Genomic DNA, 113,746 nt, shown 5'->3' on the forward strand with positions numbered 1-113,746 from the left:
GGGGGGGGGGGCTGCGCGGGCCCGGCGCCGGCCGGCTGCAGCGCCGCATCAGGGGTACGGGGCTGAATCGAGATGCGGTCCCGCCGCGTGAGCACGACCAGCCCGTGCAGCCCCCGCCACGTGGGCACGACCAGCCCATGCAGCCCCCGCCACGTGGGCACGACCAGCCCATGCAGCCCCCGCCACGTGGGCACGACCAGCCCGTGCAGCCGCCGCCACGTGGGCACGCCAGCCCCCACGCACCCCACACTCACCCGACCACCGCCACCGCCCCTGTTACCACCGCCCCCGCTTCGCCTCCATCGCCGCCTTCCCCTCCGCCCCCCTCTTCTTCCAGTCCTTCTTGATCTCGGACCGGAGTCGTGCGTCCGTCTTCGCGACGATCCACTGGTTCTCCCGCATCAGCTTGCGGTAGCTCTCCAGCCGGCGCACGGGCAGTTCCCCGGTCTCCACCGCGAAGCGCACCGCACAGCCCGGTTCGCTCTCGTGACCGCAGTCGGAGAACCGGCACTCCTCCGCCAGTTCCTCGATCTCGGAGAACACCTGCCCGACCCCGGTCCCGGCGTCGAACAGGCCCACGCCGCGCAGTCCGGGCGTGTCGATCAGCACGCCCCCTCCCGGCAGCGCCAGCAGGTTGCGGGTGGTCGTGGTGTGCCGCCCCTTGCCGTCGACGTCCCGGGCGGCCCGGACGTCCATCACGTCCTCGCCGACCAGCGCGTTGGCGAGGGTGGACTTGCCCGCGCCGGACTGGCCGAGCAGTACGGACGTACCGGAGCAGACGAGGGCGACGAGGACGTCCAGGCCGTCCCCCGCCACCGCGCTGACGGTGAGGACCGGCACGCCGGGCGCGCTCGTCTCGACGTCCTGGACGAGATGCGCGAGCGTCACCGGGTCCGGGACCAGGTCGGCCTTGGTGAGGACCACGACCGGCTGTGCCCCGGACTCCCAGGCCAGCGCCAGGAACCGTTCGATGCGGCCGAGGTCGAGTTCGACGGCGAGGGACACCGCGACGATGGCGTGGTCGACGTTGGCGGCGAGGATCTGCCCCTCGGACCGCTTGGAGGAGGTGGAGCGCACGAACGCGGTACGGCGTGGCAGCAGTGTCCGCACGTACCGCGGGTCGCTGCCTTCGGGGTCGACGGCGACCCAGTCCCCCGTGCAGACGACCTTCATCGGGTCACGAGGTACGACGAACTCGGTATCGGCACGAATGACGCCTGCCGACGTGACGACATCGCACTGCCCACGGTCGACCCGCACGACACGGCCGGGCAGCAGACCCTGTTCGGCGTGCGGAGCGAACTCGGCGGTCCAGCCTTCATCCCACCCGTAGGAAGCGAGGGCGTGCCGGCCATCAGAAGTGGCGGAGGTGTTGAGCGAAGTGTGGAACAAGGGAAACCCTTCGAAGGGTGGCCCCGGCGGCGCGCTCGGCGCGCGGAAGATGTGTGGGTGTCAGCCGGAGACCACAGGGGCGGAAACGATGATGAACTTCTGAATGCGGGCAGCACCCGTCACCGTGACAGTCATCAATGTCCTCACCTCCTGCTTCCTCAACGGACCAACGCCGTCTCCTCGGGAACGGAACACGACCGTGCCCGGGGACGAGGAAACCGTAGCCTCGCCCCAGGGCACGGCGCCAGCGATTAACTGTCCGGCGGTCATCCGTACGACACCCGCGGTCGACGGACCGGCCTCAACTGCGCAGACAGGTTCCCGGCCGCGACCCACCGTCTCGGATCCGCGGGGGCCCCGGCCGGGGTCCGGTCAGGCGGTGGCCACCGCGCACTTGCCTCGATCGGCCTTCATCGGTCCGGCGGCGCTCGGACGGACCTCGAAGTCGAACATGGCGGTGGGTACGTACAGCGAGCAGCAGGCGTTGGGGATGTCGACGATGCCGCTGATGCGTCCCTCTATGGGGGAGGAGCCGAGCAGCAGGTAGGCCTGCTCTCCGCTGTAGCCGAACTTCTTGAAGTACTCGACGGCGTTGAGGCAGGCCCGGCGGTAGGCCAGTGTCGCGTCGAGGTAGTAGTTCGTGTCCGTGTCGTGGTCGACGGAGATCCCGATGAAGGTGAGGAACTCCGTGTACCTCGGCTCGACGTTGCCCGGAATGAACACGGGGTTGGTGGAGATGCCGTACGTCTCCATGCCGCCCTTGATCAGGTCGACGTGGAAGTCGATGAACCCGCCCATCTCGATGGCGCCGCAGAAGGTGATCTCTCCGTCGCCCTGGCTGAAGTGCAGGTCGCCTCCGGACAGCTTCGCGTCCTTGACGTGTACGGGGTAGAAGACTCTCGATCCGCGGGTGAAGTTCTTGATGTCGTGGTTGCCTCCGTTCTCGCGCGCCGGCACCGTGCGTGCGCCTTCCTCACTGATGCGGCGTGCCAGATCTCCGGTGGCCGTACCGGCGAGTGCGTTGGAGGCGTCCGGCGGGACGGCGAGGGGCGGGACCCGGTTGGGGTCCGTGTCGATCAGCGCCTTCTCGCGGGCGTTCCAACGGGCGAGCATCTCGGTGGACGGGGCGGTTCCGAACAACCCGGGGTGGGTGATCCCGGTGAAGCGAATCCCGGGAAGGTGACGGGAGACGGCCTGCTGTCCGTGGAAGTCCCAGACCGCTTTGTAGGCGTCCGGGAAGTAGTCGGTCAGGAAGCCTCCGCCGTTGGCCTTGGCGAAGATGCCGGTGTAGCCCCAGCCCTGTCCTGCCGCGTCCCCGGTCTGCTGCGGCACGGGGCCGAGGTCGAGGATGTCGACGACGAGCAGGTCGCCGGGTTCGGCGCCCTCCACGCCTATCGGGCCGCTGAGCATGTGAGGGATGGTCAGGTCGATGTCGCGTACGTCGTTGGCGGTGTCGTTGTTGCCGACCTGGCAGTCGGTCCAGTCGCGGCACTCCATGCGGAACTCCGCTCCCGGCTTCACCATGGCGGCAGTGGGGATGTCCGGGTGCCACCTGTTGTGGCCGGGCACGGCCTGGTCACGCATCGACTTGCTGTGGTCCACACTGAAGAGAATTTCAGGCATGAGAACTCCTAGATTCTGACCCGGTCACGTTGGCGCGCCCGCACCTCCGACCCGCGGAGCCGATGAGGTCGGCCGGGGCGTTCTATGGGTGCGCGGCCACAGCCCCGCGAACACCACGACGCCGAAGACCGCCAGTGCGATGGCGATCTCGGTGGGGTGCTTCCAGTAGCCGGAGAGCAGCAGCGCGGCGGGAATCACACCGGTCACCCAGCCTTCGATCGCCGTCACCCAACCGGTATAGATCTTGAGGTCGTCCTTCTTGAGACCGAGCAGCAGGAAGAACAGGAACCACAGATAGGCCCAGTAGAGCCAGATGACCCCGAAGGGGTAGTCCTTGAGGAGCCGGAAATTGGCGTACGAGTATCCCAGGGCGGCAACTGCCACGAACAGCGAGTAGTAGCCGACGCCGGTGCTGTCGAGACCGGTGAGCAGGCCGATACCCACATAGAGGTAGGTGAACCCGAAGAGGTAAATGCCGGATGCCGCCAGGATCTTCATGGGGTCATCGTTGGCGGTGAAGATGAGGTAAGTCGGCGTCAGTACCTGCAGCGCGCCTATGAAAAGGTTGAACACCGCTCCTGCTCGGGCATCGACCTTTCCGAGCAGCAGCAATCCGTTCATGAAGAGCACCGCACCGACGAAGAGCAGTCCCACGTTTCCCACGGGGACACACCTCCTAAGTCCGCGTGGGGAGTGGAATCGCGTGACGCCAGAGCCGCCGGTGAGCCGCCGAGGATACGGCTCGGCTCCCGGCCCGCGTTGCGTGATTCCGCATTCCGCACACCGCTGCGGGAACGACCTCGTGTTCCGATGCCGAAACCCGCGTGAGACGTTCTGTCTTGTCCACCACCGCCTTCAAAGACGCGGCAGCCGCGAGAGCGCAGGGTGAGGATGCGGGTGCACCCTTCTGCGTGGCGGCAGTTGGGAGACCACTGCCGGAGCCTCACGCGCCTGTTCCTCCCGGACATGGAGGGCGGCGACCGCGTGCGAGGTCAGCGTGACCCCGGGCGAGGAGTACACACGTCTCGCAGCGCCTGTGCAGACAGGGCAGCCATATGTCTTGGGCGCCGTCCCGATCGCCAACTTCACGTCGAAAGACCCACATCGGCTGCATAGATATTCATAGGTTGCCATCAAGGCCTCCGAATACCGGTGGACGCTGGCAAACCCGAGTGCCTGCGGTGCGCAACCGACCAGCGCACGCCACAGCACATTTCCTACTTTCCAGGAGACGTCTCGTAAATCCCGGTGTCAAGTACCGGACGACCTGGCGCGGACCTTCTCACGACGACGCGACGGCAAGCGCCGCCGCTGCTGCCGCAAGACCCACCGCAATACTCGAAACGGCGTACATCAGGGATTTGCCGACCTGCCCTTTCTCACACAGGTGGACCAACTCGTAACTGAATGTGGAGAACGTCGTATAGGCACCGCAGAAACCGACACCGGCAATGACCACGACCTGCTGCGGCAGTGCGTGCCGTGCGCCGAGGCCCACCAGCAGCCCCAGCACGAACGAGCCGGTCACGTTGATCAGCCACGTTCCGCGCGGGAACGCGCCCGGGCTGCGGTACTGCACGTACTGGTCGAGGACGTAACGCGCAACCGCCCCGACGGCGGCCGCCGCACCGACGGCGAGCAGGGTGATCACCGTGTCCACCAGCCATGCCGGCGGGCGCGCCCGCGCCGCGCGTCGAGCCGAATGCGCCGGGCCCATGTCAGCCTCCCGATGACCAGGCCCAGAACGGTGGCGGCCAGGCCGGCGAAGAGGCTCCCGAAGATGTTCGACGCCGCGGCCGCGTAGTGGCCGTGGCCCAGCAGGCGATCGGTGTCGACCATCCAGGTCGAGAAGGTGGTGAAGGCGCCGAGGAAGCCGACGGCGGCGAACGGCCGCACGTACCGCGTCGGGGGCCAGATCTCGAGCACATACACGAGCAGCAGCGCCAGCACGAACGCCCCGGACACGTTGACGGCGAACGTCGTCCACGGGAACCCCACCCCCGGGGCGGGGAAGGCCAGCACCAGTGCGTAGCGGGCCGTCCCGCCCAGCAGGCCGCCGAGCGCGACCGCCGCGAGGACGCCCCCGCGCAGACGTGCGCGGAGCGGCTCCCGAACTCCTGTCAAAAGCCTCATCGAATAACCGCATCCCTATCCACCGGAACACCTCCCCATTATCCCAGGGGATTGCAGTGCCGACGCACACGCGACTAAAATTCAAGATCATCGGTGTTCGACCGGCTTACCGGTGCCCTACCCGTTCACAGGATCAGTGGCCCCACCGATGGAGGACGGCCATGGCAAAAATCCTTGCGGTGCTCTATCCGGACCCCGTGGGCGGCTATCCGCCCGACTACGCCCGCGACCAGATTCCCACCATCAGCGGCTATCCGGGCGGTCAGACCGCGCCGACCCCGCAGGCCATCGATTTCACCCCGGGGCACCTCCTCGGCTGCGTCTCAGGAGAACTGGGGCTGCGCCGCTTCCTGGAGGACCGGGGTCACACCCTCGCCGTCACGAGCGACAAGGAAGGGGCGGACTCCACCCTGGACCGCGAGCTTCCCGACACCGACGTGGTCGTCTCGCAGCCGTTCTGGCCCGCCTATCTGACCCCCGAACGCATCGCCGCGGCTCCCCGCCTCAGACTCGCGATCACCGCGGGGATCGGGTCGGACCACGTCGACCTGCCGAGCGCCATCGCCCAGGGGATGACCGTGGCCGAGGTGACGTTCAGCAACAGCATCAGTGTGTCGGAGCACGCCGTGATGCAGATTCTCACCCTCGTGCACAACTACATGCCGGCGCACGAATGGGTGACCACCAAGAAGGGCTGGAACATCGCCGACAGCGTCTCGCGCGCCTACGACCTCGAAGGCATGGACGTCGGCGTCCTCGGCTCCGGCCGAATCGGCCAGGCGGTACTGCGCCGCCTCAAGCCGTTCGACGTCACGCTGCACTACTGCGACGTGCACCGGCTGGACAAGGAGGTCGAGGAGGAGCTGAAGCTGACCTGGCATCCCGACGCCCGTTCGCTGGCCTCCTCCGTCGATGTGCTCTCGATCCACACTCCACTGCATCCACAGACACAGAACCTCTTCGACGACGAGCTGATCGGGGCCATGAAGCGCGGTTCGTACATCGTCAACACGGCACGGGCGCTCATCGTCAACCGGGATTCCGTGGTGCGGGCCCTCGACAGCGGCCAACTGGCCGGTTACGCCGGTGACGTCTGGTACCCGCAGCCGCCACCGCCCGACCACCCCTGGCGCACCATGCCCTACGAGGCGATGACGCCGCACGTGTCCGGGTCGACCCTCTCGGCGCAGGCACGCTACGCGGCCGGTACGCGGGAGATCCTGGAGTGCTGGCTCGACGGTCGTCCCATCCGCCCGGAGTACCTGATCGTCGAGGGCGGTGGGCTCGCCGGGACAGGAGCGAGTTCCTACACGGTCGCCGGATGACCGGCACGGGCGGGGATGACGTCCGACGGACGAGAAAATCAGCGGCAGATCGAATAGAAGATCCACCAATCCGGCTGTGAGCCGATTCACCCACGGTTTACTGGACGGGTACGGGCGAAACCTTTAGCGTCCATAAATAGATTGTTTTCCATATGCAGGGATACCGGCGCCGCAGGTAATCTCTCGTAAGAAAACCAGGCGGACGCCGGGAAGGTGGATCAGTGAGCATGGACGCAGTGTGGGTCCGGGGCGTGACCGGCATTCAGATGCACCACGTGACCGACCTTCAGGACGCCGGCAGGTTTTTGGGCAACGCGGCGATGGCGCTGCGGGCCGCGCACGTAAGGACCGGCGCCGACCGGTACTCCGGCATCGCTGCCGAGCTCAAGGCTCTGGTGGAGCGAGTACGCGAGCTGGAGGACGAGGCGCGGTCGAGCATGCACGAACTGCACTCCGCCGACCCCGAGCGGTTCATCCGTTGCCGGGACGGCCACGAGCCGTGGCCCGGCGAGATCCCGGCAGGATTCATCCCGCGCCACACCTGCAAGGACGAGTGCCTCTACCACGACCGCGGGGTCCTCGACGCCATCATGCAGTGCACCTGCGGCCGACCGCCGTGCCGGGCCTGCGAGATCGGCGGGAAGCTCTGACGAGCCCCGGGGCTCCCGCGGCTTCGCGGCCGGTACCGGACAGGCCTGCTCGGTGTATGCGGAACCCCGGCGCGCACCTCGATGATCCACGACGGGCCGTCGAGTTGTGCTAAGCTATCCGTGTTGCAGTTGTGGTACCCATACACCTATGTGCGCCTGACGGGAATATTCCTCCTGCAGGCGCATTGTTTGTTCTCCGGCATCTCCGGATGGGGCCTCTGCCTACAGAACGGAGAAGGTCATGGCACAGGGAACCGTGAAGTGGTTCAACGCCGAAAAGGGTTTCGGCTTCATCCAGCAGGACGGCGGCGGCCCCGACGTCTTCGCCCACTACTCGAACATCGCGGCCCAGGGCTTCCGTGAGCTCCAGGAGGGCCAGCGGGTCTCCTTCGACGTCACGCAGGGTCAGAAGGGCCCGCAGGCGGAGAACATCGTCCCCGCCTGATCGCCGGACGCGTATCCCCTCACCGGGGTCAGCACCGCCATGGTGCGGACCCCGGTTTGTGCTGTTTCCAGGAAGGCAGAAAGCTGCATGTCCCGTAGGTCCCAGAAGCCGAACCGGCGCGCCTCGTCACCTCCACCGTCCGCGTCGTCGCCAAGGGAGTTCCGGCTGCCGGAAAACACGACACCCGCGCTTCCCGCAGTCGAGGACTTCGCCGGGCTGGACATGCCCGCGGGACTGCTGAAGACACTCACCGCGCAAGGCGTCACCACCCCTTTCCCCATCCAGGCCGCCACGCTGCCCAACTCGCTCGCCGGCCGTGACCTGCTGGGACGGGGGCGCACCGGCTCCGGCAAGACCCTCGCGTTCGGGCTCGCGCTCCTGGCTCGCACGGCCGGACTGCGCGCGGAGCCCAAGGCACCCCTCGCCCTCGTGCTGGTGCCCACCCGTGAACTCGCCCAGCAGGTGACCGACGCGCTGACCCCCTACGCGACCGCCGTGAACCTCCGGCTGGCCACCGTGGTCGGCGGGCTGTCCATCACCAAGCAGGCCAGTGCGCTCCGGCGCGGCGCCGAAGTACTCGTGGCGACTCCCGGCCGGCTCAACGACCTCGTGGAACGCGGGGACTGCGTGCTCGGCAGCGTACGCATCACGGTGCTGGACGAAGCCGACCAGATGACCGACATGGGCTTCCTGCCGCAAATCACCAAGCTGATCCAGCAAGCACGGCCCGACGGACAGCGCATGCTCTTCTCGGCCACCCTGGACCGCAACATCGACCGCCTGGTGCAGCGGTTCCTGACCGACCCCGTGGTGCACTCCGTGGACCCGTCCGCGGGGGCGGTGACCACCATGGAGCACCACGTGCTCCACGTCCAGGACGAGACCGACAAGAAGGCCGTCACCACGCGCATCGCCGCCCGTGACGGCCGGGTCATCCTCTTCCTCGACACCAAGAGGTCCGCCGACCGGCTCACCAAGCGGCTCCTGGCCGTCGGCGTCCGCGCGGCGGCACTGCACGGCGGCCGCTCCCAGCCGCAGCGGAACCGGACGCTGGAACAGTTCAAGAGCGGCCAGGTCACCGCGCTGGTGGCGACGAACGTCGCGGCCCGGGGCATACATGTCGAGGACCTCGACCTCGTCGTGAACGTCGATCCCCCCGCCGACCACAAGGACTACCTCCACCGGGGCGGCCGTACGGCCCGCGCCGGCGACTCCGGCAGCGTCGTCACACTGGTCCTGCCCGACCAGAAACGGGACGTCACCCGGCTCATGTCGGACGCGGGCATCCGCCCCCGGACGGCCCGCATCACGTCGAGCGACGCGGAGCTGGCCACCATCACCGGCGCCCGCGAGCCTTCCGGCGTGCCCGTCATCATCGAGATCCCCCAGCCGACGACACCGGCTGCATCCCGCCCGGACCGGAAGGCCGACGCCGGGCGCGGCAGGCGGTCCGGCCGCCGCCGAAACGGCGGCGAGCCCGGAGCGGCGACAGGCGCTGCCACCGGGACGGGTGGCCGGGGCTCGGACCGCCGGGCCCCGGCCGGGGCTGCGGCAACCGGTGGCACTTCCGCAACCGGCGGGCGTGGTTCTGTCCGCCGGGCGGGAACCGCCGGGGCCACGGGTGGAACCGTCGGCGCGGGCGGCCGCGGTTCCGGCCGCCGGGCCGCGGCCGGTGCGGCGACCGGCACTGCCTCCGGCAAGGACGCCCGCGGTTCCCGCCGACGAGCGGCGGCCGGCGGAGCCACAGGCGGCGCTGCCGGCACCGGCGGCCGCGACTCCGGGCGCCGGGGCGGCCGCCGCACCTGAGGCCACGGCGTAGGGCCAGTGCCGAGGTTCTACCTCGGCCGGCCACGCACGCAGTGCGGCCAGAACAGATTTCGTACTGCGTCGAGGTCTTCGGCGAGGGTTGCCGCCGGGGGCCACGGCGCCCCGGTCGCCGGTGCAGGGGACGGTGTCGTACCGGGCACGGAATGATTGCGGCATGGGCTTCCCGGCACGATGGCGCCGGGGCTGCGGCAGCATGACGGCCCATGAGCAGAGACCGCTACGTCGACTTCCTGCGCGCGTGGGCCATCGTGCTGGTGGTCCTCGGCCACTGGCTGATCACAGCCCTGGTCCGGGAGCCCGGTGGACAGATCACCGCCCCGGAACTGTTGGCGGCCGTGCCCTGGACCCAGTGGTTGACCCTCGCGTTCCAGATCATGCCGCTGTTCTTCCTGGCCGGGGGCCATGCCGCGGGCGGTTCCTGGCCGCGGGCCCAGGCGGCCGGGGGTACGGCCGCCGGGTGGCTGGGGCGGCGGGCGTTGCGGCTGCTTCTGCCGACGGGCCTCTACAGCGCTCTGGTGCTGCTCGCCGTCGGTGTCTGTTCGGTGGCGGGCGTGGACACGGGCACGCTGTCGCTGGTGGGTTGGGCGATGGCCATGCAGTTCTGGTTCCTGCCGGTGTATCTGCTGCTCAGCGCCCTGACGCCGCTGATGTACGCGGCACACCGGCGCTGGGGACTCCTCGTCCCGCCGGTGATGGGGGCGGTTGCCCTGGCCGCCGACGTGCTCGTGGTGACGGTGCACGCGCCGTATGTGGGACTGCTCGACTACGTGCTCGTATGGGGTGTCGCCTATCAGCTGGGCTTCTGCTGGCGGGACGGTCTGCTGACCAGGCGTCTGCTCGTGCCGGTCGTGATGGCGGCGGGCGGCGCGGTGGCCTTTGCCGCGCTCGTGGCCCTCGGCCCCTTCCCGGTCAGCCTGATCCTGGTGACCGGGCAGGACCCCAGCAACACCAATCCGCCGTCGGCCGCGATGCTGGCGTGGGTGGTGACCCAGGTCGGGCTGTGCCTCCTCGCCGCGCCGGCGGTGCGACGACTGCTGGACCGCGAGCGGGTGTGGCGCGTGGTGCGCCCCGTGGGAGCGACCAGCATGACCCTGTATCTGTGGCACATGCTGCCGGTGCTGGTCGTCGCCGCCGTGTTCTACCTGACCGATCTCGCGCCCGAACCGGCCCTCGGGTCCGCCGCGTGGTGGGGGCTGCGGATCCCGTGGCTGCTGGTCCTCGGCCTCGTCCTGGCCTGCGTCGTGTCCGCGCTCCGGCCCTTGGAACGCGGGCTGGCCGTGCTGTACGAACGGACCACTCCGGACGTCGGCCTGCAGCATGCCTGGCCGCTGTGGCTCGGCCTGGCCATGGACATCGCCGCTCTGGGCCGCTTTGCCGTGCGGGGCTTCGCGCCCGACGGCCGACTCCCCGTCCTGCCCGCCATGGGCCTGGCGTTGGGCACGGCGTTGGTGTTGCTGACCCGGTGGACGACGGTACGCCGGGTCGAGGAGCCCAGTGCGGCCAGGGCTCCGGGCCGGGTGTGAGAGCAGCGGCCGGAGGAACGCCGTGATCGCCGGGAGACTCCGCAAAACCCCGGCGCGCGGCTCGCTGTTCACTCGGCGGGCAGCAGCTCTCCGGATACGGTGTGCCGCCCGCCGCCACCGAATGACCCGGACGGCCGTCCCGACCGACCTTCCCCACCCGTCCCCATCGACCTCCCCGCCGTCGCCACGGACCTTCCCCACCCGTCGCCACCGACCTCCCCACCCTTCCCCATCGACCTCTCCGCCGTCGCCACCGACCTTCCCCACTCGTCGCCACCGACTTCCCCACCCTTCCCCATCGACCTCTCCGCCGTCGCCACCGACCTTCCCCACCCGTCGTCACCGACCTCCCCGCCGTCGCCACCGAACTCGCCCCGGCGCCGCACGGCCTCCCTATACGGCGAACGGTCCCGGCAACTCCCCCGACCCCCGCTGGATCAGCCGGGTCGGCATGACCACCGTGCGCGGTGGTGAGACGTCGCCGTGGATCCGGGCGAACAGCAGGTGTGCCGCACTGGTCGCGAGCGCCACCGGGTCCTGGGCGATCACGGTGACCGGCGGGGTCAGCCGGTCCGCTAGTGCGAAGTCGTCGAAGCCGATGAACGCGAGGCCGGCCGGGAGGACGGTGAGGGCGCTGAAGGCGAGGATCTCGTTGCCGGCCAGCAGGGCGGTCGGCGGGTCGTGCAGGGCCAGCATCTCGGTGACAGCCCTGGCCGCCTCCGGGCCCGGCCGCAGGCCGTCCCCGACCAGTGCCGGGTCGGCGGCGATACCGGCCGCCGCGAGCGCGGCCAGGTAGCCCCGCCGGCGTTCGCCGAACGTCCAGATCCGCGGTGTGTCGCCGATGTACCCGATCCTGCGGTGGCCGTGTGCCACCAGCAGGCCCACCGCCTCGCGCACCGCGCCGAAGTTGTCGACCACCACAGCGTCCACGTTCAGCCCGGGTGCCGCCCGGTCCACGCAGACGATCTTCGTGCCCTGCGCCTGGGCCGGGCGCAGGAAGCGGTGGCTGCCGGCCGCCGGGGTGAGGATCAGGCCGTCGACCCGGCGAGCGGTGAACGCGGCGATCACCTCGCGTTCCCGGCGCAGGTCGGCGCGGCTGGAACCGATGAGCATGACGCTGCCGCGCTGCCGGGCGACGTCCTCGGCCGCGGAGGCGACCGCGGCCATGAAGGGGTCGGCGACGTCGTCGACCAGTAGCCCTATGGTCTGGCTCAGTTCGTGGGTGCGGCGCAACTGGCGTGCCACGTCGTCGCGTTGGTAGCCCAGTTTGCGGACCGCGGCCTCCACCCGCGCGGCGGTGCGCGGGGCGACGGCCGCATCGCCGTTGACGACCCGGGACACCGTCATCGCGCTGACGCCCGCTTCCGCGGCAACGTCCTTCATGGTCGGCCGGGTGGCTGCCACGCCACGTCCTCCACCTGCGTCACGTTTGAGCGTCGACTCGTTAACGTTACCAACTCGACGGCATATCAACAGACGTGCAAATAGGAGGAGTTGAGAAGCCGGACGAGCCGGTCCCGGATCGGCTGCACCACCCTTGACACCCCGCTGTGAGCGCCCCAAGAATCAGCCAAGCTGTTAACGATACCAACCAGAAGGCACAACATGGCCTCTGCAAGGGAACCACTGCTCACGGCACATGGTGTGGTCAAGCGTTTCGGCCACGTCCAGGCGCTCCAGGGCGCCGATTTCACGGCATACCCCGGCGAGGTCGTCGCCCTCATCGGCGACAACGGCGCCGGCAAGTCCACTCTGGTGAACGTCCTGTCGGGCGTCCTCGCCCCCGACGCAGGCGAAGTCCGCCTGGACGGAGCGCCGGTGCGGTTCTCCGGGCCGATGGACGCACAGCGGCAGGGCGTGGAGACGGTGTACCAGGATCTGTCGCTCGCGCCGGATCTCGACGCGGCGGCCAACCTCTATCTCGGCCGCGAGATCGTGCGCGGCGGCCTGCTCGGGCGGGTCGGCGTCCTCGACCGGCCCGCGATGCGCCGGGAGGCGGTCAAGGCCTTCGCCGAACTCGGCGTGGAACTGAAGGATGTGACCGCTCCGGTGACAACGTTGTCCGGCGGCCAGCGGCAGTCCGTCGCGGTGGCCCGGGCGGTCGCGTTCGCCAACAAGGTCATCTTCATGGACGAGCCGACCGCCGCCCTGGGGGTGGTCCAGCGCGCCCGGGTCCTGGAGACCGTCCGCCGGGTCGCCGACCGTGGCATCTGCGTGGTGCTGATCAGTCACAACATGCCCGAGGTGCTGTCGGTCGCGGACCGGGTGGAGGTACTGCGGCTGGGCCGGCGCGTCGCGTCGTACACCGCGGCGGACACCACGATCGAGGAGCTCGTCGGGGCGATGACCGGGTCCCTGGACGGGCCGGGCGGAGGCAAGGAAGCGGAGGACGCACGATGACGGCCGAGAGCGAGAAGGCCCCCGTGGCCGTCGGCAGCCGTGCCGGGGTGCCGGACTGGCTCCGGCGCGCGGCAACGCTCAACGAACTGTGGACCTTTGTGATCCTCCTGGCGCTGGTGGTGTTCTTCACCATCGCGGCGCCGGGCAAGTTCTTCACCACGTACGACATCACCCAGATCGCCGTGAACGCGGCCATCTACCTGGTGCTCGGCGTCGGCATGACGTTCGTGATCATCACGGCGGGCATCGACCTGTCGATCGGCTCGGTGCTGGTGCTGGCCGCGGTGGCGGCGGGTGAGTACAACCTCCATCACGGCGGCCCGGCGTCGGGCTGGGGCACGGTCGCGATCTGCGTCGTCATCGCGCTGGCCGTGGGCACGGCCTGGGGCGCGCTGCAGGGCGTGGTGGTGGCCAGCGGCAAGGTGCCGCCGCTGATCGTGACACTGGGCGGGCTCGGCGCGGCGCTGGGGATCGCCGAACTCGCCACCGGCGGCCAGGACCCGGCCGGTGCGGCCTCCACACATCTGCAGAACAGCCTCGGTTTCGGCAAGCTGCTCGGCATCCCCTGGATGGTGATCCTGGCCGCCGTGGTGACCGCGATCTTCGGCGCGGTGCTGGCCGCCACCCGGTTCGGCGATCACACCCTCGCCATCGGGTCGAACCCGACCGCCGTACGGCGGGCGGGTATTCCGGTGGGCCGGCATCTGGTGAAGGTGTACGGCCTGATGGGGCTGCTGGCCGGGCTGGGCGCGGTGATGTGGCTGGCCTCGTACGGCACGACGTCGATCGCCGGGCACTCCACCGACAACCTCAAGGTGATCACCGCGGTGGTCCTGGGCGGTACCAGCCTGTTCGGCGGGCGGGGTTCGGTGCTGGGCACGGTGATCGGTGTGTTCATTCCGGCGGTGCTGACCACCGGGCTGATCGTGATCGGCGTCCAGCAGTACTGGCAGGACGTGGCGGTGGGCGTGGTGCTGGTCGTGGCCGTCTACATCGACCAGATGCGCAGGAAGACCAGGGAACGCGCATGACGCCGTCACGCAGGACCGCTTCGCGTGGCACGGAATCGCACAGGACAACTCGATCGCGCAGGACGACTCGTTCGCGTACGACAAGGAGAACTCTGTGATGGGGAGCATTCGCAGCAGGCGCGGGTTGCTGGTCGCGGTGGGCACGGTGCTGGCCCTCGGCGCGGCCTCGGCATGCGGTTCGTCGGACGGCGGTGGCGGCTCGGGGAGTTCGGGCGGCGCCAAGGGCAAGAAGGTCCGGCTGATCACGGGGGTGAAGAGCGACCCCTTCTACATCACCATGACCTGTGCCGCGCAGCAGGAGGCCAAGGCCAAGGGGATGGACTTCACGGCCGACGGTTCCGCGCAGTGGGACGTGTCGGTGCAGCGCCCGCTCCTCGACTCGGTGGCGGCGGCCCGGCCCGACGGGCTGCTGATCTCGCCGGTGGACACCAGCGCGCTGACCCCGTCGCTCAAGCAGATCCAGTCGGCGGGCACCAAGGTGGCACTGGTGGACACGACGGTGAGCGACGACTCCGTCGGGATCACCCGGATCTCGTCGGACAACGAGAAGGGCGGCCGGGTCGCCGCCGACGCGCTGGCCAAGCTGATGAACGAGAAGGGCTCGGTCATCGTCATCAGCGTCAAGCCCGGCGTGTCGACCACCGACGCCCGGATCAAGGGCTTCACCGAGGAGATGGGCAAGTACCCGAACATCAAGGTGCTGCCGACGCTCTACGACAACGACCTGCCGGCCACCGCGGCCTCCCAGATCCAGTCGACGCTCGCCGCCCACCCGGACCTGGGCGGGGCGTTCGCGGGCAACACCAACACCGGTACGGGCATCGCCACCGGGCTGAAGCAGGCCGGCAAGCAGGGCACGGTGAAGGTGGCCGCGTTCGACGCCGAGCCGGACGAGGTCGCCGCGCTGAAGGCCGGCACCCTCCAGGTGCTGGTCGCCCAGGACCCGGCGGCGATCGGCCGGCAGGCGGTGGACCAGCTCGCCGACTCCTTCGAGGGCAAGTCGGTGAGCAAGTCGATCGGCACCAACATGGTGGCGATCACGAAGGACAACATGAACGACCCGTCGGTCAGCAAGTACTTCTACAAGTCGCAGTGCTGACATGAGTGTTTGACATGGGGGTTTGACATGCGTGTGGGACATGCGTGTGTGACATGGGTGTCTGACACGCATGGCGGACACGCGTGTCCGACACGACCTTCCGGCAGCCGGTCAGCGGCCGGGTGGACCCGCCCTCTTGGGTCCGCCCGGCCGCCGGTCGTACCGCCCGGCCCTGCTCAACTCGACGAGCAGGAGCCGCCGTTCAGCGTGAAGGCGAACGGCGAGGAGTTGCTGCCGCTCCAGGTGCCGAGGAAGCCGAAGGACAGGGTGCCGTTCGCGGAGACCGACTGGTTGTAGTCGGCGGCGTCGGCGGTGACCCGGCCGCCGCTCTGGCTGACGCGCGCGTCCCACATCTGGGTGACCTTCTGGCCGTCCCGGAAGGACCACTGGACCCGCCAGCCGGACAGGGCCCGGGTGGTGGTGACGGTGACGGTGGCCTGGAAGCCGTCGGTCCACTGGTTGACCAGGTCGTAGGAGACCTGGCAGGTGGCCGCCGCGGATTCCGTGGGCGAGGGAGCGGGAGCGGCGGAGGCGGTGGCCTTGCCGCCGGTGCCCGCCGTGGCGGTGGAGGTGCCCTGGGGCTCCGGGTCGGGGTTCTCGTCGACCGGTTTGCGCGTGGTGGCCGAGGAGGACGGTGCGGCGGAGGACTTGTGGGTCGCGGGCGGGTCGGTGGACGGGGGCGGCGCGGAGGTGGGGTCGGCGACCGGCTGGCGGTCGTCGTGGGAGGCGGTGGCGGTGTCGTCGCCGGAGCCGCCGCCCATCGGCATCATCGACACGCCGAGCGCCACCAGCGAGATCATGACCGCGGCGCCGAGCAGCCCGTGGCGCAGCACCCGGCCCCGGCCGGCGCCCTCCTTCGGGTCGCCGCCGTCGTGGTCGCCGGTGCCCGGGCGGCCCGTGCCGAGCCGTACCTCGGTCGCGCGGCGGCGGCGCTCCAGGTAGGCGAGGCCGCCCCAGCCGATGACCCCGCCGGCGAGCGCCGCGGGCAGTCCGCCGCCGTGCAGCCGCAGACAGGCGGCGGCCTCGGCGCACTGCACACAGGTGGCGAGGTGCCGGGAGAGGTCCTCGGGCGTGTCGGCCCCGGCGGACCGGGTGACCGCGTCCAGGAGGCGGGCGTAGCTGCGGCACTCGGCGGCCATCGGTGTGTCTACGTGCGCGCGATGGCAGCGGTCCCGGAACAGACCGCGCACCTGCTCCAGTTCCTGGGCGGCGACGGCCGGGTCGAGGCCGAGCCGGCGTGCCACCGAGGGCAGCGGCAGCGCCTCCACCTCGGCCAGCCACAGCAGTGAGGCGTCCGCCTCCTGCATGTCGCGCAGGCCGCGCAGGGCGACGGGCCGCTGCAACGGCGGACCCGTGTAACGCGCGGCCTTCTCGGAGTTGAGCCACAGCCTGAGGTCCGGGTCGAGCTTGTGACCCAGCCCTTCGGCCTCCCAACCGGCCGCCGTGTTGCGGACGGCGGTGAGCAACAGCGGGATCATCGGCAGCCGGGCGGCGCGCCGTCCCACGTTGCGGGCGGGGGTGAAGTCCGTGTCACGGGCCTCGCGCATACCGAGGGCGAAGGCCTCGGTGGCCAGTTGATTGGCCGTCAGAGAGCCGGACGTGCACAGGTCGGCGTAGGAGAGCACTGCGTCCCAGCATTCGGAGAACAGCGCTGCCTCGGCGGCGTCCTGGGGGATCGGCAGGTCGGGCATGGGTCTCCTGCATCGAAAGCGAGGTCAACTCACCACATCGGCAATGGAGTTGGGGGGAACCTCGCGGCAGGACCCGAGCTTTTCACGTCTCCTGCACAACTGACAAGCGGCATATTCAAAACCGGTTACCGGTGGTCGTGCCACGGATCCTCTTCGTCACCCGTACCACCGGCCCCCGGCGTCACGTCAACCGCCGTGCTCAGCTGCCCGATCGCGCCTCGGCCACCACCCGCGCCCGCCCGTCGGGCGCCCGCACCGGGCAGGCCGACCACGCGGGATCCTCGCGGTCACCGTACCGGGTGAAAGGAGCGCTGACGGCCGATGCGGGTGCATGACCGTGGATCGCGGTCCGGCCGGAGAACGCGTTCGTGTCCACCGAGGCCCACAACTCCGACCTCCTATACGCACCGCAACCGCATTCCGACTCACCGTCCTCCTCGGTCCCTCGCATATCGAGGCCCGGGGGTAAGCGCGGTCGCCGCGGGAGGAGGAGTGGGCGGCCCGGCCGACGCCCCTCCCCCCGGAATGCCCGGGAGGGCGCCGGCAGTATGCCTGACGCCCTCCTGTGCCGGTGGCCGGGGGAGTTACACCTTCGTCGGTTCCTCCGCGGGAAGGCTGTCCATGAAGGAGCTGACGGAGAAGACGGCGTTGCCGGGGCCGGGCGGGCCGTAGCCGGGGGGCGAGGACAGGCCGAAGTCCTCCATCGTCTGGCGGTAGGCCTGGAGCAGGCGGATGTGGTACTCCAGCGGGGCGCCCTGCGGGTTGGCCTTGCCGAGCGGGGTCGTCGGCTCCGGGCACCAGGTGGTGAAGCGGGGCGTGATGCCGTGCGACATGAAGAAGCGCAGGCCCTCGGTGGTGGACTTGATCGCCTCGTCGACCGTGGTGAAGCCGAAGGGCTCGGCCATCTCCACACCGGCCACGAAGTTGGGGATCACATTGCGGGCGCCGAAGATCTCGGCCGAGTCCAGGATCCGCTTGTGCCACTCGTCCCGGCCGACGTACCGCTCCTTGCCCGGGCAGAACATCTTGAACAGGTACTCGTCCCACACCTCGTAGTTGGGGTGGTAGATCTGCACGCCGTAGTCCTTGAACCGCTGGACGTCGTCCTTGGGCAGTGCCTGGGCGACGACCTTGCCGATCCAGCGGTTCGGGAAGTGCTCCTCGATGGCCTTGGCGTACATGCCGTAGAAGTCGGCCTCGTCACGGCCCTGGAGCTTGGAGGTGATGGCGCCGCCGGTGAGCGTGTAGGCGGTGGAGGTCTTCGCCGTGTCGTACCGGTCGATGATCTCCAGGGCCTCCAGGACCTCGTCGACGTCCTTGACTCCCGTGTACGGCCGGCCGGCGGCCTTGTGCTGGCGCCAGTTGTGGTTGATGTCGCAGTACTGGCACTCCTCCTTGGCGCCGAAGTACTGGCAGACCCGGAAGACCGTGAGGTAGATCAGGTAGCCCCACTGGATGGTCGGGGCGACCTCCATCACGGACTTCCCGCTGGCGAGCTTGTGCCGGTAGTACTCCGGCATCGGCGGCACCCCGACGTCGGCGATCCGCTTGCCGTCGAGGTAGAGCCCGAGCAGCCCCTCCTCGTCGGCGGCCACCCGGTACGGCGAGGTGGGGTTCACGCGCACGGACACGACGGTCCGGCGCAGGTCGTACGGGCCGCCCGTGAGGATGATCTCCTCCGGGGGCCGGCGCAGCGCGGCCTCGCCCAGCTCGGGCAGGGTGCCGTGGTCGAAGGAGAAGATGAAGTACGACTTCGGCTTGACCTCGCCGCTCTCGTTGTCGCTCAGGGCGGAGGGATCGAAGGCGACACCGCCCCGGAGCAGGTCCTCCTTGAAGACGGCTTCCCTCGGTACGTGCGGGAACCTCTCCATCAGATCCTCGACCAGCGCGGTACGGCTGCCCATCCCGTGTCTCCTTCCGACTCAGGCGTTCGACTCCTCACGGTATGCCCCCGCTCGTTCGCCGGCCGTGCCGGGTCCCCTCACGCCGTGCGATTCATCCCCCTTCAGGAGGTTTCGCCCCTCTCCTCAGCTGCCGCCGGCCCGTCGTGTCGACTCGCGCAGCACCACATGCGTGCCCAGCACCAGGTGCTGCCCGTCCGGCAGGTCGTCGCGGTGCAGCGCTAGACGGACCGCGGCACGGCCCAGCTCCTCCTGGGGCACGTGGACCGTGGTGAGCGTCGGGTAGACGTCCCGGGCGACCGGGATGTCGTCGTACCCGGCGACCGCGATGTCGTCGGGGATACGGCGGCCGGACTCGCGCAGGGCCTGGACCACGCCCGTGGCGATCATGTCGGTGGCGGCGAAGATCGCCGTGAACTCCCGTCCCGAGGTGAGGAGTTCGCGGGTCGCCTGGTAGCCGTAGGAGCGGGAGAAGACGCCGTCGGCGATCAGGTCCGGGTCGGGGGTGAGGCCGAGGAGTTCATGGGCGCGGGTGAAGCCGGCGATGCGCTGGGCGCTGGTGGAGAGGCCTGGGACGCGGCCGAGGTAGGCGATGCGCCGGTGGCCGCCGGAGAGAAGGTGGCTGGTGAGGGCGAAGGCGCCGCCCTCGTTGTCGTAGTCCACGACCGTGGCCGGGACGCCCGGGCCGAGCGGTGGCCGGCCGACCAGGACGAGCCGGGAGCCCGCCCGGTCCAGGGCGTGCGCGAAGTGGGTCATGCGGTCGTGGTAGGCCCTGTCCTCCAGGGCGCCGCCCACCACGATCACCGCGTCCGCCCGCTGCTCCCGCATGGTCTCGACGACGGCGAGGATGCGCCGCGGGTCGCCGTGCGTGGTGCAGAGCATGCAGAGCCGGCCCTCCGCCGAGGCCTGCTCCTCGACCCCGCGGGCGATGTGCGCGTAGAACGGGCCGGTGACGTCGTCGACGACGAAGGCGACCGTCTTGTTGGTGGCGCCGCCGAGCGCGCGGGCATGCGCGTTGACCACGTAGTCCAGCTCGCGCATGGCCTTCAGGACCTTGGCGCGGGTCGTGGCGGCCACCGGGTAGGTGCCGCCCAGCACCCGGGAGACGGTCGACGCGGAGACCCCGGCCCGCGCGGCCACGTCCCGTACCGTCGAGGCGTCCCCGTTCGGCGCCGGCTGTGTCCGCTTCGCCACCGCTCGGCTCTCCTTCGTCATGTGTTCAGGTCACCCTACGAGACGGCCGTCACGCGGCCCGTTCGAGGACCGAGTGGTCGACCGCGTACCGCAGGCCGTCGCCGGCCAGCAGCCGTTCGGCCTCCGTCACGACGGTGAGCCCGAGCCTGGCCAGTTCGTTGCCCTGCGAGCCGGCGAGGTGCGGGGTGAGGAACGCGTTGGGCAGGTCGAAGAGCGGGGAGCCGGCGGGCAGCGGTTCGGGGTCGGTGACGTCGAGGATCGCGGTCAGGCGGCCGGTGCGCAGCTCCTCGACCAGGGCGTCGTGGTCGACGAGCGAGCCGCGCGCGGTGTTGATCAGTACCGATCCGTCCGGCATCAGGGCGAGTTCGCGGGCGCCGACGAGACGGCGGGTCTCGGGGGTCTGCGGGGCGTGCACAGTGACGATGTCGGAGGTGCCCAGCAGCTCGTCAAGGGGCAGCAGGGGCACACCGAGCCGGCCGGCCTCCGCCTCGTCGACGTACGGGTCGGCGAGGCTCACCACCAGGTCGTGGGGGCGAAGGAGTTCGATGAGGCGGCGGCCGATGCGGGAGGCGCCGACGACGCCCACGCGGCGGTGGAAGTTGCCGATGCCGGGGACGATGCCGCCGTAGGGGTAGGTGCGCCGGGTGCGCAGCAGGTCGCGGAAGGCGAAGACGTCCTTTCCGGCGAGGAGGATCATCGCGAGGGTGTACTCGGCGACGGGCAGCGCGTTGGCGGCGGCCGCCGAGGAGACGAGGATGCCGCGCTTCCACACCTCGGGCGTGGTGAAGCCCTTGACCGAGCCGGCCGCGTGCAGCACGGCGCGCAGTGCGGGCACCGCGTCCAGGGCCGCCGCGTCCAGGGTCGGGCAGCCCCAGCCGGTGACGAGGACCTCGGTGCGGGCGAGCGTCTCCCGGGCCCGGGGATCGGTGAAGTCGTCCACCACCAGAGTGGGATCGATTTCTACGCACGCGCGCAGTCGTGCGAGCACCTCCGGCGGGAAGAGGTGCGGCACGTTCTGGGCTGTCATGGCGAACACTGCCTGGGGACGCTCGGGCAAGGAAGTGACCTTCCGGCTCGGTGACGCGCGGATAGCAACCGGTCTCTACCGTAGGTCTCGGCGAATGAGAGGGTCAATGCACATGCACTCTCCGGCGGACGAGCGGCGGGGGCCACAGGGATGGGAAGACAGCGATGACGGATCCGGCGCAGACGGTCACCAACTGGGCGCGCAACATCACGTACACGGCCAAGGAGTTCCACCGCCCGGACTCGCTCGACGCGCTCCGGTCGCTGGTGGCGGGCGGTACGCGGGTGCGGGTGCTGGGCAGCGGGCACTCCTTCAACCGCATCGCCGACCCGGGTCCGCAGGGCCTGCTGGTCTCGATCGCCGGACTGCCGCCGGTGATCGAGGTGGACACGGTGGCCCGTACGGTCCGGGTCGCGGGCGGGGTGCGGTACGCCGAGCTGGCCCGCGCGGTCGACGCGTACGACCTGGCGCTGCCCAACATGGCCTCGCTGCCGCACATCTCGGTGGCCGGTTCGGTGGCCACCGGCACCCATGGCTCGGGGGTGGCCAACGGGTCGCTCGCGGCGCCCGTGCGGGAGGTGGAGCTGATCCTCGCCGACGGTTCGACGGAGACGATCGCACGCGGTGACGCCCGCTTCGAGGGTGCCGTGACCTCGCTGGGCGCACTGGGGGTCGTCACCGCGCTCACCCTCGACCTGGAACCGGCGTACCGGGTCGAGCAGACGGTGTACGTCGAACTGCCGTTGGCGGGGCTGGACTTCGCGGCCGTGTCCGGGGCCGGATACAGCGTGAGCCTGTTCACCGACTGGCGGGAGCCGGGCTTCCGTCAGGTGTGGGTGAAGCGGCGCACCGACCAAGCCGCGGTGGACTTCGGCTGGGCCGCGCCCGCGACGGAGGCGATGCACCCGGTGCCGGGCATGCCGGCGGGCAACTGCACCGAGCAGTTCGGGGTGCCGGGGCCCTGGCACGAGCGGTTGCCGCACTTCCGGGCGGAGTTCACGCCGAGCAGCGGGGACGAGCTCCAGTCGGAGTACCTGCTGCCGAGGCCGACGGCCGTCGAGGCACTGCACGCGGTCGACGCCGTCCGGCAGGCGGTCTCCCCCGTTCTGCTGACCTGCGAGGTGCGGACGATCGCCGCCGATCCGCAGTGGCTCAGCCCCGCCCACGGCCGGGACTCCGTCGCCCTGCACTTCACCTGGGTCGACGACCTGGCGGCCGTACTGCCCGCCGTGCACCGGCTGGAAGAGGCGCTGGCGCCGTTCGAGCCGCGCCCGCACTGGGGCAAGGTGCACACCGTCCCCGGCGAGGTGCTCCGCGGCCGCTACCCGCGCCTCGAGGACTTCCGCGCACTGGCCCGGACCCTGGACCCCGAGGGGAAGTTCGCCAATCCCTTCGTACACGATGCGCTGGGCCGATGACGACGGATGACGGCGGGCGACAGCGGACGACAGCAGGCGACGGCGGCCGACGGCGGACGACGGGCTTCGCGGAGCTCGTCGACGGACTTAATAAAGCCCTTATCCTAATACCTTGTCGAAAGCCTGCCGCAGCCCATAGCCTTGCGCCGTGTGAAGCACACATCACGTGACATCCGCACCGCGAACCGATACGAGGTGCTGCGGCACATCATCGCCGAGTCTCCCACCTCCCGGCAGGAGCTGGCGTCCGTCACCGGGCTGAGTCTGGCCACGGTCGCCACGCTCGTCGGCGAGCTGCTCGACCTGCGGATGATCACGGAGGTCGGCTTCGAGGACTCGGCGGGCGGCCGGCCCCGGGGACTCGTGGCGGTCAACGCCTCGGGGGGCGCGCTGATCGGCGTCGACATCGCGGAGACGTACGTCCACGTGGAGCTGTTCGACCTCGCGCTGAACGTCCTGGCCCGCGCCGAGGAGGACATGCGCCCCGGCGAGCACCGGCCCGAGCAGGTGGTGAGCCATGTCGCCGCCACCGTCGGCTCGGTGGTGGCGCAGGCCGGGGTGGAGGGCGCGCGGGTGCTGGGTGTCGGGGTGAGCGTGCCCGGGCAGGTGGAGCGGGGCACCGGGATCGCCGAGTACGCGCCCAACTGGGACTGGCACGACGTGCCGTTGCTCGACCTGCTGTCCGAACACATCGCCTACCCGCTCCACCTGGACAATCCGCTGCGCGCCTGCGCGGTGGCCGAGCAGTGGTTCGGGGCGGCGCGCGGGCGCGGGGACGCGGTGGTGGTGAACCTCGGCACCGGTGTCGGCGCCGGGCTCGCCCTCGGCGGCGGACTGCACCGGGGCGTCAGCAACAGCGCCGGGGAGTGGGGGCACACCACGCTGGTCCTGGACGGGCGGCCGTGCCACTGCGGCAACCACGGCTGTGTGGAGACCTATGTCGGCGCGCCCGGAATCATGCTGAACCTGCGCGAGTCGAGCCCGGACAGCCCGCTGCTGCACCCCGACGACCAGACGGCCACGGTCGAGGCGCTGGCGCGGGGTGTGGCGGACGGTGACCCGGTCGCGGTCCAGGTGGTACGCGACACGGCCCGGTACATCGGCGCCGGGGTCGCCAATCTGGTCAACCTGCTCAACCCCGAACTGGTGGTGCTCAGCAGCTGGGTGGCCCGCAGGCTCGGTGAACCGCTGCTCGACGAGGTCCGCGAGGCCGTCCGGCGCCATGCGCTCGGGCGGCCGTTCGCCGCCACCGAGATCGTCCTCTCCCCCATCCCCACCGATCCGGTGTGCCTCGGCGCGGCCACGTTCGCGCTGGAGGGCGCGCTGCGGTCGGTGGGGCAGCGCAACGGGGTGCGCCCGGCCCGTACCGCGTCCGCTTCCCGGTGATCGGTTAGTCCAACTCGCGGGTCCTTTAATCCATTGCCGGGCTCGTCGGCGCTCTGCGACCGTCGTTGCGTATCCGCGGCCGGTCGGCCTCTCCAAACCGGCCGGCCGTACGTCGTGTACGGAACGAGGGAGTCCCCCAGCGTGGCCGGAAGCATCGAGGTCCGCGGTCTGTCCCGCACCTTCCACACCACCGTCCGGCGCCCGGGCTTCTCCGGCGCCCTGCGATCCCTGGTCAACCCCGAACGCGTCGAGAAGCACGCGGTCTCCGACATCACCTTCGACGTCGCCCCCGGCGAACTCCTCGCCCTGCTCGGCCCGAACGGCGCGGGCAAGTCGACGACCATCAAGATGCTCACCGGCATCCTCACCCCGAGCTCCGGCCACGCCCGGGTCGCCGGGGTGGTGCCGTACCAGGAGCGGGAGCGCAACGCCCGCAACATCGGGGCGGTGTTCGGGCAGCGCACCCAGCTGTGGTGGGACCTTCCGGTGCGGGAGTCTTTCACGATCCTGCGGGACATCTACGAGGTGCCCAAGGCCGAACACGCGGCGCGGCTGCGGGAGTTCGACCAGCTCCTTGACCTGTCCGCGTTCTGGGACACCCGCGTCCGGCACCTCTCGCTCGGCCAGCGGGTCCGCTGCGACCTGGCGGCGGCCCTGCTGCACGATCCGCCGGTCGTGTTCCTGGACGAGCCGACCATCGGCATGGACGTGGTGGTGAAGGAGCAGGTCCGCGAGTTCCTGCGGTACCAGGTGGCCGAGCGCGGCCGTACCGTGCTGCTGACCACGCACGACATGACCGAGGTCGAGCGGCTCGCCGAGCGGGTGGTGCTGGTCAACCACGGGCGGCTGGTGCTCGACGGCACCCTGGACGAGATCCGCCGCACCTTCGGCTCGACCTGGCAGGTGCGCGCCACCCTCGCCGACCCGCACACCCCGGTCGGCCCGCTGCCCGGCATCACGCTGGTGCGCCGGGACGGCCCCCAGGTGGTGTTCGGCCCGGACGGCCCGGCCGCGCCCACGGTCCACAAGGCGCTGAAGCTGGTCATCGAGCGGTACGAGGTGACGGGCGTGGCGGTGGACGAGGCCGACCTGGAGGACGTCATGCGGGCGGCCTACGTGCAGGCCGAGGCGGTCTGAGATGGCCCTGTCCTACGGCTGGCGGGCCGCCCGGGTCACCCCGCTCGGCGAGCTGTACACCCCGCCCCGGATCACCGGGGTCCTGCTGCGGCTGGCCGTCCAGGTGGTGCTGGTGGCCTCGCTCTGGCGCGGCCTGTACGCCCAGTCCGGTACGACCGCGGGCCTCGACCGCGGCCAGGCGGTGACGTACGCCGTGATGGCCGTCCTGGCCTCCCGGCTGCGGGAGCTGGACCAGTACGCGGGCCGCGACACGGTCATGCAGCATGTGCACTTCGGCACGATCGTCTACTGGTATCTGCGCCCGATGCCACCCCGGCGCTACCACGCCCTGCGCGCGATCGGCGAGCAACTGTACGGGCTTTCCTGGGCGTTGGCCGGATACGCGGTCTGTCTGGCGGTCGGTGTCGTGCGGCCGCCGGGGTCGGCGGCGGTGGCGGGCGTGTTCGTCCTCAGCCTCGCCCTTGGCCAGTTGGTCCTCTACTACGTCATGCTCCTCATCGACCAGCTGTGTTTCTGGACGCTGCGGAACACCGCCGCGATGCTGATCCTGGTCTTCGCGCAGAACCTGCTGTCCGGGGTGTACGCGCCGCTGTGGTACTTCCCGCACTGGTTCATCACGCTGAGTTCCTTCCTGCCCTTCCAGGCGACCCTGAGCGTGCCGCTGTCGCTGTACGTGGGCCGCATCCCGCTGTCGGACGCCCCCTTCCAGCTGGGCGTCCAGGCCGCGTGGGTCGTGGCCCTCCATCTGTTCACCCGGTTCGTGTGGCGGCGGGCCGCCCGCCGTGTGATCTCGCAAGGAGGCTGAGGCCGATGAACGCCGTACGGATCATGTGGCGCATCACGCGCCTCAACTTCCGCGCCCAGCTGGAATACCGCACCGAGTTCCTGATGATGATCGCGATCGGCGCGGTCTGGCAGGTGTCGGTGATCGTGTTCGCGACGGTGCTGCTCACCCGGTTCGCCGGGATGGGCGGCTGGGACAGCAGCGACGTCCTGCTGATCCCGGCGACCCGCATGCTGTCGCACGGCCTGTTCGTGCTCCTCCTGGGCCGGGTGCACGGTCTGGGCCGGAGCATCCAGGAGGGCAGGATCGACGCCTATCTCCTGCGCCCGCTGCCCGTCTACCGCCAGGTCCAGCTGGAGTTCTTCCCCACCAACGCGATCGGCGACCTGACGGTGGCGGCCGGCCTGATGGCGGGCGCGCTCGGCCGCAGCGACCTGGACTGGACGGCGGGGCGCATCGGCTACCTGGTCGCGTCGGTCCTGGGCGGAATGCTCCTGGAGGCGGCCCTGTTCACCGTGGTGGCCTGCGCCTCGCTGCGCTACCCGGCCGCCGACTACTGGGGCCGCTGGCTGGAGGATCTCCTCGGCACCTTCGGCAGCTACCCCCTCAACGTCCTCCCCCGTGCGGTGGGCGGCCTCCTCACCTACGGCCTCCCCCTCGCCTTCGTCGCCTACTTCCCGGCGGCGGTCCTCACCGGCCACGGTCACTCGACCGGCGTCCCCTACTGGCTGGCGGCCGGATCCCCGCTCCTCGGCCTGCTCGCCTACCTGGCGTCACGCCGGCTGTGGCGGTGGGCGCTGGGCCACTACACGGGGGTGAACGGCTGACCGGCCGGCGGGGCCGTCAGCCGAGCAGCGCCTCCCCGACCCGCTCCGCGAAGGCGGCCGGATGTTCCACGGCGCCCAGGTGCCCACCGGGGAACTCGGCGAAGGCGCCACCGGTGTACTGGGCGACGAACTCCGCCGTCCGGTAGAGGAGTTGGTCGCGGGAGTCGGTTCCGGCGGCCACCGTGAGGCGGGGCAGGCCGGTCGCCGGCCGGTAGGCGGTGAACGGGCGCAGGACGTGGTCGAGGAAGACTCCGAAGGGCGTCGGTTCACCGGCGGCCGGGCGCCCGCCCGCCAACTGCCCGATCAGCCCGGCCCGCAGCCGCTCCCCGTCGGGCAGCAGGGTGACGCACGGCGGCTCGTGGGCGATCACGCCCCGCAGCCGCCCGGGGTGGCGGGCCAGCAGGTCGAGGGCGGTGATGCCGCCGGAACTGGTCCCGAGGACGTACGCCGCCCCGTCCTCGCCCGCCACCTTCGCCAGCACGCGGTGGGCGCCCTCGCTCCAGTCCGCCACCCGCTGGTCGGCGACCGGTTCGCCGAGGCGGCCGTGGGCGAGGCCGAGCGGGTCGTACGTCACGACGGTGAAGTGCGGTACCAGGTGGCCGATCAGCGGGTCCAGGCCCATGGGGTGACCGGCGCCGCCGGGGAGGAGGAGCAGGACGGGTCCGGTGCCGACGATGTCGTAGTGGAGTTCAGGCATGGCGGTCGGTCTCCTCGTGGGGCCAGTTCTCAAGGGCGATGTGCAGGGCGTCGATCGCCCGGTCCCAGGAAGCGCGGACGTCCCTGGGGGCGTTGAAGCCGCCGCCCGCCTCCAGGGCGCAGTAGCCGTGGAAGGTGGCGCGCAACAGGCGTACGGCGTCGGTGAGATCGGGTTCGGCGAGGCCGTAGCCGCGCAGCATGCCGTGGGTGACCTCGACGGTGCGGCGCATGGCGGGGTCGCCCGGGTCGACGAGGGCGGGGTCGATCCGGATCTGGGTGGCCGCGTAACGGCCGGGATGGGCGAGGGCGTAGGCGCGGTAGGCGCCCGCGTAGGCGGCGAGCGCGTCCTTGCCGGAGCGTCCGGCCACGGCGACGGCGATGCGGTCGATCAGCTCGCCGCCCGCGAGCCGTGCGATCCGGTGCCGCAGGTCGTTCAGGCTCCTGACGTGCGAGTAGAGACTCGCGTCCTTCACCCCGAACCGGCGGGCCAGCGCGGACAGCGTGACCTGCTCGAAGCCGGCCTCGTCCGCGAGTTCGGCCGCCGCCGCGACCAGCCGGTCGACGGTGATTCCGGCACGGGCCATGCGCCACCTCCCTGGAGTTCCTAGCTTGAATCCTAGAGCCCCTAGTTTTCGGGGTCCAGGCGATCTCCGCCCGTAGACGGTCGGCGTAGGGTTGCCGGGACACGGAAGGGGGGGCCGTGACGCACGAGGCACGGCGGGCGGAGCGCACGAAGGAGACAGCGGTAGGGCAACCACTGTGGAGGCAACGGAACTTCGGCTTCTTCTGGCTCGCCCAGACGCTGTCCGTACTCGGTGACTCCTTCAGTCTCGTCGCGCTGCCCCTGCTGGTCCTCCAGGCGACCGGCTCGGTGGCCCGGATGGGCCTGCTCACCGCCGTCGGCGGGGTCGCGATGGTGCTGGCGGCGGTCTTCGCCGGGGTGGTCGTGGACCGGGTCGACCGGCGGAAGCTGCTCATCGCCTGCGATCTGGTCCGTATGGTCCTCTACGGCCTGGTCCCGGTCGTCTGGCTCGCCGGGCCGCACCTCTGGCTGCTGTACGTGGTCCTGCCGCTGTGCGAGGCCGTCGGCATGCTCTTCGCCGTCGGCTATGTCACCGTCGTACGCGGGCTCGTCGACGTCACCCGGCTCACCGAGGCCAACGGGAGGGTCAACGCCACCGCGGCGGCGGCCGGTGTCCTCGGTCCCCTGGGCGCGGGTCTGATGGCCGCCTGGACGGGGCCGGCCGACGCGGTGGCCGTGGACGCGGCGAGCTATGCCGTGTCGGCCGCCCTGCTGTTCCTGGTCCGGGTCCGGGAGCGCGCCGGGGACGACCGGCCGGCCGGGAAGCGGGGCGTGTGGCGCGACCTGCGCACCGGGATCGGGTACCTGGTCCGGCACCCCGTCCTGCGGTCGGTCACCGCGCTGCTCGCCGTCTTCAGCTTCCTCAGCCTCGGCATCAACGACCTGGTCATCTACCACCTCAAGCACGACCTCGGCCACGACGACGGCACGGTGGGCACGGTGCTGGCGATCGGCGCGGTCGGCACGATCACCGGGGCGCTGCTGGTCGCCCGGCTCCGGCGTCGGCTGGGCTTCGGGCCGACCTGGATCGCGTCGATGACAGTGTGCGGACTGGCCTTCGCCGGGCTCGGCCAGGTGCGCTCGGTGCCCGTGGTGGCCGTCCTGTGCGCGGTCTACCTGGCCTGCGTGGGGGTGGCGGGCACCTGTTCCATGTCCCTGCGGCAGGAGATCACCCCGGAACCCCTGCTCGGCCGGGTCACCTCCGCCCACTGGACCCTCCAGTACGCGCTGGCCCCGGCCGGCGCCGCCGTCCTCACCTGGGCGGCCGAGCGATACGGCACCGCCGCGGTGGCCGCCGTCGCCGGTGTCTGCTGCACACTGACCGGCCTCGCCGCCCTCGGCACCCCGATCAGAAGGGCGGCGGCGCCAGTGCCCGCGGCAGCCACGCCGGAACACGGCAACCTTCCCCGCGTCGACGACGACCAGGAGGCATGACTTCCGCACCACGCACCACACGTCACCGCCGCGTCCACGCCTTCCGCAAGCCCGTGATCGGGACCCTCGCGGCCGCGGGTCTGCTGGCCGGCGCCTGGTACGCCACCGCCGGCGCGGCGGCGACCCCCGACCTCCAGGTGACCTCCACGGCGGTGAGCCTCAACGCCAAGTACCCCTGTCTGTCGGCCGGTTACAACAACACCCGGGAGTGGAACCGGACCGCCACCGCGGTCGCCCCCGACGGCACGATCCGGGTCGCCCGGCCCGCCGCCGACGGCGTCCATGTCACCCCGCTCACGGCGGCCGGCAAGCGGTCCGGGACCGCCACGGTCGTCAAGGGCGCCCAGGAGGTCGGCGGTCTGGTCGCCCACAACGACGGCTTCGCGCTGCTCACCCGGGTCTCCGACACCAGCAAGTGGAAGGAGACGGCGGCCGCGGTCGTCCGCCACACGGGCGGCAGGAAGACGTGGTCCGCCAAGCTCACCGGCACCGCCTCCCACGACGCCTCCCCCACCCTCGACGGCCAGCGCACCTGGAACGGCTCCAAGTACGCCGCCTGCTTCATGGTGCATGGAGCGGCAGGTTCGTCAGCGCCGACAAGGTGGTGAGCGCGCGGATCACCGGTGACATCGCGGTCCTCAAGGACGGCTCCCTGACGTGGGCCTACGCGCCCGTCACCCCGAGCTACGGCACTTCGCTCACCGGGGCCTCCCCGACCGCGACGACGTTGCGGATCCCCCGTCTCACGCCGTGACGGGTGCCGCCGTACCTCCGTCGGCGCCGAGCGCCGCTGCCATCCGGCGCATGACCTCGACGGGCAGCGCCGGATTGCCGGCGGCCTCCTCGGCGGTGTCATGCTGCCGCAGCAGCCGGGTCAGCAGCCTTACCGGCAGGTGAGGGTGGCGGGTGGCCGCGTGTCGGATGTTCTGGTGGGGGTCCTCCAGCAGCCGCGCGGCGGCGACGGCGGACAGCCGGGGGTCGGTCGCGGCTCGGTAACGCACCTCCTCACTGGGGTCGCGGCTGAGCCGTTCCACCAGGCCGGGCGTCGACTCCGGGTCGTCCAGGGCCAGTCGGCGCATGCGCGGGCTCGGGTCGTCCGCGTGGCGGAGGAGGTCGTGGCGGGGGAAGTTGGGGTGGCCGCGGGGGCGGTCGGGGACGCTCATGCTGCCGGTCCACCACTGCCACACCCGCAGCAGCATGTCGGCGGGCGCGTCGTCGCAGGACTCCGCGAGAAAGAGCTGTACGACCTGGTCCTCGTCGTCGGTGAGGCGGGCGACGACGTCCGGTGGCAGGTGCCGGGCGCGTGCGACGCTTCGGCGGACGAGCGGGTGGCTGGAGGCGGCCAGGCGGCGCATGGCCTCGTGATCGTCATGGAGCGCCACGACCCACGGGAGTGCGTGGTGGCGGCTCTCCGGATGGAAGTCGATGAGGACCGCCTCGCGTTGCTCCTCGGTGAGGTCGCCCCGGATGGACACCTCCCAGCGCACGCGGGCGTCGGGGTCTTCGGCGAGCAGGGCGACCAGGTCGGGGTCCAGTCGCGGGTTCCTGGCGAGGGAACTGCGCTCGTCCGGCTCCCCGTGCCGTACCAGGTGTTCCGCGAGACCGCGCTCCAGCCGGCAGCTCTCCAGCACCTCGGTCTTCGGGCGCCGGGACTCGTACACCGAGCGGGGCATCGGGTGGTCCCGGTGGTGCAGCACCTGAGCCCGCTCGCGTACCGTGCCGTCGGGGTCGGCCAGGAGCGCCGCCCGTGCCGCCGCGTCGAGACGCGGCCAGGCGACCGGGCAGGCCGCCGCCCGCACCTCACCGTCGGGATCGGTGGTGGCCAGGGCGACCAGCACGGCGGTGGGCAGATCCTTGAGGCGTACGGCCTCGCGGCGCACGCGTGCGGACGGATCCGCGGCGAGCCCGCGGCGGGTGCCCTCGGGCAGCTCGGCCTGGCGGTCGGCGGCTATCAGTGTGAGGACCCACCGGTACCGCTCCTCCCGCTCGCCCTCGATCACGCGCACCCACTGCTCGGGGGTGATGTTCAGCTGGACCTCGGCCGCGTGCGACCGGATCTTCCAGTCCGGGTGGGCCAGCATCGCGTCCACGACGTCCTCCGGCATGGCGCCGTACCTGGCGACGTGGGATCTCTCCAGCAGCAGCGGCCGAAGGTCCTTCGGGAAGGCCCGGTTGTACGAGAGACCGCGTGCCCAGGCGTCCAGCAGCTTCTCCGTGGGTCCGGGCCCCCGGAACAGCCCCTCCCAGGCGGCCGCCCGGTCCTCCTCGGTCTCCGCGGCGGCCGCCCTCGCCCTCTCCTCCTGCCGCTCCCTGATCCGGTCGACGGCGACCAACCAGACCGTGTACTCCTCCGTCGTGGCACCCACCAGGGCGTCCCCGTCCAGGGAGAGCGTCACGAACTCCGGCTGTCCGGATCGCTCACCGAGTACTCCGGCGAGGTCCCAGCCGTCGGTGAGCCGGACCCGTATCCAGCCGCGGCGCGGGTTGCCCTGGAAGTCGACGAGGAACACCCCGTCCCCGTCGAGCAGGCCCGCCCCGGACACCAACCGGTGCCACTGTGCGTTGAGTTCGGCGACGGCGTCGGGAAGGTCCAGGGCGACCTCCACGGTCGGCCGGGCCCCCATCGTGATCACGTGGCGCCACGCCACCGGCGGCGGCACCACGTCCTCGACACACGGCTCCCCCGCGAGCTCCAGCCCGGCCCGTCCCAGCAGTGCGACCAGTTCTTCTCTCCGCCCCATGATCGGCATGATGCCCAAAACGGCTCAGCCCTGCGAGGTGTGCTCCACATCCACGCCGGAGTCCTGCCACCGCACGCGGAGTCCGGGACCGCCGCTCCACAGCACCGTCAACTCCCGGTCGCCCTGCGCGCGTACGGTCACGGTCTCCCCGAGCGGTACGGCGTCCGCCGCCCCGGTGAGCCGGCTCAGCGCGACGAACAGGGTCTCGCCCGCCCCCGTGGCCCCGGTCAGCTCGGCGTCGAGGCCCACGACGGGCAGCAGTTCGACCCGGAGCCCCTCCGGCGCCGCCCACCCGGTCACCCGCACCGGCGTCCCGGGCGCCGCCCCCGCCACCAGGAAGGCGCGCACCTCCACGGCCCCGCGCACCAGCACGGCACTCGTCACCCGGGCACCCGAACCGGCCGTGTGCCGCGAGGCCGCCCACCCCTCGCCGACTCCCAGCGGCTCGATCCGCGTGCGACTCGGATCGCCGCCGACCATCACACTGTTGTCGGACGACGCCGAGGGCTCCGTCACGGTCGAGTAGCCGAGCCGGGTGTAGTACGGGTCGTAGCGGACGTCCTCGCTGCCGTGGTTGTGGAGGCGGACGACCCCGTCCGAACTGGTCGACTGGAGAAGCCAGTTGGCGGGCGTGATCGGGGTGACCGCGTCGGCGCGCTCCGCCGGGCCCGGTTCCTCCGTCGCCGTCCACACCTCGTGGTCCGGCGGGAGCAGCAGGCCGAGGAAGCCCTTGCTCGCCCAGTACGGGGAGGCGGGGCCCGAATAGCCCTGCAGGACGGCGGGGTCGGGGCCGTGCCAGCCGAGGGTCAGGAGGCCTCGCTCGTCCAGGGCACCCCGGTCCAGGAAGTACTTCAGCGCTCCGGAGGCCAGCCGCCGGGTCTCCCCGGGGGACAGGGGCGTACGGCCGGTGAGGGCGCCCAGCCAGAGCGGGGCCGTGGTCGCGAAGCGGTAGGTCAGCGAGCGGCCCTGGTGCATCGGGGCGCCGTCGCCGCCGAACAGCCGGGCGTAGTCGGCGAGATGGCGTTCCAGACGGCCGCCGTACAGGTCGAGCAGCTGCTCGTCGCCGGCCTGCCAGGCGTGCAGCACCGGGTAGAGGTGCATCGCCCAGCCGTTGTAGTAGTCGAACTTGCGGCCGTCGCCGTCGGTGTACCAGCCGTCGCCGAGGTACCACTCCTCGATGCGGGCCAGGCCGTGGTCGACCGCCTTGTGCGCGGCCTCCGGCTCATGGCCGACCTCGGCGAGGAAGCCGCCGACCGTCACCGGGAACAACTCCCAGTTGCAGGGCCAGGGTTCGGCGGTCAGCGCGTCGGCGAGCCAGGCCGCGGCACGCTGTCGTACCCCGTCGTCGAGGCGGTCCCACAGCAGGGGGCGGGTCAGGCGCAGGGCGAGGGCGACGGAGGCGGCCTCCACCAGCGGCTGGCCGCGGTCCTCGATGCGCGGCCAGCCGCCCGACACACCGGCCGCGAGCCCGTCGGCGTACCGCTGGAGCGCGGTCTCGTCCCGGCGGAAGGCCGCGAGGAGCAGGGTGCGGGCGTAGCCCTCCAGGCCGTCGGAGAGGTGCCCCGACCAGCTCTGGTGGTCGCCGGGGAGGTGGTAGAGGGCACGGTCCGGGGTGGCGTACGGCTCCACGGCGGCGAGCAGGGCGTCGGCCGCGGCCTCCCAGTGGGCGCGGGTGTAGCCGGTGCGCGGGCTGGGACCGCGGTCCTCGGGAGGCAGCTGCATCGGTGCTCTTTCTCGCTCGTGCCGGACCTCGTGCCCGACCGCGTGCCGGACTTCATCTCGAACCTCGTGCCGTTCGAACCTGGGGCGCCCCGGTTCCGGTCGGGACGCCCCAGGGGCTCATTCCACCCGCACGGCGCCCCGGGGCACCAGGTGCTGGGCGAGCAGTTCGTCACGCACCAGGCCCGCGTAGACGGTGGCTCCGTACGCGGAGGTGTGCGTGTTGTCCTTCTTCTCGTTGTACAGGTACAGCGCCTTGGAGTCCTCCACGCCGAGGGACTCCACGAGCGCCTTGGTCCTCGCCGTGAGGTCGATCAGCGGAACGTCCTCGGCGGCGGCGACCGAGCGGATCACCTCAGGATGATTGACGCCGAGCCCGTTGACCAGAAGCGCGATGTCGTTGTTGAGCGTGCCGTCGGAATTGAACCAGCGGCGCACGATCGGCGTCACCAGCACCGGTCGCCCGCCCTTCTCCCGCACGCCCGCCACCAGCGTCTCCAGATTCGCGCGGTAGGTCGCCTCGTCGGTCGTCTTGTCGTTGTGCGCCAGCTGGATCAGGACCAGGTCACCCCGGCCGATCAACGGCTGGACGGTACCCCAGAGTTGGGGGTTCTGCAGATAGGTCACCGTACTTTCCCCGGAGTCCGCGTAGTTGGCGACGGAGACGCCCCGGCGCAGGAACCGCGGGAGCTGCTGGCCCCAGCCGGAGTACGGGTCGGCGGGCTGGTCGCAGACGGTGGAGTCGCCGACCAGGAAGACCTGCCGGGTGTGCCGGGCGGCGGTCACCCGGATGCCGGCGAGCGCGGGGGCCGAGCCGCCGATCGCCAGGTCGAGGCCGGGCGTTCCGTCGGGGCCGGTCGGCTCGCCCTCCGGCGTCCGGACGTTCACGGTGAAGCTGCGGGTGACGTGCCGCCCCGCCGCGGTGGCCGTCTCGGGGAGCAGCGAGCGCCGGGTCTCCCCGCTGATGCTCGTGCTGGACGCGCTGTCGCCGCCGAGCCGGATCGTCACGTCGTAGTCGCCCGGCGGGACGTCGAAGTGGCAGGCGGTGGCAGTGCAGTTCTCGATGCCGAGCAGCGGCCGCCGTTCGTGGGCCTGGGCGGGGGCCACCGCCAGGCCGGCGCCCGCGCCGAGGACGACCGCCGCGACCACGGCGGCACGCACGCCGTTGAAACGTCTCACTCGGGACTCCTCCGTCACGCCGACAGGGTCTGGCGGGGACCGTACCGCCGTCCGCAAGCGCTTTCTAGTCCCCGGACCGATTTCGCGAGATTGCCAACTCCCCTGAGCCGAAAGCCCTTTCGCGAAATCGATTCAACTGCCACGCTCACAGTCACCCGCAACCCCGCCCCACCGAAGGAGGCACCCCCATGTCCGGATCCACCGGGAGACCGCTCGGACGCCGCACCTTCGTCCTCGGCAGCGCGGCCGCCGCCGGCACCGCCGGCCTCACCGGCCCGCTCGCCACCGCCGCCTCGGCCGCGAGCTTCGGCTGGTCCGACGACGGCTCCAACTACGTCGTCGACACCGGCGCCAGCCTGGTCTTCAAGGTCAGCAAGACCAACGGCGACCTGACCTCGCTGGTCTACAGGGGCACCGAGTACCAGGGCTACGGCGGCAAGAACTCGCATGTCGAGTCGGGCCTCGGCACCTCCACGGTGACCATCGCCCAGTCCGGCTCCACGATCCTGATCTCGGTGTCGTACGGCACGCTGAAGCACTACTACGCGGCCCGCAGCGGCGAGAACAACGTCTACCTGTGGACCAACAAGGCCGACTCGTCGGTCAGCGCCACCCGTTACATCGTGCGCGTCAAGGCCGGCCTGTTCCTCAACGACGAGCCGGACTCCTACACCTACGCGCCCACCGTCATCGAGTCCGCGGACGTCTTCGAGAAGTCCGACGGCCAGACCCGCGCGAAGCACTACTCGAAGCTGCGGGTGATGGACTACAACTACATCGGCTGGACGACCGGCAGCGTCGGCCTGTGGATCGTGCGCAGCAACCACGAGAAGGCCTCCGGCGGTCCGTTCTACCGCTCGCTGCTGCGCCACCAGAGCGCCGACGGCGGCGGGCTCTACGAGATCCTGTACTACGGCGAGACCCAGACCGAGTCGGAGCGCTTCGGCCTCCAGGGCCCGTACGTCATCGCCCTCACGGACGGCGGCGCGCCCTCCTCCGCCCTCTACCCGGGCACCCTCACCACCTCCTGGGCGGACTCGCTCGGCATCTCCGGGTACGTCGCGGCGGGCGGCCGGGGCAAGGTAGCGGGCGTCGGGATCAGCGGCCGGAACACGGCCTACGCCTATACCGTGGGGCTCGCCAACTCCGCAGCCCAGTACTGGGGTTCGGCACGCGCGTCGGACGGCTACTTCGCCATCGGGAGCGTGCTGCCGGGGACGTACACGCTGACCGTCTTCAAGGGTGAACTGGCCGTGTACACCACGTCGGTGACGGTGACCGCGGGTGGCACGACCACCCTCAACACCATCGCCGTCCCGTCCTCCAACGACCCCGGCAACGCCACCGCGATCTGGCGGATCAACAACTGGGACGGCACGCCGAGCGGGTTCAAGAACGCCGACCTGATGACGTACGCCCATCCGTCGGACGTGCGGGCCGCGTCCTGGACCGGGAACGTGGTCATCGGCAGCGGCACGGAGACCTCGGCCTTCCCCTGCTATCTGTGGAAGGACGTCAACAGCGGGATCATCGTGTACTTCAAGCTGACGGCCGCCCAGGCCGCCGCCGCGCACACCCTCAGGATCGGCGTGACGACGGCCTACGCGAACGGCCGGCCCCAGGTCGTCGTCAACGACACCTGGACCTCCGCCGTCCCCTCGCCGCCCACCCAGCCGAGCACCCGGTCGCTGACCGTGGGCTCCTACCGGGGCAACAACTACACGTTCACCTACAGCGTCCCGGCGTCCGCGTGGCTGACGGACACCAGCGCCTACAACACGCTGAAGATCTACGTGGCGAGCGGCTCGGGAACGACCTCCTTCCTCAGCGCCGGCACCTCGATCGACGCGATCGACCTGCTGGCCTGAGACCCGGCAACCCTCCGTCGGCGGACGGCGGCTTGAGGGCATGACCGCTTCCAACGAGCAACCCTCCACCCGCGCCCGGCGCCGCACGGTCGCGCTCGCCACCGGCACCGCGGCGGCCCTCGGGCTCGCCGTGGTGTCCCTGGCCGGACCGGCCCGGGCCGCGTCCACCCTCACCGTCGCCAAGGACGGCTCCGGGATGTACACCACCGTCCAGGCGGCGGTGAACGCGGCCGCGTCCGGCGACACGATCTCCTTCGCGAAGGGCACGTACCAGGAGATCGTCAACGTCCCGGTGGCCAAGACCGGGCTGACCCTCAAGGGCGCCACCGGCAACGCCGAGGACGTCGTCATCACCTACGACCGCGCCGCCGGCTACACCGACTCCAACGGCAACGAGTACGGCACACCGGGCAGTTCGGTGGCGACCTTCTCCGCTAACGACCTCACCGTCACCGGACTCACGGTCCAGAACACGTTCGACAAGGCCGCCCACCCCCAGATCACCGACACCCAGGCCGTCGCCGTGACCGCGCAGGGCGACCGGCAGACCTTCCGCAACGACCGGTTCATCAGCCGCCAGGACACCCTGCTGAACTGGGCGCCGTCCGCCACCGGCCAGTACCGCCAGTACGTCACCTCGTCCTTCGTCACCGGGGACGTGGACTTCGTCTTCGGGAACGCGACGGCCGTCTACGACCGCGTGAACATCCAGCTGCGCGACTCGGGCGCCGCGGCGGGCGGCCTGAACGGCTTCCTCGCCGCGCCCAACACCAGCTCCGCGAAGACGTACGGCATCCTGGTCACCGGCAGCGCCATCAGCAGTTCCGCGGCGGCGAACACCTACTACCTGGGCCGCCCGTGGCATCCGTCGGCGGACGCCGTCGGGCAGCTGGTGATCCGCCAGACCTCCCTGCCGGCGGCCGTGAAGACCGCCGGACCGTGGACCGACATGAGCGGCTACTCCTGGAAGAACGCCCGTTTCTTCGAGTACCGGAACACCGGGGCCGGAGCCGGCGTGGACTCCAACCGCCCGCAGCTCACCGACTCCCAGGCCGCGGACTACACGGCCCAGAAGTACCTGGCGGGCACGGACGGCTGGAACCCCGTCAGCTGATCCGACCTCAGCTGCCGCGTGTCCACTGCTGGTTGGCGCCTCCATTGCACGTGTACGTGATGACGGCGGCCGAGTCTGCGGTGGACGCGCCGTTCACGTCCAGGCACTCACCGCTCGTACGGGCCTTGACGCTGACGTAGGAACCGGACGTGACGACCGACCACTGCTGGGCGGTGGCGCCGGTGCAGTCCTCCTGGGTGACGTTGGTGGCGTTCTCCTGGAGGCACAGTGAACTGCCCCGGCCCATCAGCTCGTAGTAGCCGGTGCCGAGGTCCTTGAACCACCACTTCTGGTTGGTGCCGCTGTTGCAGGTGTACTGGCTGATCGCGATGCCCTCCCACAGCGACTGGTTCGGGACGTCGGCGCACTTGCCGCTGTGCCGGGCGATCAGGGTGTTGTACGTGGCGCTGGTGCCGCCGATCGTGCCGGCCGCCGTGTCGAGGGACACCTCCGGATACCAGGACATCGACATCGAGGTGGAGGTCGGGAAGGTCAGCGGCAGCCAGACGTAGCGGGAGTCGTTGACGGTGCCGCCGAAGGAGTTGCCCCAGCGGTCGCCCATGTAGAGGTACGAGGTGCCCGACGTGCCGGTGACCGGGAGGACGTACGCGGTCTGGGAGTTGTATGCCGTGGCGTCGCCGACGTTGGTCCAGGAGGTCCAGGGGCCGGAGAGGCTGGTGGCGGTGGCGTACTGCTGCTGGTTGGCGCTCCAGCCGGTCGCGCCCGACGTCAGCATGAAATAGACGCCGTTGCGCTTGAAGAGGGCCGGGGCCTCGCGGTGGCCGCCGGCCCAGGGGTTGGCGACCAGGCCGGCGATCGCGGTGTAGTCGGCGGTGAGCTTGTAGATGTGCAGGTCGTAGTTCTCGTTGGCCGCGGAGACCATGTAGGCGGTGCCGTCGGTGTCCACGAAGGTGGTGAGGTCCCGGGACATGTACTGACCGAGCGGCTGGAAGCTGCCCTGGTAGGTGTAGTTCCCGTCGACCGTGGCGGAGACGGCGACGGCGGCGCGGGCCTCGCTGTAGTCGACGCCGTTCTCCTTGTGCATCCACATCACGAACTTGCCGGTGGAGGCGTTGTAGACGACCTTCGGGCGCTCGATGTAGGCGGTGCCGAGTTCGGAGGCGGAGGACTGGGTGAGGACGTGGTTGCGGAACTCCCAGGTCTTCAGGTCGGTGGAGCGGTAGGCGTCCACGTACTTGAAGGTGTTGTCGGAGTTGCGGTCCTCGCCGAACCAGTAGTAGTACGAGCCGACCTTGATGACCCCGCCGCCGTGGGCGTGGACGAAGTTGCCCGAGGTGTCGGTGAACCGGGTGCCGTTGGTGACGGTCTGGGCGGCGGCCGCGGCCGGGCCGGCGGTGGCCAGGGCGCCGATCACCGCCAGGCAGAGGGACAGCAGGATCGCGTACGCACGTCTCATCTCACACACGCTCCTTGCGAGTTCGATGTTCGAGATAGCGAACGGCATTTGTCATGACGAACGTTGAGATCGCCGAAAAGGTAAGGGCGTGTTACGAGGAGGTCAACGGGTCTGACGAGACATGAGGGAAAGCGATTTCCAGAGGATCTCTTCCGGACCCCGTTTTTTTGTTATCCGCGGCCGCCGGGGGCGTCTCCCCTCACGTGCGCAGCCATCTCCACACCACCGCAGCGGCCGTCGGCGCCCTCGCCGCCCTCCTGACCTCCGCTCCCTGGGCCTTCGCCGCCGGCGTCCGGGACGTCACCGCCGACGTCCTCGCCGACCGGGACGTGACGCTCGCCGGCGACACCGTCGTCACCGTGCCCGCCGGGACGACGACGTACGACGGCGTCCTGCACGGCGAGGGCACGCTCACCGTGCGCGGCGGCGGCACGCTGGTCCTCACCAAGGACAGCGACTTCACCCTGCCGAAGTCCCGGCAACGGCAGGTCGTCCGCACCCAGGGAGGCAACCACCCGTACACGACGGTCACCAACCCCGACCCGCCCGCGATCACGGTCGAGCGCGGCACGACCCTCCAGTACGGCACGGGCGGCGGCACCGGCCTGGTCGGCCACTTCCCTTACAACACGCCCGGCTACCAGCTGAACCAGCTGAACATCCGGGTCGACGGCACCCTGCGCCTGTCCCTCACCCGCACGTTCAACATCGGTACCATCAGCGGCTCCGGCCTGGTGACCCAGCCCCGCACCATGTGGGGCACGCTGGACCTGGCGGGCACCCACCCCTTCTCCGGGGTCATCGACAACGGCACCGGCATGGCGGTGGGCCGCCCCGAGTACCCGGTGGCGCTCCCCCACGCCCGCGCGATCCTGAACCAGGGCTCCTGGATCATCGACACCCCGCTGAACCAGACCATCACCCTGCGGCAGGACTTCTACCAGCGGGAGTACGGCAGCGACGTCAACGTCCACTCCCGGCCGGGCAGCAAGGTGGTCCTCACCGGCCAGTACAGCTACAGCGACCGGGGCGGCGACACCAACCCGTCGCTGAGCGACCCGGCCCTCGACTGGAAGACGATTCCCCATCAGTTGAACAAGCGCGGCACCAACATCGAGGGCGCCGACGTGCACTGGGGCGACGGCACCACCCGTCGCATCTTCATGCCGGGAACGAAGGACACCGTCTACATCAATCTGCATGCGGCCAGTGGGCGTCGATCGCGCCTCACCTTCGACTACGACGGCCCGGTGACGCTGGGCGCCCCGATCGGCGGCGGCCGCTACCACGACACGCTGGCCGCGCCCGGCGCCGGGGACATCCTGATCGCGGGGACGCGCGGCAACGACGTGACCTTCGCCGCCGCCCAGGACTACGACGGTTCGACGACGATCGAGAAGGGCGCGGTGCTGCGGCTGGGTTCGGGCGCGCGGGGCGGCGACGGCGCCCTGCTGACCGGCACCGAGCGGCGCCGCATCGTGAACGACGGCACGCTGTACGTCCGCAATACGTCGACTCCCCTGAAACTGACGCATATAGAAGGCTCCGGCTCGCTGGTCCAGTCGGGCGCGGCGACGACCACGCTGAGCGGAAGCGCGGTGACGTACACAGGGACGACGACCGTCGGCAAGGGCACGCTGGCACTGCGCTCCGGCGCGACTCTCGTGCACAGCAGGGCGATCCGGCTCACGTCGGCGACCGCGCGGCTGGACGTGGGCCGGGCCGGCCTGCGGGTCGCCACCGCTCTGTCCGGCAAGGGCACGGTGCGGGGCTCGGTGACCAACGACAGCCTGGTGGCCGACGGGTTGACGGTGCGGGGCGACTACACCCAGCACAGGCAGGGCGAACTCGTCCTGCGGGACAAGCCGTTGAAGGTGACGGGTCGCCTCACCCTGGCCGGCGCCCTCGACCTGTCCGCAGCGGGCACGTCCCCGGCCGGCCGCATCACGGTGATCGACCACACCGGTACCGCCCGCACCACCGGCTCCTTCGACGGTCTGCGCGAGGGCGCCGAGGTCAAGCTGGCCGACACGGTCTACCGGCTCACCTACCGAGGCGGCGACGGCAACGACGTGGTCCTGGACCCGGAGACGACGAAGGCGTCCCCGAAGGCCGACATCGCCGACTCCACGCCCACCGCTCCCCCGACGGTGACCACCCGCACCGCCGCCGACTCGTCGCGGGCCTTCGGCTGGTGGCCGTACGCCCTGGCCCTCGGCCTCCTCGGCGGCCTGATGGTCCCGGCCGGCATGCGCACCCGGAAGAAGGGACGGCGGCGGGGCGGGCGGCACGCGGGGTGACGGCCGGCGCGCGTGCTACCCGTCGTCACGGCACAGGCAGAAGGGGTGGCCGGCGGGATCGAACAGGACGCGCACGCTGTCCCGCGGCTGGTCCGGCGCCGGTGCCGCTCCCAGGGCGACGGCCTCGGCCACCGCCGCGTCCAGGTCGTCCACCTGGAAGTCGAAGTGCATCATCGTGCGCTGCTCACCCTCCGCCGGCGGCCATGACGGCGGACGGTATCCGGCAGCCTCCTGGAAGACGATGTAGACGGATCCCTGGGGCGGGGCCACGACGGCCGTCCCGGGCTCCTCGTGGACGATCGGCCACTCCAGCAGTTCCGCGTAGAACCGGGCCAGGGCTCCCGGGTCCGGCGCTTCGACGGCGGTTCCCCACCACATGCCGTTCGTTCGAGATCGCATGCCCGACCCTCTCCCGGCGTCTTTGTGACACCTCTAGGCCTGCCGCCCGCCGGGCGGTTCCGGAAAGCCCAGTTCGGGCGCCAGGGCGCGCGCCTCGTTCGCCCAGTCCGCGAGGAAGGCGAGTGTCGCCCCCGTTCCCGGTAGCGGAGTTCGGCGGAGACCCGGCGCCCGCCACCGTAGTCCAGTTGCTCCTCGCCGGCACGGGCCAGCATCGCGGCGGTCAGCCAGTCGTACTTGACCGCCGAGGCGCACACCGCGAGTCGTACCAGCCGCTCGTCGATGTCCCGGCCGGACTCGCGCAGGCCCTGCACATAGGCGTCGTAGGCCGCCGTCGCGTACTCGGGCAGCCGGGCGGCCGGGACGAAGAGGTCGAAGACGGAGTCGGGGATGTAGTTGCCCAGGTCCTCGCCCAGCGCGCCGTCCCCGGCGAACGCCCAGTCGAGGGCGACGGCGGCGGGGCCTTCGGTGCGGAGGTTCGCGGGCCACATGTCGAGGTGGGAGAAGGCTCGCGGCAGGGCCTGAAGCACCTGGAGGAACCACTCGCGGTCGTGGTGCAGCCGGACCGCCTCCCTGCGCAGGCCGGCCGGGAAGTGGTCGCGGACCAAGGGCTGCCGCCAGGCCTCGTCGTCGTCCAGGAGTTCCTGACCGAGGGTGTTGCTGCCGACGTACTGACGCAGGAAGCCGCGTGTCAGCCACGGTCGGTCGTCGATCCGTACGGCGCCCTGGGCGGCGCCGAGGCGACGGGCGTGTTCGACGTGCCGAGCCAGCGGCCACCCGGTGGCCGACTCCCCCGGCACGTCCTCCAGCCACAACGCGACGTCTCCGTCGGGCCGTTCGACGAGAGCGAGCAGCCGGGGAGCCCGGATGCCGTAGGGCTGCCAGACCTGGGCGAGACCGGACTCGTAGACGTGCGCCTCGCGCCGCCAGTAGTTCCAGTGCCGGGGCTCGTCCGAGGCGGCCCAGCGTTCGGTGGCCTCCTTGTTGCGGGTGAGCACCTTCAGCACGGCCGAGCGGCGACCGGCGCTCACCCGCCACACGCCGCCGGTGACGCCGTTCTTCGGGTTGTGGACGAGGGGGTCGAAGACGGCTCCGTCCGCGCCGAGCACCTCGCGGGCCTCGGTGTCCTGGAGTGTCGTTTCAGGCATGGCCCAAGACCACTTCGCGGGTGATCTCCGCCCGGCCGCCCACCTGGATCGTGGGGCCGTCCGTCCCGTGGCGCACGACGGCCCTGATCGTCGCCGGGTTGCCGAGCGAGTCGCCCATGTCGGCGATGACACCCCGCAGGCCGTCACGGGCCAGGTGGGCGGCCAGGCAGGCCGTGCTGTTGGCGTTGGCGATGTCCTCGGGGACGCCGATCGACGGGGCGAACATACGGGCCGCGACCCGGCCGTCCGGTGCCGGGGCCGAGTAGAGGTAGCAGCCCAGCAGGGCCGGGCGGTCGCAGGCGGTGCGGAGGCGGTCGAGGTCCGGGGTCAGCGCAAGGACGGCGGACCGGGTGGGCAGCGGGACGAGGAGGCGTGGCCGCCCCAGGGTGGCGACGACGCAGCCGGGCGTGTCCCCGGCGACGCCCAGGGCGGTGAGGACGTCCTCGTGTTCGCCGGCCTCGGGCGCGCGCAGGCCGACCGGGCCCGGCGTGAACCAGGCCTCCAGGCCGCCGTTCCCGTCGTGCCGGACCGCCCGGCCCGCGAGGGTGCCACCGTGCGTCCGCAGGGTGACCTCGCGGGTGCCGGCGCGCGCGGCCAGGACGGCCAGCGCCGCGACCGTGCCGTGGCCGCAGCCGGGCAGTTCGCCCTCGGCGGTGAAGAAGCGCAGCGTCGCCCCGCCGCCGTCCCGGTCGGCCGAGAGGAACACGGCATGGGACGTACCGGCCCGGACGGCCACCTCGCGCCGCTCGTCGTCGGTGAGCGGAGTGTCGTCAAGGACCGCGGTGGGGCTGCCCCCGCGGCCGTCGCGCAGACAGGCACGGACGATGGTGACGTTCACGGCAGCGAGCGTAGAGCAGAACGGTGCCGAGGCGCCGTCAGACGGTGGTCTGCCGGGTCCGGGGCGTGGATCAAAGCTCGCGTTCTGCTCCGCACGAGTACGGGGGCGACGTCAGCGCGGCAGGCCGGCGTGACGTTCGAGGAACGCGGCGACGTCCGCCGGATCCTCCAGCGGAAGCGGGTAGACCACGAGTCGGTCGACGCCGAGGTCGGCGTAGCGCCGGGCGGTGTCGGCGTGCACCGGGGAGAGTTGCGTGAAGTTGATCTCGAGTCGGCCCAGCCACTCCGGGCGTTCGACCTCGGCGGCCGCTTTCCGCAGCCCGGCGAGATGCCCGGCGAGATCTTCCGGGCTGTCGCCGTTCCCGAACCACCCGTGGCCGCGCGCGACCGCCCGCCGGAACGCGGCCGGGCTGTGGCCGCCGATCACGATCCGCGGTCCGTGTTCCCCGACAGGCCGCGGGTGTGCGTCGATGCCGTCGAAGGACACGTATCGGCCCTGATAGGACGGCGCCGGCTGGGTCCACAGCGCCCTCATCGCGTCCAGGTACTCGTCGGTGCGCCGGCCACGCTGCGTGTATGGCACTCCGACAGCGGTCATCTCCGGTTCGAGGTAGCCGGCTCCGACCCCCAGAGACAGCCGGCCGCCGCTGAGCACGTCGAGGCTCGCGACCTGCTTGGCGAGCACCAGCGGATTGCGCTGCGGCAGGATGACGATCCCGGTGCCGAGTTCCAGCCGTTCGGTGACGGCCGCAACGTAGGCCAGGTGCACGAGCGGGTCGAGAATCGGATCCGTAGGCTCCATCGGCGCATCCGGTACCCGAGGGCTGGGCAGCACCACGTGCTCACCGGCCCACCACGACCGGTACCCCAGCTCCTCCGCCAGCCGAGCCAGCCGGACGGTCTCCGCAGGTCCCAACACGGCCTTGGCGTTCAGCCCGTTGACGCCCAGTTCCACCGGTGCCCACCTCCATACGCCTCGGGCGGCGACGACCTCGGCGCCCTGCTCGCACCCACGCGACCCATCATCGAATCCCGCGTACCCGCTGTCCAAGAGCTGCTGTTATAGCCTTTGGCTATGGATGTCCACATCCGGGACCTGCGCTACTTCGTCGCGGTCGCTGAGGAACTCAGCTTCACGCGGGCCGCGAGCGATCGGCTCTTCGTCTCACAGCCGACGCTGAGCAAACAGATCCGTCGGCTGGAGCTCTCCTTGCGGACCGCGCTCTTCGAGCGTGACCGGCGGACGGTCACCCTGACCGCCGCGGGCCGAGCCCTCCTGCCCCAGGCACGGCGGCTGATCGAGCAGTGGGAGGAAGCCCAGCGTGCGATCGCCGACGCCGTGGCCACCCAGAACTCCACGCTCACGGTCGGTTTCCACACGAGCATCGGTCGCGGACTCATCCCGGCCGTCACCGCCACGATGGAGAAGCTGCTCCCCGGTTGGCGACTACAGTTCCGCCAGATCACCTGGGCCGACCCGACGTTGGGACTCGCCGGCGGCGATGTCGATGTCGCCATCGGCTGGCTGCCCGTCCCGACGAGTGGCGACTACTCGCACAAGGTGATCACCTGCGAGGACCGCTGGGTAGCTCTTCCGGCCGGTCACCGTCTTGCCGACCGCCCGGTCGTCTCCTTCGAGGATCTCGCCGACGAGCCTTTCATCGCCCTTCCGACAACGGCCGGAGCGCTCCGCGACTTCTGGCTCGGCAACGATCGTCGCCGGACACCGGCGCGCATCGCCGCGACGGCCGAAACCGCCGACGAGACCTTCGAAGCGGTCGCTTCAGGACTCGGGGCAGCCCTTCTCGCCGCGGGCAACGCCGAGATCTACAGGCGAGAGAACGTCACCTGCCGGCCGGTCACCGGTCTCCCTCCCAGTGAGCTCGCCGTCGTCTGGCGCACCGGAGACCACCGCAGAGCCGTACGAGTCTTCATCGACGCCTGCTGCCTCTGCACGGCGGCCGGCTCGTAAGGACCTGCCCGCGCAGTGGACGCGGTCGGTCGTTTCGCTGCCTGGTCGACTAGCGTCGGAGGCATGACCAGCGACAACTCCCCCAGCCTCGCCGACGCGCTCGCCGCCGGGACGGTCGTGCTCGACGGTGGCATGTCCAACCAGCTGGCGTCCGCCGGACACGATCTGAGCGACGAGCTGTGGTCGGCGCGGCTGCTCGCCGACCGGCCGGACGCGGTCAGTGAAGCGCACCTCGCGTACTTCAGGGCGGGCGCGGACGTCGCGATCACCGCCAGCTACCAGGCCACGTTCGAGGGCTTCGCCAGGCGCGGGATCGGCCATGACGAGGCCGCACGGCTGCTCGCGCTGAGCGTCGGGCTGGGGCGGGAGGCGGTACGGCGGGCGTGGGAGGAAGGGATCGTACGGCCGCTGTGGGTGGCCGCCTCGGTCGGGCCGTACGGGGCGATGCTCGCGGACGGTTCCGAGTACCGGGGGCGGTACGGGCTGGGCGTCGACGAGCTGGAGCGGTTCCATCGGCCGCGCCTCGAGGTGCTGGCCGGGGCGGGGCCGGACGCGCTCGCGCTGGAGACCGTGCCGGACACGGACGAGGCGGCGGCGCTGCTGCGGGCGGTGCGGGGGCTGGGGGTGCCGGCCTGGCTGTCGTACAGCGTGGCGGGCGGGCTGACCCGGGCCGGACAGCCGTTGGAGGAGGCGTTCGCCCTGGCCGCGGACGTGGACGAGGTGATCGCCGTGGGGGTGAACTGCTGTGCGCCCGAGGACGTGGAGCATGCGGTGGAGGTGGCGGCGCGGGTCACGGGGAAGCCGGTGGTCGTCTATCCCAACAGCGGGGAGGTGTGGGATGCGCGGGCTCGGGCGTGGACCGGCGAGTCGACGTTCGCCGCCGGGCAGGTGGAGGGGTGGCGGGATGCGGGGGCTCGGTTGATCGGGGGGTGTTGCCGGGTGGGGCCGGAGGCGATTGCCGGGATTGCCCGGGTGGTGTGAGGGCCGCCTGATCGCGGTGGGTCGGCCCGAACGTGCGCGACTGCGGGTGATGGGGGCTGGTCGCGCCCACGCGGCGGAGCCGCACATTGGTACTGTCCCGCGCCCCTGAGGGGGCGCTAGTGTCCCGGCGTTGGCCAGTTTTCGGGGGGTGGGGTTGACCAGGAAAAGCGCGGAAGCGGGGCGGAGCACCGTCCGTGATGTCGCCGCGCGCGCCGGGGTGTCCGCCTCCACCGTCTCCCGGGTGCTCGGCGGCGACTACCCCGTCAGCGCCGCCACCCGGACCCGCGTCCTGCGGGCCGTCCGCGAGCTGGACTACGTCGCCGACGCCCGTGCCAAGGCCGTCGCCGGGGCCGGTACGCCCACCCTCGCCTTCGTGCTGGAGGACATCACCGGGCCGTCCTTCGCGCACATGGCGTACGGCGTGGAGCGGGAGGCGGCGCGACTCGGACATCTGAGTCTCGTCTGCAGCACCGACGGCGATGTACGGCGCGAGCTGGAGTTCATCGAGATGATGCGGGCCCAGCGGGCGGCCGCCGTGATTCTCGTCGGCGGGGCGGCGGACACGCCCGAGTACCGGGAGCGGACCCGTCGTACCGCCGAGTCGCTCGCCTCTGCCGGGTCCCGGCTCGTGCTGTGCGGGCGGCCGCCGCTCGGGCCCGGCGCGCCGGTCACGGTCATCGAGTACGACAACGAGGGCGGCGCCTACGCCCTGGTGGCCCATGTGCTCGCGCAGGGTCATCGGCGGGTGCTGTTCCTGGGCGGGAAGCCGGACCACACGACGGCGATGGGGCGCGAGCGCGGATACCTCGCCGCCCACCGGGCCCGGGGCCTCGAACCCGACCCCGCTCTGCTGCTGCACGGCGACTTCACCCGGGACTCCGGGCACCGGCTGATGCGGCAGGCGCTCGCGCGGCAGGTGGAGTTCAGCGCCGTGGTCGCCGCCACCGACATGGTGGCGGCGGGTGCGCTGACCGCCCTGCACGAGGCGGGGCTCGAGGTGCCGGGGGACGTCTCGGTGGCCGGGTACGACGACATCCCCTTCGCCCGGGATCTGCACCCGGCCCTGACCACCGTGCACGTGCCCTACGAGGAGCTGGGGCGGCTCGCCGTGCGGACCGCGCTCGGGCACGGCGGGGAGTCGGCCGACGAGCATCTGCTCCTCGGCACGCATGTGGTAGTACGGGACTCAGTGGCGGCGCACCGCGACCATTGAGCGGCGCAACCGGCGTACGGCCAGGGCCAGTTCGGCCGAACGCTCGGGGTGCGGTGGGGTGGCGGCGGAGGTCCAGAGGGCGAACTCGCGGTCCCGGGGGCCGGACACCGTGCGGGGCTCGCCGTCGCCGAGGATCCGTACCGGGTGGGTGTCGTCCCAGGGCTGCCAGCCGGGGTCGCCGCTGGTCGCGAAGCGGACCCACGCGCCGTGCATCTCGTCGGCCAGGCGCTGCGGGGCGCCCTCGCCGGCCAACCGGGCCGCGGCGGGCCCGTCCCCGGTGTCGAAGACGAAGCCCAGCTCCAGGGCGTGGCAGGCGCCGAGCCGGGGGCGGTTGGAGGGCCAGGCGAACTCGTAGAGGTACGACGAGCCCGGGCGGGCCTCGGCCAGCCGGTGCAGCGGGCGGCGGAGCAGGTGGTCGGTGACCAGCTGGCCGACGGTCTCGGCGGGGCCGGCCTCGGGATGCAGGGCGCGGTAGCCGCGCGGCACCTCGTGGCCGACGCGGCAGCGGGCCATGGCGCCGGCGAGGGCGACGGGGCCGAGCCGGTCGACGTGGTCGAGCAGGCCGCCGGGGACCAGCCAGAGCCGGTACTCGTCGCGGGTCCAGCCCATGAGGAGATCGACGCCGTGGGCCGCGTCGCCGTCGAGGAGGGCCTGGAGGGGGTCGCGCGGGACGAGGTCGCCGTCGACGACGATGCCGAAGGCGGGGCCGCCCAGGACCGGGCTGCTCAGCCGGCCGACCTCGGCCTGGGTGCGCAGCAGCAGTTCGCGGTCGACCTCGGCGAAGGCCTGGGCGGTGGCGGGGATCCGCAGGCGGTTGGCCATCCGGCGGACCATGCGCCGGACCTTGTCGTGCTCCGCGGCCTCGGGCGGGCCGCTCTGCAGCACGGCCCGGCGGATCAGGCCCTGGGCCTGGGGTGCGGCGAGCAGGGCGCCGACGCTGATGGCGCCGGCGGACTGGCCGCAGAGGGTGATGCGGTCCGGGTCGCCGCCGAATCCGGCGACGGTGTCGTGGACCCAGCGCAGGGCGGCGAGTTGGTCGCGCAGGCCGGGGTTGCGCGGGGTGTCGGGGAACAGGCCGTAGCCCTCGACCCCCAGCCGGTAGTTGACCGAGACGAAGACCACCCCGTCACGGGCGAACGCATGACCGTCGTACACGGGCACGGCGGACGAGCCCCTGGTCAGGGCGCCGCCGTGCAGCCAGACCAGGACCGGGAGCCGGGCGCCGGGACCCGGCTCCGGGGTCCACACGTTGAGGTTGAGGCAGTCGTCGCCGGGGATCACGGGGTCGGACAGATACTGCGCGAACGCCTCCGAGTACGGCGGTTTGGGCGCCGTCGGCCCGAAGGCGCCCGCGTCCCGGACGCCGTCCCAGGGTTCGGGCGGCACGGGCGGACGGAACCGGTGTGCCCCGAAGGGCGGGGCGGCGTAGGGGATGCCGCGGAACACCGCGACCGAGTTCTCCCACCTGCCGCGCACCGCCCCGAACGGGGTGCCGACCACGGGGTCCTCGAGGTCCGTCCGGTCTGCCGTCATCCGCCACCAGCTCCTCCCGCCGCGCGTGCCTCAACGCCGGTACGACAAGAGCACCACATCCGCTCCCGGTATTCCGGCACCCACGGCGTTCGGATGGATGCGGGCGGCTACTTGGCGTACATCAGGGTGCCGAAGCCGAGCTGGTCGTACCCGCCGCTGTCGGAGCCGTAGTCACCTCCCCCGCCCTCGGGGGCGACCAGGTTGTAGTACATGGCGGAGATGTACTTGTCGTCGAGGTAGACGCGCCGGTTGTAGTGGAAGTGGAGCATCGCCCACACGGGGCGGATCTGGCCGCGGGAGGCGGCGGAGACCACCGTCTGGGACGACTGGGCGCAGCTCTGCCCGGTGCCCCAGGTGTAGGTGGTGAAGGGCACGTCACTGCCCAGGTTGTACTTGGCGACGTACTGGGCGGCCTTCATGAACCGCCGGTCGTCGTACGAGTAGAGGTCGTCGCCCTGGTTCCAGGCCATCTCGCAGATCGCGCCCATCTGGCCCATGCCCAGGACGGTGTGGCCCTGGTCGCGGCCGGACTCCTGCCACTGGCCGAGGGCGTAGCCGTCGGAGTCGGTGTACAGGTAGGGCACGGCGTGCCCGATCGAGCCGTTGCCGGCGCCGGACTTGAAGTAGGTGACCGCCTGGTCGTACTTGGCCTTGTCCTCGTTGAGGATCCCGATGGCCAGGATCGAGGCCATGTTGCACAGGTCCCAGTTGGCCCAGTAGTTGGTGATGCAGGCGTCGTTGTGGTTGGTCAGGAAGCTGTTGTTGAGCGGGTAGAAGACGCCTGCGAGCATCGCCTGGGCGGCGGCGAGGTCGAAGCCGGCGTAGTCGCGCATCAGTTCGCACGCGTTGGCGAACTGCCAGCCGTAGAGGCCGGACGCGAGGAACCGGTCGGCGTTCCCGGTGACCGACGTGAGCGTCCTCGACCAGGCGTTGAGGATGTTCGCGGCGCAGACCGCGTTGTCCTCGGTGCCGCCGACCTTCCAGCGCAGGGCGTTCTGGTAGGCGGCGGCGATGTCGTTGTAGAGCAGGCTGTAGTTCTGTCCGGTGCCGCCACGGATGATCGTGGCCGTCGCCCGGTTGGTCCAGGTCGACTGGGAGTGGGAGTTGGCGGTCAGCTTGTTCCAGCCGGACAGCCAGGGGTCGGTGCCGGCGGCGACCCGTACCTTGGCGCGGTTGATGTCACCGGCGTTGTGGAGCATGCCGGGGTGGGTGAAGGTCGCCGGGGCCGCGCCGGCCACCCCGGGGGCCGCGACCGAGGCGGCGACGGAGAGGACGGCGGCTGACTTCAGGACACTGCGGCGGCTCAACCCGCCCGTCCCGGGGCGGTGTTGTTCGCGGCGGCTCATCGCGACGGTTCTCCTTCGGTGGGGGGAGTTCAGGTGAGTGCGACACTCACCTCTTCGAATTGCGCGGTGCCGAGGGCCGACGGAGTGCGCGAGCACACCACCAGGCCCACGTGGTAGGGGGCGTCGCCGAAGCCGGCGATCACGCCCGTGGCGAGCGGGCTCCAGGTGACGCCGTCATCGGCGGAGACGGCGGCGGCGAAGGCGGTCCCGGTGCGCTTCAGCCGCAGCAGCAGGGGCAGTCGCACGGCGGTGGTCCCGGTGAAGGCGGAGGCTCCGGCGACGGTCGGGCGCAGCATCAGCTGGGCGCTGGTCCCGCCGGTGACGATCACGCCGGCCGCCTGGTCGAAGGGCGACAGCGACTTGGTCATCAGCAGGCCCACCCGGTCGGCGGTGGCTCCGGAGCGGGAGACGAGCCGGGCGGTGAGTTCGCAGTCGCCGGTGACCTGCCGTCGTACGAACTGCCCGGTCATGGCCTGCGAGTTGACGTTGAGGTCGACCCCGGCGCCGCGCACGGTGAAGGTGCCGTCGGCGTGGGCCGCGTCGCCCGGGGTGAGGACGGCGACGACGCCGAGGGTGCCGTAGGCGCGCCGGTCGAGTACGACATCGCCGAGGTCGCCGCCGGCCCAGGGGGCGGGCAGGGCCGGGGCGGCGGCATGTGCCGGCGAGGCGGAGGCGGTCACGGCGGGCATCACCGCGCTGACGGACGCCGAACGCGGGCCCTGCCCCGCGCAGTTGGTCTTCGCGACGGCGTAGTGGTACGTCGTCCCGGACGCACCGCTCCCGTCCGTGTACCGGAGACGGGTGCCGAAGCCGACCGCGCCGGCGTCCCGGGCCAGCACCTGGTAGGGGCCGTCCGAGGCCCGCCGCAGCACGGTGTAGCGGGCCGACGGGTCCGGGTCGGTCCAGGTCAGCTCGACCCCGTCGGAGCCGACGGCGGCGAGCAGATCGGTGGCCCTGCGGACCGGGCGTGGCACGCGCCATCCCGTGCCGCCGGCCTTGGAGACCACGCTGACGTTGTCGAAAGCGCCCGTGCCGGTCTCGGCGTACTCCTCGTCGACACCCAGGCAGGAGGTGAGGACGAGCCCGGCGTACGCGGTGCGCGGCAGCTCGCACACGGTCGACCCCATCTCGGTCCACCGCACCCCGTCCGCCGAGATCGCCCCGGTACAGCGGTCCCCCTCCCGGGTCACCCGGACCCAGTACGGCGCCCGCAGCCGATAGCCGTCCCCCGCTCCCTCGACGTACGGGGCCGCCAGCGGGGTCGCCGACTCGGGCAGCGTGCCCAGGTCGGAGATCGGGAAGCCGGCGCCGGTGGTGATGGCCTGCCGCTGGCTGGGCGGCACCGGGGTGCTCCCGGTCGCGGAGATCCCGGCACCGGCCGCCGGGCGCACACTCCACACCCCGCTCCAGGTGTGCAGGGGCAGTCCCTGGATCAGCGTCGAGGCATGAGCGCCGGACGGGTCGAGCGAGGCCCTGAGGGTGACGCCGATCTTGGCGTACTGCGAGCTGAGCGGCCAGACGATCCGGGCGGTGACGCTGCCGTCGCCGTGCAGCGGGAGGTGCGCGAGCCGGTAGGTGTCCGCCGTACCGCTCGCCTCCAGTACGAACCGTTCACCGTCGAAGCGCGCCGACCCGGGGATGCGTACGACGCCCAGGTCCCGGGTCCGCCAGGGACGCGGGAGTCCGGCGGTCGCCGAGGCCACGGCCGAAGGCCCGCTCTTCCCATCGGAGTTGGCGGCGAGAACCGAGTAGTAGTACGTCCGTCCCGGGTGTACCCCTCCGTCGGTGTACGACGGCGACCGGACCTCGGCGAGCCGCTCATGGGGACCGTCGGGGTGCTCGGCGCGCCGCACCTCGTAGCGCATCGCGCCCACCGACGGCAGCCAGGACACCGTGACCGCGTGCTGGTCGCCGTCCGCCGTGAGGCCCGCCGGCGCAGTGGGCACGGCCGGGGCGGGGGCCACGGCGCCCGCGTAGGCGAAGGTGCCCCAGCTCGGCAGGTCGTCGTTGCCGCCCTCGACGACCCGGGCGCCACCGGTGCCCCGGAAGACGGCGGCCTCGGTGTGGGGGGCGGCGAGGCCGCGCACCCCCGCGTAGTGGGCGTAGTACATCTCGTAGATCGGGGGCAGCGTGCCCCGGGAGGTCGCCGAGACCGCCGTCTTGACGTACTTGCCGGTGCGGTCCAGGTCCGGGATGAAGGGGACGTCTGCGCCGAGGTTGTAGCGGGCGGCGTACTCGGCGCCCGCGAGGATCCGGTTGTCGTCGTATCCCCACAGGTCGACGCCCTGGTTCCAGGCGACCTGGGCCGCGTCGCCCATCAGGCCCACCGCGAGCTGTTCGTGGCCCTGGTCGCGTCCGGACTCCTGGCCCTGGCCGGCGTCGGTGACGATGCGGTGGCGGACGCTGCCGTTGCCCGCGCCGGCCGCGGCGAACCGCAGGGCGTCCTCGAAGAGGGTGCGTTCCTCGCAGAACACGCCGATGGCGAGGATGGTCTGAAGGGCCGTCAGATCCCAGTTGCCGTTGGCGTAGAGCATGTAGCCGGAGACGGCCGGGTACCAGACGTCGAGGAAGGAGGCCGCACAGCGGGCGATGTCGGCGTCCGTCCAGCCGTCGTAGCCGGTGTGGCGCAGGAGTTCGGCCGCGTTGGCGAACTTGAAGCCCTGCAGGCCGGCGCCGAGCGGGCCGTCGGCACCGGTGACGATCGTGAGCGACTGCGACCAGGCGTTGAGGATGTCGCGAGCCTTGTCGGCGTGCGCGCGGTCGCCGGTGACTGCCCACAGGAGGGCGTTCTGGTAGGCGGCGGCCGAGTCGGCGACAGCCTGGTTCTGGAAGTTGGCGGGGCCGCGGCCCCAGGAGGTGATCTGGCCGGTGTTCTGCACGGTGTACGTGCTCTGCGAGCGGGCGTGGGCGGCGAGGGCGAGGTAGCCGTCGTACACGGGCGGCTGTCCGCTGTCGACCGCGGATCGCATGCGGGCCAGGTCGTCGGCCGTGTGCAGGATGCCGGGGTGGGTGAAGGCGAAGCCCGGAAGGCCGCCCGCCGCCCGGGCCGCGGGCACGAACAGCGTGTTCGTGCCCGCGGCGAGCAGCAGGGCGCCGGAGGACTTCAGCAGGGAGCGGCGGCTGAGCGGGCTCACTGGGCGGCCGCCTCCGCCTCGGCGGTGGTGAGGAACCTCAGGTTCGTCACGTGCTCGTTGGAGAACCACTGGATGGTGTCGGTGGTGTAGTACCAACTCGGCTTCTTCATCGAGTCGGCGATGACGACCCCGTTGATCACCAGGTTCTCGAAGGTGACGTTCGTGATGGCGTGGTCGGCGTCGTAGCCGAGGAGGAGCGACGGTTCGGCGTGGGTGCCGGTGTAGGTGAGGTTCTTGACGTAGACGTCCTGGATGCCGCGGCCGACCGAGGTGTTGTACTTCGTGTTGTACATGACCTTCATGTAGATGACCTGGCCCCAGCGGAAGTCCTCGATCCGTACGTCCTCGATGCGGACGTTCCTGATGAGGTTGGAGTCGCCGGGGTTGAGGGCGATGCAGCCCTGGTAGTTCATCTGGGGTTCGCGGTGGTCGAGGATGTCGATGTTGCGGATGACCAGGTTCTCGATGGTCTCCGGGGCGTCGGTGTTGCCGTGCGTGCCGATGTTGATCGGGTGGGCGACGTCGGCCCACAGGGAGCAGTTCTGCACGGTGATGTTCCGGGTGTCGCCGTAGTAGTCCCAGCGATGGGCGTAGATGGCGACGCAGTCGTCGGAGTTGCGCAGGAAGCAGCCGTCGAGGACGACGTCGCTGGAGGAGAAGATGTCGATGCCGTCGCCGTTGCCGCGGGAGCTGAAGCCGCGGACCTTCTCGATGTGGACGTTCTTGGCTTCGCCGAGGGTGGCGATGTAGTTGCCCGGGTTCATGATGATGACGTCCTCGACCCGGATGTGCCTGCTGCCCTCGCAGAGCACGCCCTGGCCGGAGCTCGCCCAGATCATGCCGTGGCCCTTGAGGGCGGCCTTCTCGACGTCCTTGAAGTAGACGGTCGCCTTGAGGACGGCGCCGCCGGCGAGGTAGACGGTCTTGCCGCTGGGGACGGTGAGGACGCCGCCGGTGACGGTCTGGACCCCGGGGCCGAAGTAGATGACGTCGGGGTCGTCGGCGGCCGGCGGGCGGTGCTCGATCCGGTTGGTGACCAGGTGCAGGCAGTCGAAGACCTCGTCGTTGATCTGGACGACCAGGTCCTTCGGCTCGTCGAGGGTGAACCGCAGCGTGTCACCGAGGAGTTCGGGCGTGATGCCGTACGAGTCCGGTCTCACCCGGGCCTTGGTGGTGCCGCCCTTGAGGTAGGTCACCTCGACTTCGACGGAGCCCCGGAAGTCGAAGTAGACCAGCGAGGAGTTGTAGACCTTGCCGGAACCGGTGGCCGGGTTGATCTCCTCGAGCTGGGGGCGGTAGATGTCCAGCGTCTGCCAGTCGCCGTCGGGGGCGGTGCGCACCCGCACCTGGAAGCTGGTGTTGGTCGGTACGGCGGACGGGCGGGGGTAGGTGACGAGCCTGCGTGCGGGGTCGCGGGCGTCCGCGTGGGCGGCGCCTGCTGTCAGCCCGCCGGACAGTCCCGCGGCGAGCGCGGTGACTCCGGCCGCTTGCAGGGCGGTACGGCGAGAGAAGGGCGTGTTCATCTCTGACTCCTTGCGACAGGTCGGCGGTGCGGGCTACTTGAGGCCGGACGTCGACAGGCCGGCGACGAAGCCGCGCTGGGCGACGAGGAAGACCAGCAGGATCGGGACGACGTACATGACGGAGGCGGCGGCCTGGAGGTTGGTGATGGGGGTGCCCGCCGAGGAGACGTAGGTGGTCATCACCGCGACGGCGAGGGTGGAGCGGTCGGTGGACAGCAGGAGTTGCGGCGCGATGTAGTCGCCCCAGGTCCAGGTGAAGGCGATGACGAAGCTCGCGGAGAGCACCGGCCAGGACTGCGGCAGGAAGATCCGCCAGAACATCCCGCCGTATCCGCAGCCGTCGACGATCGCGGCCTCCTCCAGTTCGCGGGGCAGGCCCGCGAAGAACTGCCGGAAGAGAAAGACCAGGTAGGGGGCGGACGCCAGGCCCCACAGCACCCATGGCCAGTAGGTGTCGACCATGCCGAGCTTGGCGAAGATCAGGTAGGTCGGCAGCAGGGTGATCATCTGGGGCAGCATCATCGAGCCGATGAGGATGCCGAACAGGGTCTTCTTGCCGGGTGCGGTCAGCCGGGCGAAGCCGAAGCCGACCCAGGCGGAGCTGAGGGTGACGAGGGTCGCGTAGATCGTCGCGATGATCAGGGAGTTGCGGGCGTAGCCGAGGAAGTCGATGAGCCGGTAGGCGTCGGCGAAGTTGTGCCACTCGAAGTGGGCGGGCAGCCAGTGGACGGGGGCGGCGGCGAGTTCGGACGGGGCTTTCAGACCGGTGAGGACGAGCCAGCCGAACGGCCCGAGGAACAGTCCGGTGACGGCGACCAGGACCGTGTAGAGGACGAGCCGGCCGCCGCGTGTCCGCACCCGGGCCGCAGGCTTGGGGTTCAGGCTGGTGGCGGTCACTTCTTCGCCTCCGGGTCGACGTTGTAGAACACCACTCCGGACGTGAACCTGAAGATGAGTCCGGTCGCGATGAGGATCAGGACGAAGAGCACCCACAGCAGTGCGGAGGCGTATCCGTAGCGCCCGAGCGCGAAGTACTCGGAGAACACGTGGATCATGTACGTGTAGTTGGACTGCGGGATCGTGGTGAGACCACCGGTGGTGGACAGCGGGGCCAGCAGCATCGGCATGATGGTCTGCACCGAGGCGATCACGCCGGTCACCGTCTGGAAGAGCAGCACCGGCGACAGCAGCGGCACGGTGATGCTGCGGAAGGTCCGCCAGGCGCTCGCGCCGTCGATACGGGCCGCCTCGTGGAGTTCGCGAGGCACGTCCTGGAGCCCCGCCAACGAGATGATCATGATGTTGCCGGCGGCCCAGAGGACCGTCATGACGAGGACGTAGCGGGCGTAGGGGTCCGCCAGCCAGCCGATCGCGTCGAAGCCGAAGAAGGTCAGGACGCCGTTGGCGGCACCGGAGTTCTGGTCGAAGAGGTTCTTGAACGCGATGCCCGCGCCCACCGGCGGCACCACGGCCGGCAGATAGAGCAGGGTACGGAACAGTCCGCGCCCCTTGACCGGCCGGTTGACCAGCACGGCCAGCGCGAGCCCGGCGACGATCGACAGCGGCACCGACAGCGCCGCGAACAGACCCGCCCGGCCCAGCGCGTTCCAGGTGGCCGTGTCGCCCATCAGCTCGCGGTAGTTGCCGAGGCCGACGTAGTGCCAGTTCGGTGAGATGCCGTCGTACGTGGTGAAGCTCAGCCACAGCGCGTACGCCATGGGCGTGATGGTCAGCAGCGCGAACCCGATGATCCACGGCGAGGTGAACATGTAGAACGCGCGGTGCCTGCGCGCGGCCATCGAGGTCCGCGGACGCTCGGCCGCCCGGGCGCGCCCGGAGCGGGCGGCCGGACCCGGCCGGTCCGCGACCGAGGAGATCTGATCGACCGTCATCCGACCTGCTCCTTACCGCGCTCGAGCTGCTGGTTGATGACCGAGTTCAGACGTCCGGCGAGGGAGTCGACGGACATCTGGCCGTTCATCGCGGGCGTGGCGGCCGGGTTGAAGAGTGCCTCGAAGGCGTCTGGGGAGATGTACGGGGAGAGGGAGACCACCGAGAAGTGCCGGAGCTCGTTCTCCTGCGCCTTCAGGGTCCGCTTCTGGTACTCCTCCTTGGCCGGCATCAGCGGCCGGAGGGACTTCAGGGTGGGGATGCCCCAGCCGCTGGAGGCGCGGGCCTTGGCCGGTGCCTCGCCGAAGAACCACTCGAAGATCCGCCACGCGGCGTCCTTGTTCTTCGCCTTCCGTGGCATCCACAGTCCGGTACCGCCCTGGCAGGCGCTGATGCGCGGGCCGCCCGCGAAGACGGGGGCGGGGGCGAGCCGGGAGACCTGTGCCAGCTTCTTGTCCGTGCCGATCATGCCGCCCATCCAGTAGCCGGAGTTCGACATGGCGAGCCGACCGGCCTGGTAGGTCGGCCCGTCCCAGCCGTTGGGGTCGGGCAGGATCGGGCTGGGCCCCACCTTGAGCTTGCAGTAGTCGACGTACCAGGCCAGCGCCCTGCGGGCCTCGGGGGTGGTGAAGTCGACCCTGGAGAAGTCGTCGTCGAACAGACGGCCGCCGGCGGCGGCTGTCATCGTCGCCATCAGGGTGAGCTTGTACAGGCCGTTGTAGCTGCCGCCGAAGACGGTGGTCTGGCCCTTCGAACGCTGGGCGAGGCGCTGGGCGTCGTCCAGCCACTCGTCGAAGGTGACGGGCTCGCTCTCGGACGGGTAGGTGACGTTCTTCTTGTCGAAGGCGGCGGTGTCGAACCAGAACATGGAGTCCTGGGAGAAGTCCTTCGCCATGCCGTAGCGGGGCCCCTTGCCCTGCACCGTGCCGTCGTAGCGCCACAGGTCGTTGACCGGGTCGAGGTCGTCGGGCTCGAGGACGCGGCTCTTGGCGAAGTACGGATCCAGCTCCTGCATCACGTCCCGGGCCGCGAAGTACGCGGCGTCGGTCGCTCCGACGCCGCGCACCAGGTCCGGCGGGTTGCCGCTGGTGAGCATCGCGATCAGCTTGGTGATGTCGTAGTCGACCCGTTCGATGGTGATGCCGGTGTCGGTCTGGGCCTGCTTGACCAGGTCAGGTGTGATGTCGTCGGCCTTGACCATCATGGTGACGGACTCGCCCGAGCCGCCGGCCCCGGTGGACACCTGGAGCGCACAGCCGCCGAGCGATGCCGCACCGGCCGCGGCACCCGCCGCCGACAGGGCGAGAAAACGGCGCCTGCTGACCGGGGCTCGGGCATGCGTCTGCATGGACTACCCACTCTCTTCGCGGAGGTGACGGAGTGTCGGCTCGGTTTGGCAACCGGTTGCTATGAGCGGTGAGGGGAGCTTCAACCCGTACGAGAGCGTCGTCAAGGGGGGCGACGAACTTTCGAAAACCGTTCGGCGGCAACCGGTTGCCCTTGTGCACCGGTTGCTGCTCATGGACCGTTCGGTCGACCGCACATCGAAAGATTCCGGCTCATACCCCTTGCTGGGAGCGGGCGGGCCGTCCTACCGTCTCGTGGAAACCGGTTTCTAAGGCACTGCCGAGCCGCCGCCCTCCTCTCCGAGAGCGCCCACCTCCGAAGGAACACGGTCTGATGAACTCCACCAGGTTGGTCCGCGCCGCGATCGCGGGCCTCGCACTGACGGGTCTGCTCTCCGCCTGCGGCGGATCGGGCTCCGGCTCCGGCGGCTCCGACTCGGCCTCCGGCCCGGTCACGCTGCCCTTCTGGGGCTGGGCGAACGGCCAGGAGGCCGTGGTGAAGGCGTTCAACGCCTCCCACAAGGACGTCCAGCTGAAGTACACGAAGGTGACCGACCAGCTGACCATGCAGAAGCAGCTCACCAACGCGGTGAAGGCGGGCAACGCGCCCTGCCTGGTGCAGAACACCGCCGAGTACGTGACGAGCTGGGTCGCCCAGGGCGCCCTCGCCGACATCACGAAGTACGTCGACTCCGCCGAGAGCAAGTTCAACCCGGGCTCCTGGTCGGCCGCCCAGGTGCAGGGCAAGCTCTACGGCGTCCCCACCAGCTCCGCGCCGAACTTCACCGTCTACCGCACCGACATCTTCCAGAAGTACGGCCTCAAGGCCCCCACCACCTGGGACGAGTTCATCGCGGCCGGCAAGGTGCTGAAGAAGCACGGCATCAAGATCACCAACTATGCCGGCGAGGACCCCAGCACCCTCGAGGTGCTCGCCATGCAGGCCGGCGCCCACTGGTACGCGATCGACGGCGACTCCTGGAAGGTCGACTTCCAGGACGCGGGCACCCTGAAGGCCGCCGACGTGATCCAGCAGATCATCGACAACGACCTCGACTCCAAGCTGTCGTTCGCCGACTACGCGGCCGTACAGCGCAACTACGACAACGGCGGGACCGCGACCCGGCAGATCTCCACCTGGCAGATGGCCGGCATGGTGCAGAACTTCACCAAGTCCTTCGGCACATGGGCCCTCTCCCCCTGGCCCGCCTTCACCGGCGAGGCCGCGAAGACCCCGGCAGGCACCAACCTCACCGGCAGCGTCACCCTCGTCACCGAGCAGTGCGCACACCAACAGCAGGCCGCCGAGGCCGCGTTGTGGATGTCGACCGATCCGGGCGCGGTGAAGACGATGGCCAGCCCGACCACCGGCAACGGTGTGATGCCCGCGCTGGCCGACAGCAGCGCCTACGTCGACGAGGCGATCTCGCAGAAACTGCTCGGCTCGAACTACGCCCCGGCGAAGAAGGTCGTCACCGACAGCCTGGCCGACGTCACCACCGACTGGACCTTCGGCCCCGACTGGACGGCCATGTTCACCGAGTTGCAGAACGGCTGGGCGAAGGTGGTCAGCAAGCGGCAGAAGGTCACCGACCTCCTCGCCCACATGCAGGAGTGGACGGTGGGCGACCTGAAGTCCCGCGGCATCAGCGTCAAGGGCTGAGGCGGCACGGATGGTCCGTTCGCAGCGCTGGAAGGGCGCCGCCTTCACCCTGCCCTTCCAACTCGGTTTCGTCTTCCTCTACCTGGTCCCGATCGGGTACGCCGTCCACCAGTCGCTGTACCGCTCGCGGTCGTCCGGCCTCGGCCTCGGCGGCACCACGGACGAGTTCTCCGGCCTGGCCAACTACCGTCAGGGTCTGACGGATTCGGCGTTCCTCGACTCCGTGTTCCGCGTGCTCCTGTTCGCCTGCGTGCAGATCCCGGTGATGCTGCTGGTCAGCCTGCTCCTCGCGCTCTTCCTGGACGCGCTCGCGTCCCGGACGGCGGGGCGCTTCCGGGTGCTGCTGCTGGTGCCGTACATGATCCCCGGCGTGGTCGCGGCGATCGTCTGGATCAACCTCTACAGCCCGGACGTCGGCCCGCTCACCCCGCTGGGCAAGGCGTTCGGACTGTCCTGGAACTTCTTCGCGCCGTCGATGGTGTGGCCGTCCATCGGCAACCTGCTGACCTGGCACGGCATCGGCTACAACATGGTGATCATCTACGCGGCGCTGCAAGGCGTGCCCCGCGAACTCTTCGAGGCGGCCCGGCTGGACGGCGCCTCGGAGCGCCGCATCGCTCTCAGCATCAAAGTCCCCTACGTACGCGGGGCGTTGGTTCTCACCGGCATGCTGTCGATCATCCAGATGCTCCAGATCTTCAACGAGCCGGCCCTGTTCCGCAATGTCACGCCCCAGACGGTGAGCGACAGCTTCACGCCGATCATGGTGATCTACAACCAGGCGTTCAACGCGGGCAACTACCACTACGCGGCCGCCCTCTCGGTGCTGCTGGCCCTGATCCTCGGCGTCGCCTCCTTCCTCTTCTACCGGCTGACCGCGAAGGAGGCCGACTGATGGCACTCACCGAGGAGCGCACCCGCACGAACCCGGTCCGCCGCATGACCAGACCCGATCCGGCGTCCCGCTCCCGGGGCGGCCAGCGCTTCCTCCTCCTCGGCCTGATCCTGGCCGGCACCTACAGCCTCTTCCCGGTCTGGTGGCTGCTGGTCGCCGCGACCAAGGACCGCACCGCCCTCTACCAGAGCAACGGCCTCTGGTTCTCCGGCTGGCACCTGTGGGACAACCTGCACCAGCTGTTCACCTACGAGGACGGCATCTTCCTGCGCTGGACCGCCAACTCCTTCCTCTACGCGGGAGTCGGCTCGCTCGGCGGCACGCTCATCGCCCTCGCCACGGGCTACGGCCTGGCCCGCTTCCAGTTCCCGGGCCGGGGCCTGGTGTTCGCCTGCGTGGTCGGCTCCTTCCTGGTCCCCATCGCCCTGCTCACCCTCCCCCTCTACCTCCTCTTCTCGAAGATCGGCCTGGTGGACACACCCTGGTCGATGCTGATCCCCTGCCTGATCAACCCGTTCAGCGTCTACCTCGCCAAGGTCTACACGGAGGCGACGGTCCCCTTCGAACTCCTGGAGGCCGCCCGCATCGACGGAGCGGGCGAACTGCGCATCTTCTTCTCGATCGTCCTGCGCATGATGACGACAGGAGGGGCCACGGTCTTCCTCCTGGCCTTCGTCAACACCTGGAACGCCTTCTTCCTCCCCCTCACCATGCTGCGCGGCGAGGAGAACTGGACCCTGAACCTGGGCCTGTACAACTGGTCCGGCAAGCGGCTCGAATCCGGGGTGGACCTGACCGGCCTGGTCCTCACCGGCGCCCTGCTCTCCATCGTCCCGATGGCCGTCATGATGATCGCGATGCGCCGCTACTGGCGCACCGGCGTCACCCTGGGGGCCCTCAAGTGACCGTGCTCCACAACCCGGTGATCCGCGGCTTCGCCCCCGACCCGTCCCTGGTCCGGGCCAGCGACTGGTACTACCTGGCGACCAGTTCCTTCGAGTGGTTCCCGACGATCCCGATCCACCGCTCCCGCGACCTGGCCCACTGGGAGTACGCGGGCCATGTCGAGGGCGCGGCCCCCGGCAACTCCCTGGCCGGCGTCCCCGACTCGGGCGGCATCTGGGCCCCTTCGCTGAGCTGGGACGGGGAACACTTCTGGGTGGCGTACTCCATCGTCCGTTCGGTCGGCACCCCGTACTTCGACCTGGACACGTACGTCAGCACGGCCACGGAGGTGTCGGGCCCCTGGAGCCCCCCGCGCCGCGTCCCGAGCCATGGCTTCGACCCCGCGCTCCACCACGAGGCGGACCGCCTCTGGCTCCTCAACCTCCAGAACGACCACCGCCCGGGCGGCCGACGCTTCGCGGGCATCGTCGCCACGGAACTGGACCGGGACACGCTCACTGCCGTCGCTCCCACCCAACTCCTCCTCCAGCACGACCGGTTGATCGAGGGCCCGAAGCTGCTGAAGCGGGACGGCTGGTACCTGCTGGTACTGGCGGAGGGCGGGACCGGGTTCGAGCACGGGGTGCGGGTGGCCCGCAGCAGGAATCTCACCGGCCCGTACGAGCTGGACGAACGGCCACTGCTGACGGCACGGGACGACCCTGACTGGCCGTTGCAGAAGGCGGGGCATGCGGAGTTGGTGGAGACGCCGGAGGGTGAGTGGTACGTGAGCCACCTGACAGCACGCCCGCTGAAGACACCGCAAGGACCGAAGTGCCCTCTCGGCCGGGAGACGGCGATCCAGGCGGTGACATGGGACGCGGAGGGCTGGCCGAGACTCCGGCACGGGGATCACAAGCCTGCGGTCCTTGTCGATGTGCGTGATCTACAGCGCCCCGTCAGGGGCGCGGGGCTGTATTCGACATGCGGCTACCGCCGCGTGGGCGCGACCAGCCCCCACCCACCCGCACCCGGCGAACAACCCCGGTACACCCTCCGCTCCCCCGCAGACCCCTCCTGGCTCCAGCCCATCCCCCACGGCAACCGCCTCCGCGGCCACCACGGCCCCGACTCCCTCTGGTCCCACCACCTCCTGGCCCACCGCATCACCGAGCACCACGCCGAAGCCCAGGTCACCCTCCACGCGACCCCGTCCACCTTCACCCAGTCCGCCGGCCTGCTCCTCTGGTACAACACCTCGGCCTACTACGCCCTGGACCTCACCTGGTCGGAACCAGAGGGCGAAACCCAGCGCGGTCAGCAGTGGCGGCACACCGGCCGAACGGTCCTCGCCCTGACCGCACGGGACGAGAACGAAACCCACCGCGTATCCGAAAAGGAAGTCGAAGCGGCCACCCCACTCACCCTCGGCGTCACCGTCGACGGCGCCGACGCCCAGTTCTGGCACCTCACCGGCGACGCCCGCGCCCCCATCGGCCCACCCCTCGACTTCACCCGCCTCTCCGACGACCACGGCTCCCGTCTCCGTTTCACCGGCGCCACGGCCGCGATCCACGCCGTGGACCTCGTCGACGCCTCCTTCACCGCCGACTTCACCGATTTCCGACTCACCTGCACACCCGCCTGACCCGACCGCCCCTGTTCGAAGTTTCGAAAGCCCCGCCGCGGATGATCCCGCGAATTCCCAGGTCTTCACGCCGTGTTGGCGCGCACCTATCGTAGGAAGCGCTTACTGCACGGCTTGCACACAGACCGCGGAAGCGACGTCGGTCGCAACTTTCGTCACCTTCGTTGGCCCAAGGGCGGGCCGGAGAGGCGGTTCCCCATGGTTCGTGCCGGGGGTACGAGCGTGGCGGCGGCCGGTCCGACGCTGGCGGTGGTGGCCCGCGAAGCGGGCGTCTCCGTACCGACCGCGTCAAAGGTGGTCAACGGCCGTGACGACGTGGCCCCCGAGACCCGCCGCCGGGTCACCGAGGCCCTCGAACGGCTCGGCTACGTCCGCAGACCGCGGTTCGACGCGGCGAAGGCCCCCGCCCTGATCGACCTGGTCGTGCACGCGCTGGACAGCTCGTGGTCGGGCGCGGTGCTGCACGGGGTGGAGGAGGCGGCGTACGAGGCCGGTCTCGAGGTCGTGGTGTCGGCGGGGCTGACCAGGACGCGGGCCGGCCGCCCGGAGCGCGGCTGGCTGGACAAGCTCACCGCGCGCGGCTCCTCCGGGGTGCTGTTCAACCTGGCCGAGCTGACGCAGTCGCAGCACGCCTGGCTGGACCACCACCGCATCCCGTACGTGCTGATCGACCCTGTCCATGAACCCCCGGCGGGAGTCGTGTCGGTCGGGGCCGCGAACTGGCAGGGCGGGGTGTACGCGACCGAGCATCTGCTCTCGCTCGGCCATGAGCGGATCGCGGTGATCGCCGGCAACCGGCGCAGGATGTGCAGCGGCGCCCGGGTGGCCGGCTACCGTTCGGCGCTCGCCTCGGCCGGGCTGCGCCATCGCGGCGAGTACGTCCGGCACGCGAGCTTCGACGAGGGCACGGCCCGGCATCGTATGCACGAGCTGCTCGACCTGCCGGAGCCGCCGACCGCCGTGTTCGTCTGCTCGGACCGGATGGCGCTCGGGGTGTACACGGCGCTGGCCGAGCGCGGGCTGCGGGTGCCGGACGACATCAGCGTGGTCGGCTTCGACGATCTGCCCGAGGCCCGCTGGGGCACCCCGGCGCTGACCACGGTCCGCCAGCCGCTCGCGGAGATGGCGGCGACCGCGCTGCGGCTGCTGGTGCGGCTGATGCACGGGGATCGTCCGGAGGGCACCCGGACCGAGCTGTCGACACGGCTGGTGGAGCGGGCGAGCACGGCCGCCCCGCCTGCCCGTTCGGCCGCACGAGGGTGACCGGAGCCTCTTCAAGATCGTTTCCAGTGCATGAATCTCACCCTGCGTACCGCGGCGGCCTGTGCCCTGGCCGCAACCGCCGTGACCACGGTCCTGGGCAGCGCCCAGGCCACGACCCGCACCGTCGCCCCGGCCGCGCACCACGCCACGGTGGCCGCCCCGGCCGACGAGCACGCCCCGAAGGAGGACGTGGAGCTGGACGAGAACGGCCACCCGGACCTGAACGAGGACTGAGGCGGAGCGCCCCTCAGGGGCGCTGGGGGTACCCCCGGCCGAAGGCTGGGGGAGGAACTGCGCGACCGGCCACGACGGGCCCGCAGTTCCCCACCGGCCGGTCCGTCAGTCGTCGTCGTCCTCACGCGGCTCACCGAGCAACGCCTGGATCGCGTCCACGGCGCTGCCGTCGTGGTCGCTGCCGGCCGTACCCCTCCCGGCCTGGACGTTCGCCGTGCGGTCCACCTCCAGGATGGAGTCCGCGTTGGAGTTGTCGATCACGGTGATCAGACTCCCGGCCGCGTACGCGGGGACCGCGACCGCGCCGAGAAGCACCGCCGCGACCGCCACAGCCGCAGGCAACCGCGTCACACGCCCACGCCCTCGGGCTCGGGCTCGTCCAGCCGTTCCCGGGCGATGTTGCGTTCCAGCAGGGTGGTGGACGCCTTGACCCCTACGCCACCGGCCGCGTCCACCTCGGGCAGCCTGCCGTCCGCCGCCTTGAGCTCGCCGAGGGCGCTCTCCATGGCCTCGTGCGCGGCGAACAGACAGGGAGTGGAGTAGATGGCGACGTCGACACCGAGTTCGTCCAGTTCGGTGAGCGAGAGCCGGGGCGACTTGCCGCCGCCGATCTGGTTGAAGAGCAGCGGTTTGTCGCCGACGACCTTGCGGATGCGGCGGATCCACTCCTCACTGCGGACCCCGTCGACGAGGATCACGTCGGCGTCGGTGGCGGCCAGCCGCTCCGCGCGGTGCAGGATGTCGTGCTCGTCCGTGGCGTCCGTACGGGCCACGACGACCAGGTCCTGGCGGGTCGCCAGGACCTTCTCCAGCTTGTCCAGGTACTCCTCCAGGGGCAGTACCTGCTTGCCGTCGGCGTGCCCGCAGCGGCGGGGCCGCTTCTGGTCCTCCAGGATCACCCCGGAGGCGCCGATGCGTTCCAGCCCCTCCACGACGTGGCAGGCGACCTCGGGGTCGACGTAGCCGTCGTCGATGTCGACGAGGAGATGGTGGTGCGGGAACGCGCCCCGCAGCCGCTGGACGAAGGCCACCATGTCGGGCCAGGCGATGAATCCGATGTCCGGCAGCCCGTAGTACGACGCGGCGAAGCCGAAGCCGGAGACGAACATCCCGTCGTAGTGTTTGGCCGCGATCGATGCCGAGTACATGTCATACACGCCGATCAACGGGGTGGTCCCCGGCCCGGCGATCTGGTCGCGCAGCTTCTTCCCGTAAGTCAAGGTCCGGCTCCTCCTGTGGGTGGGTGGCGCGGCGGCTCGGCGGCCTCCGCGTCTCGACGCCCTTTGCCAAGACAAGAGCATGTCTAGATACGCACGTGACTATCTCCGTGCGCGAGCTTTACTCACTCCAATGGCGGATCGGGTTCACCGGAGAAACGTCACTGGCCGAGCCGGGCCACCCAGGCGAGACCCCCGTGGAGATGGGTCAGGAAGGCCGGATCCCGGTACGCCTCCCGGGCGTGCCCCAGTGCCGTGTAGAACACCCGTCCGGCCCCCTGCCGGCGGCACCAGGCCAGCGGATGGTCGTCCCCCATCGCCCCGCCGTCGTACGACGACTCGTCGGCGCGCAGCAGCACCCGTACCCGGCCGCGCGGGTTGTCCCGGAAGTCGTACCACTCGTCGGCGAAGTCCCAGGCGGCGGGCAGCTGCCGGGTCGCCGGATGGTCATGGTCCTCGACGAGCGCCCGGCCGGGCTGGTACTCCGGGTGGCGGTCGAAGCGGGCGCCGAGGAGTTCGCCGTAGTACGGCCAGTCGTACTCGGTGCAGGCCGCCGCGTGCACGCCTGCGAAGCCGCCGCCCGCCTCGACGTGGGCGGCCAGCCGGGCGCGGCCCGCCGGGGTCAGGATCTCGCCGCTGGTGGAGAGGAAGACGACGGCCGCGTACCCGTCCAGCGGCTCTTCGAGGGCGGCAGGGTCCTCGGTGGCGTCGACGTCGAAATCGGTGAACTCCCGTACGGCGGCGACGGCGTCGGGGATCGAGTCGTGGCGGTAGCCGGTGGTGCGAGTGTGGAGGAGCAGTCGAGGGGCCATGGCCGCATGGTCGCCCATGGCCGCCGACGGTTCAAAGGCCGGGCGTCGGCACGCTGTTGTCGGGGGCGCCGTCGCCGCCTGACGGCAGGTCGCCGCGCTGTACCGGCTGGTCGTCGGTGAAGGCCGGGTCGGGCGTGGGCAGCAGGGTGTCGAGTTCGCCGGCGGAGGGGCGGTGGATCGCGCGCACCGCCTTGCCCAGCACGGCGTCGGAGACGCCGCCCTCGCCTTCGAGCCACACCACGCAGTCCTTCTTCGTCACCTCGTACTTGTGCTGCCCGGCGTAGCGCGGGTGGTCGGTGTAGAGGTGGATGACGGCTCCGGTCTCGTCCGTGTACGCGGCGGAGAAGCCGTCGTCGCCCTGCACGCCGACGGACTGCTGGGCGAGGGTGAACCCCGGTGCGTCGGTGACATAGACCAGCTCCGGGTCCATGCCCAACGCCTTCGCCTTGGCGGCGAGTTCGGCCGGGTCGGCGGGCGAGATGGAGGCTCCGGGGGCCACCTTCTCGGTACCGCATCCGGTGAGCAGGGCGGCGGCGAGGAGCAGCGGCGGCAGGGCGCGCACGGCACGGATCATGCGCCCATCGTGCCGCACAGGCGTTCCATGGGCATCGGGTTTTCCGGCCGTCCCACCGCTCGTCCGTCCTTGCCGACCAGCAGAAGAAGAACCTGACGAAGCACTACCAGTCTCAGCCTCGATGAACGCCACCCCGCCCCTCCTCGACCACCTGGTGCCGGCGACCCCGACCTCCCCGCCGAGGTCCGCCCCCGCTGAGGGCCCGGGCACGGACCTGCCCCTGGCCGCCCCTGGCCGAGGGGCCGGTGGCGTTCTCCTTCACCGTCGGCACCCCGCGGGGAGCCGTGGCCTTCTCCTGAGTGTCCGATTCCTTCAAGACCGGCGCCCGGCCCTCCGCCTACGGTGACGCCATGACTCCACGATTCGCCGTGATCGGTCTGGTCGCCTCCGACCTGACCGCGTCCCTCGCCTTCTACCGTCGCCTGGGTCTGGACTTCCCGCCCGGCGCCGAGGAACAGCCCCATGTCGAGGCCGAGTTGCCCGGCGGGCTCACCCTCGCCCTGGACACCGAGGAGACGGTCCGCTCCTTCCACCCGGCCTGGCGCCCGCCGGCCGGCGGCGGCCGGGTGGGGCTCGCCTTCCGCTGCGGGTCGCCCGCCGAGGTGGACGCGGTCTACGAGGACCTGGTGGGTGCCGGGTACCACGGCGAGCTCAAGCCGTGGGACGCCTTCTGGGGCCAGCGGTACGCCACCGTGCACGACCCCGACGGCAACGGCGTCGACCTGTTCGCCCCGCTACCCGAGTAGCCCGGTCACCGGCAGCCCGGCCAACTCCCGCACCTCACGAGAGAGATGGGGCTGATCCGCGTAGCCCGCCCGAACGGCCGTCTCGGCCAGCGGCACCCCGCCCCGGGCGAGCGAGAGGGCCCGCTGCATCCGGAGCACCCGGGCGAGCGTCTTGGGCCCGTAGCCGAACGCGGCGCGACTGCGCCGGTGCAGCTGGCGGGCGCCGAGGCCCAGTTCGTCGGCGGTGGCCGCCACCGGGTGTCCCGCGTCCAGCGCTTCGACCAGCCGCCGCAGGGACCGGTCGGGCGGGACGGCCCGCTCCAGGGCGATCTGCTCCAGCGCGGCGACGGGATCATCGGCGGCTCCGACCCGGGCGCGCAGCCGCCGTACGACTGCGGCCGGCCAGAGGTCGCTCAGTTCCACACGCCGGTCGAGCAGTTCGTACGCCGGTACGCCGAGGACGGCGGGCGCGGTACCGGGGTAGAAACGGAGGCCGACCCACACGCCTTGGGCACCGTCGGTGACGTACGCGCGCGTATCGGGCCCGGCGACCAGCAGCCGCCCCTCGTGCCAGAGCAGATCCATACACCCGTCGGGCAACACGCGCCCGGCGCCGCCCCCGTCCGGCCTGTTCACCCAGACGACCGCACCGGAGAGCCGAGACGCCCGCTCCTCGTACACATACGCCAGCGTAGACGCGCCCCGTCAGGGACGCGGGCCTGGTGCGACACACCGCCCCGATCGCGCCCCCTCAGGGACGCGGGCCTGGTGCGACACACCGCCCCGATCGCGCCCCCTCAGGGACGCGGGTCTGGTGCGACACACCGCCCCGATCGCGCCCCGTCAGAGACGCGGGCCTGTGCGCGACACGCAGCCCCGATCGCGCCCCGTCAGAGACGCGGGCCTGTGCGCGACACGCAGCCCCGACCTCGCCCCGTCAGGGACGCGCGGGCCTGCCTGAGACACGCCGGCCAGATCGCGCCCCTTCAGGGGCGCGGGGAACTGCGCGATCAGTCACAGCCAACCCGCACCCCGCCCGCGACGCGCACCCCCCGGCACCTCGCCCGCGACGCGCACCCCCCGGCACCCCGCCCGCGACGCGCACCCCCACAACGAACCCGGCCTCGCCCCCGGCCCTCACGCCTCCGGCTTGTGCGGCGGATGGCTGCTCTTCACATGGGTGCGCAGCCGGGCCGTGACGTCCTCCGGCGGCAGGAACCGGGACCAGCGTTCCGGGAACTCGGACGGCATGTCCGGATCGTCGGGGTCGACTTCCCGCGCCGCGGCCGCGCGGGCGACGTACTCGGCGACCTGGACCTCCCGCAGCCGTTCGTTGGCGGCGCGCGCCGCGGCCGTGGCGGCGGCCGGCCAGACCCGGTCGATGGCGGCGTTCACGGCGGCGCCGACCAGCACGGCGAAGGCCGCCACACCGATCCACAGCAGCACGGCGACGGACGCGGCCAGGGAGCCGTAGATCGTCGCGCCCTCGATGGTGTTGGTCAGGTAGATGCGCAGCAGGAAGCTGCCGAGGACCCACATGGCCAGGGCGACCAGGGCGCCCGGCACGTCCTCGATCCACGGGGAGCGCACCGGCACGGAGACGTGGTACAGCGTGGTCAGGAAGACGATGGACAGGACGATCACGACCGGCCAGTACAGGACCTGTACGAGCGTCTCCGACCAGGGCACGATCCCGACCACCGCGTCCGGCCCGGCCACCATCAGCGGCAACGCCACCGAGCCGATCAGCAGGGCCGCGATGAAGAGCAGGAAGGACACGATCCGGGTCTTCACGATGCCCCGGACGCCGTCGAGGCCGTACATCACGGTGATCGTGTCGATGAAGACGTTCACCGCGCGGGAGCCCGACCACAGGGCGAACAGGAAGCCGATGGAGATCACATCGGGACGGCCGCCCCGCACCACGTCGTGCAGGATCGGCTCCGCGATCTCCTTCACACCCTTGTCGGACAGGACCGTGCGGGAGGCGTCCAGGAGGTTGGTCTCCAGGCTGGCGATGGTGTGTGCGCCGGTCCAGTCGTCGACGTAGCCGAGCAGTCCGATGAGGCTGAGCAGCAGCGGCGGCACGGACAGCAGGGTGAAGAAGGCGGCCTCGGCGGCGAGGCCGAGGATGCGGTACTCCATGCAGGAATTGACGGTGTCCTTGATCAGCAGCCAGGCCGTCCTGCGCTTGGAGACGTTCCGGTAGAGGGCTCTGGCCCGGTGGAGCCGGCCGGAGGGCCGCTCGGGGGTATCGCTTGCTGGCTGCACGCCCTAACGGTATCCGCCGTCCGGGGCGGTGCTCATCTTCCGGGGGCCCGAAGCGACCTTCCGGAACCCGGCGGGACCTCGCGGCGCCACCGGGGTACCGCCGTGCAAGGCTGGAGACCACCGCCGTCGCCCCGGGTAGGTTCGCAGACATGGCAGGCACCACCACTCATTCCGTGACCAACCAGCCGCCCCCGCTGGTCGGATACGACCTCTTCGCCGCCGACCGCGCCCTCGTCGAGGCCGTGGCCCGGCACACCGCCCCGGAGCTGCTGGACGAGGTGCGCGCCGAGCTGTCGTCGATCGGCGTCTCGGCCGGTTCGGCGCAGGTGCAGGAGTGGGGGATGCAGGCCAACGAGCACCCGCCGCGGCTGCGCACCCACGACCGCTACGGCCACCGGGTCGACGAGGTCGAGTTCCATCCCGCCTGGCACCGGCTGCTCGGCAAGGGCGTGGGCGCGGGCCTGACCACCGGCTGGGTACGGCCGTCCGGGCACGTCCGGCGGGCGGCCGCGTTCCTGGTCTGGACCCAGGCCGAGGCCGGCAACTGCTGCCCGCTGTCGATGACGAACGCGGCGGTGCCCGCACTGCGCGCCGACCCGGAGCTGGCCGCCGTGTGGGAGCCGCTGCTGACGTCCGTGATCTACGACCGTGAGCTGCGGCCCGCCGCGCAGAAGGCCGGCGCCCTCTTCGGCATGGGCATGACGGAGAAGCAGGGCGGCAGCGACGTACGCGCGAACACGACCGGCGCCGTCCCGCTCGCCGAGTCCGGGACGTACACACTCACCGGACACAAGTGGTTCTGCTCGGCTCCGATGTCGGACTGCTTCCTGGTGCTGGGCCAGGCACCGGACGGACTGACCTGCTTCCTCGTACCGCGCGTCCTGGCGGACGGCACCCGCAACGTCTTCCTTCTCCAGCGCCTCAAGGACAAGCTCGGCAACCGGTCGAACGCGTCGGGCGAGGTCGAGTTCGACGGCACCTGGGCGCGGCGCGTGGGCGAGGAGGGTCGCGGGGTGCGGACCATCATCGAGATGGTCGCCGCGACCCGGCTCGACTGCGTGCTGGGCTCGGCGGGGCTGATGCGGCAGGCGGTGGCACAGGCCGTGCACCACTGCACGCACCGCGAGGCGTTCGGCGGAAAGCTGTCCGACAAGCCGCTGATGCGCAACGTCCTGGCCGACCTCGCGATCGAGTCGGAGGCCGCGACGACGCTCGCGCTCCGGCTGGCCGCCGCCTACGACGACGGGAGCGAGTCCGAACGGGCCCTGCTGCGGCTGGCGTTGCCGGCCGCCAAGTACTGGGTGACCAAGCGCTGCGCGCCGGTCACCGTGGAGGCCGCCGAGTGCCTGGGCGGCAACGGCTACGTGGAGGAGTCGGGGCTGCCCAGGCTGGTGCGCGAGTCACCGCTGAACTCGGTCTGGGAGGGCGCGGGGAACGTCCAGGCACTGGACGTCCTGCGGGCGTTGCAACGCGAGCCGGCGGCGCTGGACGCCTACCTCCAGGAGATCGGCCGCGCCCACGGCGCCGACCACCGCCTGGACCGCGCGGTCAAGGACCTCTTCTCCGAACTGGCCGACCTGGAGGGCATGGAGGCCCGGGCCAGGCGCCTCGTGGAACGCCTGGCGACGGTCCTCCAGGGTTCCCTGCTGGTCCGCTTCGCGCCCCCGGAGGTGGCCGACGCCTTCTGCGCGTCAAGACTGGGCAACGACTGGGGTTCATCCTTCGGTACCTTGCCGAAGGGCCTGGACCTGGACGCCGTGGTGGATCGGGCAAGGGTGCGCATCCCCGCCTGAGAGGCCCGTGGAACTGCGCGCTCGACCACCGACCGCCGTCGGCCGCCGGCGGACCCCGAGCCGCGCCCTCTGCCGCGTTCGGCCCGCCGCCGGAGCACGGGGGTGGTGCTGCGCCGACACGGCACCACCCCCGTTTCCTGGGCCCATGTCAGGCCACCGACGCCGGAGCGTCGGCTCAATTTTCGGCCACCCCCGGTCCATTCACCAGGGTTGCAAGGGGTTGCAACATATCTGTGTCTGTGGGCGGACTGTGTTCTTCAGGCACTGGAAAACGGCAGTATGAGACGCGCAGTCGGTCCGGAAACCGCCGCCCGGACGGCTTGACAAGACTCTTCCATGCCTTTTTGCGAGGACTGTCCGGGAGGACCTCAGTGGGGAACCCGCCGATGGACGTGGCGCGACTCGCCGCGGTGGACGCGGCGCAGGCGGCGCGGTTACTGAGCGAGCTGCGCGAGGCCAGACTCGCCGGACAGCGTGGGCGGATCGCGCCCCGGCCGGTGATCGAGCAGTCCTGGGGGCGGATGCTGCGCAGCGGCGTCGACCCCGACCACGACTTCCGTTCGGGACTGCTGTCCGCCGACGAAGTCCGGCGCAGACGCGAGGAGTCACCGCTCAGGGATCTACTGCCGGTGTTGCGGGAGGGGTTGCTTTCGGTCGCGGACGTCGCCCAGCACATCATGGTGGTGGCCGACGCCGACGGCCGGGTGCTGTGGCGCGAGGGATCCTCGCCGGTACTGCGCAAGGCGGACGGGCTGGGCTTCGAGCTCGGCGCCGACTGGCGCGAAGACGTCGTCGGCACCAACGGGGTGGGCACCCCGGCGGTGGTGCGCCGCCCCGTGCAGGTGTTCGCCGCCGAGCACTTCGTCCGCTCGCACGCCTCGTGGACCTGTTCCGGCGCCCCCATCACCGACCCCCGGGACGGCAGGCTGCTCGGCGTGGTGGACGTCAGCGGTCCGCTGGAGACCATGCATCCGGCCACCCTGGCCTGGGTGAACTCGGTGGCGAAGCTCGCCGAGGCACGCCTGCGGGAGGTGCATCTGAACGCGCTGGAGCGGCTGCGTGCGGTCGCGGCGCCGCTGCTGGCCCAGCTGGGCGGGCGGGCGCTGGTGGTGGACGCCGACGGCTGGACGGCGGCGGTCACCGGCATGCCGTATCCACAGCGGCTCGCGCTGCCCAAGCCCCTTGCGCCGGGCCGCCGCTGGCTGCCGGCGCTCGGGCTGTGCTCGGTGGAGCCGCTGGCCGGGGGCTGGCTGCTGCGGGCGGCGGACGATCCGGCACCGACGGGCGGCGGGCGGCTGGTGCTCGACCTGGCCCAGCCGCGCCGGCCCTCGGTGACGGTGGGCGGCGGCACCTGCTCCTGGTCCCGGGAACTGAGCCCCCGGCACGCCGAGTTGCTGTATCTGCTGGCGGTACGACGTGCCGGGCGGAGCGCGGCCGGGCTGGCCGAGGACGTCTTCGGGGACGCCTCACGGACGGTGACCGTGCGCGCCGAGATGTCCAGGATCCGGCGCTATCTGGGGGCGCTGCTCGAACACCGGCCCTATCGCTTCCGGGAGGACGCGGAGATCGAGGTGCTGCTCCCGGCCGACCCGCACGACCTGCTGCCCTGTTCGACCGCCCCGGCGGTGGCGGCGGGCAGAGGGCCTGAACTGCGGTCCAGCTGAGAGTCCGCAGGGCCCGCGTGAAGCCCCGTACTCTGAGGCTCATTCAACGCATCAGGGGCATAAGGCGACGTATCTTCCGCATATTTGCGGGGTCTTCGCGGTACGGCCGCCTCGACTGCCGTAGCATCCCGGTGCGGGCATCCCCACCTGCTCCTCGGTCAACGTACGGACCATGGGGCGCAGTTGGCCCGCCTCGGGAGGAGACATGAAGCATCGCGGCAGACACCGGCGACGCAGGCGGGGCGCGGCACTGCGCGCCGCCCTGGCCGGGGCCGCGCTGGCGCTCACCGCGACCGCCACGATCGTCAGCGCCTCGCAGGCCACGGTCGCCGAGAACCCGGGCGCACTGAAGCCGCTGACCTCCGCCTCCGACACCGCGCCGCTCCAGCTTCAGGAACACCTCGTGCCGCGCCGCTCGCTGGACCGGCTCGCCTCGGCGATGGGCGGGACCGTCGGGGTCGCCGACGTCCTGGCGGACGCCGACCACAGCCTGCGTGAGGCTGCCGACTGCGACTCCGACGACCGGGACTCGCTGCCGGCCACCCCGGCGGCCACCGAGGCGTACTGCTGGGACCCCACCGACACCCTCACCGACGACTGGCGGCCGGCCTCGGTGACCACCTCCTCCGACGCGGACGACGACGGCCTGTGGGGCGCCAACCGGGTCGTCCTGGCCGGCTGGACGCACAGCACCTCCAGCGGCCCCGCCGCCTCCCGGGGCCTGGCCAGGGTCGCGGTCGTGAACGAGAACGACCCGGCGCAACCCTCCTACTCCTGGGTCCTGCTGACCGTGCCCAGCGCCGACGGCCGTACCTACCGGGGTCTGACCTCGGAGATCTCCGGCATGGTCTGGTACGAGGACAAGCTGCTGGTCACCACCACCCCGGGCAGCGCCGAAGCGCTCTACGTCTACGACCTCAACCGCATCCAGCGCACCTCGGTACTGACCGACGCGGTCGGCCGGGTGCCCGGCGGCTGGTCGGCCGACGGCTTCCGGTACGTGATGCCCGCCGTGGGCTCGTACCGGTTCACCGCGGGAGCCTGCTCCGAGACCGGCGCGCCCTGTCCGAGCGCGCTCTCCGTGGACCGCGGGACGGCCCCGGACAGCCTGGTCCTCGGCGAGTGGACAGCCGCCGGCAGCGATCAGCGGGCCCGGCTGTGGCGGTACGCGTTCGACGAGAACCCGAAGCACGACGGATCGCTCGCCACCGACGCCGCCGGCCGGGCGGACGCGGTCGAGGCGTACCGGACCGGGGCCTCCGAGATCCGGGGCGTCCTGTCGTACCGGCCGCCGGGCGCGACCGCCGCCGAGTGGTACGTCGGCCATCTCCCCGGCGCCATGGACGGGCACGGCAGCCTGTGGCGGCAGGACACCGAGGGCGCACAGGCGGCCCGCTGCGGCTCGGACGCCTCGCACCGCTGCTGGGGCGAGAGCACCGGCTCGCTCTCCTACGCCCCCGACACGGGCGAGGTGTGGTCGGTCACGGACCGCATGCTGTTCTCGGTGCCGCTGCGCTCGATCGACGCGTCACTGGGATAACGGCTGTCGACACGTCCGGGGCCGGGATGATTGCCTGGCCCCATGAGCAGCATCGTCGTGACCACTTGGTACCTGGAGCAGACGTCCCCGGCCGACCTACTCCCCGCCGCCGCCCCTGACGGTGACACGGTCAGGATCGTCCGCGCCGAGGTTCCCTCGCCCGAGTTCAGCCGCTTCCTGTACGCCTCGGTCGGCGGCGACATCACCTGGACCGACCGGCTGAGCTGGAGCTACGCCCGGTGGCAGCAGTATCTGGAACGGCCGGGTACGGAGACCTGGGTGGCCTACGACCGGGGAACCCCGGCGGGCTACATCGAGCTCGCCCCGGAGGACGACGGGGCCGTGGAGATCTCCTACTTCGGCCTGGTCCCGGCGTTCCGGGGCCGCCGCATCGGCGGTCACCTGCTCTCCTGCGGCGCCGCGCGCGCCTGGGACCTCGCGGAGCGGTGGGACGGACGGCCGCCGACGAAGCGGGTGTGGGTGCACACGTGCAGTCTGGACGGCGAGCACGCGATGGCGAACTATCAGCGGCGGGGGTTCCAGCTCTACGACACGAAGGCCGAGGAAGAACCGGCCGCCCCGGCGCCGGGACCCTGGCCGGGAGCACACACCGAGGCGTGACCCACGCCACCCTGTCTCAGTATTCAGAATAGATCCGTCCGAATTGCGGACGATGGTGGACTGCCCCGAGATCCGCGTGACACGCTTCCGTCATGTCTGGAACTGGAATCGCCTTGGTGAGTCGGCGGCACGTCGACCTCGGCCGCATGTCCAGCGCCATCTGTCCGGCGGGCTGAGAGCACAGCACCGCCGCACTCTCCTGTCCAGACCTTCCCTTGCGCAGTGTCGCGCAGATTTCCCCCCGTGTGCCCGTACGCGCAGGTAAGAGCCGCTTCCCCGCCTGTCCCGAAGGACGTATTCACCATGGCCGCCACCCCGCAGAACCCTGCCGCCTCCGCGCCCCGCCGCAAGGTGAGTCGTCACCGCGGTGAGGGTCAGTGGGCTATGGGTCACTTCACCCCGCTCAACGGCAACGAACAGTTCAAGAAGGACGACGACGGTCTCAATGTGCGGACACGCATTGAGACGATCTACTCCAAGCGCGGCTTCGACTCGATCGACCCCAACGACCTGCGCGGACGTATGCGCTGGTGGGGCCTGTACACGCAGCGCAAGCCCGGCATCGACGGCGGCAAGACGGCCATCCTGGAGCCGGAGGAGCTGGACGACAAGTACTTCATGCTGCGGGTGCGGATCGACGGCGGCCGCCTCACCACCCAGCAGCTGCGGGTGATCGGCGAGATCTCGCAGGAGTTCGCGCGGGGCAGCGCGGACGTCACCGACCGGCAGAACATCCAGCTGCACTGGATCCGCATCGAGGACGTTCCCGAGATCTGGAACCGCCTCGAAGCCGTCGGCCTGTCCACCACCGAGGCGTGCGGCGACACCCCGCGTGTGGTCATCGGCTCGCCGGTCGCCGGCATCGCCGAGGACGAGATCATCGACGGCAGCTGGGCGATCGACGAGATCAACAAGCGGTACATCGGCAGCAAGGAGTTCTCCAACCTGCCGCGCAAGTTCAAGTCCGCGATCTCCGGCTCGCCGCTGCTCGACGTGGTGCACGAGATCAACGACATCGCCTTCGTCGGCGTCGAGCACCCCGAGCACGGGCCCGGCTTCGACCTGTGGGTCGGCGGCGGTCTGTCCACCAACCCGAAGATCGGTGTCCGGCTGGGCGCCTGGGTGCCGCTGGACGAGGTCCCGGACGTCTGGGCCGGTGTCATCGGCATCTTCCGGGACTACGGCTACCGGCGGCTGCGCACCCGCGCCCGCCTGAAGTTCCTGGTCGCCGACTGGGGCGCGGAGAAGTTCCGCCAGGTGCTGGAGGACGAGTACCTCGAGCGGAAGCTCGTCGACGGCCCCGCGCCGGCCGAACCGCTGCAGCGCTGGCGTGACCACGTCGGCGTGCACCGGCAGCAGGACGGCAACTTCTACGTCGGGTTCGCCCCGCGGGTCGGCCGTGTGGACGGCACCACCCTCGCGAAGATCGCCGACCTCGCCGAGGCGCACGGCTCGGGCCGGGTGCGCACCACGGTCGAGCAGAAGATGATCGTCCTCGATGTCACCGAGGACCAGGTCGACTCGCTGGTGGAGGCCCTGGAGGCGCTGGACCTGACCGCCAAGCCGTCCCCGTTCCGGCGCGGCACCATGGCCTGCACCGGCATCGAGTACTGCAAGCTCGCCATCGTCGAGACGAAGGCGCGGGGCGCCGCGCTCATCGACGAGCTGGAGCGCCGGCTGCCCGACTTCGACGAGCCGCTGACCATCAACCTCAACGGCTGTCCGAACGCCTGCGCCCGTATCCAGGTCGCGGACATCGGTCTCAAGGGCCAGCTGGTCCTCGACGACCAGGGCGAGCAGGTCGAGGGCTTCCAGGTGCACCTGGGCGGCGCGCTGGGTCTGGAGGCCGGTTTCGGCCGCAAGGTCCGCGGTCTCAAGGTGACCTCGCAGGAGCTGCCGGACTACGTCGAGCGGGTGCTCAAGCGCTTCCAGGCGGAGCGCGAGGACGGCGAGCGGTTCGCCGCCTGGGCGTCCCGCGCCAGCGAGGAGGCCCTCTCATGAGCGAGCGGGCCGCCCCCTTCTACTGCCCCTACTGCGGCGACGAGGACCTGCGTCCGAACGAGCAGGGTCACGGCGCCTGGGAATGCGCGGCCTGCAACCGCGCATTCCAGCTGAAGTTCCTCGGGCTGCTCGCCCGGGGGCTGAAGCACTCCGAAGCCGGAGGGGAACAGATATGACCACAGCTCAGGAAGACCGCACCACCGACGATTTGAAGGCGCTGGCCGAGCAGGCCGGCCGTGATCTCGAAGACGCCTCCGCCCTGGAGATCCTCCAGTGGGCGGTGGACACCTTCGGCAAGGGCTTCTGCGTGACCTCCTCCATGGAGGACGCCGTGGTGGCCCATCTGGCGTCCCGCGTCCAGAAGGGAGTCGACGTCGTCTTCCTCGACACCGGCTACCACTTCCCGGAGACCATCGGCACCCGGGACGCCGTCGAGGCCGTGATGGACGTCAACGTCATCACCCTCACGCCGCGCCGGACGGTCGCCGAGCAGGACGCCGAGTACGGGCCCCGGCTGCACGACCGCGACCCCGACCTGTGCTGCAAGCTCCGCAAAGTGCAGCCGCTGGAGCAGGGCCTGACGAAGTACACCGCCTGGGCGACCGGGCTGCGCCGCGACGAGTCCCCGACCCGGGCCAACACCCCGGTCGTCGGCTGGGACGAGAAGCGCCAGAAGGTCAAGATCTCCCCGATCGCCCGCTGGACCCAGGACGACGTGGACGACTACGTCGCCGAACACGGCGTGCTGACCAACCCACTGCTGATGGACGGCTACGCCTCCGTCGGCTGCGCCCCCTGCACCCGCCGGGTGCTGGAGGGCGAGGACGCGCGCGCCGGCCGCTGGGCGGGGCGCGCCAAGACCGAGTGCGGCCTGCACGGATGACGGCCAACACGCCTTCGACGAACCAGGAGAACAACGTGACGACCGGAGCCACCGTCTGGCTCACGGGTCTGCCGAGTGCCGGCAAGACCACCATCGCGTACGAGCTGGCCGGCCTGCTGCGGGCCGACGGTCACCTCGTGGAGGTGCTCGACGGCGACGAGATCCGCGAGTTCATCTCGGCGGGCCTCGGCTTCAGCCGCGAGGACCGGCACACCAATGTGCAGCGCATCGGCTTCGTCGCCGAACTCCTGGCACGTAACGGCGTCAAGGCCCTTGTCCCGGTGATCGCCCCCTACGCCGACAGCCGGGACGCGGTGCGCAAGCGCCACGAGGAGAACGGCACCGCGTACGTCGAGGTGCACGTGGCGACCCCGGTCGAGGTGTGCTCCGTACGCGATGTGAAGGGTCTGTACGCCAAGCAGGCCGCCGGTGAGCTGACCGGGCTGACCGGCGTCGACGACCCCTACGAGGAGCCCGAGACGCCCGATCTGCGGATCGAGTCGCAGCTCCAGACCGTGCGGGAGTCCGCGGCGTCCCTGCACGCCCTGCTGAGCGGAAAGGGACTGGCATGACGACGACCGTGGCGGCTCACGGGGAGGGCACGGGCACCCCGTACGCCCTGTCCCACCTGGACGCGCTGGAGTCCGAGGCGGTCCACATCTTCCGCGAGGTGGCGGGCGAGTTCGAGCGGCCGGTGATCCTGTTCTCCGGCGGCAAGGACTCCATCGTCATGCTGCACCTGGCCCTGAAGGCGTTCGCCCCGGCGGCGGTCCCCTTCTCCCTGCTGCACGTGGACACCGGGCACAACTTCCCCGAGGTCCTCGAGTACCGGGACCGCACGGTCGAGCGGCACGGGCTGCGGCTGCACGTGGCCTCCGTGCAGGACTACATCGACCGGGGAGTGCTCAAGGAGCGCCCGGACGGGACCCGTAACCCGCTCCAGACGGTGCCGCTGACCGAGAAGATCCAGGGCGAGAGGTTCGACGCGGTCTTCGGCGGCGGCCGCCGCGACGAGGAGAAGGCCCGCGCCAAGGAGCGGGTCTTCTCGCTGCGGGACGAGTTCTCCCAGTGGGACCCGCGCCGCCAGCGCCCCGAGCTGTGGAACCTCTACAACGGACGGCACGCCCCCGGCGAGCACGTCCGGGTCTTCCCGCTCTCCAACTGGACCGAGCTGGACGTCTGGCAGTACATCGCCCGCGAGGGCATCGAGCTGCCGGACATCTACTTCGCGCACGAGCGTGAGGTGTTCCAGCGGGGCGGGATGTGGCTGACGGCGGGTGAGTGGGGCGGCCCCCGCGAGAACGAGACCGTCGAGAAGCGGCAGGTGCGCTACCGGACCGTCGGCGACATGTCCTGCACGGGCGCCGTGGACTCCGACGCCGGCACGCTGGACGCCGTGATCGCCGAGATCGCCGCCTCCCGGCTCACCGAGCGCGGCGCCACCCGCGCCGACGACAAGCTCTCCGAGGCCGCGATGGAAGACCGCAAGCGCGAGGGGTACTTCTAGAGATGAGCACGACCACCACGGAACTCGGCCTGACCGAGACCACCCTGCTGCGCTTCGCGACCGCCGGCTCGGTCGACGACGGCAAGTCCACCCTCGTCGGACGGCTGCTGCACGACTCCAAGTCGGTCCTCACCGACCAGCTGGAAGCCGTGGAGCGCGCCTCGGCCTCGCGCGGGCAGGACGCACCCGACCTGGCACTGCTGACCGACGGGCTGCGCGCCGAGCGCGAGCAGGGCATCACCATCGACGTGGCCTACCGCTACTTCGCCACGCCCAGGCGGCGGTTCATCCTCGCCGACACGCCCGGCCATGTGCAGTACACCCGCAACATGGTGACGGGTGCCTCCACCGCCGAGCTGACCGTGGTGCTGGTCGACGCCCGCAACGGGGTCGTCGAGCAGACCCGCCGGCACGCGGCGATCGCCGCCCTGCTGCGCGTCCCGCACGTGGTCCTCGCCGTCAACAAGATGGACCTGGTCGGCTACCAGGAGTCGATCTTCGCCGGGATCGCCGAGGAGTTCACGGCGTACGCGACCGAGCTGGGCGTCCCCGAGGTCACCGCGATCCCGATCTCGGCGCTGGTCGGCGACAACGTCGTGGAGCCGTCCGCGAACATGGACTGGTACGGCGGCCCGACCGTCCTGGAGCACCTGGAGACCGTCCCGGTCAGCCACGACCTGGCGCACTGCCACGCCCGGTTCCCCGTGCAGTACGTGATCCGCCCGCAGACCGCCGAGCACCCGGACTACCGGGGCTACGCCGGCCAGATCGCGGCCGGCACGTTCCACGTCGGCGAGCCGGTCACGGTCCTGCCGTCCGGCCGCACGACGACGATCTCCGGCATCGACCTGCTCGGCGAGCCGGTCGACGCGGCGTGGACCACCCAGTCGGTGACCCTCCTGCTCACCGACGACATCGACGTCTCGCGCGGCGACCTGATCGTTCCGACGAAGGACGCCCCGGCCACCACCCAGGAGGTCGAGGCGACCGTCTGCCACGTGGCCGACCAGCCGCTGACCGTCGGGCACCGGGTGCTGCTCAAGCACGGCACCCGTACGGTCAAGGCGCTCGTCAAGGACATCCCGTCCCGGCTCACGCTCGACGACCTGTCCCTGCACCCGCACCCGGGGCAGCTCGTCGCCAACGACATCGGCCGGGTGAAGATCCGTACCGCCGAGCCGCTGCCGGTCGACTCCTACGCCGACTCGCGCCGCACCGGCTCGTTCATCCTGATCGACCCCGCCGACGGCACCACGCTCACCGCGGGCATGGTCGGCGAGTCGTTCGCCTCCCCCGAGCCCGTCAAGGACGAGGACGAGGACGACGGGTGGGACTTCTGACATGACGATGACCGACGTCTACTCGACGTTCGCGAAGGAGGGCGGCCGTGTCGGCAGCGGCGCCCTCGGGAGCGGGCAGGGCGGGGTGGCGCGATGTGCGTGCTGACGTACGCGCACTGCCTGCGCGCCCCGGCCCCCCACCCGACGTCCCGGATGCGACGAAGACCTGCCGACCTCCCGGCCACGACCTGAGAGACCGTGACCGCCGGGCCAACGAGAGGAACGCCTCCCGTGCCTGCCAACCGCTCAACGCTGCTTCGCCGCGGCATAGCCGCGCTCGCCGCACTCCCCCTGCTCACACTCGCCGCCTGCGGGTACGGGTCGGACTCCGACAAGAGCTCCACCACCAAGGTCGCCGCCGGGGCCAAGACGATCGAGGGCCTCGACACCGTCAAGATCGGCTACTTCGGCAACCTGACCCACGCGACCGCGCTGGTGGGCAACCAGAAGGGCTTCTTCCAGAAGGAGCTCGGCGCGACCAAGGCCAAGTACGCGATCTTCAACGCGGGCCCGTCCGAGATCGAGGCGCTCAACTCGGGCTCCATCGACATCGGCTGGATCGGCCCCTCGCCGGCGATCAACGGCTACACCAAGTCCAACGGCACCGACCTGAAGATCATCGGCGGTTCGGCGTCCGGCGGTGTGAAGCTGGTCGTCAACCCGAAGAAGATCAAGTCCCTGAAGGACGTCAAGGGCAAGAAGATCGCGACGCCTCAGCTGGGCAACACGCAGGACGTGGCGTTCCTCAACTGGATCGCCGACCAGGGCTGGAAGGTCGACGCGCAGAGCGGCAAGGGTGACGTCACCGTCGTCCGCACCGACAACAAGATCACCCCGGACGCCTTCAAGGCCGGTTCCATCGACGGCGCCTGGGTGCCGGAGCCGACCGCGTCCAAGCTGGTCGCCGAGGGCGGCAAGGTGCTGCTCGACGAGTCCACGCTGTGGCCCGACAAGAAGTTCGTGATCACGAACATCATCGTGTCGCAGAAGTTCCTCAAGGCGCACCCGAAGGTCGTCGAGGCCGTGCTGAAGGGCTCGGTCGAGACCAACAAGTGGATCAACGCCAACCCCGACCAGGCGAAGGCCGCCGCGAACAAGCAGCTGGAGGTCGACTCCGGCAAGGCGCTGCCCGACGACGTCCTGGACCCGGCCTGGAAGTCGATCCAGTTCACCGACGACCCGCTGGCCTCCACCCTCAACACCGAGGCCGAGCACGCCGTCAAGGCCGGTCTGCTCTCCGACCCGCTGCTGAAGAACATCTACGACCTGACGATCCTCAACAAGATCCTCAAGTCCGAGGGCGCGAGCACGGTCGACGCCGCCGGTCTCGGCAGCAGCTGACCCCGGTCCCGACGCGTTCCCAGGAGGTGACGACCATGGCCACGACCACGACCACGACACTCGCCAAGGCCGGCGAGTCGGTGGAGTACGCGGCACGCCTTGAGCATGTCTCGAAGTCCTTCGCGACTCCCGGCGGACAGCAGCTCGTCCTGGACGACATCACGCTCGATGTCGCGCCGGGTGAGTTCGTCACCCTCCTGGGGGCCTCGGGCTGCGGCAAGTCCACGCTGCTGAACCTGGTGGCGGGGCTCGACCGGCCCACCGCGGGCTCCATCGCGACGGACGGGCGGCCCGCCCTGATGTTCCAGGAGCACGCCCTCTTCCCGTGGCTGACCGCGGGCAAGAACATCGAACTCGCCCTGAAGCTCAGGGGGGTTCCCAAGAACGACCGCCGTGCCAAGGCCGAGCAGCTGCTCGAACTGGTCCGGCTGAAGGGCGCGTACGGCAAGCGCGTCCACGAGCTGTCCGGCGGTATGCGCCAGCGTGCGGCGCTGGCCCGGGCGCTCGCCCAGGAGAGCAACCTGCTGCTGATGGACGAGCCGTTCTCGGCCCTGGACGCCATCACCCGGGACGTGCTGCACGACGAGCTGACCCGTATCTGGCAGGAGACCGGGGTGTCCGTCCTGTTCGTCACCCACAACGTGCGCGAGGCGGTGCGGCTCGCCCAGCGGGTGATCCTGCTGTCGTCCCGGCCGGGCCGGATAGCGCGCGAGTGGGAGGTCGGCATCCCGCAGCCGCGTCGGATCGAGGACGCGCCCGTGGCCGAACTGTCCCTTGAGATCACCGATGTACTGCGTGGGGAGATCCGCCGTCATGGCCAGCACTGAGACGACGCCGGTCAAGGACGCCGGAAGTGTCGAGGCGGGCCTCGACGCGCTGGAGACGTCGGCCACCGGCCGCCCGACCTTCCGGCAGACCTTCACCGCCAAGATCCTGCCGCCGATCATCGCGCTCGCCGTGGTCCTCGTGGTCTGGACGCTCCTCGTCCCGGTCGTCGACGACCCGTCCAAGCTGCCCTCGCCGGCCGCGGTGGGCAGCGCGTTCAAGGACGCCTGGCTCAAGGGCGACCTGCTCGGCTACATCTGGACCAGTGTCAGCCGCGGCCTCCTCGGTTTCCTCTTCGCGCTGGTCATCGGCACCCCGCTGGGTCTGCTGGTGGCCCGGGTGAAGTTCGTGCGCGCGGCCATCGGCCCGATCCTGTCCGGACTCCAGTCGCTGCCGTCGGTGGCGTGGGTGCCGCCGGCCGTGATCTGGCTGGGTCTGGACAACTCGATGATGTACGCCGTGATCCTCCTCGGCGCGGTCCCCTCCATCGCCAACGGCCTGGTGTCCGGTGTCGACCAGGTGCCCCCGCTGTTCCTGCGGGCCGGACGCACGATGGGCGCGACGGGCGTGAAGGGCATCTGGCACGTGGTGCTGCCGGCGGCCCTGCCCGGCTATGTGGCGGGCCTGAAGCAGGGCTGGGCGTTCTCCTGGCGTTCGCTGATGGCGGCGGAGATCATCGCGAGCTTCCCGGACCTCGGTGTGGGCCTCGGCCAGCTGCTGGAGAACGCGCGCACCGCCAGCGACATGGCCATGGTGTTCGAGGCCATCATCCTGATCCTGTTCGTCGGCATCGCGATCGACCTGCTGATCTTCAGCCCGCTGGAGCGGTGGGTGCTGCGCAGCCGCGGTCTGCTGGTGAAGAGCTGAGGTCGCCCATGCGCAAGCCGGTCCGCCCCGTCCTCGTGGTAATCGCCCACGGCAGCCGCGATCCGCGGCACGCGGCGACCGTACACGCCCTGGTACGGCGGGTACGGTCGCTGCGGCCCGGGGTGCGCGTGGAGACCGGCTTCCTGGACTTCAACATCCCCTCCGTGCACGGGGTGCTGGAGTCCCTGGCGGCGGAGGGCGTCCGCGACGTCGTGGCGCTGCCGCTGCTGTTGACGCGCGCCTTCCACGCGAAGGCGGACATCCCGGCCGTCCTGCGGGACGCGCCGGCCCGGCTGCGGATCCGGCAGGCGGAGGTGCTCGGCCCGTCCCCGCTGCTCCTGTCGGCCCTGGAACGGCGGCTGCACGAGGCGGGGCTGACCCCCGCCGACAAACCCTCGACCGGGGTCGTACTGGCCTCGGCGGGGTCCAGCGACCCGGAGGCGATCGCGGTGATCGCAGAAATCGCGCGGGAGTGGCGGCACACCGGTTGGTGCGCCGTGCGGCCCGCGTTCGCCTCCGCATCCCTCCCCCGCACCGAGGACGCGGTCCGGGAGCTGCGGGAGCTCGGGTGTGCCCGGGTGGCGGTGGCTCCGTACGTCCTCGCACCCGGCTTCCTGCCCGACCGGATCGCACGGGGCGCGGCGGAGGCGGACGTGCTGGCCGAGGTGCTCGGCCCGGCTCCGGAGGTGGCGCGGGTGCTGCTGGAGCGGTACGACGCGGCCCGCACCCCCGCCTTGGCGGCCGTGGGGGCCTGAGCCGTCCGGCGCTCGGTCCGGACAGGCGCCCTCGGGGTTCGCGGTCCGGCGCTCCCCTGTGACGTCGGACCGCGAACAGCCGGCCCACGGCGGGGCTCCCACGAGCGTCATCGCCATGGCCGGCTCTTACTTCTGCGCCACGGTCCGCGAACGTGTCACACCAGGGGCTTTACCGGTCCGGTCTGCCAACGACCTGTCCCTGTTGGGCAGTTGACCGGGCCCGGCCGCGCCGGGGGCAGGCCCGCTGGAGGCGAGCGCGCGGTCGAGGCCAGGGGCGCCGGGAAGAGGCCGTTCAGCGCTCCTGAACAAACGCGACAGACTTCTCGGCGAGGCGGGTGAGCTCCCCGAGCGGCATCGAGCCGGGCGCCCGGCGCTCGCGCGCGAACGTGTTGGCGAGGTGCTGCAGGAGGTCGTTGAGCGGGGTCGGCACCCCGTGCAGGCGGCCCAGCAGGGCGATCTCGCCGTTGAGGTAGTCGGCCTCGATGGTGCCGGTGCCGCGGCTGAGGGACTGCCAGGAGGAGCCGCCGCCGCGCGGGGCGCCGTCCAGCGGGACCAGGTCCACCTTGTGACCGCGTACCGCCCGCTGCTCCTCGACGCTCGCGTACGCGATCCCGGCGGCGTCGAGCACGGCCTCGCCCTCGGCCCGCACCCGCTGGAACAGGGTCACGGCCGCGTCGTCGGCGATGGGCCCGGCGACGGCCTCCAGCGCGTTGCCGAGGTTGGACAGCAGCTTGGCGTACTGCCAGCGCGCCACGTCGGGCACGACCGGCGCCTCGAAGTGCGACTTCTCCAGGTCGGCGGCGACCAGCCGGGCGGTCGCGTCGGTGCCGTGGGGGTGGCGGCCCAGGTGCAGCATGCCGGTGAGCGGGGCGCCGCCGGCGGAGACGACGCCCGGTTCGACGAAGGTCGACGGCAGCCAGACGCAGACGCCGTAGACGTGCCGGAAGACGCGCAGGGCGAGGCGCTGGCCCTCCACGCCGTTCTGGGCGCAGAACAGGGGCAGGCGCTCCGCCGCCGTACCGCCGCGCGCGACCGGTGCCGACCCCCAGGTCCCCAGGGCGGTCACGGTGTCCTGTGTCTTGACGGCGAGAACGAGTACGTCGTCCGCCCGCAGCTCGCCCAGTTCCTCGGGCCCGGTGACGGCCGGCAGCCGGTACGTGTACTCGCCGTCCGGCACCTGCAGCCGCAGCCCGCCGTCCCGCAGCGCCGCGTGGTGCGCACCCCGCGCCACCAGCACGACGTCATGCCCCGATCCCGCGAGCCGCCCGCCGATCGCACCGCCGACCGCCCCTGCCCCGATGATGATGTAGCGCATGGGAGGAGCCTCGCACAGGCGTTGACCCTGCCCCTGGGGCAGGGTCGAGGGTCCCGGCATGAACAGCTACCTGAAGCAGACGCCGTACAGCGATCCCGGCGGCCTCGACGCCGGCGACCTGCCCCGTGACCCGCGTGAGCTGACCCGGATCGTGCGCGGGCTCGTCGTCCACCGGCTGGAGGGCGAACGGCTCGGATACGAGATCCCGCGGGAGCGGCTGCACCACGACGGTGAGTCCCGCTACGTCCGCGAGATCCTGCGCGTCCTGCGCGAGCGCAAGGACGCTCCGCTGACCGAGCGACGCTCCTACGACCAGCGGTTCGTCGGCACCTGCCGGGACTACTCCCTGCTGCTGTGCTCGCTGCTGCGGGCGACCGGGACCCCGGCGCGCGTCCGGGGCGGGTACGGCACCTACTTCGTCGAGGGCTTCCACGACGACCACTGGGTGACCGAGTACCAGGGGGCGGACGGCGGTTGGCGGCTCGCCGACGCACAGGTGTCCGCCGATTTCTACGACGTGCCCTTCGATCCGCTGGACGTGCCCAGGGACCGGTTCGTGGTGGCGGGGCAGGCCTGGCGGGCCTGCCGCACAGGTGCCGCCGACCCCGGGACGTTCGGGGTGTGGGCCGATCCCGGGCTGCGGGGCCTGTGGCTCGTGCGCAACAGCGTGGTCCTGGACCTCGCCGCCCGGCACGGCACCGAACCGCTGCCCTGGGACGGCTGGGGCCTGGCCGGTCCGGCGGACCGTCAACTCACGCCGGACGACCTGGCGCTGCTCGACACCGTGGCCGCCGCGGACGACCCCGACGGGCTGCGCCGCCTGGCCGAGGACGCGCGGCTCGCCGTACCGCGCGAGATCGTGTCGCTGGCGCCCTTCCTCGGCCCGCGGACGGTCACGCTTGCGGGGCGGTGAGCTCCACCAGCTTGACGACCGTGTTCCAGTTCCGGGTGGTGGCGATCAGCCCCTTGTTGATCCGCGGCCGGGACAGCGCCTCCGCCAGCTTGGAGCGGCCGAGGCCGTCCGGGGCGTACAGGTACAGCGCGCGGTCGCCCAGCCGGAAATCCTCGGGGAGGTGGGCGGCGGGGTCCAGGCCCGCAAACCGCTCCGGGGTGACCGGCGCGGAGAAGTAGGTGACGTGCAGCTGCCTGGCCTCCAGCTCGGCGGCCGGGAACGGACAGGCCTCGGCGATCGCCGTCAGGTAGGCGTGGTCGCGGACGAGCACGTCGACGGAGAAGCCGAACCGTTCCTCGATCGCCTCGGTCAGCTCCGCAGCCAGCGACTCGGCGTCCCCATGGGCGGTGGCGAAGACGGCCTGCCCGCTCTGGAGGTAGGTCACCACGGACTCGTGCCCCAGGCCGGTCATGAGCGCCCGCAGCTCGGCCATCGGGAGCTTCTTCCTGCCGCCCACGTTGATCCCGCGCAGCAGTGCCGCATACATCGTCATTCGAACACCTTAGAACGGCCGTCGTGCCCCGTGGGGGTGGGCACGACGGCCGTGCCGGGCGTGCCGGACTGCCCGAAACTCTGGCCGATCGGACCGCCCCGGATCAACTCCTACACGCACCTGTGACTTGTTCAACAAGGTTCTGTAATCACAAAGCGGATCCCCGTCGTCGGAAGGGACACCCCTGATCATCACCCCCGAGATGGGTCGATAGATGTAAGGGCCTGACATCCTCCCAGGCGATGAGAGCCGGCCGCCGCACTTCACCGGCACCGCTGGGCCGCCGTCGGCATATGGGTACTGTTCGTCGTCCTGGCGATGGGACTCGGCTCGGCGGCCGGCCGGGTCGACGTCGCCGAGAGCGACCAGCTCAAGGGCGAGACGCACATCGCAGCGAAGATCATCGACGACGCGGGGATCAAGGAGCCGGCCGCCGAGACGGTCCTGATCCAGTCCGAGGACCCGTCGGTCAAGGCCACGGACGCCGGGTTCAGGTCCGCCGTCGCGGACGTCGTCAAGGCGGTCGACGGCACCGGCAAGGTCACGGGCATCACCTCGCCGTACACCACCGGGACGATCTCGAAGGACGGCCGCAGCGCACTGGTCCAGTTCGACATGCGCGGTGACGCGGAGACCGCCGCCGACCGGGTCGAGCCGGTGCTGGACGCGGTGGCCGGGGCGCAGCAGGCGCACGGCACGCTGCGGATCGCGGAGATCGGCGGCGCCAGCATGGACAAGCAGTACGGCGACGCCTTCGGCAAGGACTTCAGACGGGCCGAGTACTCCGCCGTGCCGGTCGCCTTCGGCATCCTGCTGATCGCCTTCGGCGCGCTGGTGGCCGCGCTGCTGCCGGTCGGCCTGGCGATCACCGCGATCATGGCGACGATGGGCCTGGTCAGCCATCTGCAGCCGATGAGTGACACCGCCAACTCCGTGATGCTGCTGGTCGGCATGGCCGTCGGCGTCGACTACTGCCTGTTCTACCTGCGCCGGGAGCGCGAGGAACGGGAGGCCGGCCGGGACGCGGGCGCGGCGCTGCGGATCGCCGCCGTCACCAGTGGCCGGGCCGTCATCGTCTCCGGTGTCACGGTCTGCGTGGCGATGGCGGGCATGCTGTTAACCGGCCTCGCCGAGTTCGAGGCGATGGGCCTGGCCTCCCTGATGGTCGTCGCGGTCGCCATGGTCGGCTCGGTGACCGTCCTGCCCGCGCTGCTCTCCCTGCACCAGGGACGCGATCCAGCACGGGGTGGTCACCACGGCCGGGGTCGTCACCAGCGCCGCCGTGATCATGGTCGCCGTGTTCGCGATCTTCGGGACGCTGTCCATGCAGTCCATGAGGCAGATGGGCGTGGGCCTGGCGGCCGCGGTCCTCATCGACGCGACGGTCATCCGGGGCGTGCTGCCGCCGCCGGTGACCAGGGGCGAGCAGGACCGGCTGCCGGTCTAGGTACCGGGTAACGCCCTCTGACACAGGGCCCGTTGGATTCCGTGGGAGCCAACGGGCCCTGTTCGCCGCCTACAGGTGCTCAGCGCTGGTAGCGGGCCAGGACCAGGTTGCCGTCCTGCTCCAGGCGGTGGCGGAGTTCGTCGAGGCCGATGGCGCCGCTGTAGTACGACTGGAGGGCGGGGGTGGCCACCTTGTCCTTCCACTCGGGGTAGCCGCGGACCGTCTGGGCGGGGGCCGGGCTGAGGTGGCCGGCCAGGGCGGTGCCGGTGGCCCAGCCGTACTCGGCGGTGTGCAGGGCCGGATCCTGCAGGGCCTGGGTGCCGGTGGGCAGCATCCAGTCGCCGAGGGCGAGCCGGACCATGTTCTTCGGCCGGAGCAGGAAGTCGATGAACTCGGCCGCCTCCTTCTTGTGGTGACTGTCCTCGGCGACGGACAGCGTCTGCGGGCTGACGCCCTGGGCGAGCCCGTCGGCGCCGGCCGGGGCGGGCAGCACCTCCCAGTCGAAGCCCTTCGGCGCCTGCTGGACGATCTGCTGCCGGTAGGAGAAGCCGAGCGGGACCATCGCGTACTTGCCTCCGAAGAAGCCCGGCAGGGTGTCCGAGCCGCCGCTGCCCAGCGTGGAGCCGGGTGCGCTGTGGTCGACGTCGACCTGGTCGTGGACGGTGCGGGGCACGACCTGGTCGGGGGCCTCGAAACGCACGGTCACCTTGCCGTCCGCGCCCCGGTGGAAGAGCTGTCCGCCCGCCGAGAGGGAGAGGTTGAGCGTGGCGGAGACGGGCTCCTTGAGCGGCCAGGCGACGCCGTACTTGCCGTCGCCGCTGAGCTCTTTGGTGACCTGCCTGAACTCCTCCCAGCTCCAGGGCTGTGCGGGCGTCGGTATGCGCACTCCCGCCTTCGCGAGCCAGGTGGTGTTGGCGATCAGCACCCGCGGCTCCTGGAGGAACGGCACGCCGTAGATGCCGTCACCGAAGGTCGCCGCGTTCCAACTCCGCTGCGGTATCTCGGACTTGAGCCGGGCAGGCAGCAGCCCGGTCAGGTCGGCGAGGTAGCCGCCGTAGGCGAAGTCGGCGAGGTCGTCGGAGGCGTCGTGGATGATGTCCGGGGCCTCACCGCCCTCGAAGGAGGTGAGCAACTGGTCGTGGACACTGTCCCAACTGCCCTGCACGTACTCGACCCTGACGTCCGAGTGGGTGGCGTTCCACTCCTTCACCAGCTCCTTGTTGGCGGCGATCGAGTCCTCCTGCCAGGCCAGGGACTGGAAACGGAGGGTGATCGGACCGCCGTCCGCCTTCCCGCCGGCCGAGCAGCCGGCGAGCAGGAGAAGCAGGACGACGAGTGCCGTGGTGGCCCTGGTCCGCATCAGCTCTTCACCGCCCCGGTGAGCATCCCGCCCGTGATCCGCCGCTGGACGAGCGCGAAGACGACCAGCGAGGGCAGCGTGGCCAGGAAGGCGGCCGCGGCGAGGGGTCCGAGGTCGGCCACGCCCTCCGCGCCGATGAAGTGGGTGAGGACGACCGGCAGGGTCTGTTTCTCCGGTGTCTTCAGCAGCACCAGCGCGAAGAAGAACTCGTTCCACGCGGTGACGAAGGCGAACAGCCCGGTCGCCACGATCCCGGGAGCCAGCAGCGGTGCCGTCACCGACACCAGCGTCCGCAGCCGCCCGGCCCCGTCCACGGCCGCCGCCTCCTCCAGTTCGACGGGGACCGCCCGGACATAGCCGACGAGCATCCACAGCGCGAACGGCAGCGCCCACACCACGTACACCATCACCAGCCCGAACAGGGAGTCGATCAGCCGCAGGTTCTTCAGCACCAGGAACAGCGGGATGATCACCAGCACGAACGGGAAGGCCTGGCTGACCACCACCCATCCGGTGGCCGCGCGGGCCAGCGCCCCGCGCCGCCGGGCCATGACGTACGCCATCGGGGTCGCGAGCAGGACGGCGATCAGCGCGGCGCCGAGCGCGGCGAGCAGGGAGTTGAGGCCGGCGCGCAGCAGCGGCTGTTCGTCGAAGGCCTGCCGGAAGTTGGCCAGGGTCGGGTTCCGGGGTATCCAGGTGGGGTGCAGACTGCCCAGCTCGGTGGGCGACTTGAAGGCCGTGGAGAGCAGCCACAGCAGCGGGAAGGCGAGGAAGACGAGGTAGCCGAGCAGGGCGGCGTACTGGGCGACGCGGGCGCCGGTGCGGGTCTTCACGCGTCCTCGCCTCCCCGCAGCCGGCCCGCCAGGAAGACGGCCAGCAGCACCGCGATCACCGCGACCATCACACAGCCCATCGCCGCCGCGTACCCGAACTGGCCGTAGCGGAAGGCTTCTTCGTAGGCGAAGAGCATCGGCAGCCGGGTCTTGCCGCCGGGGCCGCCGTTGGTCAGGACGTAGACCAGGGCGAAGGAGTTGAAGTTCCAGATGAGGTTGAGCGCGGTGATGGCCAGGGCGACGGGTCTGAGGGCGGGCCAGGTGACCGTGCGGAAGCGGCGCCAGGCGCCGGCGCCGTCCACGGCCGCCGCCTCGTGCAGTTCGCGCGGGGTGTTCTGCAGCCCGGCGAGCAGGGCGACCGTGGTCTGCGGCAGTCCGGCCCAGACGCCGACGACGATCACGGCGGGCAGGGCGCTGCCGAGGCCGCTCAGCCAGTCCCGGCCGTCGCCGAGGCCGAGGTCGCGCAGGGTCTCGTTGAGGATGCCGGCGTCCGGGTTGTATACCAGACGCCAAATGATGCCGACGACGACCTCCGGCATCGCCCAGGGCACGATGGCCAGCGCGCGGGCCAGCCAGCGCAGCCGCAACTCCTGGTTGAGGAGGAGGGCCAGGCCGAGGGCGAGCAGGAACTGGGGCACGGTCACCCCGACGGCCCAGACCAGGCCGATCCGGAACGACTCCCAGAAGAGCGTGTCGTGCAGGAGGTCCTGGAAGTTGAGGCCGCCGATCCACCGGGTGGCCGCGGTCCGGCCGGACTGGGCGTCGGTGAACGCCAGCAGGATCCCGTAGAGCAGCGGGCCGACGCTCAGGACGAGGATCGGGATCAGGGCGGGCAGGACCAGGAACCAGGCGCCGTGGCCGGTCAGGCGCGCGGCGGCCGGTCGCCGCACGGTGGCCACGTTCGTCGCCAATGCCACGTCATCCCCCTTTGCGCGGCCCGGTCGGGCCTGGTCATGGTCGTGAAGGCAGGTTGTCTCGTCAAGGCACCGCGCACACGCCGCGACCTCCGTGGATGCGAGACTGGCCGGCGGATGGCGAGAAGCGGGCGCCGTGTGCACCCGCACAGCCGCGGGGACGCGCGAGCACCGGGAACGGACACGGAGGCGGACGATGGACGAGGTCAGGGCGCGGGACGTACTGGCCGCGGCGGGTGTGCTGCCCGGCGCGGCGGCTGACGCCCCGCTCCTCGCCCTGGGCGAGAACGCGGTGTTCGCCGCCGGGGACCTGGTGGTCAAGGTGGGCCGGGACGCCGAACTCCTTGACCGGGCCCGGCGTGAGCTGGAGATCGCCGGGTGGCTGGCGGAGGCGGGCGTCCCGGCCGTCCGGGCCGCCGAGCCGAAGGCGCGGCTCGTGGACGGCCACCCGGTGACCGTGTGGCACCGGCTGGCGGATCCGGTACGGCCGGCCGAGCCGCGCGATCTGGCCGAACTGCTGCTGATCGTGCACGCACTGCCCGCTCCTCCCTTCGCGTTGCCGCCCCGCGAGCTGCTGGGCGGTGTGGAGCGCTGGCTGCGGCTCGCCGGCGACGCGATCGACCCCGCCGACGCGGTGTATCTGCGCGAGCGCCGGGACGGCTTCGCGGCGGCCGCGGCCGCGCTGACGCCACGGTTGGCTCCGGGACCGATCCACGGGGACGCGCTGCCCCGCAACGTGCACGTCGGTCCGGACGGACCGGTCCTGGTCGACCTGGAGACCTTCTCGTCCGACCTGCGCGAGCACGACCTGGTGGTCATGGCGCTCTCCCGGGACCGGTACGGCTTGCCGGCCGGGGCCTACGACTCGTTCGTCGAGGCCTATGGGTGGGATGTGCGGGAGTGGGAGGGGTGCTCGGTGCTGCGCGGCGCCCGGGAGACGGCCAGTTGTGCGTGGGTCGCGCAGCACGCGCCGAGCAATCCGAAGGCGCTCGCGGAGTTCGAGCGGCGGGTGGCGTCGCTGCGGGACGGGGACGAGTCGGTGCGCTGGTACCCCTTCTGAGCCGCAGCGCCCCGAAGGGGCGCGGGGCTGTGTGGGATGTACGGCTACCGCCGCCTGGGCGCGGCCAGCCACGACGGCGCCGCGGACGGACGACGGGCCATCGCGGCACTGCCGGCTGAGCGCTCAGACCGCTTCGGCCAGCTCCCGCAGCGGCCACGCCCCGTCCACCACCGCGTCGGCCTCTCCCTTGCGGCGCAGAAAGCTCTGGAAGTCGGCAGCCCACTCCGCGTACCACTCCACCTGGCGCCGGTGCAGCTCCGCCGGCCCCAGGGCCGCGATCTTCGGGTGGCGGTCGGCTATGGCCCCGGCCAGGCGGGCCGCGGCCACGGCGTCGGCCGACGCGTTGTGGGCGGCGGCGAGGGTGATGCCGTACTCGGCGCAGACCGCTTCGAGGTTGCGCTTGCCGCGGCGGTAGCGGTCGACCCAGCGGTCGATGGTGTACGGGTCGATGACCGGTGCGGGGTCGAGACCGCCGAGGCGGTCGGAGAGCGACGGCAGGCCGTGCCGGCGCAGTTCTGCCGCCAGCAGGGTGAGGTCGAAGGTCGCGTTGTAGGCGACGACCGGGACGCCCGTCTTCCAGTACCCGGTGAGGACGTCCGCGAGGGCGTCGGCGACCTGGTCGGCGGGGCGGCCCTCGGCCGCCGCCCGCTCGTTGCTGATGCCGTGCACGGCCACCGCGTCGGCCGGGATCTCCACGCCCGGATCCGCCAGCCACTCGCGGCGGCCCAGCTCCTGCCCGGCCCTGACCTCGATCACGGCGCCCGTGACGATGCGCGCCTCGCGCGGATCCGTACCCGTCGTCTCCAGATCGAAGCCGATCAGGAGCTCTTGGTGCCAGCCCATGGGCGGTCCCCCTTCTTGGTGGTGCTTTCCCCCAGTGGTCTCCACCCTCGCATGCGCCACTGACAATCAGAGGACCGCGTTCCGCTTGCCGTCGCGCCCGCCTCAGGACACAGGGCGCGAATCCGCCCAAGCCATTTCGAACTCCTCGCGGTATGTCGGGAAGAGTCCCGGTTCCAGGACGTCGTCCGACTTGACCACCTTGTCGCCGTTGCGCAGCACCAGCACCGGCGACTCCATGCCCCGCGCCCCGCGCAGATAGGACTGGACGATCGCGACACCGTCGGCGCCGTCGCCGTCGACCAGGTAGGCGGAGAAACGGGGGGTGTCGTCGTACACCTGGATCTCGAAGGCGCCCGGGTCGCGCAGCCGGGAGCGGACCCGGCGCATGTGGAGGATGTTCATCTCGACCGAACGGGAGAGTTCGCCCCGTTTCATCCCGAGTTCGCGCTCGCGGCGCTTGATCGCACTGGAGGCGGGGTTGAGGAAGAGCAGCCGGACCCGGCAGCCGGTCTCGGCGAGCCGGACCAGGCGGCGGCCGGAGAAGTTCTGCACGAGCAGGTTGAGGCCGATGCCGATGGCGTCCAGCCGACGGGCGCCGCCGAAGAGGTCCTCGGCCGGGAACTGGCGCATGAGCCGGACCCGGTCGGGGTGGACGGCGACGACGTCCGCGTAGCGGTCGCCCACCAGGTCCTCCACCGCGTCCACCGGCAGCCGGCGCGCGGAGGGCACGTCGCCGCCGGTGCCGAGCATCTCCAGGAGCCGGGCGGAGGCCCGTTCGGCCTGGTTGAGGACGGCCTCGGAGAGCGCACGGTTGCGGGAGACGACGTTGCGGGTCACCTCCAGCTCGTCGAGGGCGAGTTCGACGTCCCGGCGTTCGTCGAAGTACGGCTCGAAGCAGGGCCAGTGCTGCACCATCAGCTCGCGCAGCTGCGGCAGCGTCAGGAAGCTGATCACGTTGTCGTCGGCCGGGTCCAGCAAGTAGCCCTTGCGGCGGCTGACTTCGCGGACCGCGACGGCCCGCTGGACCCATTCCTGCCCGGCGGGACCGGCCGCGGCGACCACCCACTCGTCGCCGTGGACGGGTTCATAGATGGGGCGCAGCACGGCGGCCACGACCGCCCGCAGCCGCTGTTCGACGAGGTTCAGCCAGATGTAGGCACGGCCGGCCCGCTGGGCGCGCGTACGCACCTCCAGCCAGGCGTCGGCGTCCCAGTCCAGCTCCGGACCGATGGAGCCCGAGGCGTCCATCGGCCGGGCCAGGGACACCGCGCCGGGCGGGACGTCTGTGGAGTTCCCCTCGTGACCCTCGTCACCAGGGGGCAGCTCCAGGCCTCCCGAGCCCACCCGTGCACCGCCTTCCGCTCCCCCGAGCTCTCCCTGTGCCAACGATCAAGGAAGGGTACTCCGGGAGCGGTCGGCGGTGCAGCAGGATGGACAGGTCGTTTCTCAACTACCGTTTCCGGGCTGTCCGTTCTGATCAGCGAGGGCGGCCGGAGTGAGCGGATTCATAGCGGTGACGTCGCGCGGGGCGATGGAGAAGCCCTGCCAGTGGACCGGCATGGGCTGCTGGTCCTCGTCACGCGCGATGTGGTGGAAGCCGACGTTCACCCAGACCACGGGGTTGGTGAGGGTCTGCCCGTTCACCCACTTGTCGACGGTCTTGGGGTGACCGTTCGCGCACGCCGGATTGTTGCTGGCGAACAGCTCGCACTTGTCGTACTGGGTGAAGTAGACATCGTGCGAGGTGAACGCGTGGCCCGGGTACTTGTTACTGGCGGCCTGGACGATCTCGTACGAACGGGCGTGCCCGTCCTTGTTCTTGCCGGCCGTGCTGACCACCCGCCACCAGCGCATGTTCTTGGAGTCACCGGCGAGTTCCTTGGTGACGTTGGTGCGGGTGGTCTTGTTGGTGGGCGCCTGCTGGCCGTGCGCCGGTGCGCTGACCGCCGAGTCGTACTGTTCGATACGGCTCTTGGAGGAGCCGTCGAGGTCGAAGTCCAGCTTCCAGAACACGTTGTGGGCGTGGCTGGTGGCGTAGGCGTGAGCGCCCTTGCCGATGGGCCAGCCGCGGCCGTCGCCGGCGTCGTAGTCGCCCGGGGAGAGGCTGCCGGTGGCGCCGACGTTCATGTTGATCGTGCCGTCGTCCTGGAACCGCCACTCGGTCATGTACTCATACCAGCCGACCTTGTTGACGGTGTAGACCAGCAGGTCCTTGCCCTGCTGCTGGTACACCCGGTTGCCGGTGTCGGCCTGCATCCGGTAGGCGTGGCCGCGTGAACGGGTGGTGGTGCACAGGCCGTTGACGTTCGGGTGGGCCGGGTCCCAGGCGTCGGGGACCTTGACGGTCTTGATGGCGCCGCCGGGGCATTCGGCCGCGGCGAGCGGCATCAGGCCCTGGGCGAAGCCGAAGCCGGTCAGGTCGTCGTACTCGACGCTGCCGTCGTCGTAGGGGACGTCGATCTGGCCCAGGCGGGCGCTGGAGAGCACCTTGATGGGGGCCGACTCGCCCTTGGGCTGGTAGGAGATGTGCTCCAGGACCAGCCCGGCCTTGCTGTCGTAGCGCCAGCACATCCTCCAGGTGGTGCCGGTGGAGAGCTTCTGCTCGATCCGGTAGGCGGCGGAGCAGTCGGGAGCGGCCGCGGCGGCCCGCCCCGGCTGGGCGGCGGCGGGTCCGGCCGCGGTGGTCGCGCCGGCGGCCAGCGCGGCCACGGACAGGCCCACGGCGGCCGTCCGGCGGACGCGGCGGATTCTGTTCGGGTGCATGACGAAGTGACTCCTCGTGCGGAGATGCAGTCGAAAAGGAGAAGGAGTTCGGGAAAGGCGAACGGAACCGGCGGCTCAGCGGCCGAGCTTGACGACCTTGCGTGCGCTCAGGTCGACGATCAGGGAACGGGCGTCGATCCAGGGCCCGTTCTTGACCTTCGGGAAGAGCCGCACACAGCGGTGTTCGCCGCACTTGTCGAGCGCGGCCGGCTGGGCGCCCTCAGTGGCGCGGTAGACCGCGCTGTTGAGCAGCAGCTGCTGCTCCGGGGAGGTGAGGTCCTCGCCTGTGGCGTCCTTGAAGTCCGCCTTCAGGCCGGCGCCGAGCGGGTCGCCGACGAGCAGCTGGAGCGCCTCGACGTTCTCGTCGTGGCTGAGCGGCGGCTGGACGCCCTGCCGGGTGGTGGTCTGCTCGACCTTGCCGGTGTCGAGGTTGACGGTCCGGGTGACGAGGCTGTCGTCCCGGTAGTCGTAGAACGTCACGTCCGCGCGCCGTGGCGCGTTCGTGGCGTCCAGTTCGTTCGCGTTCGGCTCGGCGAGGTCGACGCTGATCCGCTGCGGGCCGCGCCGGCCCTCGACGTTCTCCCCGGCGTTGAACATCTGCTTGGTCAGAGCGAGTTGTTCGACGCGCTTGGTCTCGTCGTCGGTCAGCGGGTCACTGCCCGTACCCTTCTTCCCCTCGGCCGGCGCCTGTTCCACCACGCCCGGCTTGACGGCGTCCGTGCCCTGTCCCGCCTGCCGCGCGGCGGCCGTGCCGGTCCCGTCGCTCCCTCCCGAGTCGTCCGCCCCGGCCGTACCCGGCAGGGTGATCCCGACCATCACGGCGGTCCCCGCAACCGCCAGGCCCGCACCGGCCACCACTTTGCCCAGATGGCGGTGCACTATCTTGCGCACATCTTCCCCCTACTCCCCCTTGGTCACAGGGAGTACGTGTTTGCCCCACTGGTTCGGCACACTTCGCCACATGGGCCGCTGTGTGCACTGGTCGCCGGGTAAGAGGGGCGTAAGTCACCTGGGGTTCCATTACTTTCGGGCAGACTCATGACCAAGGCGCCCCCGCGCGCAATGCACACCTGGAAGAGTCGACTTCATGCAGGTCTGGCCTGGAGAGGCGTATCCGCTCGGTGCCACGTACGACGGTGCCGGGACCAACTTCGCGGTGTTCACGGAGACCGCGGACCGAGTGGAGCTGTGTCTGCTGCACGACGACGGCTCCGAGACGGCGGTGGAACTGCGCGAGAGCGACGCCTTCGTCCGGCACGCGTACCTGCCGGGGGTGATGCCCGGGCAGCGCTACGGCTTCCGGGTGCACGGCCCGTACGACCCCGGACGCGGTCTGCGCTGCAACTCGGCGAAGCTGCTGCTCGACCCCTACGCGAAGGCGGTCAGCGGGTCGGTGCGCTGGGGCGAGGAGGTGTACGGCTACCACTTCGGCGACCCCGACAAGCGCAACGACCTGGACTCGGCCCCGCACACCATGACCTCGGTGGTGATCAACCCGTACTTCGACTGGGGCGACGACCGGCGGCCGCGCACCGAGTACCACCACACGGTGATCTACGAGGCCCATGTGAAGGGCCTGACCATGCGCCATCCGGGCCTGCCCGAGGAGCTGCGCGGCACCTACGCGGGCCTCGCGCACCCGGCCGTCGTCGAGCACCTGACGGAGCTGGGCGTCACGGCGCTGGAGCTGATGCCGGTCCACCAGTTCGTGAACGACCACCGACTGGTCGACATGGGCCTGAACAACTACTGGGGCTACAACACGATCGGTTTCTTCGCCCCGCACAACGCGTACGCCTCCTGGGGCGACCGCGGCCAGCAGGTCCTGGAGTTCAAGTCGGCGGTCCGGGCGCTGCACGAGGCCGGGATCGAGGTGATCCTGGACGTCGTCTACAACCACACCGCCGAGGGCAACCACCTGGGCCCGACGCTGTCCTTCCGGGGCCTGGACAACCCGTCGTACTACCGGCTGACCGACGACCCCCGCTATTACATGGACACGACCGGCACCGGGAACTCCCTGCTGATGCGGTCCCCGCACGTCCTCCAGATGATCATGGACTCGCTGCGGTACTGGGTGACCGAGATGCACGTCGACGGCTTCCGTTTCGATCTCGCGGCGACGCTGGCGAGGCAATTTCATGAGGTGGACCGCCTTTCGTCGTTCTTCGACCTGGTGCAGCAGGACCCGGTGGTCTCCCAGGTGAAGCTGATCGCCGAGCCCTGGGACGTGGGCGAGGGCGGCTACCAGGTGGGCAACTTCCCGCCGCTGTGGACCGAGTGGAACGGCAAGTACCGCGACACCGTGCGCGACCTGTGGCGCGGCGAGCCCCGCGCGCTCGCGGAGTTCGCGTCCCGGCTGACCGGCTCCTCCGACCTCTACCAGGACGACGGCCGCCGCCCGCTGGCCTCCATCAACTTCGTGACCTGCCACGACGGGTTCACCCTGCACGACCTCGTGTCGTACAACGACAAGCACAACGCGGCCAACGGCGAGGACAACCGGGACGGCGAGAGCCACAACCGCTCCTGGAACTGCGGGGTCGAGGGGCACACCGACGACCCCGCGATCCTGGAACTGCGCGAGCGGCAGATGCGCAACTTCGTCGCCACGCTCATGCTCTCCCAGGGTGTGCCGATGATCGGCCACGGCGACGAGTTCGCGCGCACGCAACAGGGCAACAACAACGCGTACTGCCAGGACAACGAGGTGTCCTGGGTGGACTGGCCGGCCCCCGAGGACGACAGCGGCCTGCTGGCCTTCACGCGCGCGATGGCGCGGCTGCGCAAGGAGCACCCGGTCTTCCGGCGTCGCCGCTTCTTCCACGGCCGTCCGGTGGAGGGCACCCACGACGAGCTGTCCGACATCGCCTGGTTCACTCCGGAGGGCCATGAGATGGCCCAGCAGGACTGGGGGTCCACACAGGCGTCGGCCCTGACGGTGTTCCTCAACGGCAACGCGATCTCGGAACCCGGCACCCGCGGGGAACGCATCGCCGACGACTCCTTCCTGCTGATGTTCAACGCGTCGCCGGATCCGCTGGAGTTTCTGGTGCCGGTGAATCACGGCCGGCAGTGGGAGGTGGTGGTGGACACGGCCCGGGCCGAGGAGGTGCCGCCCGGTCCGAAGGTGGACGGGGGTGCACGACTGACGTTGGTGGGGCGGAGCCTGACTGTTCTGAAGAGGCCGGCATGACGCGCCCCCTCAGGGGCGCGGGGAACGGCGCGACAAGCCCCCACCGGCCCGCACTGTGACACATAACCTGACGAGACGGGTACATACGTCCGCATGACAGCCGAGCGAACCGCCCTCACCGTCCCGACGGCCACCTACCGCCTCCAGCTCCAGCCCAGCTTCCCCTTCCCGGCCGCCGAAGCCGCCGTGCCGTACCTCGCCTCGCTCGGCGTCTCCCATCTGCACCTCTCCCCCGTCCTGGAGGCCGTCCCGGGCTCCACGCACGGCTACGACGTCGTCGACCACGCGCGCGTGCGTGCCGAACTCGGCGGCGAGGAGGGGCTGCGCGCGCTCGGGCGTACCGCGCGGGAGCACGGTCTCGGGCTGGTCGTGGACATCGTGCCGAACCACATGGCCATGTCCCCCCGGCACAACCACGCCCTGTGGGAGGTCCTGCGGGAGGGCCCCAAGTCGCCGTACGCGCGCTGGTTCGACGTCGACTGGGAGGCGCAGGGCGGGCAGCTGCTGGTGCCGGTGCTGGGCGGGCCGGTCGGCGAGGTGCTCGGGCAGCTGGTGGTCGACGGGGACGTGCTGCGCTACCACGAGCACGCCTTCCCGCTCCGGGAGGGCACCGCGGACCTGCCGCTGCCGGAGTTGCTGGACGCCCAGTGGTACCGCCCGGTGTGGTGGCGGCTGGCCCGGACCGAGCTGAACTACCGGCGGTTCTTCAGCATCTCGGAGCTGATCGGGGTGCGGGTGGAGGATCCGGAGGTGTTCGAGGCCACCCACGCCAAGATCCTCCAGCTGCTGCACGAGGGGGTGGTGGACGGGCTGCGCGTCGACCATCCCGACGGGCTCGCCGACCCGGACGGCTATCTCGCCCGGCTGCACGAGGCGACCGGCGGGCGCTGGACGGTCGTGGAGAAGATCCTGGCCGACGGCGAGCGGCTGCCGGCCGGCTGGCCGGTCGCGGGGACCACCGGGTACGACGCGCTGCGGCAGGTGGACGGCCTGTTCACGGACCCCGTCGGCGCCCGTGAACTGCTCGACGGCTACCGGCGGTTCGCGGCTCCCCAGACGGACCGGGGCGGCGACTGGGAGGCGACCGTGCGGCGGGCGGCGTACAAGGTGCTCACGCACGAGCTGGCGGCCGAGACGGACCGGCTGACGCGGGTCGCCGCGCACGTGTGCGCGACCTCGCCGGACCCCGCGCTGCGCGACCGGGCGCCCTGGGCGCTGCGCATCGCACTGGAGGAGCTGCTGGTGCGGATGCGGGTGTACCGGCCCTACACCTCGGGTGACACGGCCGCCGTGGTCACCGAGCAGACGGCCGAGGAGGCCCGCTCGGCCTTCATGGTGCCCGAGGAGGGCGGGGCGGTGGACGTGGTGCGCGGGCTGCTGCTGGCGGGCGACGACGGCCCCGGGCCCGCGGAGTTCCGGACGCGGTTCGCGCAGACCGCCTCGGCACTGCGGGCCAAGTCCGTGGAGGACACGGCGTTCTACCGCTATGTGCCGCTGCTGTCCGCGACCGAGGTGGGCGGTGCCCCGGGCAGTCCGGGCGTCTCCCCCGACGACTTCCACGCGTACTGCGCGCGCGTGCAGCGCGACTGGCCGCTCACCGGGACGGTGGTCACGACGCACGACACCAAGCGCAGCGCCGACGTGCGGGCGGCGCTGGCTGTGCTGACGGAGTGCCCGGAGCGCTGGGCGGACGTGCTGACCGAGGTGACCCGGGACGGGGCGGGCGTACCGGACGCGCAGCTGGCGTGGGCGGCCTGGCAGACCGTGTTCGGGCTCGGCCCGGCGGCCCCGGAGCGGGTGCAGGGGGCGCTGCTGAAGCATGTGCGGGAGGCGGGCCTGTACACGAGCTGGACGGAGCAGGAGCCACCGTACGAGGAGGCGGTGACCTCGTTCGTCGCGGCGGGCCCGTGCGGGGCGCCAGGAGAGCGGGTGGCGGCCTTCCGGGCCTCGCTGGCGGCACACGTCCGGGCGAACGTCCTCGGCACGGCTCTGGTCCATCTGACGATGCCGGGTGTGCCGGACGTCTACCAGGGCACGGAGGGGGAGTTCCGGGCGCTGGTGGACCCGGACAACCGGCTGCCGGTCTCCTTCCCGCCCGAGCACCCGGGCGAGAAGGACACGGTGACGGCGGCGACGCTGCGGCTGCGGGCGCGCCGCCCGGGCGTCTTCGGCGATACGGCGACGTACGCGCCGCTGACGGCCGAGGGCCCGGCCGCGGCGCACTGTCTGGCGTTCGCGCGCTCCGGCGACGTGGTCACGGCGGTGACCCGGCTGTCGCTGCGGCTGGCCGCGGCGGGCGGCTGGCGGGACACGGTGCTGCCGCTGCCGCCGGGGCGGTGGGCGGACGTGCTGGCGCCGGAGCGCGAGTTCACCGGGCACGCGCGCGTGGACGTGCTCTTCGAGGGGCTGCCGGTGGCGCTGCTGGAGCGGGTGGACGGCGGGGGCGGCGAAGACGACGGGCACTGAGGGCACCGAGAGCACCGAGAGCACCGAGGGGCATATTCACTCGTACGGGTGAATATGAGGCCGGGTCCGGGGGTTGCCGAAACTGATCGGGCGCCTGCGGCGTCCGTAAAAGCGCGCGGAGCCGTTCCGCGCCCCGTAATGGCTTCGCACCCCCGTCGGCGTCAACCGCCTTGTCGGCCGACGGTTCATGCACCCGGGCGCCCCCTGGAGCCTCCCCCGGGAGGTTCTTGACAGTTCACCTATGCCGTGCGGGACTGGGGAATGCGAAGCCAGGCGGACAAGTCGGGGGTGAGTCTCCTGCCGGAGCTGCGTTACCCCAGTGTTCCCGAACTGGTCGCAACCGCCCGGGCGTTGGCCGCTCACCGGCCCGGCCTGTGCACGTTGCGGCAGATCGGCGTCTCCCGCGCGGGCAGACCGCTGCACCTCCTGTCCGTCGGGCACGCCCGGCAGGCGGTGCTGGTGGTCGCGGGCGCCCACGCCAACGAGCCGACCGGGGGCGGCACCCTCCAGGTGCTCGCCGAACGGGTACTGAAAGAGCGGGACCTACGGGCGGAGACCTCCTGGCACTTCCTGCTGTGCGCGGACCCGGACGGGGCGAGCCTGCACGTCACCCCGGCACCGCGCAGCCTGCTCGACTACCACCACAACTTCTACCGCCCGCCGGGCCCGGAACAGCCGGAGTGGTCGCCGTCGGTGCTGCCACCGGACCGGCTGCCGCCCGAGACCCGAGCCCTGCTCGGGGTCATCGACGAGCTCCGCCCCTACCTCCAGGTGACCCTGCACGGCACCGATCTGGGCGGCAGCTGGGTGCAGCTGACGAAGGACGTGCCCGGGCTCGCCGAGCCGTTCGCCAAGTCAGCGGCGGAGCTGCACATCCCGGTGGAGACGGGTGCCTCGGACGCCGCGGGCTGGCCGGCGTCCGGTCCCGGGGTCCGGGTGATGCCGGGCCCGGGGTCGGGGGTGGCGTACCCGAGCATGCCGGACGACGCACGGCACAGCACCTGGTACCACGCGCACCGCTACGGCGGCCTGACGGCGGTGGTCGAGGTGCCGATGTGGGCGAGCGACCTGGTCGACGACCCGGCACCGCATCCGGCGCCGGCCGTGGCGATGCGGCGGCTCGCGGGCCGGCTGCTGCGGGACTCGCGGGAGGTGGAGCGGGTGCTGACCGAGGCGCTGCCCCGGCTGGAGGGCCTTCTGGACGGGCCGCTGCTGCGGGCGGCCCGCTGGGCCCTGGGGCTGATCCCCGGGCTTGCCGAGGACTGGATCCGCCGGCCGCCGATCGACACCACGATGGCGTACGTCGGCAGCGTGGACGCCTTCGGGCGGCGGCTGCCGTTGCGGGCGGCGTCGATGCTGCTGCGGGTGCTGCGGGAGGCGGACGACCGTGCGGTGCCGCGGCTGGAAGAGCTGGTGGCCTCCTGGTGCGACGCCTACGGGGAGCGCTTCCAAGCCCGCTGGGTGCCGTTGGAGCGTCAGGTGGAGCATCAGTCCCGGACGGTGCTGGCGGCCGCGCGGCACGCCCGTGAGCGGGCGGCGTGAGGATCTCCGGGGCCTGTCCGGTGGAGCACACCCCCAGGGGCCGCACGCCGCCCCCGGGGTCAGCTGTCGAGGGCGAAGACCGGTCCGGTACGGGCCGCCATCTGGCAGGAGTTCGAGAACGTCTCGTGGTACTCGATCGGCCGGCCGTTCCACTGCCCGCGCGCCTGCGCGGTCACGGGGGCGTAGACCATCGGGCACATGGCGTCCTTGGCCGGGGTGATGCGCGCGATGTCACCGCCCACCGTGTCGAGTTCGGCGCAGGCCTCGGCCGCGCGGGAGTGCCCCTGGGGCGGGTCGCACAGCAGGAGTGTGCCGGGCGTGTCGCCGGACCGGCTGTCGCCCTTGGCGACGGTCAGGTACAGGTAGTCGCCGCCGTCGGTGGCGCCGGGTGCGGCCTGGGCCGGGCCGGCGGCGAGGAGGGCGGCGGCCGCCAGCAGGGCACCGCCGGCCGCTGTCACTCTGATCAGAGGGGTCATTCCCGGTGCATCGGCACGGCGGCCTCCGCACCCCAGCCCGACTCACCCGAACGAGAACGCACGCGCGCCTGGCGGTGTGCCAGTTCGAAGGCGCTCAGGACCACGCGCGTCTGGTACTCGGCCTGGCGTGCGACCGGGATCCAGCGCGCGCCGAAGTCCTGGTGGTAGTCCGCGCACCAGGTGTCGATCAGACGGTCCAGGTCGGGCAGGGCACCGGCCGAATCGTGGCCGGTGCCGCGCAGCAGCCGGTGCAGCAGCCCGGCGGCACGCAGGACCAGCCGGCGACCGGCGATCCGCAGGGCGGCCAGATGGGCGGTGCTGAGCGGGGGCAGCGGGCGGGCGCTGCCGGCGTCGATGCCGGGGTCCCAGGCGTCGGCGAGTCCCGGGCAGACCAGCAGGTAGTCGTCCACCGGCGCGAGCAGCCGGGCCGCGTCCGGCGCGCCGGACAACTGGGGCCGGATCCGGGTCAGGACGCCCTCCAGGAGGCCGGTGTCGTGCCGCAGGCTCCGGCTGACGGCGCGCAGCGCGGCGTCCCGGTCGGCGGGCGGTGCGCTGTCCTGGACGGCGGCCACGCCCCACATGGGCGCCTCGACGATGGCGGTGACGGTGCCGTGCCGGTACGGATGGAACCAGGTGGACTCGACGGCCGCCTCGGTGATGGCGGCGGCCAGGTCACCCCGGCGGGGCGGCGGCACCCGGTAGACGGCCGGGCCCAGGGTGGGCCAGTACAGGGCGTCGTAGGCGCCGAGTTCGCGGGGGATGCCGAGCCGGCTGGCGGTGTGCGCGAGGCGCCTGGCGAGGCCGGGCAGGTCATCGGTCAGCTCGACGAACCCGCCGCCGACGTCTACGCCGTGCAACGAGCACTGGAGGAAGGGCCGCAGCTCGTCCTGGAGGTCCAGCAGTGCCCGGGTCTCGGGCAGCGCGGCGGCGTCGGCTCCGTCGGGCAGCCATTCGGGCTGCTCCAGGAAGCCGGGCCGGAAGAAGTTCCGGAAGTAGTGGCCCAGCGTGTACGGCCCGGCCAGCCAGCCCTCGTTGCGGCGCGAGCCGTCCGGGTCCAGGCACAGCAGCAGGTTCCAGGTGACGTCGGCGTCCTCGGTCAGCCGGGGGTCGGCCAGGACCCGGTCGGCGAGGCGGAGCACGGTGGCGCCGCCGACGGGTTCGTTGGCGTGCGGACCGGCCACGACGAGGGCGTGCCGGCTGCCGTGACCGATCGAAAGCAGCCACAGCGGAGTGCCGGCGCGGGAGGTGCCGATCCGGTGCAGCCGGGCGTCCCGGGGGTGGTCGGCGACCAGTGCGGCCGCGCTCGAGGACAGCTCGTCCACGGACGGAAAACGGTGGAGGGGCGGCAGGGCACACCTCCACGATGCTGTGCCGTCGGTTCACATGATGTGCATGGAGTACGCACAGTCAGTCACGACTTGGGGGGTACGTCAACACCGCGGTGGACAAACGTTTTTCAGCCACTTGGGAGAAGGCGCGAGCTCAGTGGGCCGAGAGCCGGAAGCACACCCGGCCGAAACCGATCTGGTCGCCCTCACGGACGATGGCGGCGCCGATCACCCGGCGGCCGTTCACGGTCGTGCCGTTGGTGGAGCCGAGGTCCCTGAGCACCCACAGGCCGCCCTGCCGGCGGAGTTCGGCGTGCACCCGGGAGACCGTCTCGTGGTTGAGCCGCAGCCCGTTGGCGGGGTCGCGGCCGATGCGCAGCGGGTGCCCGGTGCCGGGGTGCGGCAGCAGCAGCTTGGGCAGCCGCTCGGCCAGCCAGGCCCGGCGAAGCCGCACCGTGAACCCGGAGACGGCCTCGACGGTGCCGAGGAGCACGCGCGCGAAGCGGTTCTCCTGGGGCAGGTCGGCGGTGAGTACGGCGAGTTCGTCCACGCGGCGGGCGGCGAGCGCCAACTCCATACGGCGCACGAACGTGTCGTGCGACAGCCGTCCCATGGCAACGCCGTCGCGCAGCACACTCAGCGCCTTCTCACGTTCCGCGTCGGACAGCCGCGCGGGATAGGTGTTGAACTCGAAGGACGACGTCACATTGCCGATTCTGGGTCAGTGAACCCCGGGTGTCCAGAAAACAGGGAAACGGCCGTCGCGCGCGCGTACGTACGGCGACACCCGTCGGCAAAGCCGGGATTCAAAGCGGATTGATCTCTTTTCACGGCACGATGGACGGACTACCTCACGATGGGCCAGACGAAGGGGAACCGTCCGTGCAGTTCGAGGTGTGGGCACCGCAGGCAGACCGTGTGACGCTCCATTGCGACGGCGCCGCGCGCGCGTTGGAGCGTGATCCGCGGCGGCCGGGCTGGTGGGCCGGGGAGGCGGACGCCGAGGACGGCACGCGGTACGGGTTCGCGCTGGACGACGGCCCTGTGCTGCCCGACCCGCGCTCGCGCCGCCAGCCGGACGGACCGGACGGACTCAGCGCGGTCGTCGACCACGGGCGGTACGAGTGGCGTGCCGCGTGGCCGGGACGCGCGCTGCCGGGAGCGGTGCTCTACGAGCTGCACGTGGGCACGTACACCCCCGAGGGCACCCTGGACTCGGCCGCCGGGCGCCTGGACCATCTGAAGGAACTGGGCGTCACGCATGTGGAGTTGATGCCGCTCTGCCCGTTCCCGGGCCGACACGGCTGGGGGTACGAGGGGGTCTCCCTGTGGGCGGTGCACGAGCCGTACGGCGGCCCCGAGTCGCTGAGGCGGTTTGTCGACCGGGCGCACGGGCTCGGGCTCGGTGTCGTCCTGGACGTCGTCCACAACCACCTCGGCCCGTCGGGCAATCACCTGCCCGCGTTCGGTCCGTACTTCACGGAGACGCACCACACGCCCTGGGGCGCGGCGGTCAACCTGGACGCGCCTGGTTCGGACGAGGTGCGCGCGTACCTGGTGGGCAGCGCGCTGGCCTGGCTGCGCGACTACCGGATCGACGGACTGCGCCTGGACGCGGTGCACGCGCTGTGCGACACGCGCGCGCGCCACTTCCTGGAGGAGCTGTCGTCGGCCGTGGCCGGCCTGGCGGCCGAGTCTGGCCGGCCGTTGTTCCTCGTCGGCGAGTCCGACCTGAACGACCCACGGGTCATCACCGCGCGCGCGGAGCACGGGCTCGGCCTGGACGCCCAGTGGAACGACGACTTCCACCACGCCCTGCACACCGCGCTGACCGGGGAGTCCCAGGGCTACTACGCCGACTTCGCGCGCGCACCCCTCGCCGCCGTCGCCAAGACCCTCACCGGCGGCTACTTCCACGACGGCACCTACTCCAGCTTCCGGGGCCGCCACCACGGCCGGCCGCTGGACCGCGCGCGGATGGCCGGGCACCGGCTGCTCGGCTACACCCAGACCCACGACCAGGTCGGCAACCGCGCCCAGGGCGACCGGCTTTCGGCCACCCTCTCCCCCGGCCTGCTGGCCTGCGCGGCCACGCTGACGCTCACGGCGCCCTTCACGCCGATGCTGTTCATGGGCGAGGAGTGGGCGGCGGGCACCCCCTGGCAGTTCTTCACCGACCACACGGACCCGGATCTGGCGGAGGCCGTACGACGCGGCAGGCGACGGGAGTTCGCGGCGCACGGCTGGGCCGAGGAGGACGTCCCCGATCCGCAGGACCCGGCGACCCGGGACCGGTCCTGCCTGGACTGGTCGGAGCCGGAACGCGAGCCGCACGCGCGCGTGCTGGCCTGGTACCGCCGGCTGCTCGTCCTGCGCCACGAGCAGCCGGACCTCACCGACCCCGACCTCGCCGACACCAAGGTGGCGTACGACGAGGAGGCCAGGTGGCTGGCGTTCCGGCGCGGTGACGTGCGGGTCGCCGTGAACCTGGGCAAGGAGGCGGCCGCGATCCCGCTGGGCACCGCCCGGGTGGAGGTCCTGGCCGCGTGGGACACCGTGACGGCACCGGACACGAACGGGCTGCTGCGGGTGCCGGGCGAGTCCTGCGTGGTACTGACCCAGGCATGAGCCCGCGCGTGCCGACGTACGGGGTGCACGCGCGGGTGCGGGGACACGCGTACGGCTGCACGCGCGCGTGCCCTACGCCTCCTCGTCCGTGCCGTCCTCCCGGAGGTCCGACACGCGCTCCAGCAGGATCGCCTCCCAGGCGCGCCGGAGCTGGGTGCGCAGCAGGGGCAGGGGGCTGTCGTCGCGGCCGTCGAGGCGGTCGGTGAGGCGGATGACGGTGTCGCAGCGGGCGAGCCACAGGCCGCGCAGGCAGGGGCGGGCGCCGTAGCCGGCGAGGGTGGCCGCGCGGACGGCCGCGCCGGAGCCGACCGCGAGGGCGAGCCCGGCGATGTCCTCGGCGGGGTCGCCCACCGCCGCGTCGGTCCAGTCGAGGACCCCGCGCACCCTGCCGTCGGCGCTGACCACCAGGTGCTCGCCCTTGAGGTCGTGGTGGACCAGCACGGCCGTACCGGGCTGGGCGGCGAGTTGGGCGGCGCCCGGCGAGGTGAAGTGGAGCAGGGGTGCGGGGTCGAACTCGTCGGCGATGGCGAGGCGTTCGGCGGCGGCCACGGCCATCCGGCGCAGCGCCTCCAGGGAGCGCGGCGGGGTGCGTGGCACGCCGAGCGTCACGGCCTGCCGTACCGGCACCTCGCGCAGCCCGGTGAGCAGCCCGGCCAGATCGGCCTCGCCGACCGCCGAGACGTCGTGCTCCTCGGCCGTACCCCCGGGGATCGCGGTGTCCAGTGTGTAGGTCAGTCCCGGCGCCCACTCGCCGTGCGTGACCCCGGCCGGGACGGCGACGGGCAGGTGCGGGCGCACCAGGTCGCGCAGGCGCAGTTCGCGGCGCTGGCGCACGGAGGCCTCGCGGTCGGGGGCGAGGCGCAGCACATAACGGGTGCCGACCCACCAGGTGGAGTGCTCACCGCCCGCCGCGACGGGCCGGATGTCGAGGCCCGGGGTTCCGGTCGCGCTCTCCTTGAGCAGCGAACGGACCAGTCGGCGGATGGTGTCCGCGGTGGGTGTCGGTGCCTGGGTCATGGATCGCGCCGTTGCCGTTCGGGGTGGGGTAGGGGCGAGAGGATATGCCCGGGGCCGGTGGGTCAGCCCACTATGACCATCTCGCGGGTGGTGTTGTTGAAACGACGCCCGCCCTCCTCGGTCACCGTGACGATGTCCTCGATCCGCACCCCGAAGCGGCCGGGCAGATAGATGCCGGGCTCCACGGAGAAGCACATCCCGGGCACCAGCGGCTGCTCCTCGCCCTCGATCATGTACGGCGGCTCGTGCGTGGTGACGCCGATGCCGTGGCCGGTTCGGTGGATGAAGTACTCGCCGTACCCGGCGTCGGTGATGACCGCGCGGGCGGCCCGGTCGACCTCCTGGCAGGCGGCACCGGGGCGTACCGCCCGGAAGCCGGCCTCCTGGGCGGCACGCACGATGTCGTGCACCTCGCACTCCTCGGCGGTCGGCGGGCCCACGTGCACCGTTCGGGTGGTGTCGGAGCCGTAGCCGTCCTTGAGGCCGCCGAAGTCGAGGACGACCATGTCGCCGTCCTGGATGACCCGGTCGCCGACCTCGTGGTGCGGGTTGGCGCCGTTGGGGCCGGAGCCGACGATGGTGAAGTCGACCTGGTGGTGGCCGAAGCGGCGCAGCAGGTCGGCGAGGTCGTGGCCGACGTCGGACTCGCGGCGGCCGGCGAAGGGAACCTTGCGGATCTCCTCGAACGTCGCGTCGGCCGCCGCCCCTGCGGCGGCGAGGAGTTCGAGCTCGGCCGCGTCCTTCACGGCGCGGAGCATGGGCAGCGCGTCGGTGAGGGAGGCGTAGGAGGTGTCGGGGAGCGTCTTCTGCAGGCCCAGCAGGTGCATGGCCCAGGCGTTGTCGCTGATACCGAAGCGGCCGTCCTTGGCGAGCAGGCCGGCGGTGACGGTGTAGGGGTCGATGCCGTCGGTCCAGTCCCGCAGGGTCAGGGCGGCCGAGCCGTCGGCCTTCTCGGCGTCGGGGGCCTCCAGGGTGGGGACGACCAGGACGGGGTCCTTGCCGGGGGTCAGGACGAGGAGGGTGAGCCGTTCGGTGACCGCGGTGGGGGTGTAGCCGGTGAGCCACACCATGTCGGGGCCGGGGGCGATCAGGAGGCCGGCGAGTCCGGCGTCGGCCGCGGTGTGCGCCGCACGCGTCATGCGGGACTTGTAGTCGCCGGCGGTGAAGGGCGCGGCGGGTTCGGTGCCGGTCATCCAGGGCCTCCTTGCGCGGGTGAGGGGGCTGTAGGGGCCTCGGCATGCATCCTGCCGGGTGCGGCCTGGCCGCGCGAGCCGGTTTGGGCAGAGCCGCCGTTGCGGGTTGCGGTTGTCCTGCCGGTGCGGGTGGGTTGTGGTTGATCGCGCCCACGCGGCGGAGCCGCACATGTATACAGCCCCGCGCCCCTTTGGGGCGCGTCCGTGCGGGTGTTCTCAAGTAACGACGCCCGGCACCACAGTCAGCTGCTGGTAGCCCCCGCTCTCGTGGCGCACCGTGAGCTTGGCCTCCTTGCCCGGGCGGGCCTCGGTCACCGCTCGTACCAGGTCGGCGGCGCTGTCGATCCGCCGGTCGCCGAGCTGGAGCAGTACGTCGCCCCGGACCAGCCCCGCCGTGTAGCCCGGCCCCGGCACATGGACGCCCACCACCAGCGCGCCCACCTTCTCGGCGTCCACGGCCTCCACGCCCAGGGTCACGGCAGCCGTCCGCGAGGGGCCGGCGGTGGCTGACGGGGTGGGCCGGGTCGGCGTCGGTGGGGCGTGGCGCCGCAGTTCCGCCAGTCTGCTCACGCCGATCACCGTGGCGCCGACGGTGCCGATTCCGACTCCGGACAGCACCAGGACCATACCGACGATCAGGCCGAAGAGCAGGGACCTGATCCGCCGGCCGCGGCGGCGCGCGGCGTGCGGGTGCCGGGCCGGGCCGGGTTCGGGGCCGTCCCGGAGTTCCTGACCGGGGATCGGCTTGGGACGCAAAGCGGTCTGTTCCATGGTTCGCCTCCAGCCGCAGCTCTACCCGGCGCACGCGGGCGCGACGAGACACGAACGAGTGAGACTGACCCTGGTCAGGGGCCGGCGGCCGTGGGTCAGAGGCGGGAAGCCTCAGGTCCCACCTGCGCGTTGGGCCTCGTCGGAAAGCCTTGCCATCGGGTCCGCCGCCGCCCCTGCGGGTGTCCCGCCGCACACCAGTTCCACCCGGCGGACGAGCCGGGACTCGGACTCGGTGACCGGGATGTCGTCGCGGTCGAGCGCGCACAGGGTGACGCCCACGGGCGGGGTGGGCCGCGAGGACGGCGGGCCGAGCGCGGTAGGGGCGGCGGCGAGGATGAGCCCGGGCGCGCCGCGGCCCTGTTCGAGGACGGCGCCCCTGCTTCCGGGCCGCGGTCACCCACGCCTGGGAGAGGGTGCCCGAGTCGGCGTAGGGCAGCCCGCGGCCGGCGCGGGGCCCCGGGAGAGGCCCCGCGCCGGCACCGGCGGCGATGGCACGGCTCACCGGTGGGGACACGCGGCGTCAGCCCACGGGGAGCGCCGGGGCGAGCGGGGGGCGGTCCGGCAGGAAGCCGTGGGCCCGGCGGGCCAGGTGGTCCGCCTTGTAGCGGTCGACCCGTTGGTGCCAGTTCAGGATTCCGGCCA

101 protein-coding genes and 1 pseudogene (1 of these 102 cut by a window edge) are annotated in these 113,746 nt (G+C 71.3%); 52 read left to right on the forward strand and 50 right to left on the reverse strand.

Features of this window, described 5'->3' with window-relative positions; all coding sequences use genetic code 11:
- Positions 1-276: 276 nt before the first annotated feature.
- The 6 genes from rsgA to AB0D59_RS18520 form a co-directional block, all read right to left on the reverse strand.
- A complete protein-coding gene (gene rsgA, locus AB0D59_RS18495) occupies positions 277-1,392 on the reverse strand; it encodes a ribosome small subunit-dependent GTPase A (protein WP_362565987.1) in 1,116 nt (371 codons plus the stop codon).
- A 372-nt stretch (positions 1,393-1,764) separates the two neighbouring features.
- Complete coding sequence (fmdA, locus tag AB0D59_RS18500; protein ID WP_362565990.1) at positions 1,765-3,015, reverse strand: formamidase; 1,251 nt, start codon at positions 3,013-3,015, stop codon at positions 1,765-1,767.
- Positions 3,016-3,039: 24 nt separating this feature from the next.
- Positions 3,040-3,678: an AmiS/UreI family transporter gene (locus tag AB0D59_RS18505; RefSeq protein WP_362565992.1), complete on the reverse strand. Its 639-nt coding sequence runs from the start codon at positions 3,676-3,678 to the stop codon at positions 3,040-3,042.
- A gap of 192 nt (positions 3,679-3,870) precedes the next feature.
- Complete coding sequence (locus AB0D59_RS18510; protein WP_362565995.1) at positions 3,871-4,149, reverse strand: FmdB family zinc ribbon protein; 279 nt, start codon at positions 4,147-4,149, stop codon at positions 3,871-3,873.
- A gap of 148 nt (positions 4,150-4,297) precedes the next feature.
- Positions 4,298-4,666, reverse strand: coding sequence for a fluoride efflux transporter CrcB (gene crcB, locus AB0D59_RS18515; protein ID WP_362565997.1), 369 nt, complete (start codon positions 4,664-4,666; stop codon positions 4,298-4,300).
- Entirely contained in the window at positions 4,663-5,148 is a 486-nt protein-coding gene (locus AB0D59_RS18520) for a CrcB family protein (protein WP_362566000.1), read from the reverse strand. Before AB0D59_RS18520 ends, crcB begins: the two co-directional genes overlap by 4 nt.
- Positions 5,149-5,309: 161 nt before the next feature.
- Between AB0D59_RS18520 and AB0D59_RS18525 the strand changes: the two genes are divergently transcribed.
- The 5 genes from AB0D59_RS18525 (at position 5,310) to AB0D59_RS18545 (ending at position 10,918) form a co-directional block, all read left to right on the forward strand.
- Complete coding sequence (locus AB0D59_RS18525) at positions 5,310-6,473, forward strand: NAD-dependent formate dehydrogenase (protein ID WP_362566002.1); 1,164 nt, start codon at positions 5,310-5,312, stop codon at positions 6,471-6,473.
- Between the two features lie 227 nt (positions 6,474-6,700).
- A complete protein-coding gene (locus AB0D59_RS18530) occupies positions 6,701-7,123 on the forward strand; it encodes a hypothetical protein (RefSeq protein ID WP_351698153.1) in 423 nt (140 codons plus the stop codon).
- A gap of 241 nt (positions 7,124-7,364) precedes the next feature.
- Positions 7,365-7,568 (forward strand): cold-shock protein, encoded by a 204-nt coding sequence (locus AB0D59_RS18535; RefSeq protein WP_362566005.1) that lies wholly within the window; start codon positions 7,365-7,367, stop codon positions 7,566-7,568.
- An 87-nt stretch (positions 7,569-7,655) separates the two neighbouring features.
- Positions 7,656-9,374, forward strand: a complete 1,719-nt coding sequence (locus tag AB0D59_RS18540; protein ID WP_362566007.1) for a DEAD/DEAH box helicase — start codon at positions 7,656-7,658, stop codon at positions 9,372-9,374.
- A 224-nt stretch (positions 9,375-9,598) separates the two neighbouring features.
- Positions 9,599-10,918, forward strand: coding sequence for an acyltransferase (locus AB0D59_RS18545; protein ID WP_362566010.1), 1,320 nt, complete (start codon positions 9,599-9,601; stop codon positions 10,916-10,918).
- Between the two features lie 393 nt (positions 10,919-11,311).
- Here the strand turns inward: AB0D59_RS18545 and AB0D59_RS18550 are convergent, their stop codons facing one another.
- A complete protein-coding gene (locus tag AB0D59_RS18550) occupies positions 11,312-12,301 on the reverse strand; it encodes a LacI family DNA-binding transcriptional regulator (protein WP_362566618.1) in 990 nt (329 codons plus the stop codon).
- Between the two features lie 222 nt (positions 12,302-12,523).
- Between AB0D59_RS18550 and AB0D59_RS18555 the strand changes: the two genes are divergently transcribed.
- The 3 genes from AB0D59_RS18555 (at position 12,524) to AB0D59_RS18565 (ending at position 15,448) form a co-directional block, all read left to right on the forward strand.
- Positions 12,524-13,318 carry an ATP-binding cassette domain-containing protein gene (locus AB0D59_RS18555; RefSeq protein ID WP_362566012.1) on the forward strand — a complete coding sequence of 265 codons (795 nt, stop codon included), beginning with the start codon at positions 12,524-12,526 and terminating at the stop codon, positions 13,316-13,318.
- Entirely contained in the window at positions 13,315-14,349 is a 1,035-nt protein-coding gene (locus AB0D59_RS18560; protein ID WP_362566015.1) for an ABC transporter permease, read from the forward strand. Before AB0D59_RS18555 ends, AB0D59_RS18560 begins: the two co-directional genes overlap by 4 nt.
- A gap of 97 nt (positions 14,350-14,446) precedes the next feature.
- Entirely contained in the window at positions 14,447-15,448 is a 1,002-nt protein-coding gene (locus AB0D59_RS18565) for an ABC transporter substrate-binding protein (protein ID WP_362566017.1), read from the forward strand.
- A gap of 176 nt (positions 15,449-15,624) precedes the next feature.
- Here AB0D59_RS18565 and AB0D59_RS18570 read toward each other — a convergent pair whose 3' ends face one another.
- The 4 genes from AB0D59_RS18570 to AB0D59_RS18585 form a co-directional block, all read right to left on the reverse strand.
- Positions 15,625-17,139, reverse strand: coding sequence for a cellulose-binding domain-containing protein (locus AB0D59_RS18570; RefSeq protein WP_362566020.1), 1,515 nt, complete (start codon positions 17,137-17,139; stop codon positions 15,625-15,627).
- Positions 17,140-17,723: 584 nt separating this feature from the next.
- Positions 17,724-19,043 (reverse strand): radical SAM protein, encoded by a 1,320-nt coding sequence (locus AB0D59_RS18575; protein WP_362566022.1) that lies wholly within the window; start codon positions 19,041-19,043, stop codon positions 17,724-17,726.
- 123 nt (positions 19,044-19,166) lie between these two features.
- Positions 19,167-20,234 (reverse strand): LacI family DNA-binding transcriptional regulator, encoded by a 1,068-nt coding sequence (locus AB0D59_RS18580; protein WP_362566025.1) that lies wholly within the window; start codon positions 20,232-20,234, stop codon positions 19,167-19,169.
- A gap of 49 nt (positions 20,235-20,283) precedes the next feature.
- The gene (locus AB0D59_RS18585; protein WP_362566027.1) at positions 20,284-21,291 is read right to left on the reverse strand and encodes a hydroxyacid dehydrogenase; all 1,008 of its coding nucleotides are present in this window, start codon (positions 21,289-21,291) and stop codon (positions 20,284-20,286) included.
- A 134-nt stretch (positions 21,292-21,425) separates the two neighbouring features.
- Between AB0D59_RS18585 and AB0D59_RS18590 the strand changes: the two genes are divergently transcribed.
- The 5 genes from AB0D59_RS18590 (at position 21,426) to AB0D59_RS18610 (ending at position 26,813) form a co-directional block, all read left to right on the forward strand.
- Positions 21,426-22,679 carry an FAD-binding protein gene (locus AB0D59_RS18590; RefSeq protein WP_362566030.1) on the forward strand — a complete coding sequence of 418 codons (1,254 nt, stop codon included), beginning with the start codon at positions 21,426-21,428 and terminating at the stop codon, positions 22,677-22,679.
- Between the two features lie 141 nt (positions 22,680-22,820).
- The gene (locus AB0D59_RS18595) at positions 22,821-24,065 is read left to right on the forward strand and encodes an ROK family transcriptional regulator (RefSeq protein ID WP_362566033.1); all 1,245 of its coding nucleotides are present in this window, start codon (positions 22,821-22,823) and stop codon (positions 24,063-24,065) included.
- 141 nt (positions 24,066-24,206) lie between these two features.
- Positions 24,207-25,202 carry an ATP-binding cassette domain-containing protein gene (locus AB0D59_RS18600; protein ID WP_362566036.1) on the forward strand — a complete coding sequence of 332 codons (996 nt, stop codon included), beginning with the start codon at positions 24,207-24,209 and terminating at the stop codon, positions 25,200-25,202.
- A gap of 1 nt (position 25,203) precedes the next feature.
- Complete coding sequence (locus tag AB0D59_RS18605) at positions 25,204-26,007, forward strand: ABC-2 family transporter protein (protein ID WP_362566039.1); 804 nt, start codon at positions 25,204-25,206, stop codon at positions 26,005-26,007.
- 5 nt (positions 26,008-26,012) lie between these two features.
- Complete coding sequence (locus tag AB0D59_RS18610) at positions 26,013-26,813, forward strand: ABC-2 family transporter protein (RefSeq protein ID WP_362566041.1); 801 nt, start codon at positions 26,013-26,015, stop codon at positions 26,811-26,813.
- A 16-nt stretch (positions 26,814-26,829) separates the two neighbouring features.
- Here the strand turns inward: AB0D59_RS18610 and AB0D59_RS18615 are convergent, their stop codons facing one another.
- Together AB0D59_RS18615 and AB0D59_RS18620 are read right to left on the reverse strand one after the other, a co-directional pair.
- Positions 26,830-27,510, reverse strand: a complete 681-nt coding sequence (locus AB0D59_RS18615; RefSeq protein WP_362566044.1) for an alpha/beta fold hydrolase — start codon at positions 27,508-27,510, stop codon at positions 26,830-26,832.
- Positions 27,503-28,093, reverse strand: a complete 591-nt coding sequence (locus AB0D59_RS18620) for a TetR-like C-terminal domain-containing protein (RefSeq protein WP_362566047.1) — start codon at positions 28,091-28,093, stop codon at positions 27,503-27,505. Before AB0D59_RS18620 ends, AB0D59_RS18615 begins: the two co-directional genes overlap by 8 nt.
- Before the next feature lie 116 nt (positions 28,094-28,209).
- Between AB0D59_RS18620 and AB0D59_RS18625 the strand changes: the two genes are divergently transcribed.
- The 3 genes from AB0D59_RS18625 to AB0D59_RS18635 are packed head-to-tail and all read left to right on the forward strand — an operon-like array spanning position 28,210 to position 30,280.
- A complete protein-coding gene (locus AB0D59_RS18625; RefSeq protein WP_362566050.1) occupies positions 28,210-29,526 on the forward strand; it encodes an MFS transporter in 1,317 nt (438 codons plus the stop codon).
- Positions 29,523-30,134, forward strand: coding sequence for a hypothetical protein (locus tag AB0D59_RS18630; RefSeq protein WP_362566053.1), 612 nt, complete (start codon positions 29,523-29,525; stop codon positions 30,132-30,134). The genes AB0D59_RS18625 and AB0D59_RS18630 overlap by 4 nt, the downstream gene beginning before the upstream one ends.
- Complete coding sequence (locus AB0D59_RS18635) at positions 30,131-30,280, forward strand: hypothetical protein (RefSeq protein WP_362566056.1); 150 nt, start codon at positions 30,131-30,133, stop codon at positions 30,278-30,280. The genes AB0D59_RS18630 and AB0D59_RS18635 overlap by 4 nt, the downstream gene beginning before the upstream one ends.
- On the opposite strand, the gene AB0D59_RS18640 is transcribed toward AB0D59_RS18635, so the two are convergent.
- From AB0D59_RS18640 to AB0D59_RS18650, 3 genes are all read right to left on the reverse strand, one after another.
- Complete coding sequence (locus AB0D59_RS18640; protein ID WP_362566059.1) at positions 30,270-32,267, reverse strand: PE-PGRS family protein; 1,998 nt, start codon at positions 32,265-32,267, stop codon at positions 30,270-30,272. The two genes, AB0D59_RS18635 and AB0D59_RS18640, sit on opposite strands and share 11 nt — an antisense overlap.
- A gap of 24 nt (positions 32,268-32,291) precedes the next feature.
- Positions 32,292-33,989 (reverse strand): DUF2264 domain-containing protein, encoded by a 1,698-nt coding sequence (locus AB0D59_RS18645; protein ID WP_362566061.1) that lies wholly within the window; start codon positions 33,987-33,989, stop codon positions 32,292-32,294.
- A 117-nt stretch (positions 33,990-34,106) separates the two neighbouring features.
- The gene (locus AB0D59_RS18650) at positions 34,107-35,165 is read right to left on the reverse strand and encodes a rhamnogalacturonan acetylesterase (protein WP_362566064.1); all 1,059 of its coding nucleotides are present in this window, start codon (positions 35,163-35,165) and stop codon (positions 34,107-34,109) included.
- A gap of 188 nt (positions 35,166-35,353) precedes the next feature.
- Between AB0D59_RS18650 and AB0D59_RS18655 the strand changes: the two genes are divergently transcribed.
- Both AB0D59_RS18655 and AB0D59_RS18660 read left to right on the forward strand, forming a co-directional pair.
- Positions 35,354-37,033, forward strand: a complete 1,680-nt coding sequence (locus AB0D59_RS18655; protein ID WP_362566067.1) for a rhamnogalacturonan lyase B N-terminal domain-containing protein — start codon at positions 35,354-35,356, stop codon at positions 37,031-37,033.
- Positions 37,034-37,073: 40 nt separating this feature from the next.
- Positions 37,074-38,147, forward strand: a complete 1,074-nt coding sequence (locus tag AB0D59_RS18660; protein WP_362566070.1) for a pectinesterase family protein — start codon at positions 37,074-37,076, stop codon at positions 38,145-38,147.
- 7 nt (positions 38,148-38,154) lie between these two features.
- On the opposite strand, the gene AB0D59_RS18665 is transcribed toward AB0D59_RS18660, so the two are convergent.
- Entirely contained in the window at positions 38,155-39,564 is a 1,410-nt protein-coding gene (locus tag AB0D59_RS18665) for an RICIN domain-containing protein (RefSeq protein WP_362566073.1), read from the reverse strand.
- A 203-nt stretch (positions 39,565-39,767) separates the two neighbouring features.
- On the opposite strand from AB0D59_RS18665, the gene AB0D59_RS18670 reads away from it, so the two are divergent.
- Positions 39,768-41,864 carry an autotransporter gene (locus AB0D59_RS18670; protein WP_362566076.1) on the forward strand — a complete coding sequence of 699 codons (2,097 nt, stop codon included), beginning with the start codon at positions 39,768-39,770 and terminating at the stop codon, positions 41,862-41,864.
- 15 nt (positions 41,865-41,879) lie between these two features.
- Here AB0D59_RS18670 and AB0D59_RS18675 read toward each other — a convergent pair whose 3' ends face one another.
- The 3 genes from AB0D59_RS18675 to AB0D59_RS18685 form a co-directional block, all read right to left on the reverse strand.
- A complete protein-coding gene (locus AB0D59_RS18675; protein ID WP_362566079.1) occupies positions 41,880-42,263 on the reverse strand; it encodes a VOC family protein in 384 nt (127 codons plus the stop codon).
- A gap of 1,137 nt (positions 42,264-43,400) precedes the next feature.
- The gene (locus AB0D59_RS18680) at positions 43,401-44,246 is read right to left on the reverse strand and encodes a PhzF family phenazine biosynthesis isomerase (protein WP_362566082.1); all 846 of its coding nucleotides are present in this window, start codon (positions 44,244-44,246) and stop codon (positions 43,401-43,403) included.
- Between the two features lie 111 nt (positions 44,247-44,357).
- On the reverse strand, positions 44,358-45,200 hold the full coding sequence (locus AB0D59_RS18685) for an LLM class F420-dependent oxidoreductase (protein WP_362566085.1): 843 nt from the start codon (positions 45,198-45,200) through the stop codon (positions 44,358-44,360).
- Between the two features lie 120 nt (positions 45,201-45,320).
- Here AB0D59_RS18685 and AB0D59_RS18690 point away from each other — a divergent pair, with 120 nt between their 5' ends.
- From AB0D59_RS18690 to AB0D59_RS18700, 3 genes are all read left to right on the forward strand, one after another.
- Positions 45,321-46,217: a LysR family transcriptional regulator gene (locus AB0D59_RS18690; protein ID WP_362566088.1), complete on the forward strand. Its 897-nt coding sequence runs from the start codon at positions 45,321-45,323 to the stop codon at positions 46,215-46,217.
- A gap of 63 nt (positions 46,218-46,280) precedes the next feature.
- Positions 46,281-47,198, forward strand: coding sequence for a homocysteine S-methyltransferase (gene mmuM, locus AB0D59_RS18695; protein ID WP_362566091.1), 918 nt, complete (start codon positions 46,281-46,283; stop codon positions 47,196-47,198).
- Positions 47,199-47,352: 154 nt separating this feature from the next.
- Positions 47,353-48,411 (forward strand): LacI family DNA-binding transcriptional regulator, encoded by a 1,059-nt coding sequence (locus AB0D59_RS18700; RefSeq protein WP_362566094.1) that lies wholly within the window; start codon positions 47,353-47,355, stop codon positions 48,409-48,411.
- Here the strand turns inward: AB0D59_RS18700 and AB0D59_RS18705 are convergent.
- From AB0D59_RS18705 to AB0D59_RS18735, 7 genes are all read right to left on the reverse strand, one after another.
- Positions 48,385-49,944 carry a carboxylesterase family protein gene (locus AB0D59_RS18705; protein WP_362566097.1) on the reverse strand — a complete coding sequence of 520 codons (1,560 nt, stop codon included), beginning with the start codon at positions 49,942-49,944 and terminating at the stop codon, positions 48,385-48,387. The two genes, AB0D59_RS18700 and AB0D59_RS18705, sit on opposite strands and share 27 nt — an antisense overlap.
- Before the next feature lie 107 nt (positions 49,945-50,051).
- Entirely contained in the window at positions 50,052-51,290 is a 1,239-nt protein-coding gene (locus tag AB0D59_RS18710) for an alginate lyase family protein (protein ID WP_362566100.1), read from the reverse strand.
- 29 nt (positions 51,291-51,319) lie between these two features.
- Complete coding sequence (locus AB0D59_RS18715; protein WP_362566102.1) at positions 51,320-54,424, reverse strand: alginate lyase family protein; 3,105 nt, start codon at positions 54,422-54,424, stop codon at positions 51,320-51,322.
- Positions 54,421-55,947 (reverse strand): glycosyl hydrolase family 28 protein, encoded by a 1,527-nt coding sequence (locus AB0D59_RS18720; protein ID WP_362566105.1) that lies wholly within the window; start codon positions 55,945-55,947, stop codon positions 54,421-54,423. Before AB0D59_RS18720 ends, AB0D59_RS18715 begins: the two co-directional genes overlap by 4 nt.
- A gap of 33 nt (positions 55,948-55,980) precedes the next feature.
- Complete coding sequence (locus tag AB0D59_RS18725; protein ID WP_362566107.1) at positions 55,981-56,844, reverse strand: carbohydrate ABC transporter permease; 864 nt, start codon at positions 56,842-56,844, stop codon at positions 55,981-55,983.
- The gene (locus tag AB0D59_RS18730; protein WP_362566110.1) at positions 56,841-57,839 is read right to left on the reverse strand and encodes a sugar ABC transporter permease; all 999 of its coding nucleotides are present in this window, start codon (positions 57,837-57,839) and stop codon (positions 56,841-56,843) included. Before AB0D59_RS18730 ends, AB0D59_RS18725 begins: the two co-directional genes overlap by 4 nt.
- A complete protein-coding gene (locus AB0D59_RS18735) occupies positions 57,836-59,185 on the reverse strand; it encodes an extracellular solute-binding protein (RefSeq protein WP_362566112.1) in 1,350 nt (449 codons plus the stop codon). The genes AB0D59_RS18730 and AB0D59_RS18735 overlap by 4 nt, the downstream gene beginning before the upstream one ends.
- 332 nt (positions 59,186-59,517) lie before the next feature.
- Here AB0D59_RS18735 and AB0D59_RS18740 point away from each other — a divergent pair, with 332 nt between their 5' ends.
- The 6 genes from AB0D59_RS18740 (at position 59,518) to AB0D59_RS18765 (ending at position 65,771) form a co-directional block, all read left to right on the forward strand.
- Complete coding sequence (locus AB0D59_RS18740; protein WP_362566114.1) at positions 59,518-60,846, forward strand: extracellular solute-binding protein; 1,329 nt, start codon at positions 59,518-59,520, stop codon at positions 60,844-60,846.
- 10 nt (positions 60,847-60,856) lie between these two features.
- The gene (locus AB0D59_RS18745) at positions 60,857-61,741 is read left to right on the forward strand and encodes a sugar ABC transporter permease (protein ID WP_351697339.1); all 885 of its coding nucleotides are present in this window, start codon (positions 60,857-60,859) and stop codon (positions 61,739-61,741) included.
- Entirely contained in the window at positions 61,741-62,646 is a 906-nt protein-coding gene (locus tag AB0D59_RS18750) for a carbohydrate ABC transporter permease (RefSeq protein ID WP_362566116.1), read from the forward strand. The genes AB0D59_RS18745 and AB0D59_RS18750 overlap by 1 nt, the downstream gene beginning before the upstream one ends.
- Positions 62,643-64,274 (forward strand): family 43 glycosylhydrolase, encoded by a 1,632-nt coding sequence (locus AB0D59_RS18755; protein ID WP_362566119.1) that lies wholly within the window; start codon positions 62,643-62,645, stop codon positions 64,272-64,274. Before AB0D59_RS18750 ends, AB0D59_RS18755 begins: the two co-directional genes overlap by 4 nt.
- A gap of 198 nt (positions 64,275-64,472) precedes the next feature.
- Entirely contained in the window at positions 64,473-65,537 is a 1,065-nt protein-coding gene (locus tag AB0D59_RS18760; protein WP_362566121.1) for a substrate-binding domain-containing protein, read from the forward strand.
- Positions 65,538-65,567: 30 nt separating this feature from the next.
- Positions 65,568-65,771 carry a hypothetical protein gene (locus AB0D59_RS18765; RefSeq protein ID WP_362566123.1) on the forward strand — a complete coding sequence of 68 codons (204 nt, stop codon included), beginning with the start codon at positions 65,568-65,570 and terminating at the stop codon, positions 65,769-65,771.
- A 105-nt stretch (positions 65,772-65,876) separates the two neighbouring features.
- Here AB0D59_RS18765 and AB0D59_RS18770 read toward each other — a convergent pair whose 3' ends face one another.
- From AB0D59_RS18770 to AB0D59_RS18785, 4 genes are all read right to left on the reverse strand, one after another.
- Positions 65,877-66,122, reverse strand: a complete 246-nt coding sequence (locus AB0D59_RS18770) for a hypothetical protein (RefSeq protein WP_362566126.1) — start codon at positions 66,120-66,122, stop codon at positions 65,877-65,879.
- Positions 66,119-66,991, reverse strand: a complete 873-nt coding sequence (locus tag AB0D59_RS18775) for an isocitrate lyase/PEP mutase family protein (RefSeq protein WP_362566129.1) — start codon at positions 66,989-66,991, stop codon at positions 66,119-66,121. Before AB0D59_RS18775 ends, AB0D59_RS18770 begins: the two co-directional genes overlap by 4 nt.
- A 158-nt stretch (positions 66,992-67,149) precedes the next feature.
- Positions 67,150-67,800 carry a ThuA domain-containing protein gene (locus tag AB0D59_RS18780; RefSeq protein ID WP_362566131.1) on the reverse strand — a complete coding sequence of 217 codons (651 nt, stop codon included), beginning with the start codon at positions 67,798-67,800 and terminating at the stop codon, positions 67,150-67,152.
- A gap of 31 nt (positions 67,801-67,831) precedes the next feature.
- Positions 67,832-68,374, reverse strand: coding sequence for a membrane lipoprotein (locus AB0D59_RS18785; protein ID WP_362566134.1), 543 nt, complete (start codon positions 68,372-68,374; stop codon positions 67,832-67,834).
- 350 nt (positions 68,375-68,724) lie between these two features.
- Here AB0D59_RS18785 and AB0D59_RS18790 point away from each other — a divergent pair, with 350 nt between their 5' ends.
- Entirely contained in the window at positions 68,725-69,120 is a 396-nt protein-coding gene (locus tag AB0D59_RS18790) for a VOC family protein (RefSeq protein WP_362566137.1), read from the forward strand.
- On the opposite strand, the gene AB0D59_RS18795 is transcribed toward AB0D59_RS18790, so the two are convergent.
- Positions 69,109-69,780, reverse strand: a complete 672-nt coding sequence (locus tag AB0D59_RS18795; protein ID WP_362566140.1) for a helix-turn-helix transcriptional regulator — start codon at positions 69,778-69,780, stop codon at positions 69,109-69,111. The genes AB0D59_RS18790 and AB0D59_RS18795 overlap by 12 nt on opposite strands.
- A gap of 456 nt (positions 69,781-70,236) precedes the next feature.
- Positions 70,237-71,370, reverse strand: coding sequence for a YihY/virulence factor BrkB family protein (locus tag AB0D59_RS18800; RefSeq protein ID WP_362566142.1), 1,134 nt, complete (start codon positions 71,368-71,370; stop codon positions 70,237-70,239).
- 149 nt (positions 71,371-71,519) lie between these two features.
- Here AB0D59_RS18800 and AB0D59_RS18805 point away from each other — a divergent pair, with 149 nt between their 5' ends.
- The 15 genes from AB0D59_RS18805 to AB0D59_RS18875 all read left to right on the forward strand — a co-directional run bounded on the left by AB0D59_RS18805 (position 71,520) and on the right by AB0D59_RS18875 (position 86,507).
- Positions 71,520-73,163: an acyl-CoA dehydrogenase family protein gene (locus AB0D59_RS18805; RefSeq protein WP_362566145.1), complete on the forward strand. Its 1,644-nt coding sequence runs from the start codon at positions 71,520-71,522 to the stop codon at positions 73,161-73,163.
- 386 nt (positions 73,164-73,549) lie between these two features.
- Complete coding sequence (locus AB0D59_RS18810; protein WP_362566146.1) at positions 73,550-74,827, forward strand: GAF domain-containing protein; 1,278 nt, start codon at positions 73,550-73,552, stop codon at positions 74,825-74,827.
- A 205-nt stretch (positions 74,828-75,032) separates the two neighbouring features.
- Complete coding sequence (locus tag AB0D59_RS18815; protein WP_362566148.1) at positions 75,033-76,367, forward strand: hypothetical protein; 1,335 nt, start codon at positions 75,033-75,035, stop codon at positions 76,365-76,367.
- Between the two features lie 42 nt (positions 76,368-76,409).
- Positions 76,410-76,988: a GNAT family N-acetyltransferase gene (locus AB0D59_RS18820; protein WP_362566150.1), complete on the forward strand. Its 579-nt coding sequence runs from the start codon at positions 76,410-76,412 to the stop codon at positions 76,986-76,988.
- A 92-nt stretch (positions 76,989-77,080) separates the two neighbouring features.
- Entirely contained in the window at positions 77,081-77,164 is an 84-nt protein-coding gene (locus tag AB0D59_RS18825; RefSeq protein WP_309500612.1) for a putative leader peptide, read from the forward strand.
- 127 nt (positions 77,165-77,291) lie between these two features.
- Positions 77,292-78,989: a nitrite/sulfite reductase gene (locus tag AB0D59_RS18830; protein WP_362566153.1), complete on the forward strand. Its 1,698-nt coding sequence runs from the start codon at positions 77,292-77,294 to the stop codon at positions 78,987-78,989.
- Positions 78,986-79,165, forward strand: coding sequence for a hypothetical protein (locus AB0D59_RS18835; RefSeq protein WP_217546992.1), 180 nt, complete (start codon positions 78,986-78,988; stop codon positions 79,163-79,165). The genes AB0D59_RS18830 and AB0D59_RS18835 overlap by 4 nt, the downstream gene beginning before the upstream one ends.
- Positions 79,162-79,872 (forward strand): phosphoadenylyl-sulfate reductase, encoded by a 711-nt coding sequence (locus AB0D59_RS18840; protein ID WP_362566155.1) that lies wholly within the window; start codon positions 79,162-79,164, stop codon positions 79,870-79,872. Before AB0D59_RS18835 ends, AB0D59_RS18840 begins: the two co-directional genes overlap by 4 nt.
- Positions 79,869-80,444, forward strand: coding sequence for an adenylyl-sulfate kinase (cysC, locus tag AB0D59_RS18845; protein WP_362566157.1), 576 nt, complete (start codon positions 79,869-79,871; stop codon positions 80,442-80,444). Before AB0D59_RS18840 ends, cysC begins: the two co-directional genes overlap by 4 nt.
- Positions 80,441-81,379 (forward strand): sulfate adenylyltransferase subunit CysD, encoded by a 939-nt coding sequence (gene cysD / locus AB0D59_RS18850; RefSeq protein WP_362566159.1) that lies wholly within the window; start codon positions 80,441-80,443, stop codon positions 81,377-81,379. Before cysC ends, cysD begins: the two co-directional genes overlap by 4 nt.
- Positions 81,380-81,381: 2 nt before the next feature.
- Positions 81,382-82,719, forward strand: coding sequence for a GTP-binding protein (locus AB0D59_RS18855; protein ID WP_362566162.1), 1,338 nt, complete (start codon positions 81,382-81,384; stop codon positions 82,717-82,719).
- A 231-nt stretch (positions 82,720-82,950) separates the two neighbouring features.
- Positions 82,951-84,060 (forward strand): aliphatic sulfonate ABC transporter substrate-binding protein, encoded by a 1,110-nt coding sequence (locus AB0D59_RS18860; protein ID WP_362566165.1) that lies wholly within the window; start codon positions 82,951-82,953, stop codon positions 84,058-84,060.
- Positions 84,061-84,095: 35 nt separating this feature from the next.
- A complete protein-coding gene (locus AB0D59_RS18865) occupies positions 84,096-84,887 on the forward strand; it encodes an ABC transporter ATP-binding protein (protein WP_362566167.1) in 792 nt (263 codons plus the stop codon).
- Positions 84,874-85,752 (forward strand): ABC transporter permease, encoded by an 879-nt coding sequence (locus AB0D59_RS18870; RefSeq protein ID WP_362566169.1) that lies wholly within the window; start codon positions 84,874-84,876, stop codon positions 85,750-85,752. The genes AB0D59_RS18865 and AB0D59_RS18870 overlap by 14 nt, the downstream gene beginning before the upstream one ends.
- Positions 85,753-85,760: 8 nt before the next feature.
- On the forward strand, positions 85,761-86,507 hold the full coding sequence (locus AB0D59_RS18875; RefSeq protein WP_362566172.1) for a sirohydrochlorin chelatase: 747 nt from the start codon (positions 85,761-85,763) through the stop codon (positions 86,505-86,507).
- A gap of 292 nt (positions 86,508-86,799) precedes the next feature.
- Here AB0D59_RS18875 and AB0D59_RS18880 read toward each other — a convergent pair whose 3' ends face one another.
- Complete coding sequence (locus AB0D59_RS18880) at positions 86,800-87,822, reverse strand: 2-dehydropantoate 2-reductase N-terminal domain-containing protein (protein WP_362566175.1); 1,023 nt, start codon at positions 87,820-87,822, stop codon at positions 86,800-86,802.
- A gap of 58 nt (positions 87,823-87,880) precedes the next feature.
- Between AB0D59_RS18880 and AB0D59_RS18885 the strand changes: the two genes are divergently transcribed.
- Complete coding sequence (locus AB0D59_RS18885) at positions 87,881-88,735, forward strand: transglutaminase domain-containing protein (RefSeq protein WP_362566178.1); 855 nt, start codon at positions 87,881-87,883, stop codon at positions 88,733-88,735.
- On the opposite strand, the gene AB0D59_RS18890 is transcribed toward AB0D59_RS18885, so the two are convergent.
- Positions 88,716-89,267: a DUF1697 domain-containing protein gene (locus tag AB0D59_RS18890; protein ID WP_362566181.1), complete on the reverse strand. Its 552-nt coding sequence runs from the start codon at positions 89,265-89,267 to the stop codon at positions 88,716-88,718. The genes AB0D59_RS18885 and AB0D59_RS18890 overlap by 20 nt on opposite strands.
- A 318-nt stretch (positions 89,268-89,585) precedes the next feature.
- Here AB0D59_RS18890 and AB0D59_RS18895 point away from each other — a divergent pair.
- Together AB0D59_RS18895 and AB0D59_RS18900 are read left to right on the forward strand one after the other, a co-directional pair.
- Positions 89,586-90,488 (forward strand): annotated as a pseudogene (locus AB0D59_RS18895) (MMPL family transporter); the annotation flags it as partial.
- A gap of 61 nt (positions 90,489-90,549) precedes the next feature.
- Positions 90,550-90,714, forward strand: coding sequence for a hypothetical protein (locus tag AB0D59_RS18900; protein ID WP_362566621.1), 165 nt, complete (start codon positions 90,550-90,552; stop codon positions 90,712-90,714).
- A 79-nt stretch (positions 90,715-90,793) separates the two neighbouring features.
- On the opposite strand, the gene AB0D59_RS18905 is transcribed toward AB0D59_RS18900, so the two are convergent.
- Genes AB0D59_RS18905 through AB0D59_RS18915 form a run of 3 tightly spaced genes read right to left on the reverse strand, consistent with a single transcriptional unit; the run spans position 90,794 to position 93,818 of the window.
- The gene (locus tag AB0D59_RS18905) at positions 90,794-92,074 is read right to left on the reverse strand and encodes a sugar ABC transporter substrate-binding protein (protein ID WP_362566183.1); all 1,281 of its coding nucleotides are present in this window, start codon (positions 92,072-92,074) and stop codon (positions 90,794-90,796) included.
- The gene (locus tag AB0D59_RS18910; RefSeq protein ID WP_362566186.1) at positions 92,074-92,907 is read right to left on the reverse strand and encodes a carbohydrate ABC transporter permease; all 834 of its coding nucleotides are present in this window, start codon (positions 92,905-92,907) and stop codon (positions 92,074-92,076) included. Before AB0D59_RS18910 ends, AB0D59_RS18905 begins: the two co-directional genes overlap by 1 nt.
- Entirely contained in the window at positions 92,904-93,818 is a 915-nt protein-coding gene (locus AB0D59_RS18915; protein WP_362566624.1) for a sugar ABC transporter permease, read from the reverse strand. The genes AB0D59_RS18910 and AB0D59_RS18915 overlap by 4 nt, the downstream gene beginning before the upstream one ends.
- A gap of 199 nt (positions 93,819-94,017) precedes the next feature.
- Here AB0D59_RS18915 and AB0D59_RS18920 point away from each other — a divergent pair, with 199 nt between their 5' ends.
- Complete coding sequence (locus tag AB0D59_RS18920; protein WP_362566189.1) at positions 94,018-94,881, forward strand: aminoglycoside phosphotransferase family protein; 864 nt, start codon at positions 94,018-94,020, stop codon at positions 94,879-94,881.
- Between the two features lie 123 nt (positions 94,882-95,004).
- Here AB0D59_RS18920 and AB0D59_RS18925 read toward each other — a convergent pair whose 3' ends face one another.
- From AB0D59_RS18925 to AB0D59_RS18940, 4 genes are all read right to left on the reverse strand, one after another.
- Entirely contained in the window at positions 95,005-95,724 is a 720-nt protein-coding gene (locus AB0D59_RS18925; RefSeq protein ID WP_362566192.1) for a 3'-5' exonuclease, read from the reverse strand.
- 102 nt (positions 95,725-95,826) lie between these two features.
- Entirely contained in the window at positions 95,827-97,068 is a 1,242-nt protein-coding gene (locus AB0D59_RS18930) for an SAV2148 family HEPN domain-containing protein (RefSeq protein WP_362566195.1), read from the reverse strand.
- A 102-nt stretch (positions 97,069-97,170) separates the two neighbouring features.
- Complete coding sequence (locus AB0D59_RS18935; protein ID WP_362566198.1) at positions 97,171-98,487, reverse strand: copper amine oxidase; 1,317 nt, start codon at positions 98,485-98,487, stop codon at positions 97,171-97,173.
- Positions 98,488-98,562: 75 nt separating this feature from the next.
- On the reverse strand, positions 98,563-99,378 hold the full coding sequence (locus AB0D59_RS18940) for a Tat pathway signal sequence domain protein (RefSeq protein ID WP_362566201.1): 816 nt from the start codon (positions 99,376-99,378) through the stop codon (positions 98,563-98,565).
- Positions 99,379-99,574: 196 nt separating this feature from the next.
- Between AB0D59_RS18940 and glgX the strand changes: the two genes are divergently transcribed.
- The 3 genes from glgX to AB0D59_RS18955 all read left to right on the forward strand — a co-directional run bounded on the left by glgX (position 99,575) and on the right by AB0D59_RS18955 (position 105,691).
- A complete protein-coding gene (glgX, locus tag AB0D59_RS18945; protein ID WP_362566204.1) occupies positions 99,575-101,683 on the forward strand; it encodes a glycogen debranching protein GlgX in 2,109 nt (702 codons plus the stop codon).
- 93 nt (positions 101,684-101,776) lie between these two features.
- Positions 101,777-104,149 (forward strand): malto-oligosyltrehalose synthase, encoded by a 2,373-nt coding sequence (treY, locus tag AB0D59_RS18950; protein WP_362566206.1) that lies wholly within the window; start codon positions 101,777-101,779, stop codon positions 104,147-104,149.
- Positions 104,150-104,437: 288 nt separating this feature from the next.
- Positions 104,438-105,691 carry a M14 family zinc carboxypeptidase gene (locus tag AB0D59_RS18955; protein WP_362566627.1) on the forward strand — a complete coding sequence of 418 codons (1,254 nt, stop codon included), beginning with the start codon at positions 104,438-104,440 and terminating at the stop codon, positions 105,689-105,691.
- A gap of 59 nt (positions 105,692-105,750) precedes the next feature.
- Here AB0D59_RS18955 and AB0D59_RS18960 read toward each other — a convergent pair whose 3' ends face one another.
- The 3 genes from AB0D59_RS18960 to AB0D59_RS18970 all read right to left on the reverse strand — a co-directional run bounded on the left by AB0D59_RS18960 (position 105,751) and on the right by AB0D59_RS18970 (position 108,201).
- Positions 105,751-106,167, reverse strand: a complete 417-nt coding sequence (locus AB0D59_RS18960; RefSeq protein WP_362566208.1) for an SSI family serine proteinase inhibitor — start codon at positions 106,165-106,167, stop codon at positions 105,751-105,753.
- On the reverse strand, positions 106,164-107,489 hold the full coding sequence (locus tag AB0D59_RS18965) for a M14 family zinc carboxypeptidase (protein ID WP_362566211.1): 1,326 nt from the start codon (positions 107,487-107,489) through the stop codon (positions 106,164-106,166). The genes AB0D59_RS18960 and AB0D59_RS18965 overlap by 4 nt, the downstream gene beginning before the upstream one ends.
- Before the next feature lie 160 nt (positions 107,490-107,649).
- Positions 107,650-108,201: a DUF1707 and FHA domain-containing protein gene (locus AB0D59_RS18970; protein ID WP_362566214.1), complete on the reverse strand. Its 552-nt coding sequence runs from the start codon at positions 108,199-108,201 to the stop codon at positions 107,650-107,652.
- A 176-nt stretch (positions 108,202-108,377) separates the two neighbouring features.
- Between AB0D59_RS18970 and treZ the strand changes: the two genes are divergently transcribed.
- Positions 108,378-110,123: a malto-oligosyltrehalose trehalohydrolase gene (gene treZ, locus AB0D59_RS18975; RefSeq protein WP_362566217.1), complete on the forward strand. Its 1,746-nt coding sequence runs from the start codon at positions 108,378-108,380 to the stop codon at positions 110,121-110,123.
- 72 nt (positions 110,124-110,195) lie between these two features.
- Here the strand turns inward: treZ and AB0D59_RS18980 are convergent, their stop codons facing one another.
- The 5 genes from AB0D59_RS18980 to cyc2 all read right to left on the reverse strand — a co-directional run.
- Positions 110,196-111,140: an aminoglycoside phosphotransferase family protein gene (locus AB0D59_RS18980; protein WP_362566219.1), complete on the reverse strand. Its 945-nt coding sequence runs from the start codon at positions 111,138-111,140 to the stop codon at positions 110,196-110,198.
- A 62-nt stretch (positions 111,141-111,202) separates the two neighbouring features.
- Positions 111,203-112,333, reverse strand: coding sequence for an aminopeptidase P family protein (locus AB0D59_RS18985; RefSeq protein ID WP_362566221.1), 1,131 nt, complete (start codon positions 112,331-112,333; stop codon positions 111,203-111,205).
- 216 nt (positions 112,334-112,549) lie between these two features.
- Complete coding sequence (locus AB0D59_RS18990; RefSeq protein ID WP_362566224.1) at positions 112,550-113,104, reverse strand: PDZ domain-containing protein; 555 nt, start codon at positions 113,102-113,104, stop codon at positions 112,550-112,552.
- 111 nt (positions 113,105-113,215) lie between these two features.
- Positions 113,216-113,383: a hypothetical protein gene (locus AB0D59_RS18995; RefSeq protein WP_362566227.1), complete on the reverse strand. Its 168-nt coding sequence runs from the start codon at positions 113,381-113,383 to the stop codon at positions 113,216-113,218.
- 241 nt (positions 113,384-113,624) lie between these two features.
- Positions 113,625-113,746, reverse strand: the 3' portion of a protein-coding gene (cyc2, locus tag AB0D59_RS19000) for a germacradienol/geosmin synthase Cyc2 (RefSeq protein WP_362566230.1). The gene runs 2,074 nt beyond the window's last position; the window shows 122 of its 2,196 coding nt (coding positions 2,075-2,196); its start codon lies beyond the right edge, outside the window; its stop codon occupies positions 113,625-113,627.

This window comes from Streptomyces sp. NPDC048417, from assembly GCF_040651615.1.
GTDB lineage: Bacteria > Actinomycetota > Actinomycetes > Streptomycetales > Streptomycetaceae > Streptomyces.

What these genes read in the sequence shown, in the direction of transcription:
- AB0D59_RS18880 (WP_362566175.1), bottom strand. Translation starts at nt 87,822, where the DNA reads ATGCGCTACATCATCATCGGGGCAGGGGCGGTCGGCGGTGCGATCGGC.
- AB0D59_RS18735 (WP_362566112.1), bottom strand. Translation starts at nt 59,185, where the DNA reads ATGCAGACGCATGCCCGAGCCCCGGTCAGCAGGCGCCGTTTTCTCGCC.
- AB0D59_RS18785 (WP_362566134.1), bottom strand. Translation starts at nt 68,374, where the DNA reads ATGATCCGTGCCGTGCGCGCCCTGCCGCCGCTGCTCCTCGCCGCCGCC.
- AB0D59_RS18840 (WP_362566155.1), top strand. Translation starts at nt 79,162, where the DNA reads ATGACCACAGCTCAGGAAGACCGCACCACCGACGATTTGAAGGCGCTG.
- AB0D59_RS18545 (WP_362566010.1), top strand. Translation starts at nt 9,599, where the DNA reads ATGAGCAGAGACCGCTACGTCGACTTCCTGCGCGCGTGGGCCATCGTG.
- AB0D59_RS18520 (WP_362566000.1), bottom strand. Translation starts at nt 5,148, where the DNA reads ATGAGGCTTTTGACAGGAGTTCGGGAGCCGCTCCGCGCACGTCTGCGC.
- cysC (WP_362566157.1), top strand. Translation starts at nt 79,869, where the DNA reads ATGACGGCCAACACGCCTTCGACGAACCAGGAGAACAACGTGACGACC.
- AB0D59_RS18705 (WP_362566097.1), bottom strand. Translation starts at nt 49,944, where the DNA reads ATGACGGCAGACCGGACGGACCTCGAGGACCCCGTGGTCGGCACCCCG.
- AB0D59_RS18605 (WP_362566039.1), top strand. Translation starts at nt 25,204, where the DNA reads ATGGCCCTGTCCTACGGCTGGCGGGCCGCCCGGGTCACCCCGCTCGGC.
- cysD (WP_362566159.1), top strand. Translation starts at nt 80,441, where the DNA reads ATGACGACGACCGTGGCGGCTCACGGGGAGGGCACGGGCACCCCGTAC.
- AB0D59_RS18675 (WP_362566079.1), bottom strand. Translation starts at nt 42,263, where the DNA reads ATGCGATCTCGAACGAACGGCATGTGGTGGGGAACCGCCGTCGAAGCG.
- AB0D59_RS18565 (WP_362566017.1), top strand. Translation starts at nt 14,447, where the DNA reads ATGGGGAGCATTCGCAGCAGGCGCGGGTTGCTGGTCGCGGTGGGCACG.
- AB0D59_RS18590 (WP_362566030.1), top strand. Translation starts at nt 21,426, where the DNA reads ATGACGGATCCGGCGCAGACGGTCACCAACTGGGCGCGCAACATCACG.
- AB0D59_RS18615 (WP_362566044.1), bottom strand. Translation starts at nt 27,510, where the DNA reads ATGCCTGAACTCCACTACGACATCGTCGGCACCGGACCCGTCCTGCTC.
- AB0D59_RS18815 (WP_362566148.1), top strand. Translation starts at nt 75,033, where the DNA reads ATGAAGCATCGCGGCAGACACCGGCGACGCAGGCGGGGCGCGGCACTG.
- AB0D59_RS18645 (WP_362566061.1), bottom strand. Translation starts at nt 33,989, where the DNA reads ATGCAGCTGCCTCCCGAGGACCGCGGTCCCAGCCCGCGCACCGGCTAC.
- AB0D59_RS18535 (WP_362566005.1), top strand. Translation starts at nt 7,365, where the DNA reads ATGGCACAGGGAACCGTGAAGTGGTTCAACGCCGAAAAGGGTTTCGGC.
- AB0D59_RS18710 (WP_362566100.1), bottom strand. Translation starts at nt 51,290, where the DNA reads ATGAGCCGCCGCGAACAACACCGCCCCGGGACGGGCGGGTTGAGCCGC.
- AB0D59_RS18935 (WP_362566198.1), bottom strand. Translation starts at nt 98,487, where the DNA reads ATGCACCCGAACAGAATCCGCCGCGTCCGCCGGACGGCCGCCGTGGGC.
- AB0D59_RS18560 (WP_362566015.1), top strand. Translation starts at nt 13,315, where the DNA reads ATGACGGCCGAGAGCGAGAAGGCCCCCGTGGCCGTCGGCAGCCGTGCC.
- AB0D59_RS18550 (WP_362566618.1), bottom strand. Translation starts at nt 12,301, where the DNA reads ATGAAGGACGTTGCCGCGGAAGCGGGCGTCAGCGCGATGACGGTGTCC.
- AB0D59_RS18665 (WP_362566073.1), bottom strand. Translation starts at nt 39,564, where the DNA reads ATGAGACGTGCGTACGCGATCCTGCTGTCCCTCTGCCTGGCGGTGATC.
- AB0D59_RS18960 (WP_362566208.1), bottom strand. Translation starts at nt 106,167, where the DNA reads ATGACCCCTCTGATCAGAGTGACAGCGGCCGGCGGTGCCCTGCTGGCG.
- AB0D59_RS18990 (WP_362566224.1), bottom strand. Translation starts at nt 113,104, where the DNA reads ATGGAACAGACCGCTTTGCGTCCCAAGCCGATCCCCGGTCAGGAACTC.
- AB0D59_RS18630 (WP_362566053.1), top strand. Translation starts at nt 29,523, where the DNA reads ATGACTTCCGCACCACGCACCACACGTCACCGCCGCGTCCACGCCTTC.
- AB0D59_RS18730 (WP_362566110.1), bottom strand. Translation starts at nt 57,839, where the DNA reads ATGACGGTCGATCAGATCTCCTCGGTCGCGGACCGGCCGGGTCCGGCC.
- AB0D59_RS18570 (WP_362566020.1), bottom strand. Translation starts at nt 17,139, where the DNA reads ATGCCCGACCTGCCGATCCCCCAGGACGCCGCCGAGGCAGCGCTGTTC.
- AB0D59_RS18825 (WP_309500612.1), top strand. Translation starts at nt 77,081, where the DNA reads ATGTCTGGAACTGGAATCGCCTTGGTGAGTCGGCGGCACGTCGACCTC.
- AB0D59_RS18870 (WP_362566169.1), top strand. Translation starts at nt 84,874, where the DNA reads ATGGCCAGCACTGAGACGACGCCGGTCAAGGACGCCGGAAGTGTCGAG.
- AB0D59_RS18575 (WP_362566022.1), bottom strand. Translation starts at nt 19,043, where the DNA reads ATGGGCAGCCGTACCGCGCTGGTCGAGGATCTGATGGAGAGGTTCCCG.
- fmdA (WP_362565990.1), bottom strand. Translation starts at nt 3,015, where the DNA reads ATGCCTGAAATTCTCTTCAGTGTGGACCACAGCAAGTCGATGCGTGAC.
- AB0D59_RS18620 (WP_362566047.1), bottom strand. Translation starts at nt 28,093, where the DNA reads ATGGCCCGTGCCGGAATCACCGTCGACCGGCTGGTCGCGGCGGCGGCC.
- treY (WP_362566206.1), top strand. Translation starts at nt 101,777, where the DNA reads ATGACAGCCGAGCGAACCGCCCTCACCGTCCCGACGGCCACCTACCGC.
- AB0D59_RS18905 (WP_362566183.1), bottom strand. Translation starts at nt 92,074, where the DNA reads ATGCGGACCAGGGCCACCACGGCACTCGTCGTCCTGCTTCTCCTGCTC.
- AB0D59_RS18530 (WP_351698153.1), top strand. Translation starts at nt 6,701, where the DNA reads ATGGACGCAGTGTGGGTCCGGGGCGTGACCGGCATTCAGATGCACCAC.
- AB0D59_RS18640 (WP_362566059.1), bottom strand. Translation starts at nt 32,267, where the DNA reads ATGGGGCGGAGAGAAGAACTGGTCGCACTGCTGGGACGGGCCGGGCTG.
- AB0D59_RS18660 (WP_362566070.1), top strand. Translation starts at nt 37,074, where the DNA reads ATGACCGCTTCCAACGAGCAACCCTCCACCCGCGCCCGGCGCCGCACG.
- AB0D59_RS18830 (WP_362566153.1), top strand. Translation starts at nt 77,292, where the DNA reads ATGGCCGCCACCCCGCAGAACCCTGCCGCCTCCGCGCCCCGCCGCAAG.
- AB0D59_RS18790 (WP_362566137.1), top strand. Translation starts at nt 68,725, where the DNA reads ATGACTCCACGATTCGCCGTGATCGGTCTGGTCGCCTCCGACCTGACC.
- AB0D59_RS18555 (WP_362566012.1), top strand. Translation starts at nt 12,524, where the DNA reads ATGGCCTCTGCAAGGGAACCACTGCTCACGGCACATGGTGTGGTCAAG.
- AB0D59_RS18760 (WP_362566121.1), top strand. Translation starts at nt 64,473, where the DNA reads ATGGTTCGTGCCGGGGGTACGAGCGTGGCGGCGGCCGGTCCGACGCTG.
- AB0D59_RS18525 (WP_362566002.1), top strand. Translation starts at nt 5,310, where the DNA reads ATGGCAAAAATCCTTGCGGTGCTCTATCCGGACCCCGTGGGCGGCTAT.
- AB0D59_RS18885 (WP_362566178.1), top strand. Translation starts at nt 87,881, where the DNA reads ATGAACAGCTACCTGAAGCAGACGCCGTACAGCGATCCCGGCGGCCTC.
- AB0D59_RS18740 (WP_362566114.1), top strand. Translation starts at nt 59,518, where the DNA reads ATGAACTCCACCAGGTTGGTCCGCGCCGCGATCGCGGGCCTCGCACTG.
- glgX (WP_362566204.1), top strand. Translation starts at nt 99,575, where the DNA reads ATGCAGGTCTGGCCTGGAGAGGCGTATCCGCTCGGTGCCACGTACGAC.
- mmuM (WP_362566091.1), top strand. Translation starts at nt 46,281, where the DNA reads ATGACCAGCGACAACTCCCCCAGCCTCGCCGACGCGCTCGCCGCCGGG.
- AB0D59_RS18540 (WP_362566007.1), top strand. Translation starts at nt 7,656, where the DNA reads ATGTCCCGTAGGTCCCAGAAGCCGAACCGGCGCGCCTCGTCACCTCCA.
- AB0D59_RS18980 (WP_362566219.1), bottom strand. Translation starts at nt 111,140, where the DNA reads ATGACCCAGGCACCGACACCCACCGCGGACACCATCCGCCGACTGGTC.
- AB0D59_RS18750 (WP_362566116.1), top strand. Translation starts at nt 61,741, where the DNA reads ATGGCACTCACCGAGGAGCGCACCCGCACGAACCCGGTCCGCCGCATG.
- AB0D59_RS18820 (WP_362566150.1), top strand. Translation starts at nt 76,410, where the DNA reads ATGAGCAGCATCGTCGTGACCACTTGGTACCTGGAGCAGACGTCCCCG.
- AB0D59_RS18865 (WP_362566167.1), top strand. Translation starts at nt 84,096, where the DNA reads ATGGCCACGACCACGACCACGACACTCGCCAAGGCCGGCGAGTCGGTG.
- AB0D59_RS18810 (WP_362566146.1), top strand. Translation starts at nt 73,550, where the DNA reads ATGGACGTGGCGCGACTCGCCGCGGTGGACGCGGCGCAGGCGGCGCGG.
- AB0D59_RS18690 (WP_362566088.1), top strand. Translation starts at nt 45,321, where the DNA reads ATGGATGTCCACATCCGGGACCTGCGCTACTTCGTCGCGGTCGCTGAG.
- AB0D59_RS18835 (WP_217546992.1), top strand. Translation starts at nt 78,986, where the DNA reads ATGAGCGAGCGGGCCGCCCCCTTCTACTGCCCCTACTGCGGCGACGAG.
- AB0D59_RS18510 (WP_362565995.1), bottom strand. Translation starts at nt 4,149, where the DNA reads ATGGCAACCTATGAATATCTATGCAGCCGATGTGGGTCTTTCGACGTG.
- AB0D59_RS18875 (WP_362566172.1), top strand. Translation starts at nt 85,761, where the DNA reads ATGCGCAAGCCGGTCCGCCCCGTCCTCGTGGTAATCGCCCACGGCAGC.
- AB0D59_RS18780 (WP_362566131.1), bottom strand. Translation starts at nt 67,800, where the DNA reads ATGGCCCCTCGACTGCTCCTCCACACTCGCACCACCGGCTACCGCCAC.
- AB0D59_RS18925 (WP_362566192.1), bottom strand. Translation starts at nt 95,724, where the DNA reads ATGGGCTGGCACCAAGAGCTCCTGATCGGCTTCGATCTGGAGACGACG.
- AB0D59_RS18920 (WP_362566189.1), top strand. Translation starts at nt 94,018, where the DNA reads ATGGACGAGGTCAGGGCGCGGGACGTACTGGCCGCGGCGGGTGTGCTG.
- AB0D59_RS18805 (WP_362566145.1), top strand. Translation starts at nt 71,520, where the DNA reads ATGGCAGGCACCACCACTCATTCCGTGACCAACCAGCCGCCCCCGCTG.
- AB0D59_RS18855 (WP_362566162.1), top strand. Translation starts at nt 81,382, where the DNA reads ATGAGCACGACCACCACGGAACTCGGCCTGACCGAGACCACCCTGCTG.
- AB0D59_RS18765 (WP_362566123.1), top strand. Translation starts at nt 65,568, where the DNA reads ATGAATCTCACCCTGCGTACCGCGGCGGCCTGTGCCCTGGCCGCAACC.
- AB0D59_RS18745 (WP_351697339.1), top strand. Translation starts at nt 60,857, where the DNA reads ATGGTCCGTTCGCAGCGCTGGAAGGGCGCCGCCTTCACCCTGCCCTTC.
- AB0D59_RS18655 (WP_362566067.1), top strand. Translation starts at nt 35,354, where the DNA reads ATGTCCGGATCCACCGGGAGACCGCTCGGACGCCGCACCTTCGTCCTC.
- AB0D59_RS18610 (WP_362566041.1), top strand. Translation starts at nt 26,013, where the DNA reads ATGAACGCCGTACGGATCATGTGGCGCATCACGCGCCTCAACTTCCGC.
- AB0D59_RS18720 (WP_362566105.1), bottom strand. Translation starts at nt 55,947, where the DNA reads ATGAACACGCCCTTCTCTCGCCGTACCGCCCTGCAAGCGGCCGGAGTC.
- AB0D59_RS18985 (WP_362566221.1), bottom strand. Translation starts at nt 112,333, where the DNA reads ATGACCGGCACCGAACCCGCCGCGCCCTTCACCGCCGGCGACTACAAG.
- AB0D59_RS18890 (WP_362566181.1), bottom strand. Translation starts at nt 89,267, where the DNA reads ATGACGATGTATGCGGCACTGCTGCGCGGGATCAACGTGGGCGGCAGG.